Below are 102,923 nucleotides of genomic sequence, written 5' to 3'. Positions count from 1 at the left end.
ATGGCCAAGGCGAAATTCGAGCGCAACAAGCCGCACGTGAACATCGGGACGATCGGTCACGTGGACCACGGCAAGACCACTTTGACGGCGGCGATCACGCACGTGCTGTCCCAGAAGGGACTGGCGCAGGCGAAGCGCTACGACGAGATCGACAACGCGCCGGAAGAGAAGGCGCGCGGCGTGACGATCAACGTGCACCACCAGGAGTACGAGACGGCGGCGCGGCACTACGCGCACGTCGACTGCCCCGGCCACGCGGACTACATCAAGAACATGATCACGGGCGCGGCGCAGATGGACGGCGCGGTGCTGGTGGTGTCGGCGGCGGACGGTCCGATGCCGCAGACGCGCGAGCACGTGCTGCTGGCGCGGCAGGTGAACGTCCCCCACATCGTGGTGTACCTGAACAAGATCGACGTGGCGGACAAGGACCTTGTGGACCTGGTGGAGATGGAGGTCCGCGAGCTGCTGACGAAGTACGAATATGCGGGCGACAAGGTGTCGGTGATCCGGGGCTCGGCTCTGAAGGCGCTGGAAGGCGACAAGAGCGACATCGGCGAGGCGTCGATCGTGAAGCTGATGGAGGCGCTGGACAAGGACATCCCGACGCCGAAGCGCGAGACCGACAAGCCGTTCCTGATGGCCGTCGAGGACGTGTTCTCGATCACGGGCCGCGGGACGGTGGCGACGGGGCGCGTGGAGCTTGGGAAGGTGAAGGTCGGGGACAACGTCGAGATCGTCGGGATCAAGCCGACGCAGAAGACGGTGGTCACGGGCCTGGAGATGTTCCGCAAGCTGCTCGACGACGCCCAGGCGGGCGACAACGTGGGCATGCTGCTGCGGGGCATCGAGAAGAACCAGATCGAGCGCGGGCAGGTGGTGGCGGCCCCCGGGTCGATCCAGCCGCACACGAAGTTCAAGGCGAAGGTGTACGTGCTGACGAAGGACGAAGGCGGGCGGCACACGCCGTTCTTCAAGGGCTACCGGCCGCAGTTCTACTTCCGGACGACGGACGTGACCGGAGAGATCGAGCTGCCGGCGGGCGTGGAGATGATCATGCCCGGCGACAACACGGACTTCCTGGTGAAGCTGATCATGCCGATCGCCATGGAGAAGGGCCTGCGCTTCGCGGTGCGCGAGGGCGGGCATACCGTGGGCGCCGGCGTCGTCGGCGACATTCTCGAGTAACGCCATGACCGAGAACACCATCACCCCACAGCAGCGCATCCGGATCCGCCTGCGCGCGTGCGACCATCGCGTCCTGGACGCGAGCGTCGGCAAGATCGTTGAGACCGCGCGACGCACCGGCGCCGTCATCGTCGGGCCGGTCCTGCTGCCGACCCACATCCGCAAGTACACGGTGCTGCGCTCGCCGCACGTGGATAAGAAGTCCCGGGAGCAGTTCGAGATGCGCGTGCACAAGCGCCTCATCGAGCTGAAGAGCCCGACTTCGAGAACGGTGGACGAGCTCATGAAGCTCGACCTGCCGGCCGGCGTCGACGTGGAGATCAAGCTCTAGAATCCGACTACCGAGCAGTCGAGGACCGTATGACCGAAGAGAAGAAGATCGACGAAAAAGCCGCCCCTGCGGCGCAGAACAGCGGGACCGAGAAGGCCCCGCCGACGCTGCGCACGCTCATCGGGGAGAAGGTCGGGATGACGCGGGTCTTCACGAAGGACGGCGAAGTCAAAGCCGTCACCGTCGTGAAGGCCGGTCCCTGCCCGATCGTCCGCGTCAAGACGACCGAGTCCAAGGACGGCTACGGCGCCGTCCTCCTGGGCTACGGCGCTCGCCGCGAGAAATCCCTGAACAAGCCGCAGCTCGGGCAGTTCAAGGCCGCGGGGATCAACCCGCTGCGCTGGCTGCGCGAGGTCCGCGTCGCGGACCCCAAGCCCTTCAAGGTCGGGCAGGTCGCCGACGTGACGACCTTCGCTCCCGGCGATTTCGTCGACGTCCAGGCCCGCAGCAAGGGCCGGGGCTTCGCCGGGGTCATGAAGCGGCACGGGTTCCACGGCCTGCCGGCCTCGCACGGCGCCTCCGACAAGCAGCGCTCGCCGGGTTCGCTCACCGCGCGCCGCTCGCTCGGCAAGGTGCTCTCGGGCCAGCGGATGGCCGGTCATTTCGGCTTCGCGACCACGACCTCGCAGAAGATCGAGGTCATCCAGATCGACGAGGCCAACCATCTCCTGTACCTGAACGGACCGGTCCCCGGCGCCAACGGCAGCCAGGTCTGCGTCTGCGAGACGTCCAACAACCTCAAGCGTCGCCCGGTGAGAGCCGCCAAGTCCACCGTGAAGCGCGACAAGATGGGCAACATCATCGTCGAAAAGAAGCCCACGAAGAAGAAGGCCTGAACATGGAAGCCAAGATCCTGAACCTGAAAGGCGAAAACGTCGGGAAGGTCGAACTTCCCGAGACGGTGTTCGGCGTGAAGCCCATGAAGGGCTTCCTGCACGAAGTCGTCACGGCCTACGAGGCCAACCAGCGGGGGGGGACGGCTCACACGAAGACCCGCTCCGAGGTCCGCGGCGGCGGCCGCAAGCCGTGGAAGCAGAAGCACACCGGCCGCGCCCGCCACGGCTCCATCCGCTCGCCGCTCTGGCGGAAGGGCGGAGTGGTCTTCGGCCCGCGTCATCATTCGTACCGCCAGGACCTGCCGCCGCGCAAGGCCAAGCTCGCGCTCGCTCAGGCGCTCACCGCCCGCGCGGCCGACGGCTCGCTGCGCGTGGTCGACAGCCTCTCGCTCGACGGCGCGAAGACGAAGCAGGTCGCCGCGCTGCTCAAGGCCCTCAACGCCGGAGAGCGTTCGCTGCTGGTGACCGAGCAGTACGACGAGAACCTCGCCCGCGCGTCCCGCAACATCGCGACGGTGCGCGTGACCCTCGTCGCCCATCTGAACGCCTACGAGGTGCTCGCGTGCCGCAGCCTCATCATCACGCGCGCGGCCCTCGAGAAGCTGGCCCCGAGGTTCAACTGATGGAAGACTTCAACCCCACGATCCACGTCGTCCGGCCGCTCATGACCGAGCGCAGCACGCTCATGAAGGAGAAGCACAACCAGTACACCTTCGAGGTCAAGCCGAGCTCCTCCAAGACGGACGTCAAGCGCGCCATCGAGGAGCTGTTCAAAGTGAAGGTGCTCCGGGTCCGCACGATGAACGTCCGGGGCAAGTACCGCCGCTTCGGGCGCGGCGGGGGATATCGCCCCGATTGGAAGAAGGCGATCGTCACCCTGAAGCCCGGTGACTCGATCGAACTCGTCGAGCAGGGAGCGTAAGATGCCGCTGAAGAGCTATCGACCTTATACCCCGTCCCGCCGGCACATGACGTCGGCGGACTACTCCGAGCTTTCCAAGAAGAAGCCGGAGAAGAGCCTGACCAAGGGCCTGCGCAAGTCCGGCGGCCGCAACAACACCGGCATGATCATGGTCCGCCACATCGGCGGCGGGCACAAGCGGGCCTACCGCGCCATCGACTTCAAGCGCGACAAGGCCGGCGTCCCCGGCAAGGTCGTCTCCATCGAGTACGATCCGAACCGCTCGGCGCGCATCGCCCTCGTGAACTACGCGGACGGCGAGAAACGCTACATCCTGCACCCGGTCGGGCTGAAGATCGGCGACGCCGTCATGTCCGGCCCCGAGGCCGAGATCAAGGTCGGCAACGCGCTCCCGCTCGAGCGCATCCCCGAAGGCAGCTTCGTGCACGCCGTCGAGCTCATCCCCGGCAAGGGCGCGCAGATGGTGCGCTCCGCGGGCGGCCAGGCCCAGCTCATGGGCAAGGAAGGCCCCTACGCCACCCTCAAGCTTCCCTCCGGAGAGATGCGTCTGGTGCCGCGCTCCTGCATGGCGACGCTCGGCCAGGTCTCGAACATCGAGCACGACTCGATCAACTTCGGCAAGGCCGGCCGCACCCGCCACCGCGGCGAGCGGCCGACCGTCCGCGGCGGCGCGATGAACGCCGTCGACCACCCCCTGGGCGGCGGACGCGGCAAGTCGAAGGGCGGCAACCACCCGCGCTCGCCGTGGAACCAGCTTTCCAAGGGCCTCAAGACCCGCAACAAGAAGAAGGTCTGGGGCTGGATGATCCTTCAGGACCGGCGCAAGGGCAAGGTCGCCGCGATGCCGGTATAACGGGAGAACAGCATGAGCCGCTCGACAAAGAAAGGGCCGTACGTCGATCATAACCTCCTCGAGAAGGTCCAGAAGATGAACGAGACCGGGGAGAAGAAGGTCGTGAAGGTCTGGTGCCGCTCCTGCACGATCGTGCCGGAGTTCGTCGGCCACACCTTCGCCGTCCACAACGGGCGCAAGTTCCTGCCGCTCTACGTGACCGAGCAGATGGTCGGCCACAAGATCGGCGAGTTCTCCTTCACACGACTCTTCAAGGGCCACGGCATGGCGCACACGAAGGAAGCCACCGAGCTCACCTAACGAGAGAGATAGAGGAATCCGATGGAAGCCACAGCATACGCCAGATTCCAGCGCTACGGCGCCCGAAAGGTCGCCCAGGTCCTGGACCAGATCCGCGGGAAGTCCGTCGCCAAGGCCGAAGAGATCCTGCCGACGATCCCGCGCCGCGCCACCGAGCTCGTGGGCAAGACCCTGCGCTCGGCGGCCGCGAACCTCCAGCACCGGACCGGCAAGCCGCTCGAGCCCCGGGACGTCTTCATCAAAGCCGCGTGGGTCGGCCAGGGTCCGATGGGGCACATGAAGCGCGTGCTGCCCGCCCCTCAGGGCCGCGCCTACACCTTCAAGCGCAAGGTCTGCCATCTCACGATGGTGGTCTCCGACGAGAGGAAATAAGCCATGGGACAGAAAATCTATCCGAAGTCGGTCCGCCTCGGCTACATCCAGGACTGGGAGTCCAAGTGGTTCTCCCTGCGGGAGATGCCGGCGCTGATCGGCGAGGACTACAAGATCCGCCAGCTCATCACGAAGCGCTTCCGTCTCGCCGCCGTTTCGTGGGTGGGCATCGAGCGCGCGGGATCGTACCTGCGCGTGAACATCCATACCGCGCGCCCCGGCGTCGTCATCGGCAAGCGCGGCGCGGACATCGAGGCCATCAGGATCCAGATCGAAGCCCTGACGAAGCGCAAGACCTTCATCAACGTCGTCGAGATCAAGGAGCCCGAGCTCGACTCCCGTCTCGTCGGCGAGGCGATCGCGATGCAGCTCGAGCGCCGCATCGCGCACCGCCGCGCGATGAAGCGCGCCATGGAGCGCACGATGGCCGCCGGCGCCCTCGGGATCAAGATCGAGGTCAAGGGCCGGATCGCCGGCGCCGAGATCGCGCGCCGAGAGTGGCTGCGCGAGGGCCGCGTCCCCCTGCACACCTTCTCGGCCGACATCGACTACGGCCATGTCGAGGCGAACACGACCAGCGGCACCATCGGCATCAAGGTCTGGATCTACAAGAAGCAGTTCTTCGCGAAGACGCCGAAGGAGCTCATCCAGCAGGCGAAGATCGAGGAAGGGCAGGCCGCCGCGCCGCTCGCGGGAGCCGCCGCTCCCGCCCCGGCCGCCGCGCCCGAGACCCCGGCGCCGGCCCCGGAGGCGTGACATGCTGATGCCCAAACGCGTCAAGTACCGCAAGCCCCACAGCCACCCGCGCATCAAGGGGCTCGCCAAGCGCGGCACCGAGCTCGCCTTCGGCGAGTACGGCCTGAAGGCGCTCGAGCCGAAGTGGCTCACCGCGCGTCAGATCGAGGCGTCGCGCGTCGCCATCACCCGCTACATGAAGAAGGGCGGGAAGCTCTGGATCCGCATCTTCCCCGACAAGGCCATCACGAAGCATCCGGCCGAGACCCGCATGGGCAAGGGCAAAGGCGCGCCGGAGCATTGGGCCGCGGTCATCAAGCCGGGCCGCGTCCTCTTCGAGGTCGAAGGCATCCCGCTCGACCTGGCGAAGCACGCGATGACGCTGGCGGCGCACAAGCTGCCCATCCGCACCAAGTTCATCACCCGGAACTGAGACATGAAGACCAAAGACAAGGAAACCAAGAAGAACCACTCGATCGACGAGCTTCGCTCCGAGCTGAGACAGCTCCAGGAGAAGAAGTTCAAGATGACGTTCAAGCATCGGGTCACTCCGCTCACGAACCCGCTGGAGATCCGCGCCCTGCGCCGGGACATCGCCCGCATCAACACCTGGATCCGCGCCAAACAGCTCTCGGCCGGAAAGACGAAGTAGGAGACCGACATGGCCACCCCCAACACCGCCGCCCAAGAGACCGAGCGCGCACAGCGCCACAACTTCCAGGGCACCGTCGTATCGGACAAGGCCGACAAGACGCGCGTGGTCGTCGTGCGCCGTCAGATCCGGCACCCGCTCTACGAGAAGATCCAGCGCAAGAAGAGCAAGTTCTACGTCCATGACGAGCGCAATGAATCGCACGTCGGGGACTTCGTGGAGATCGCCGGCACCCGGCCGCTCTCCAAGCTCAAGCGCTGGCGCCTCGTGCGCGTGCTGAAGGCCGCCCCGAAGATCGCCGCTCCTGCCGGAGGCGAGGCATGATCCAGCTCCGCACGATCCTCAACGTCGCCGACAACTCCGGGGCCCGGAAGCTCCAGTGCTTCAAGGTCCTCGGCGGCCACCACCGGCGCTACGCGTCGCTGGGGGACATCATCGTCTGCTCCGTGCGCGACGCCACGCCGCACGCCGCCATCAAGAAGGGCGAGGTCGTGAAGGCCGTCATCATCCGCATGTGCAACCCGCACATGCGCAAGGACGGCTCCTATGTCCGCTTCGACGACAACGCCGCGTGCCTGATCGACGACAAGAACGAGCCCAAGGGCACCCGCGTGTTCGGGCCCGTGGCCCGGGAACTGCGCGACCGCGAGTTCCTGAAGATCATTTCGCTGGCGCCTGAGGTGGTCTGAGATGAACATCAAGAAGAAAGACACGGTGCTCGTCCTCAGCGGCAAGGACAAGGGCCGCAAGGGCGAGGTCCTGCGCGTCTACCCCGAGAAGGAGCGCGTGCTCATCGCGAAGGTCAACATCGTGACCAAGCACGTCAAGCCGCGGCCCTCGGAGCCCGGCGGCATCCAGAAGCGCGAGGCTCCGATCCATATTTCCAAAGTGCAGCTGGTCTGCCCCAAGTGCGAGCAGGCCATCCGCCCCAAGCGCGGGCAGCTGCCCGACGGCGAGCGCGTGCGCGTCTGCCGACACTGCGGCGAGGTGATCCTCTAACATGGCCGAGAAGGAGAAGGATAAAAAGCCGGCGAAGCCGCCGGTCGCGAAGATCCCGAAGGTGGCCAAGCCGGCCGCCCAGGAGAAGCGCGAACCGGTGGAGAGCGTCATCGAGAAACCCTCGGCGACGCCCCGTCTCAAGAAGCGCTACCTCGAGGAGATCGTGCCCGCGCTCATGGAGCAGAAGGGCTACGAGAACCCGCACGAGGTCCCGCGCGTCACCAAGATCGTCGTGAACATGGGCATCTCGGAGGCCAAGGAGAACATCCAGGCCCTCGACGCCGCCCGCGACGAGCTCGGCTGGATCACGGGCCAGCTGCCCCAGATCCGGCGCGCGAAGAAGTCCATCTCGAACTTCAAGCTTCGCGAAGGCATGCCGATCGGCGTGCGCGTCACGCTGCGCGGGGACCGGATGTACGAGTTCCTCGACCGCCTGATCGCCACTGCCGTCCCGCGCATCCGCGACTTCCGCGGACTCGAGCCGAAGGGCTTCGACGGCCAGGGGAACTTCAACCTCGGCCTTCGCGAACAGCTGATCTTCCCCGAGATCAATCTCGAGAAGGTCTCCAAGTCGCGCGGGATGAACATCACCTTCGTCACCACCGCGCGCACCGATGAGGAGGGCTTCGCGCTCCTCGAACAGCTCGGGATGCCCTTCAAGCACCCGCAGCAGAAGAAGAACTGAGGATCCTATGGCCACCATCGCGTGGGTCGCAAAACTCAAGAAGCCGCAGAAGTTCGCGGTCCGCTACCGCAACCGCTGCCAGCTCTGCGGGAGGCCGCGCGCGTTCCTGCGCGACTTCGGCCTCTGCAGGATCTGCTTCCGCAACATGGCGCACCGCGGCCAGATCCCGGGCGTGCGGAAATCCTCCTGGTAGGTGAGACCCCATGGACCCCATCGCTGACTTCCTGACCCGCATCCGCAACGCGAACATCCGGCAGAAGGACCGCATCGACGTCCCTCTGTCCGGCATCAAGGCGGAGATCGCCCGCATCCTCAAGGATGAGGGCTTCATCGCCAACTACAAGACGATCTTCAACGAGAAGCGCGTCGGAACCCTGCGCGTCTTCCTGAAGTACTCGCCCACGAAGGAGGCGGTCATCCGCGGCATCAAGCGGACCTCCCGCCCCGGGCTGCGCATCTATCGCTCGTACCGCGAGATCCCCCGCGTGCGAGTGGGCTTCGCGGTGACGATCCTGACCACGCCTGCGGGCGTGCTCACGGACAAGCAGGCGAAGGAGAAGAAGGTCGGCGGAGAGGTCCTCTGCCAGGTCTGGTAAGGAGAACGCTATGAGCCGCGTCGGAAGACAGCCGATTACGATCCCTGAGAAGGTCGACGTCGCCATCGAGGGCGCCAAGGTCCGCGTGAAGGGACCCCATGGCGAACTCTCGTGGCAGCTCCCGGTCGAGGTCAAGGCCGAGAGGAAGGACAAGCAGGTCGTGCTCACCGCCGACTACTCCGACCCGCGGATCCGCGCGCTCTACGGCATGGCGCGCGCCCGGGTCGCGAACATGGTCAACGGCGTGCACGCCAAGTTCAGCAAGACGCTCGAGGTCATCGGCCTCGGCTTCAAGGTCGAGAAAGAGGGCGAGAAGAAGCTCATCCTCAGCATCGGCTTTTCCCACAAGGTCCATTTCGACGTGCCGATCGGCATCGACGTCGACATCGACAAGAAGATGACCACCGTGATCCTCAAGAGCCACGACAAGGATCTGCTCGGCCACACGGCCGCGCGCATGCGCTCCCTCAAGATCCCCGAACCCTATAAGGGCACGGGCATCCGCTACCAGGGCGAACGCATCATCCGCAAGGCCGGCAAGACCGCGGCCGGAGCGGGCGCCGGCGGAGCCGGCGGCGCGAAGAAATAGGGATAGGGACCGACGACCATGAAAGACAAAGCCATCCGTTTCGAATACCGCAAGCGCCGCGTCCACGACAGGATCAAGGAAGCCGCCAACGGCCTTCCCCGCCTGTGCGTGCGGCGTTCGCTGAAGTACTTCTACGCGCAGGTCATCGACGACGTCAAGGGCGTCACCATCGCCTGCGCGGACAGCCGGCCCGAGAAGGCCGGCCCCTGCCGCAAGAGCCTCAACGACGCCAAGAGCGTCGGCAAGCTCATCGCCGAGCGGGCGCTCAAGGCGGGGATCTCCAAGGTCGTGTTCGACCGCGGAGGGATGGTCTACCACGGCCGCGTCAAGGCGCTGGCCGATGCGGCGCGCGAAGCCGGACTCAAGTTCTAGGAGACGACGATGCCCGAGGAAACGAAACCCGTTCAAACCACCCCGCACCGGTCCCCGGATGGACAGCAGCGCCGTCCGCCGCGGCGCTCCCGCCGTCAGGAAGAGGCCGACGCGCTGGGTCTCAAGGAGACCGTGGTCGCCATCAACCGCGTGGCCAAGGTCGTCAAGGGCGGCAAGCGCTTTTCGTTCGGAGCGCTCGTCGTCGTCGGCGACGGCAAGGGCTCGGTCGGCTTCGGCCTGGGCAAGGCCAAGGACGTGCAGTTCTCGATCCAGAAGGGCTCGCTGCGCGCGCGCAAGAACATGTTCCACTTCGCGATGTCCGGCGACACGATCCCGCACGAGACCGTCGGCCGCTGGGGCGCCGGCAAGGTCTGGATGAAGCCCGCGGCGCCCGGGACGGGCGTCATCGCGGGCGGCGGCGTGCGCGCGGTGCTCGAGGCCGCGGGCGTTAAGAACATCCTCACCAAGAGTCTCGGCAGCTCGAACAACTTCAGCGTGATCTACGCGACGATGCAGGCCCTCAAGGCCCTGCGGACGCGCGAGGACATCGCCAAGCTCAGGGGGCGGTGATGACTGACACCAGGACCATCGGACTGCACAACCTCGCTCCGCGGCCGGGCGCGCGCAAGCGCGCCAAGCGCATCGGCATGGGACTCGGGTCCGGCCACGGCAAGACGGCCACCCGCGGCACCAAGGGACAGACCTCCCGCTCGGGCGACGGCAAGATGATCGGCTTCGAGGGCGGCCAGACGCCCCAGATCCGCCGCATCCCCAAGCGCGGCTTCCGCAACACCGCGTTCCAGACCCGCTACCAGATCGTCGACGTCGGCGACCTGGCCCGCGTCTACAAGAGCCAGAACGAAGTGAGCCTCGAGTCCATGCGCGTGCACGGGCTCGTGAAGGGACGCCAGCCCGTGAAGGTCCTCGGCGACGGCAAGCTCGAGCGCCCGCTGAAGGTCCAGGCCCATGCGTTCTCGAAGAGCGCGGAAGAGAAGATCAAGAAAGCCGGCGGCACCGCGGAGAAGCTCGCGCGATGATCCGCAGTCTGACGGACATCTTCGAGATCCCGGACCTGCGCAAGCGCGTCCTCTTCGTCCTCGGCTGCCTCGCCCTCTACCGGGTGGGCGCCGCGATCCCCATCCCGGGGATCAACGGGGACGCGCTGCGCGCGATCTTCCAGGCCCAGCAGAGCACGCTCCTCGGCATCCTGAACATGTTCTCGGGCGGCGCACTGGGCCAGTTCTCCATCTTCTCGATGGGCGTCATGCCGTACATCAACGCGTCCATCATCATGAGCCTGCTTCAGGGCGCGCACGTCATCCCCTACCTGGACCGTCTTCATAAGGAAGGGGAGCTCGGCCGCCGCAAGCTCAACCAGATGACCCGCTATCTCACCCTCTTCCTGGCGGCGTTCCAGAGCTTCGGCCTGACGCTGATGATCTCGAAGATGCCCTCGCCCACCGGGCTGCCGGTGGTGTCCAATCCCACGCCGTTCTTCTTCATCATCACCGTGCTCACGCTGACCACCGGCACCGTCTTCATCATGTGGCTCGGCGAGCAGATGACGGAGCAGGGCGTCGGCAACGGCACCTCGATGATCATCTTCGCCGGCATCGTCGAGCGCATCCCCGGCAGCATCTTCGCCATGGTCCAGCTCGTCCACTCCGAGGAGATCGGGCTCATCAAGGCGCTCCTCATCGGCGTCGTCATCGTCGGCGTCATCCTGAGCGTGGTCTGGGTGGAGACCGCCCAGCGCAAGATCCCCGTCCAGTACGCCAAGCGCGTCGTCGGGCGCAAGATGATGGGCGGAGCGACGAGCTTCCTGCCCCTGAAGGTGGACCAGAGCGGCGTCATCGCCGTCATCTTCGCGGTCTCCCTGCTCGCCGTGCCCATGACGGTCGTCCAGTTCACCCCGAACTCCCCATGGGCGCAGCGCCTGCAGGGCTTCCTCAACGGCGGGAACCCCGTCTATGAGGTGATCTACGCCGCCCTCATCATCTTCTTCTGCTACTTCTACAACTCCGTGAGCATCAACCCGATGGACCTCGCGGAGAACATGAAGAAGTCCGGCGGCTTCGTCCCCGGCATCCGGCCCGGCGAGCCGACCGCGCAGTTCATCGAGTGGGTGCTCGACCGCATCACGCTCGGCGGCGCGCTCTTCGTCGCGGCGGTCGCCGTCATGCCGCAGCTCCTGCGCTACGTCTACAACGTGCCCTTCTACCTCGGCGGCACCTCGTTGCTGATCGTCGTCGGCGTCGCGCTCGACACGATGGGGCAGCTCGAGTCGCACCTCATCATGCGCCACTACGAGGGCTTCCTGAAGAAGGGGCGCATCCGCCAGAGGTGGTTCAATGTCGGCAACTGAGCTGAGGCTCGTCCTCCTCGGCTGCCCGGGCGCCGGGAAGGGGACGCAGGCGAAGGTCCTCTGCGAGCGCTACGGCATGACGCACCTCTCGACGGGGGACTGCTTCCGCGCGGAGAGCGCGGCCGGCAGCGCGCTCGGCAAGAAGGTCGCCGACTACATGAAGCGCGGCGTCCTCGTCCCCGACGAGGTCGTCAACGAGGTCGTCGCCTCCAAGCTCGACGCGCTCAAGGGGGGCTGGCTGCTCGACGGCTTCCCGCGCACGCTCGACCAGGCGCAGGGGCTCGACCGCTACCTCCGCTCCGCCGGCGCCAAGATCGACATCGTGCTCTCCATCGCCATGAAGCCGGAGGACATCGTCCGCCGGCTGACCAGCCGCCGCTCCTGCGCCTGCGGCGAGGTCTACAATCTTCTGAGCCGCCCGCCGCGCGTCGAAGGCGTCTGCGACAAGTGCGGCAAGCCTCTTTTGCAGCGCGAGGACGACACCGAGGCGACCGTGCGCAAGCGCCTGATGGTCTACGAGGACCTCACGAGCCCGCTCGTCGCCTACTACCGCTCCGGCGGAGTCTTCACCGAGGTGGACGGCGCCCTCCCCGTGGCGGACGTCACGAAGGGCCTCTGCGCGGCCGTCGACGCGCTGGCCGGGAGCCCGACCGAATCATGATGCTCCGCGCCGCGCGCATCGAGACGAAGACCCCGCAGGAGCTCGCGGCCATCCGCCGCGCCTGCCTCGTCGTCTCGGAGGCGCTCAAGGCCCTCGCGGCCGCCGCCGTCCCGGGGGCGAGCACCGCGGAGCTCGACGCCCTCGCCGCCGAGGAGATTCGCAAGCGGGGGGCCAAGCCGGCCTTCCTCGGCTACCGCGGCTACCCCGCGACTCTCTGCGCCTCCATCAATGAGGAGGTCATCCACGGGATCCCGAGCCCCGCGCGCCGTCTCAAGGACGGGGACATCATCGGTTTCGACCTCGGGGCCGTCGTGGACGGCTTCTACGGCGACGCGGCCCGGACGGTCGGCGTCGGAGCCGTCTCGGCCGAGGCGGAGAAGCTCATGCGGGTGACTCGCGAGGCCCTGCAGCAGGGCATCGCCGCCGCCCGCCCCGAGAACCGCGTCGGCGACATCGGCGCGGCCGTCCAGCGCCACGCCGAGGAGAACGGTTTCTCGGTCGTGCGCGAGTTCGTCGGACACGGCATCGGCCGCGCGCTCCACGAGGAGCCCGCGGTGCCGAACTACGGACGCGCCGGGACCGGCCCGCGGCTGAAGGCGGGCATGGTTCTCGCCATCGAGCCCATGATCAACGCCGGCGGGCCCGAGGTGCGGGTGCTCGAGGACGGTTGGACCGCCGTGACCGCCGACGGCCGGATGTCGGCGCACTTCGAGCACACGGTGGCGGTGACGGAAAGCGGCCCCGTCGTGTTCACGATTTGACGCAAAAACTAGGGAGGTAGACGTTGACCAAGGAAGATAAGATCGAAGTCGAAGGGAAGATCCTCGAGTCCCTGCCGAACGCGATGTTCCGCGTCCAGATCCCCGGCGAGAAGGTGATCCTGGCGCATATCTCGGGCAAGATGCGCGTGCACTACATCAAGATCCTGCCGGGAGACACCGTGAAGGTGGAGCTCTCACCCTACGACCTCACCCGTGGTCGCATCGTCTACCGGGAGCGCTAAGATGAAAGTTCGAGCGAGCGTCAAGCCGATCTGCCAGAAATGCAAAGTCATCCGCCGGGGGCGCACGGTCCGCGTGATGTGCTCCAACCCGCGGCATAAGCAGAGACAGGGGTAATCTATGGCACGCGTTGCGGGAGTGGACTTGCCGAAGGACAAGAAGATCGAGGTCGCGCTCACCTACGTCTACGGGATCGGGCGCACGACCGCGAAGCAGATCATGGTCAAGCTCGAAGGCGTCATCGACCCTCTGACGAAGGTCAAGGACCTCAACGAGAGCCAGGTCGGCCATCTCAACAACCTTCTGACCAAAGAGTACAAGGTCGAGGGCGAGCTGCGCCGCGAGGTGCAGCAGCACATCCACCGCTATAACGAAGTCGGCAGCTATCGCGGACTGCGGCATCGCCGCAACCTGCCGGTCCGGGGCCAGCGCACGAAGACGAACGCGCGCACGCGCCGCGGACGCCGAAAGACCGTCGGCGCCGGAAAGGCCGCCGCGAAGGAAGGATAAGAGGAGACGACCATGGCTGAGAACGATCCCAAGACCCCGCCCCCGTCCGAAGGCCGGCCCGCCGAGCGGTCCGCCGCCCCGGCGGCGCGCGGCCCCAAGAGAAACTGGAAGGCGGTGACCTTCGCGAAGGTCTTCATCCAGTCTTCCTTCAACAACACCATCGTCACGATCACCGACGACCGCGGCGCCGTGCTCTGCTGGGCGTCCGCGGGCGCGACCGGCTTCAAGGGCACGAAGAAGGGCACGCCCTTCGCCGCGCAGATGACGGCCGCGAAGGCCGCCAAGCGTGCCGTCGAGCTGGGCGTCAAGCAGGTCGCCGTCTTCATCAAGGGACCCGGTCCGGGACGCGAGACCGCCATCCGCGCGCTCCAGTCCTCCGGCCTGCAGGTCCTTTCGCTCAAGGACGTGTCGCCGCTTCCGCACAACGGCTGCCGTCCGCCGAAGCCGAGGAGAGTCTAGCCATGGCCCGATACACCGGCCCCGTCTGCCGTCTCTGCCGCCGGGAGCAGCAGAAGCTGTTCCTGAAAGGCGAGAAGTGCTACACCAAGTGCCTTCTCGAGAACCGGCCCACGCCTCCGGGCATGGCCAAGCCCCAGCGCGGCAAGCCGTCCGAGTACGCCATCCGCCTGCGCGAGAAGCAGCGCCTGAAGCGCATGGTCGCGATGACCGAGACTCCGTTCAAGGCCGCGATGGCGAAGGCCTCGCGCAGCACCGGGATGACCGGAGAGATCTTCCTGCGTCGTCTCGAGGTCCGGCTCGACAACATCGTGCGCCGCCTCGGTTTCGCGACGAGCATCAACACCGCGCGGCAGCTCGTGCGCCACGGGCACGTGAAGGTCAACGGCCGGCGCGTGAGCATCCCCTCGGCCGAGGTCAAGGTCGGGGACGTCGTGCAGATGGACCCGCGCCTGAAGGAGAACGTGGGCGTGAAGCTCGCGCTCGAGAATGTCGCGCGCCGCTCGCCGCGGCCGGCGTTCCTCGAGTTCAACGAGGCCGAGTTCTCGGGCAAGCTCGTCCGTGAGCCCGCGCGCCAGGAATCCTCGTTCGGCATCAACGACCAGCTGATCGTGGAATACTACTCGCGCTGATCCGCGCAAATTCAGAGGAAGAGATAACATGGTCTACAAGGAACTGATTCTGCCGCAGAAGCTGGCCGTCGAAGAGAAGACGATGACGGACGGCTATGCGAAGTTCGTCGCGGAACCCTACGAGCGCGGCTACGGCCACACCGTGGGCAACTCCCTGCGGCGCGTCCTCCTTTCCAGCCTCGAAGGCGCGGCGGTCACCGCCGTCCGCTTCGAGGGCGCCCGCCACGAGTACCAGGGCCTCTCCGGCGTCCGCGAGGACGTCATCAACATCCTGCTCAACCTCAAGAAGCTGCGGGTCAAGCTCTTCTCGAACGGCCCGGAGCTCATCTACCTGAGCGCGAAGAAGGAAGGCCCGGTCACCGCGAAGCTGATCCAGGAGAACTCGAACGTCGAGATCGTCAACAAGGACCTGGTCCTCGCGCACATCGAGCCCGGCGGCAAGCTCGACATGGAGATCGAGATCTCCAAGGGCCGCGGCTACGTTCCGGCCGAGGAGATCCAGCAGGCGCAGGGCGGCAGCTGGCCGGCCGGCTTCCTGCCCGTCGACGCGCTCTTCTCGCCGGTCACGAAGGTCCATTACGACGTCGAGGCTTCGCGGGTGGGACAGGTCACCGACTACGACCGCCTCATCCTGGAGATCTGGACCGACGCCTCGATCACCGCGGTCGATGCGCTGATCAAGTCCTCCAAGCTGCTGCGCGAATCCCTGCGCATCTTCATCCCCGAAGAGGAGCTTGCCGAGCAGAACGCGGCCGGCTTCGAGGGCGGTGAGGGCGGCGGGGAGACCGGCGGCGACGGCGCCGCGCTCGACGCGCGCATCAGCGAGGTGCTCGACCAGCCCGTGGACATGATCGAACTCTCCAGCCGCGCCTCCAACTGCCTGAAGGTCGCGCGCATCCGGACCATCCGGGAGCTCGTCGCGCGCCGCGAAGAAGAGCTGCTCGCCGTCAAGAACTTCGGCAAGAAGTCCCTCGACGAGATCAAGGACCGCCTCAAGGACATGGGGCTGTCCCTCGGCATGCAGGTGTAATCCATGATCAAGACACTGGGCGGACGCAGACTCGGACGCACCGGCGAACACCGGCGCGCGCTGCTCAAGAACCTCGCGGTCAGCCTGATCCTGCACGAGCGGGTGACGACGTCGGTCGCGAAGGCCAAGGAGCTCCGGCCCTACGCCGAGAAGATCATCACGCAGGCCAAGAACGGGCTGCACCACGAGGTGCGGCGCCGCGTGCAGGATAAGGCGGCCTACAAGAAGCTCTTCGACGTGCTGGCGCCGCGCTATCAGAACCGACCCGGAGGCTACACGCAGATCCTGCGCGTCGCCCGCCGGATCGGGGACAACTCGCCTCAGGGACTCATCCGCCTCATCCCCTAGAGGAGAACATGTTCGACTACCTCTTCAGCCTCTTCTCGAACGACATGGGGATCGACCTCGGCACGGCGAACACCCTCGTCTATGTGAAGAACCATGGGATCGTCCTGCGCGAGCCGTCGGTCGTCGCCATCGACCGCGAGTCGCGCCGGGTTCTCGCCATCGGGGCGGAAGCGAAGAGGATGCTCGGGCGTACGCCCGCCTCGATCGTCGCCGTGCGGCCGCTGAAGAACGGGGTCATCGCCGACTTCGAAGTCACGCAGGAGATGATCAAGTACTTCATCCGCAAGGTCCACAACCGCCGCAGCCTGCTGCACCCGCGCATCGTCATCGGCATCCCCTCGGGGATCACCGAGGTCGAACGCCGTGCCGTGCAGGAGTCGGCGCTTCAGGCCGGCGCGCGGGAGGTCTTCCTCATCGAACAGCCGATGGCTTCGGCCATCGGGGCGGACCTCCCCATCTCGGAGCCGCGGGCGAACATGATCGTCGACATCGGCGGGGGAACGACGCAGGCGGCGGTCATCTCGCTGGGCGGCCTCGTCGTCTCCAAGTCCATCGACGTCGCGGGCGACGAGATGGACGATGCCATCCTCCAGCATTTCCGCCGCAAGTACAATCTGCTGATCGGCGAGACCTCGGCCGAAGACGTCAAGATCCAGATCGGTTCCGTCTTCCCTCTCAAGGAGGAGAAGACGATGGAAGTGAAGGGCCGGGATCAGGCCACCGGTCTTCCGAAGACCGTATTGATCACCTCCGAGGAGGTCCGCCAGGCCCTCATGGAGCCCGTGCAGATGGTCCTCGACGTGATCAAATCGACGCTTGAAGAGACGCCGGCGGAGCTGGCCGCGGATTTGGTGGATCGTGGGATGGTGCTGGCGGGAGGGGGCACGCTGCTCAGAGGTCTACCGGACCTCATCCGGCAGGAGACGGAGCTGCCGGTGCACCGTGCCGCCGACCCGCTCAGCTGCGTAGCGATCGGGACCGGGAAGTTCCTCGAAGTCCTGGACGGACTCGGGGGACGGAAGTCGGACTTCATCACGACCTTCCGACCGGGCGCCTGACGCCGTTCCCGCGCACACCGCGGCCGCCGCGCACCCCCTGAAGGGGTCCGCGAGCGACTCCGCCCTGGAGCCGCATGAACAGGGAGAAGCGCGTCGCGAACATTTTTCTGCTCATCTTCGGGGGGATCTCCGTGATCCTCCTGAGCCTTCCGCTCACAGGCAAAGTCCGCGCCTTCCGGGAATACGCCTCCTATATCTATGATCCGCTCCCCTATTACGGGGGGCAGGGCATCGAGAAGCTCAACGCGCTCCCCGTCGACGTCGCGCGGCTCATCTCGGCCGACGCGCGCGTGCGCGAGCTCGAGGAGGAGCTGCGCCGACACCAGCTCCAGCGCGCGGAGAACGACGCGCTGCGGCGCGAGAACGCGCGTCTGACCGATGAGCTGTCCCTCACGACGTCGTCGCCGACGGCCCTGCGCTGGGCGCACGTGATGGAGCGGGACCCGCAGGGCTGGAACCGCTCGCTCATCGTCGATGCGGGCGAGGAGGACGGCGTCGAGGTGAACGCCCCCGTGCTGGCCTCCTGTTCGGGGCGCCTGTGCGTCGTCGGGCGGATCGTGGAGACCGCGTCCAGGAGCTCCAAGGTCCTGCTGCTCACCGACGAGCTCTCGGCGGTCGCCGCCTACATGCCCGCAAGCCAGTGGGAAGGGCTCATCCAGGGCCAGGGGACCGCGCGCATGCGCATGAACTACCTCTCGATGGAAGCGCAGCCCCGCGTCGGCGAGGACGTCGTGACGTCTCCGACCAGCGCGACCTTCCCGGCGGAGCTCCCCATCGGGACGGTCTCGAAAGTCTTCGACCGCGATCCGTTCCTGGCCTTCCAGACCGTCGAGGTCACCCCGGCGGCTCCCGCCAGCCGCCTCAAGGAAGTCCTGATCCTGCGGCGGAAGAAGCGGGGGGATGCGTGAGGCCCATGCGACTGGCCGCGCTCTTCGTCCTCGGCATGGCCGCCGAATGGTTCTGGTCGACCCGGCTCGACGTCTGGGGCCTGGCGCCCCGCCTGCTCCTCCTGCTGACGGTCGCCACGGCCTCGCAGGCCGGTCCCGTCGCGGGACAGACCTACGGCTTCTTCTGGGGGCTCTTCCTCGACGCGCTCAGTGCCCACACTTTCGGCGCCGGGGCCCTGGCCTTGACGCTCGTCGGCTACCTCGTCGGAAACCTGCGCCGGCAGATGGACGTCTCGAGCCCGACTTCGCAGATGATGGTCGCCGGCGTCGTCTCGACGGCCTTCTGGCTCTTCGTCGGGTTCGCCGGACTCGTTTTCGAGCACCGCTTCCTCTGGGTGGGCTGGAAGCTCTTCACGCTCGGCACCCTTTACAACGTCCTCGTCGCACCGGCGGCCTTCTCCGCCGTCCGGCGCGCGCTGGCGACGCAGCAGAGATGAGACAGGACGCCGCCTACAACGAGCGCCTGCGGATCCTCTGGATCGGCTTCTACTTCGCCGTCGCCCTGCTCGGGCTGCGCCTGCTGCAGCTCCAGGTCCTGCGCAACGTCTATTACATGAAGGTCGCCGAGCGCAATCGCACGCAGAGCATCTATCAGACGGCTCCGCGGGGGCGCATCTACGACCGCAACGGCGAGGTCATCGCGACGAACCGCCCCTCGTTCTCGCTCATCTATCTCCCCGGCAAGGACGAGAGCCGCGCGCGCCTCTCCGCTCTCGCGACGGACCTCGCCGCCGAGCTCGGCCTCGAGCGCGAACGGGTCCTGGAGTCCCTCAACGAGGCCTGGCGCGAGCAGGCGGCCATCCACCTCGCCGAGAACCTGCCGCTGAAGACGATGTTCAAGCTCTCCGAGATCAAGACCGTCTATCCCGGCGTCGACCTCATCGTCGAAGCGCAGCGCTCCTACCCGCGCGGCGCCTTCGCGAGCCACCTGCTCGGCTACCTCGGGAAGGTCGACCGCGTCTCCTGGAACCAGCTCAAGGCGGCCGGCTACCGCCTCGACTCCCGCGTCGGGCGCATGGGCATCGAGCGCATCTTCGAGCGCGAGCTGCGCGGAGTCGACGGGGAGATCCGCATGGAGGTCGATGCGCAGGGGCGCCTCAAGCGCATCCTCGATCAGGTCGGCTGGCATGCGGGGGGGAACCTCTACCTCACGCTCGACGCGAAGATCCAGGCCGCCGCCGAGGAGGCTCTGCGCACCTCTCCGTCCAAGCGGGGGGCGGCCATCGTCATCGATCCGCGCAACGGCAACGTCCTCGCCTTCACCTCGATCCCGGATTTCGACCCCAACATGTTCCTGGTCTCCGAGCGCGACCCCGACCACGCCCGGGTCACGAACATCCCCGAGTTCAACCTCGCCATCTCCGGGACCTATCCTCCGGGCTCGACCTTCAAGATCGTCACCAGCGCCGCGATCCTCAACGAGGGACGCATCAGCGTCAGCGACCGCATCTTCTGCCCCGGGAGCTTCCGGCTCGGCAACAAGGTCTTCCGCTGCTGGCAGAAGAAAGGGCACCTCTACCAGGACTGGCTCAACGGCATCGCCAACTCCTGCGACACGTATTTCTATCAGATGGGATTGCGCGTCGGAGGGGACGTCATCGAGCGCTATGAGAAGATGTTCCGCATCGGCGAGGACACGAAGATCGGCCTCTCCGGCGAGAAGTCGGGCAAGCGCTTCGGCCCCGAGGAGCGCAGCAAGCGCGGCAAGGCCTGGTACGACGGGGACACCGTCAACCTCTCCATCGGGCAGGGAGAACTCCTCGTGACCCCGGCGCAGATGGCCGGGGTCGTCGGAGCGGTGGCCAACCGCGGGACGATCTGGCGCCCGCAGTTCGTCCGGCGCATCGAATACGTCGGCGGCGGCGGCTACGACGCGAAGCCGGAAGCCCTCGGCCGGGTGGATCTCAAGCCCGAGACCTGGGACATGCTCCAGAAGGGCCTCGAGCGGGTCATCGACGCCGGCACCGGCGGGAGCGTGCACATCCCGGGGCTCGTCATCGGGGGCAAGACCGGCACGGCCCAGAACCCGCACGGCGATGATCACGCCTGGTTCGTCTGCTACGCCGGGCGCCCGGGCGAAACGGCGTCCCTCGCGGCCGCCGTACTCGTCCAGAACGGCGGACATGGCTCCTCGGCCGCCGGTCCGGTCGCGCGCCGCATCATCGAGGCGGCCTTCGGCCTGACGCCGGGCAAGCCCTATACCGACGCCGAGCCCGTCGAGGACCGCAGCGGCGAGGAACGCGCCGCTCCGTCCGCGCCCGCCGCCGCCCCCCGCGCCGCGGCGGGCCAGCGCCCGGGCGCCGGCGGCATCCCGCATCCCCGGGAGATCACCGAATAGCATGTTCCTCAACCGTTCGGACACGGCGCTGCGGGGACGCGTGGACTGGCTGCTGGTCGGCTCGGCGGCGGGTCTCGTCGCGATCGGGACGCTCGCCATCCTTTCCGCGGCCTCGCCGCTCCCCTATTTCGGCAAGCTCCTCGAGAAGCACTTCCTCGCCGCCGTCGTCGGCGCGCTCCTCTTCGTCTTCGGCCTGAGCTTCAACTACCAGGTCTATCAGGACCAGTCGAAGACGCTCTACGCCCTCACGATCCTCATCCTCGTCTGGGTGCTCGTCTTCGGCCTCTATCAGCGCGGTCAGCGCTCTTGGATCCGCTTCCCTTTCGTCACCTTCCAGCCCTCGGAGCTCGCGCGCATCCTGACCATCCTGACCCTGGCCAACTTCCTCGACCGCCGGGGCTCGCGCGTCGGGGACGTCACCACCGTGTTCTGGGCGTTCGCCCTCGTCGCGCCGGTGATGATCCTCATCCTCAAGGAGCCGGACTTCTCCTCGACCCTTTCGTTCTTCCCGATGCTGCTGGTGATGCTCTTCTGTTCCGGCGCCCACCTCGGCGCGCTCGTCGTGATGGGCGCCTACGGGGCGATCACGCTGGGACTGCCGCTGATGTGGACGCTCGTGTCGATGAACCCGGCCTGGATGTCCTTCGCGCCGCTGGCCTACTTCATGAAGATCTCGACGCTGAACATGCCGGTGCTCATCGCCCTCGGGGTCATCGCCGTCGGCGGCCTGCTCGCCTGGAGGCTCTCCATCATGGCGCGCACGGGCATCCACGGGGTCTTCTTCGCCGCGGCGACCGTCGTGCTCATCGCCGGGCTGGCCTCGGCGACCCTCGTCAACCACCAGCTCAAGGGCTACCAGCGCAACCGCTTCGTCGCCTTCCTCGTCCCGCAGGTGGACCCGCGCGGGGCGGGCTACAACGTGCAGCAGGCCCAGATCGCCATCGGCTCGGGCGGTCTCTGGGGGAAGGGCGTCTTCTCCGGGACCCAGTCCCAGCTCGGCTTCCTCCCGGAGCGCCACACCGACTTCATCTACGCCGTCATCGGCGAGGAGATGGGCTTCCTGGGGGCTATGGCCGTGCTCGCGCTCTACCTGATGCTCGTCTGGAGGATCGTCAACACCGCGCGCGTCGCGCGGGACCGCTACGGCTACCTCGTCTGCTGCGGGATGGCGTCCATCTACGGGTTCGCCCTGCTGGTCAACGTCGGCATGTGCGTGGGGCTGGTCCCGGTCGCCGGGATCCCGCTGCCGCTGGTCTCCTACGGGGGCTCGAACCTGGCCATCACGCTGTACGCCCTGGGCATCGTGGCGAACATCTATTCGAGGCGCTATGCCTTCCTCTGAGCTCGAGCAGGAGAGCCGCCCGGCCGTTCCCGCGACGCGCCTGCGCCTGCGCCTCACGCGCGGCGGGCCCGCCTGCGCGCTCTCGCACCTCGGGCAGATCGAGGCCCTGCGCGCGGCCGTGCTCGCGAGCGGCCTCCCGTACGTCCCGGACGGGCGCCGTCGCCGCCCGCGGCCCCGGCTCTCGTTCGGCCCGGCCATCGCCGTGGGCTACGAGAGCGACGCCGAGTATTTCGACATGGAGACGCTCGCGGACGTGGAGCCGCGCGAAGCGCTCACGCGCCTCGGAGCCGTCCTCCCGGAAGGGTTCGCCGTGCGCGAGGTCCGTCGCATACCCCGCTATTTCCCCTCGCTGGACGCGAGCATCAACGTCGTACGCTACGAGGTCCGCGGTCCGTTCCCGGCGGAGGCCGGGGCGGCGCTGAGCGCGCTCCTCGCGCGCAGCGAGATCGTCGTCTTGAAGCCGAAAGAAGGAGGCGCGCGCGTGGAGCGGGTGGACGCCCGGCCGCTCATCCGCTCGATGACGCTCGCCGCGCCCGACCGCCTGGAGCTCCTGCTCCGGTTCGGTCCCAAGCGCACCGTGAAGCCCGAGGCGCTGCTGCGGGAGTGGCTGGGGGCCGACGTCCCCCTGGACCGCTGCCGCGTCGCGCGTCGGGAGCTTTTGTCGGAGACGGCCGGCGGGGAGCTGATCGCTCCCTGAGATTTCGCAAAAGGAGTACGCCATGAACCAGGAAGATCCGAAGCCGCAGGAAGAGCAGCGTCCGGAGCTCCCGCCCCAGGGGCCGGAGCCGTCCGACGCCCTCGGTCCGTACGCGAACGAAGGCCCGGCGGAGAGCCGTCCCGAGATCCCCACGGGCGACGACGTCTTCGAGAACCGCCCGGGAGCCCGGAGCTCCGCTCCCCGTCCGGAGGGGGGCAAGAGCCCCGACCTCGAGAGCGCGCTGGAGCAGTACGACGACCAGCAGCGTTTCTCGCACGAGCGGCGCGGAGCGCGCCGCGATGAGCCCGGCGCTCGCCGCGACGAGCGCGGCGGGCGCGGCGGCGGCGGGCGCGGCGGCGGCGGCGGGCGCGGCGGCGGCGGGCGCGGCGGCGACCGGCATGGCCGGGACCATCACCACGGCCGCGAAGAGCGTTCGGAGCGTCCTACCCGGCCGCGCGCGGACGAACCTTTCAAGCGCGAGATCCTCGCCAACTCCTCCTTCGAGGAGTCCCGCGTCGCGATCATGGAGAACGGCCGCCTCGTCGAGATGCTCTGGGAGCGCAAGCACGCGCAGAACATCGTCGGCAACATCTACAAGGGCGTCGTGGAGAACGTCCTCCCCGGCATCTCTTCCGCGTTCGTGAACATCGGCTTCGACAAGAACGCCTACCTCTACATCTCCGACGTCATCGGCAGCCAGCGCGCGCCGATCGACCAGCTGCTCAAGAAGGGTCAGGAGATCATGGTGCAGGTGGCGAAGGAAGCCATCGGGACGAAGGGCATGAAGGTCACCATGGAGGTGACCCTGCCCGGCCGCTATCTCGTGCTCACGCCCTTCTCCAACAGCATCGGCATCTCCAAGCAGATCGAGGACCCCGTCGAGCGCAAGCGCATCTCCGAGATCATCGACAAGCTCGCCGCCGAACATCTGACCGGCAAGGGGCTCGTCGTGCGCACGGAAGCCGAGGGGGCCAGCGAGGACGACCTTCGCCGCGAGGTGCAGTACCTCACCCGGGCCTGGGACGCGGTGCATCGCCGCTACGAGACGCAGGCGCCGCCCTGCCTGCTCCATAAGGACCTCGACCTTCCCATGCAGGTCGCGCGCGACCTCCTCTCCGACGAGGTCTACGTCTATCTCCTCGACAACCGCGACACGCATCAGGACGTCTGCGACTTCATCGGGAAGATCTCGCCGCACCTCAAGGACCGCATCAAGCTCTACGACGCGAAGACCCCGATCTTCACGGCGTTCAACATCGAGCCCGAGATCGAGAAGCTGCGCCAGACGAAGGTCTCGCTGCCCAGCGGCGGCACCATCGTCATCCAGGAGGCGGAGTCGCTGACCGCCATCGACGTGAACACGGGGCGCTTCACGGGTTCGAAGTCGCAGGAGGAGACGGTCACCCAGAACAACCTCGAAGCGGCCGAGGAGGTCGCCCATCAGCTGCGCCTGCGCAACATCGGCGGCATCATCGTCATCGACTTCATCGACATGCGCAAGGCCTCCAACCGTCAGAAGGTCATGGAGGCGCTCATGAACGCGGTGCGCCGAGACCGGGCGAAGATCCGCATCCTGCCCATCACGCGCCTGGGCCTCATCGAGATGACGCGGGAGCGCAAGCGCGAGTCGACCATCAGCCTCATGACCGAGGAGTGCCACGAGTGCCGCGGCTCCGGACGCGTCCTCTCGGTCGAGAGCCTGCGCGTCCGCATCCAGCGCGAGATCTTCGAGCTCACCCAGGGCCGCCCGGGCGGCAGCGTCCGCATCGTGCTCCACCCGGAGCTCGCCGAGGCCTTCACGGGGCGCCAGGAGGCGATCGAGAAGAACGTCCATCGTTCGGTGAAGATCGCCGCCGACCCCCATCTCGACTGGGAGGACTACCGCATCATCCTCGAATGACGAGAACGCCGCCGCCCGCGCGCCGCACTCTTTCGTCGCTCCAGGCCCTCTGCGGGGTCCTGGCGGCGGCGTTCATCCTGCTGCTGGCAGCCGCCGGGAACGGCGGCTGCGAGGATGTCCAGGTGGTGAAATCCGGGAAGCTCTGGGGCAGCGTGTCCGCGTACCGCGTGGACGAGACGTACTACCTCGAGGCCAAGGACGCCGGACGCGTCTACGGGGCGCGCGTCGACTACTTCGGGGTCTCGGGGAAGGTCACCCTCTCCCTGCACGGGCGCAAGGCCGTGCTCATCCCCGAGTCCGCGCAAGCCGCCGTGGGGGAGCAGACCGTCGAGCTCCCCGAGAAGGTCCTGCTGCGCAACGGGAAGGCCATGGTCCCGATCGCCTTCCTCCTCAGCGAGGCGTTCTCCGAGGCGGCCGGCTGCGACACGCAGTTCAACGCGAAGACGCGCCTGCTCACGGTCGACCAGCGCTCGAGCGTCGGGCCGCTGCGCTGGTTCACTTATCCCGACCACACCCGGGTCGTGCTCGAGTTCAAGGAAGACCTGGCGTACAAGAGCGAGCGGCGCGGCCTGCGCGCCCTCGAGGTCTCCATCCCCCGCGGGAGCATCGAGTGGTCGGAGAAGACGGAGATCGGGGACGGGGTCGTCGAGGGCGTGACGCTCCGCCAGGAGTCGCGTCAGGCCCGGATGACGGTGCAGTTCGAGAAGGACTCACCGCGCTGGACGCTCAAGGAGTACCCCGCGCCGCGCCGCCTGGTCCTCGACGTCGCCCGCGAGGGCGCCCCGTTCCTCTCCGCAGCGCAGCCCCGGGAGGCGCCGCGCCTCGAGGCGGGGGCGCCGGCCGACGCGGCCGACGAAGCTCCATCCGCGGTCCCCGCCGCGGGAGCCGTCGCGCTCGCCGCCGCCCCGCTCGCGACGCCTGCGGTGACGGCCGCCGCGGCCGCGCCCGCCGCGGTCCCTTCGGCGGGCCTGAGCGCCGAAGGGACGGCGCGAGAGGAGAACGGCTCGCGCGCCGCCAAGACCGCCAAGCCCGCGCGCAAGCGCATCCGCATCGCCGTCGACGCGGGGCACGGCGGCAAGGACAGCGGCGCCCCGGGCCTGCGCGGGGTCTACGAGAAGGACATCAACCTCTCGGTCGCGCGCGAGCTTTCCCGACTCCTCGAGGAGGAAGGCCTCTTCGACGTCTTCCTGACCCGGCAGACCGACGTGTTCCTGCCGCTCAGCGACCGCTCGCGGCTCTCCAACGAGTGGGGCGCGGACCTCTTCGTCTCCCTGCACTGCAACGCGCACCCCAGCCGCGCCGAGAACGGCTTCGAGATCTACTTCCTCTCCGAGCGCGCGTCCGACCCCGAAGCCGAGCGCCTCGCCGAGTTCGAGAACTCGGTGCTCGCGCTCGAAGGGAAAGGCGAGGTGGAGGACGAGGCCGCCGAGGTCCTCTACCAGCTCGCGCGCACGGAATTCATCAACGACGCCTCCGAACTCTCGGGGGTCATGGAGAAGACCCTGAAGAAGCGCGTCGAGCTCGCGGACCGAGGGGTCAAGCAGGCTTCCTTCTACGTACTGCGCGGGGCGAACGCGCCGGCCGTACTCGTCGAGATGGGCTACGTCACCAACCCGCAGGATGAGACCAAGCTGGAGTCGAAGAAGTTCCGCCGCAAGCTGGCCGAGGGGATCTACGCCGGCCTGCTCGATTTCGCCCGGAGGAAGGACTGGCTCAAGCCGGAGGGCAGACCATGAAGGGAAACCTCGCCGCCGCGGCGCGCCGCGCCGACAAGGCCATCGCCGTCTTCGATTCGGGCATGGGCGGGCTCACCGTGCTGCGCGAGCTGCGCCGCGCCATGCCGTCCGAGCGCCTCGTTTATTTCGGCGACACCGCCCGGCTCCCGTACGGGAGCAAGTCGAAGGAGGCGGTGACCCGCTTCTCCCTCGAGATCGCCCGTTTCCTCCTGCGCCGCGACATCAAGATGCTCGTCGTCGCCTGCAACAGCGCCTCGGCGCTCGCGCTTCCCGCGCTCGAGGCCGCGCTCGACGTCCCGGTCTTCGGGGTCATCGGCCCGGCCGTGCGCGCCGCCGCGGCGCTGGCGCGCGGGGGGGCCGCCCCCGGAGCTCACGGCGCTGAGCGCTCGCGGGGCGCCGCACGACCGGGGATCGTCGGCGTCATCGGCACCGAGGCGACCGTGCGCAGCGGCGCGTATCCGCGCGAGCTCTCCGCCATCGGCTGCCGCCGCATCGCCGTGCGCGCCGCCCCGCTCTTCGTGCCGCTCGTCGAGGAGGGCTGGTGGGACCATCCGGTGACGCGCAGCGTCGCGCGCGAGTACCTGGCCCCGCTGAAGAAGCGGAAGCTCCGCGTGCTCATCCTCGGCTGCACCCACTACCCGATGCTGAAGAAGACCCTGCGCGTCGCGGCGGGAAGCCGCGTGCTCCTGGTGGACTCCGGGGTCGAGACGGCTCGCGAAGTGCGCATGTGGCTGCGCGAGCGGGGGCTCATGCGCAAAGGCCGCGGATCGGAGGAGTTCTTCGTCTCCGACGCCCCCGAGCGCTTCAAGCGGATGGCGCGCCTGTTCCTCGGGCGCAAGGTGCCGAAGGTGCGTCTGGCCCGGGTGGGGGTCTGAGGGGTCGGTCTTACTCGGGGTCGGCCGCTTCGGCCAGCATCTCGGCGATGGAGCGGCGAAGCTCTTCCATGCGGACGGGCTTGGCGAGGAAGCGGGTGTGCGACGCTTCGGCCACTTCGCCGAAGACCTGGTCGGGGCTGGCCTCGCCGCTCATGAAGAGGATGGGGATCTTCGCGGTGGAGGCGTTGCGGCGGAAGGCCTCGAAGAGATGCGAACCGGTCGCTCCGGGCATGTGGTAGTCGAGCAGGACGATCTCGGGCTTGAACTGCCGGGCTTCCTGCAGTCCCGCGGAAGGGTCGCCGGCGCTGGCGACCTCGTGGCCGAAGGAGCGCAGGGCCAGGGTCAGGATCTGGACCAGGGAGACGTCGTCGTCGACGATGAGGACGCGGGCCATGAGTGGACTGTCAGTATAGAACGGGCGGAAGGAACAATCAAGGGAAGGCCATGGAAGAACTGATTAGGAAGGTCGGACGCGTGAAGGTCCTCATCGACAACGGGATGTGCCGGGTCGGGCCGCGGCTCGACTCCGCCTCCGCGCTGGACGCGGCGCTGGTGCGCGGCGCCGGGCGGGCCCTGCTCCTCTCCGACGCCGTGGTGGCGCTCTGCCGCGCCGGGCGCCCCCACGAGGCCCTGCCGCTGCTGCGCCAGCTCGCGGCCGTCGCGGCGGCCATGCGCTGGATCCCTCTGGCGCAGAGCGACGAGCGCGCCCGCGCGGTCTCCTCCGAGTGGGGGTGCTCGCGCTGGGACGCCCTGTGGTCGGATGAAGCCCTTCGCGAGCGCGCCCGGACGGCCGGGCTCGCGGAGGACGCGGAGGCCGTGCTCTCCTCCTGCCGCGAGTTCGCGGTCGGCGGGGACTCGACGCTGCCCTGGGCCCACGTCTTCCCGGAGAACCGCCGCGAGAGCCTGGCCCCCGAGCGCGTCCTCGAGCTCGCCGGGCGCCTCATGGGCCACGTCCTGCGCGGGCTCGACGCACGCTGGCAGGGAGATTTCCCCGGAGCGTGAAGAGTCTCCCGCTCGCCGCCCTCTTCGTCCTGGCCCTCTCGGGTCCGGCCCTCTGCGTTCCCGCGGACGCGGGACGCGGCAAGGGCGGATCCGGCGGCGCGGACTCGCTCGGCATCCCGATGAGCGCCCCCTGGGAGACGGCCTCCTCCGCGAAGGCGAAGGTCGAGCCGCCTCCTCCGCCGCCCAAGCACCCGCTGGAGGAGGGCTTCGAGCGCCGTCTGCGCCTGGAGCTGCCCGCCGTGCTCGAGGCCCGCGCGGGGCTGCTGGCGGCCCTCGGCTACGCGCACGCGCACCCGGAGGTCTTCCCTCCCGGGGGACCGAACCGCCCCGGCGGCCTCTTCGACGAGCACGTCGAGCTCGCTCGCCGGCTCTGGCTCTTCGCCGCCGACCACTACCTCGCGCTCGAGGCGGTCGTCGGCCGCTACCGGGACTATCCCGCGCTGAGCGAGGCGCCTCTGCGCGAGGCCGGCTTCCAGGCCGCCTGCACGGCCCGGCTCGCGCAGCGCCGCTTCCTGACGGAGTGGCGGAAGCTCTTCGCGCAGGACCCCGACCTGCGCCGTGCGCTCGAGGACGCCGAGACCCCCGGACTGCCGCCCGGCCTCCTCGCCCGCCTCCTCAAAGAAGGCGGCGAGGACGGCGAGGGACTGCTGGCCGGGCGTCTGGCGCGCTCGCCCTCCAGGTCGCTCGCCCCCTACCTCGGGCGAGGCCTGCCGGCCTTCGAGAAGGCGCGGCGCGAGGACCTGCTCCGTCTCCGGGCCCGCGCGCGCAAGGGCTCCGAGACGCAGGTCGCCGCCGCCCTGGGGGTCGAGGCGCCGCTCATCGCGCGCGCCGCGGCCTGGACGCCCCCGCCGCCCCCCGTCCCCGTCGTCGTCTCGACCGTCGAGGTCGAGGGTTTCCAGGGGGAGCTCGTGGACCCGCTGGCGTGGCTCGACCTGCCGGTGAGCTCGCAGGCGCAGCTGGCGATCCTCAAACTCAAGGAGACCTTCGACCCGGATCCTCCCTCGGGCTCCCGGCCCGAGACCCTCGTTTCCACGCGCCAGCTCGCCGACCTCTCTGCGCTCCTGGAGCCGGGCGACGTCCTCCTCCTGCGCCGGGCGCTCTCCGTCGACGCGCTCGGCCTCGGCGGTTGGTGGCGCTCGGCCGCGCTCTATGCGGGGACGCCGCCGGCCCGTGCGCGAGCTTTCAAGAAGGACGGCGTCGAGGGCTACCTCGTCGTCGAGAACCCGGAGGCGCTCAAGCGCAACTCCGCGCGCTGGCAGCCCGCCGACGTCTTCTGGAGCGACGGCCGCGGCGTGCGCCTCGATCCGCTCCTCAGCGCGCTTTGCGCCGACGCGGTCGCCGTCCTGCGTCCGCGCGCCTCCCGCGAAGTCCGGGCGCAGGCCGTGCGGCGACTCTTCGCCGCCCTCGGCCGCGACCCCGAGGCCTGCGCTCCGGCCGGCCGTCCGCTCGCGCCGTCGGCGGCCGCGGTCTGGGCCGCTTACGCCGGCGCCGACCTCCGGCTCCCCGCCGTCGAGGTCCTCGACGAGTCCTGCGCGAGCGCCGACGCCCTCGCGCGCCGCTTCGACGAAGACTACGGCACCGAGAAGGCCCGCTTCGACCTCATCGCTTTTCTGGACCCGCGCGAGCTCTGGCAGCGCGCGGTTCCCTCGCCGCTCGAGGAGTTCCGCTCGAGCTGGCGCAGGCCCGCCTGGTCCCCGCAGGGGACCCCCGCGAACGCTTCGACCATCGCCACGGAGGCACGTCCATGACGCCGAACCCGCAGAACCCGCAGCACTCCCAGAACCCGCAGAACCCCCAGAATCCGCAGAATCCCCATGGGGGACGCCACCACCGCCGCTTCCGGCCGAACAGGGGGGGCGGAGGACAGGGCCACGGCGGAGGGCACGGCAAGGGGCATGGCCAGGGGCACGGCCAGGGGCACGGTCAGGGACACGGGCACGGCGGAGGGGGCTCGCCCCGGCAGGATAAGCCCACGTTCCTCAAAAAGAGCGACGCGGAGCGCATCTTCCAGGAGAAGACCCCGCTGACGCCGTTCCAGTGGATCCAGTTCGAGAAGGGCTCCAAAGAGCTCTCCATGCGCGCGGTGGACCTGCTCGCCCCGGTCGGCAAGGGGCAGCGCGGGCTCATCGTCTCCCCGCCCAAGGTCGGCAAGACGACGATCCTCAAACAGTTCTGCCAGGCCGCGGCGCAGGCCGACGCGGGCCTCACCGTGTACTGCGTCCTCGTCGACGAGCGGCCCGAAGAGGTCACCGACTTCAAGCGCTCGGTCCCGGCCGAGGTCTTCGCATCCTCGAACGACCGCCCCTTCACCGACCACATCCGCATGTGCGAGGAGGTCTATCAGCGCGCCGTCAGCGAGGCGGGCGCCGGCAAGGACGTGCTCATCGTCCTCGACTCCCTCACGCGCCTCGCGCGCGCGCACAACAGCGCGGCCACCGGCAGCCGCACGATGACCGGCGGCCTCGACACGCGGGCGATGGAGTGGCCGCGCAAGTTCTTCGGCGCGGCGCGCAAGCTCGAGGAGGGCGGCTCGCTGACGATCCTGGCCACCATCCTCGTCGACACGGGCAGCCGCATGGACGAGATCATCTTCCAGGAGTTCAAGGGCACCGGGAACATGGAGCTCGTGCTCTCGCGCCCGGCCGCCGACCTGCGCCTGTTTCCCGCGGTGCATGTGAAGAACACCGGGACGCGGCGCGAGGAGCTGCTGCTTCCTCCGCCGGTCCTCGAGGGCGTCTACAAGCTGCGCCGAAACCTGGCCAACCTCTCGGACCTCGAGGCGACGAAGTCGATCATCGAACTGCTCAAGAAGAACGCGACCAACGAACGTCTGCTCGCGACCGCGCAGGGCAGCACTTGAAGCGGGCCGCCCCGGCCGTCCTCGTCGTCCTCCTGCTCCTTGCGGCTCTCCCCGCGCGGGCCGAGGACGCCCTGGAGCGGCTGGGCTCCGACCCTTCCCCCGCCGCCACGAAGCGGCTGGGGGCGCTCTACGACAAAGCGCCCGGCCGTTATGAGCGCTTCTGGGTCGTGCAGGCGCTCGGCGCCCGCCTGCGCGAGCGCAAGGACCCGCTGGCGCTGGAGGCCCTGCTGCGCGCCGCGCGCGACCGGGAGGCGGACGTCCGCCGCCAGGCGCTGCGCGAGCTGACGGCGTTCGGCGCGCTGCCCGCGGCCGCGTCGGCCGGGCCTCTGCGCGCGCGCGTCGAGGAGGCCGCGCGCCGGGGCCTCAAGGACCGCTCCGCCGCCGTGCGGCAGGGGGCCGAGGAGCTTCGGGCGGTCCTCGACGGGAAGAAGGACCCGCGTGCCGCCGCGGCGCCGCCGCCGGACGCGCCCCCGCCGGCTCCGCGCCGCCTCCTGCGGCTGCTCCGCATCCTCTGGTGGCTGTCCTGGCCGCTCCTCGCGGGGGTCTGGGCGCTGCGGGGCTTCCCCGTCTTCTCCACGGACCCCGAAGGAGAGCGTGCTCGGCGCGCCTGGCGCGAGCTCGCGCGGAGCCCCGGCCTGACGGCGTTCACGGCGCTGCTGTGGACCCTGCTCGCCGTGCTCGCGGCGGGCTACGGCCTCGATCTGCTCGCGCGCCTGTGCGGCCGCCCCCTCTACCGGGCCGCCTGGAGCCCGTTCGCGGCCTACTTCGCCGGCGGATTCTGCACCCTCGCTCCCGGAGTCCTCTTCGCCGTCCAGCGCGGCCGCGGCGCCTCGCTGGCCTGGGGCCTGCTGCGCGCGGCGGCGCTCAGTGCGGCGGTCTTCACCGTGCTGCTCCCCGCCGAGGTCCTCTACCGTCTCCTCTTCCGCAATCGGCGCCCACAGCACGGCCTCTTCGGAGGGCTGCTCGAGGCCGGCGTCCTGCGCGCCTCCTACGCGGCGTCCGCCGCGATGAGGGAAGGGGCCGGCCTCCTTCCGGCCTTCGCCCTCGCCGCGAAGACGGCCCGCGAGCTTCCCGCGCCGCTCGGACTGGGGGCCTTCCACCCCCGCTTCCAGCGCCTCTGCAGCGGGCCCGCCGTCTTCGGCCTCTGCGTCCTCACGGCGTCCGCGCTCCCCGTCGAGTGGAGCGCCGGGGCGCTGCGCGTCGGGCTCGGGCTCCTCCTCTGGGGGCTCCTCGTCCACTTCGTGCTGCTTTTCGCCGTACTACAGCCCGTCGAAGGCGCGCTCAGCCGCGCGCGCGGCGGGGAAGAGGAGGTCGGATGAAGACGATCAACGAGACGGTGTGCTCCGAGCAGGCTCCCGCGGCCATCGGGCCGTACTCCCAGGCCGTGCGGGCCGGTGAGTGGGTGTTCGTGTCCGGCCAGCTGCCGGTCGACGCGAAGTCGGGGAAGCTCGAGGAGGGCGTCGCCGCGCAGACCGAGCGCGCGCTCAAGAACGTCGGGGCGGTGCTCGCCGCCGCCGGCCTCGACTACCGGCACGTCGTCAAGACGACGGTGTTCATGACGGATCTCGGCCGCTTCGCCGAGATGAACGACGTCTATGCGAGGTTCTTCAAGGATGCTCCACCGGCTCGCGCGACCGTCCAGGTCAGCGCGCTGCCCAAGGGCGCCTCGGTCGAGATCGAGGCCGTCGCCCGCGGGTAGGCTCCTCGCCGCGGCGCTCGCGCTGGCCTTCGCCGGCTGCCGGGCGTCCGTCGTCGAACTGCGACGCCCCGTGAAGGGGCCGGTCGCCGAGGTCGGCTGGATCGACCCCGGGGGCGGGCATGTCCGCTGGCCGACCCGCGGCGGCGGCTTCCTGGTGCGCCTGCGCCGCTCCGACGCGCTCAAGCGTGCCCGGGCCCATTGCGGCGCCGTGCCCGTTCAGGTCGTGCGCGAGTGGACGCAGGACGACGTCGATACGGCTTACGCGGGAGACGACCTCAGCGAGTCGATGCGCTACGGTCTCGACCACTATAAGGTGGAATCCTACCGGCATCTGGAGTTCAAGTGCGCACGCCCATGAGGATGTCGGATGTTCTTGAGAGTTCCCTATCTCCCTTCCCAGCGGGGGAGGGCAGGGCGGGGGGGGATTTCTTACGGATGAGCATCCTCATCGCCGCGGCTCTCCTCTCCGCCTGTATGGAAGGGTTCCCTCCTCCGCGCTCGGGCGGCCTGCGGTCCATGGCGCGCGTCGCGGTGACGCCGTTCTCCGACCGCGAGGGGCTCGGCCGCCTCTACGCCGACGAGACCCTGCGGGGCCTCTGGGCGCTGGGCTTCGACCCGGTCTCCCGGGAGTCCCTGGACGCCTCCCTGCGCCGGCTGGGCTTCACGGAGGGCGAAACGATGGGTCCCCAGGACCTGGCCTCCCTGCGCGAGGCGACCCGAGCCGAAGCGGTGCTCTTCGCCTCGGTCGACTGCGGCCGGCGCGGCGCCGGCGGTCGGGTGAGCTTCTCCCTCCAGTCGACCGCCGACGGCTCGACGCTGCTCTCCTCCTCCTTCGTCCCCTCGCGCTGCGGCTCGGCCGGGGACGTCCCGGAGGTCGCGGCGCGCGTGCTCGCGGGCCTGCGCCGGCTTTCCCCGGCGCCGGAGGCGCCGTGAGGGCGCGCCGCGTCGTCGTCCTCCTCTCGGGGGGGCTCGACTCCGCGACCTGCCTCTGGTGGGCGAAGGCGCGGGGGCTCGAGCCCGCGGCGCTTTCGGTGGCCTACGGTCAGCGCCACCTGCGCGAGCTGCGCTCGGCCGCCGAACTCGCCCGCCGCGCGGGAGCGAGCCATTACGCCCTGCGTCTCGACCTGCCCTGGCTCGCCGGCTGCTCGCTGGTCGACCGGAAGACCCGGCTCCCCGACCTCCCGCTCGCGCGCATCGGGAGGGGGGGGATCCCGAGCACCTACGTGCCCGGCCGCAACGCCGTCTTCACGGCGCTCGGGCTCTCTCTGGCGGACGCCCTCGGCGCCGAGGCGGTCGTGGTCGGCGCCAACGCCCTCGACTACAGCGGCTATCCGGACTGCCGGCCGCCCTTCTTCGACGCCTTCCGCCGCGTCGCCCGGACCGGCACGCGCCGGGGGGCGGAGGGCCGGCCCCTGCGCATCGAGACCCCCCTGCTCCGCCTCGACAAGGCCGCCATCGTCCGCCTGGCTCGGCGGCTCGGAGTCCCGCTCGAGCTCACCTGGTCCTGCTATCGCGGCGGGCGCCGGCCCTGCGGCCGCTGCGACTCCTGCAAGCTCCGCGCCAGGGGCTTCTCCGCTGCCGGGATCCCGGATCCCGCCCTATGAAGGTCCGGGTCGCGGAGGTCTTCTCCTCGCTTCAGGGGGAGGGCCTGCGCGCGGGGGAGCGCCAGGTCTTCGTGCGCTTCTCCGGCTGCAACCTCCGCTGCGCCTACTGCGACGAACCGGCCGCCCGCGCACCTTCCGCCTCCTCCTGGGACCTCGCGCAGGTCCAGGCGGCCATCGGGGCGCTCGCTGCGCGTCGGCGCCACGCGGCCGTGAGTTGGACCGGGGGGGAGCCGCTGCTCCATGCCCGTGTCCTGCGGCCGCTGCTGGCCTATGCCCGGTCCCTGGGCCTGGAGAACCACCTGGAGACCAACGGGACCCTGCCGGCTCGCTTCAAACCGCTGGCCGGACTGGTCGACCTGGTCGCCATGGACGTGAAGCTCCCATCCTCCTGCGGCCGCGCGACCTGGGCCGCGCACTCCGCCTTCCTTAAGGCGGCTCCGCGCAAGACCTTCGTGAAGGTCGTCCTCACCGCGGCCGCCACGGACAGGGAGTTCGAGCGGCTCCTCCGCCTTCTGGAGAAGCACCCTTCGGTGCCGCTCTTCCTCCAGCCGGCGACCCCTCATCCCTCCCGGCGCGGCGGCGGCGCCCGCCCCATCGGCCCGCTCCGGGCGCTCGCTCTTCTGGCGCGCGCGCGGCTTCGGCTCAAGGACGTCCGCCTCAGTCCCCAGTGGCACCCTATCTGGGGAGTCCGCTAGCGAAAATCCTTTCGGCATATGCGAAAATTCGGTGTCCACCCATTCTCTCCTGATGTACATATTTATCCATATAGTCTCTAACAGTCGCGGAGGCCGCGGGACGGGTCGCCGGGGCGCTCCGAGGGTCTGGGTCCACAATGGGCCTTGACAAAAAACGGTTGCGGCCCAATACTCTCCCTGTCGGACGGTCGCAGGGTATCGCGGCCGTTGGTCGTAGGAGGTGGTGCCGCAGCGTACGCCGTTGACGTGGTGTACTGACGTGCTTCGTGAGTCGGTCGGACCCTAGGGACGTTCAGGACCCCGCTGTAGGCCTGGCGGGTTTGGCGTGGGCAACATCCGTCCCGCGCAGCGTCGTGAGTTCGTCCCGGAAGTTCGTACCGGAAGTGCGTCGTTCGTGCCGGGGGCACGAGGGCACGGAGGAATGCCCTGGTGCCCCCCTCTTATTGGGGCCCTGGATCGTCCAGGGCCCCAATTTGTTGTCTTAACATTGGCACCTAACCTAAAATATACAATGAGATAAAGCGTTTTTCTGGATATTAATTAAATTTAAGTCTGCCACTTTCGATGTATCGTGTGGGCCTGTAGGTACATCTATACGTAGGTCTTATTTCATGCTCCCCTTGGGTCCAATGACCATTGGGAAGGTGGGGGCGCGCGCGTATACTGTATGCGCTATGACAAAGCGCCACCTTCTTCTTGCGTTCTTCATCGCGGCGATCGCCTCCTTACGTCCGGCTTCGGCTGCCGAAGTCCAGGACCAGCTGAGTTCGGTGGCGTCTGCGAGCGAGCAGGCCGCCCGCTCGGGAGACGTCCAGACCTCCGCGGTCCTGGCGGGCGTCGGTTTCGAGGACAAGGGGCAGGACACCGGCTTCGTCTCTCCTCCGCTGGTCCCCATGCCCGCTCGGATCGAGGGCTCCCAGCTCAACCGGCCGACCGGCGACCTCATCGTGGGCGACCCTTCCAAGGCGAGCCTGCGTGAACCGCGCAACCCCCTGACCAAGGACGAGAAGCCCAAGGAGCAGAAGAGCGGCTACGGCTTCCTCTGGGCGTTGGGCGGGGCACTGGCGCTCGGAGCTGTCGGCTTCCTGCTGGCGGGCCCTATTGGCGCTGGGATCGGATTTGTGCTGGGGGGTGTCCTCGGCGCGGTGTTCAGAAGGTAGGCATTTTCAGTTTCCCTACTGTCCTCCCCCACGGGGAGGGCAGGGTGGGGGCGAACTCCAAATGACAAAGGCCCGCGAACGCGGGCCTTTCTCTTTTACTCGCTCCCCTTCTGGGTCTCCCCCCGTGGGGGGGAGCAGTAGGGAAAAACATCCCCCGAAATGTGAAGCGCGGACCTGGCGTCTGTTTTTATAGACCGGTCCGCGCTTCAAATCCATCCCCCTCGCTGGGGGGAGCACCTACTCGGCTTATCTTTAGTATAGCCCCGCCGTTCTTATCGTCAAGACCCATTCCGGCATGCGGCGGATTTGGGCCTTGAATCTGCGCGCTCAGGGGATATAATTAGAATTCGTCGCCCCTTGAGAGGCCATATGAGAACCCTTTTCGCCGCCCTCCTGACGCTCTCGCTCACCTCCGCGCTCGTTGGCGCCCAGTCGACGCTCCCCGGCAAGGACGCCCCCGGGAAGGTCGAGTCCCCGGTCGTTTCCGCGCCCGCCCCAGCTCCCGCGCCGGCGCCTCCGGCCGCGGTCCCCGTCCGGGCCGAGGGCGCGGTGAAGGTCGACGAGAGCTGGCACGACGCCCAGGCCTCCGCCATGGGCGGTCCGGCGAAAGGCCCGGCCGCGCCCGCGCCGACGGCTGAACCTTCGAAGACGCCTGACGCGGTCGCCGTCCCCGCTCCGCCTCCTCCTCCGCTGCCGGCCGGGTTCTTCCCGCCGTCCCTGCCCAAACACGAGCGCCGCGAACTCTCCACCGCCGCCGAGATCGCGCTGGACCTCGCCGAGGTCGTCGCGTTCCTGGAGGGGGGGCAGAGCTATTTCCGGACCTATCAGAAGGGGACGCACACCTCGGAGGAGAACACCCGCTTCCTGCGCTTCCTCGAGGACTATGAGCGGGAGCGCTTGATCGCGCAGAAAGAGGCCGAGACTCTGCGTCAGTGGATGCGCGAGAAGTCCGACCTCGAGGCGCCCGAACCTCCGAAGCTCCCCTGAAGGCGGGCGCTCGGTTCGCTGCGCCAAGCGCTCACTTTTAACACAAACGAAATATAAGAGCCGTAAAGTACCTCCATGCTCAGTCTGCTCATGGAGGCGCCGGCCCGCTACCCCGCCCGCTGGCTGGCGCTCGACCGCCGCTTCCAGGTCCTCGACCACTCGGCCGACCTCGCGCCGCTGCAGGCGCGCATGCTGGAGCGCGGCGCGAGCTGCAGCTTCTTCTTTGTTCCAGCGCCTCCGGTCGCCCGGTCGCTTCCGTCGGCGCTCGGATAGAACCCCACAAATAAAGCTCTCCCCCACCCTGCCCTCCCCCGAAGGGGAGGGAGATAGGGAAGGTACTGACTGTGCCTCTATAGGGGCGGGGCGTTCGATCGACCGAAGCGTCGGGCGAGCTCGTCGCGGGTGAGGTCCACCAGGGTCGGGCGGCCGTGGGGGCAGCAGGTCCAGTCTCGGCACTTCTTGAGCGCGTCCAGCAGGGCGTGCGCTTCCTTCTCCCCGAGCGGGTCATGCGCTTTCACGGCGGCCTTGCAGGCCATCGTGGCCGCGGCGTCGTAGCGCGCGTCGGCCTTGGCGGCTCCCGGCGAAAGGAAGTGGTCGAGCGCGCGCTCGACGAGTTCCGTCACGTCCTCGGCCTTCTCGAAGAGCTCGGGCACCGCGGTGACCTGCAGGCCCGTCTTCCCCTGGCGTTCCACTTCGAAGCCCGCGGCCTTCAAACGCCCCCGGCGCTCGAGCACCCGCTCGACGGCGGATGCCGGGAGTTGGACGGGGATCGGGAGCATGAGCCTCTGCGCGCCCGCCCGGCCCTTTTCGAGGCGGTCCATGTGCTTCTCGAAGAGCACGCGTTCCTGGGCGGCGTGCTGGTCGACGACGAGCAGGCCTCCCTCGCACTCGAAGACCAGATAAGCGCGCTCGATCTGCCCCAGCCAGCGCAGGGGCGAGCGCTGCCAGTGCGGCGCGGCGGTCGTCGCGGGAGCGCCGAGCGTGAAGTCCTCCTGCACGGCGGAGCTCTGCGCGACGGAGTACCCGGACGGGAAGGAGGCCGACGGCGGGAGCACGGAGCCCTTCAGCAGGGTGGGGATACCCTTCGACTGGAGCAGCGCGCGCGAGAGCGTCGAGACGACGAGCTCGAAGACGTCGCGCTCGCGGCGGAAGCGGACCTCGCGCTTCTGGGGGTGGACGTTGACGTCGACCTCCTCGGAAGGGAGTTCGAGGAAGAGGGCGGCGACCGGGTGCCGGTCCTTGGGGCGCAGGGGTTCGTAAGCGCGGTAGAGGGCCTGCTGGAGCGCGCGGCAAGCCACGGGGCGGCGGTTGACGAAGAGGAACTGGAGCTGGCGCGTCGCGGCGAGCTCGGAGATAGGCGAGAAAAAGGCCTGCAGGGTCAGGGAGCCGCGTCCCCCCTGCGCGCTCAGCAGGAGCTTCGCGAGCTCGGGACCGAGGACCTCGCCCAGACGCGCGCGGTGGCGCTCGGCGGGGTCCTTGGCGCGCTCGGCCGGGTACTCGAGCTTCGCGCGCGGGCCGGTGCGCAGGGCGAAGGCGACCTCCGGGTTGGCGAGCGCGGCGTCCTCGACGACGCGGGCCAGCGCGGAGCGCTCGGTCTCCTCGGAACGCAGGAACTTCCGGCGCGCGGGGACGTTGAAGAAGAGGTCGCGGACCTCGACGGTCGTTCCCGGTGCGGGAGGGGCCTCGCGGGCGGAGAGGACGCGCCCGCCCTCGACTTCGACGAGCGCCCCGGCCTTCGCGCCCTCGAGGCGGCTCGAGAGGCGCACGCGCGCGACCGCGGCGATGGCGTAGAGCGCCTCGCCGCGGAAGCCGAAGGTCTCGAGGCGGTCGAGGTCCTCGATGGAGCCGATCTTGCTGGTCGCATGCCGGCCGAAGGCCGCCCGGCAGTCGGCCGCGTCCATGCCGCGGCCATCGTCGCGCACGCGCAGGAGCTTCCGGCCCGCCTCCTCGGCCTCGACGTCCACGCGCCTCGCGCCGGCGTCGAGGGCGTTCTCGAGCAGCTCCTTGAGCACGGAGGCGGGGCGCTCGACGACCTCGCCGGCCGCGATGCGGCTGGCGACGTCCTCGGGGAGCGAGACGATGGAGGACATCAGCCGAAAATCTCCGGGAGGAGATTTTCGGCTGTTTGCATGTACGAGACGGCGTCTGCGGGTCGTTTCATGAAATCCTTTCCGATGGCGGCGATAGCTTGCCTAATCCCCGCGGGAATCCCGCAGGGATTCCCGCCCTAGAGCTTGCGCTTGAGGTCCCAGAGCTTGTTGAGGGCCTCGAGCGGCGTCAGGTCGTTGGGGTTGAGCAGGCGCAGCTCGTGGAGCACGGCATGCTCCTCGAAGATGGGGAGCGTGAGCTCGGCCCCGGTCTCGGGTGCGGCGGCCCGCGTCGGGATGCCCGAGCTGCGGGCTTCGTTCTCGAGACCCTGAAGGATCTCGCGGGCCCGCGCGAGGCAGGTCGGCGGGAGGCCGGCGAGCTCGGCGACGTGGATGCCGAAGGAGCGGTCGGCCGGGCCCGCGGAGATCTTGTGCAGGAAGACGACCTCGGTGCGGCCTTCCGCGTTCGTCCACTCGCGCGCCTCGACGTTCGCGTTGGCGACGCCGGGGAGCAGCTCGGCGAGCTCGGTGAGCTCGAAATAGTGGGTCGCGAAGAGCGTGCGCGGTCCGCGGGGCGCCGCCGGACCGCCGGGGACGCCCTTGGGGGCGTTCTCGCCGAGCTTGTTGAGGTGCTCGAGCACGGCCCAGGCGATGGAGATGCCGTCGTAGGTCGAGGTGCCGCGGCCGACCTCGTCGAGAAGGATGAGGCTGCGCGGCGAGGCCGACTTGAGGATGTGCGAGGTCTCGCGCATCTCGACCATGAAGGTGGACTCGCCGCGCGCGAGCTGGTCGCGCGAGCCGATGCGGGTGAGGACCTTGTCCACGATGCCGACGAGGGCGGACTTGGCCGGCACGAAGCTTCCCATCTGGGCCATGACCGCGATGAGCGCGCTCTGGCGCAGGTAGACGGACTTGCCGCCCATGTTGGGGCCGGTGAGGACGATGGACTGCGGCGCCGTCCCGTCGATGCGCAGGGAGTTGGGGACGAAGGCGCCGGCGGGCAGCACGGCCTCGACGATGGGATGGCGGCCGTCCTCGATCTCGAGGGCGTAGGAGAGGTCGATCTTCGGCTTGACCCAGCCGCCCACCGCGGCGGCTTCCGCGAGAGCGCAGAGCACGTCGAGCTCGGCGCAGAGGTGCGCGAAGCGGCGCACGGCGTCGGTCTTCTCGAGCACCGCGGAGCGCAGCTTCTCGAAGAGCTCGGTTTCCAGGCGCAGGGAGCGCTCCTCGGCGTTGAGGATCTTCACCTCGAGCTCCTTGAGCTCGGGGGTGATGTAGCGCTCGGCGTTGGTGAGCGTCTGCTTGCGGGTGAAGCGCTCGGGGACCTTCGCGGTGTGCGCCTTGCCGATCTCGATGTAGTAGCCGAAGACCGAGTTGTAGCCGACTTTGAGCGTGCCGATGCCGGTGGCGGCCCGCTCGCGGGCCTCGAGCTCGGAGAGGAACTTGCGGCTGTCGGCGCGCACCGCGCGCAGTTCGTCGAGCGCGGGGTCGTAGCCGTCGCGGACGTACCCTCCGTCGGAGAGGCGGGCCGGCGGTCGGTCGGCGACCGCGCGCTCGAGCAGCTCCCGGACCTCCTGGAGGGGGGCGGAGAGCTCGGTGAGCTCCTGGGCCAGGGTGGCGATGCCCGAGCAGAACTCGCAGTCGGAGAGCTCGGGCTCGAGGCGGTCGCGCTGGCGCAGGGAGTCGCGCAGCGCCGCGAGGTCGCGCGGCGAGGCGGAGCGGGTCGCCATGCGGTTGATGACGCGTTCGATGTCGGCGACCTCGGAGAGCACGCGGCCGAGGTCCTTGCGGGTCTCGGACTCCTCGAGGAGCTCTTCGACGCAGTTGAGACGCCGGTCGATCTCGGGGAGGTCGGTGCAGGGGTGCAGGATCCACCGGCGCAGCGTGCGGCTGCCCATGGGCGTGTGGGTGCGGTCCAGGACGCCCCAGAGGGAATGGCGGCGGTCGCCCTCGCCGGAGCTGACGAGCTCGAGCGCGCGGATGGTGGACTCGTCGAGGCCCATCTCGGAGACGGACTCGCGGTAGACCGGGACGAGGACGTCGCGCAGGTGCGACTGCGTGTCGGCCACGTAGCGGCGGGCCTTGAGCGCGGCGCGCAGGGCGAGATGGCGGTTCTTCCAGAGGTCCACGTCGCCCAGGCCCTGGAGCTCCTCGGGCCCGGGGAAAGGGCGCTCCCAGAAGGTCAGCGAGGTCCGATGGCCGAGCGCGTGCTTGAGCCGCAGCTCCTCGGCCGTCCTGGGGACGGTGAGGACCTCGGCGGGCTCGAGCTTGGCGAGCAGGGAGTAGAGCTGCAGATGGCCGTGGTCGTTGAGGACCTGCGTGGCCCAGAACTCGCCGGTCGAGGCCTCGACGCAGGCGAGGCCCCAGCCGAAGGAGTCCACCTCGAGCGCGACGAGGTAGTTGGTGGCGCGGCTGTCGAGGTATTCGTCCTCGACGAGGGTGCCGGGGGTGATGAGGCGCGTGACGGCGCGCCTGACCAGGCCCTTGGCCTGCGCGGGATCCTCCATCTGGTCGGCGATGGCGACCTTGAAGCCGGCCTTCAAAAGCTTCGCGATGTAGTTCGAGGAGGCGTGGTGCGGGATGCCGCACATCGGCAGGCCCTGGCGCTGGGTGAGGACGACGCCGAGCACGGGGCTGGCGTGGCGGGCGTCCTCCTCGAAGAGCTCGTAGAAGTCGCCGAGCCGGAAGAGGAGCAGGGCGTGGGGGTAGGCCGCCTTGAGGGCCTTATACTGGCGCCAAAGGGGGGTCTCTTCTTTCTTCTCGATGGTAGGCATATACCCATTTTATCATAACGCGCGCCCGCCCGCGTTCTGAGAATTGTGTGGAACGCGGGCGGGCGTCCTGCGGACGCGCACCTGTCGGACCCCGCGCAACGGCGCGGGGCTGAAGCCCTCGCGAGAGAGGGAGTTTGCTCGCTCGGGTCCTCCCCAAGGGGGCTGGCGCGGACCCCACCCGAGAGGCCACAGCACCGCAGTGGGAGGGGCCGCCGGCCCCTCCCCTACCCCTATGGCGCCGTCGGGACGCTCGCGCGTCCCAGGACGGCTGTTACCCCTCGTGAGGTGCGGCGGGCCATGCCGCCGCTACTTCATGAAGAGATATGGAGTGGGCTGATGAGCAGGAATCCCGGGAGGGGATTCCTGCTAGGCGCGGATGGCGTCGAGGCGTGTGCGGACGTCGCCGGGGACCCGCAGGCGGCGGTCGGGGTCCGGCTCGAGGAGGTCGGCGATGAGGAGGTCGACCTCGGGGGAGATCCCGGTGACGAGCTTCGAGGGCGGGGTGTAGTTGCGCGACATCTTCGCGGTGGTCGTCGCCGAGTCGCCGTAGGGGCGGCGGCCGGTCAGCATCTCGTAGAGCATGCAGCCGTAGCTGAAGAGGTCGCTCTCGGGACGGACCTCGCCGCGCTCCTGCTCGGGAGCCATGTAGAGCGGGGTGCCGACGGCGATGTTGGTGCCGGTGCTGCGGCTGACCGTGTCCTTCGCGCGGCGGGCGATGCCGAAGTCCATGACCTTCACCCAGCCGTCGTCGGTGAGCATGATGTTCGAGGGCTTGAGGTCGCGGTGGACGACGCCCTGCTGGTGGGCGAAGGCGAGCGCGCTCATGACCCCGCGCGTCACGTACTGCGCCTCGGCGAGGCTGAGGCGCGTCTTTTTCTCGAGGACCTCGTCGAGGGTCTTGCCGTTGACGAACTCGAAGATCAGGTAGAGGTCGCCGTCGCTCTCGAGGATGGTGTGGATGTCGACGATGTTGGGGTGGTGCAGCGAGGCGACGGTGCGCGCCTCCTCGGAGAAGCGCAGACGCTCGCGGGCGTCGATCTTGATCTCGTCGCGCATCTTCTTGACGGCGACGTGCCGGCCGAGCGCCTTGTCCACCGCCTCGTAGACGACGCCCATGCCGCCCTGGCCGATGGTACGCACGACCCGGTAGTTCGCCTCGAAGGCCCCGACCTTGGGCTTGGCGCGCCCGCCGAGGATGTGGAGCAGGCCGAGCGCGATGAGGAAGCCGCCGGTCAGCGAGCAGGCGAGCACGACGAGGAAGCGGCGCCCGCCGGAGCGCGGCCGTTCGGGCTCCGGAGCGCGCGGGGCGGAGCGCGCGGGCGGGGGGGCGAGGTTGTACTTCTCGATCGCCTCGCGGTAGGCGGTCTCGAACTGCGCGTTGAGCTCGGCGGCCTTCTTGAAATCGCCCGCCATGCCCTTGAGGTCGCCGAGACACTCCTTGGCCAGCCCTCGGTTGCGCCAGGCGTTGGCGTGCTTGGCGTCGATCGCCACGGCGCGCTCGGCGTCGGCGAGCGCCTCGCCGCAGCGGTTGAGGCCGAGGAAGGCGGCGGTGCGCGCGTCGAGCGCCTGCTGGTGCGAGGGGTTCTGCATCAGCGCCGCGGTGGCGTCCTCGAGCGACTGGAGGTAGGAGCCGACCATGTTGTTGGCGGCGGCGCGGATGTAATAGGCCTCGGCGTTCTTGGGGTCGCGCGCGAGCGCCTTGCTCGCGTGCTGGATGGCGCCGCGCGGGTCGCCCATGCGCACCTTCGTCAGCGCCTGCTGGTTGAGGGCGTCGGCGACGCGGTCGGCGGAGGTCGGCGCCGTCGCGGCGGCCTTTTCCTCGCGGGACGCGGAGGGCGCGGCCTCGAGAGCTCCGCGCTGGGACATCATCCCCTCGTATTCGCGTGCGACCTTGTCGGCGGCGGCCTTCTGGGCGTCGTCGAGGCCGAGCGCGGAGGACTTGGTGACGCGGGTCTCGGAGAGCCGCGCGATCTGGAAGGCGAGCTGGTTGTTGGGATTGATCGAGAGCGCCATGCGCGCGTCCTCGAGCGCCAGGGGGTAGGCGCGCATGTTGTAGTTGGCCAGCGCGCGGGTGATGAAGGCGCGCTCGCTCTTGGGCTCGAGGCGCACGACGGCGCTGGCGTCCTCGTAGGCCTCGCGGTAGCGTCCGAGCTGGAGCTGGGAGATCGCGCGGTTGTTGAGCGCGTCGCGGTTCTCGGGCTCGTCGGCGAGCACCCCGTCGGAGAGGGCCTTGGCGCGCTGGCTTCCGCCGACCTGGTTGAGCACGTTCGCGACGCTGTTGGACATCTCGTTGCGCGGGGCCGCGGGAGCCGCGCGGAGTTCGGGAGTCTGAAGGAGGTCGGCGAGGGCGTCGACGCCCTCGCGCAGGGCGGTGTTCTTCTCCTCGGGGGTCCGGGCGGAGGCGATGCCCTTCTCGGTCTCTTCGAGCCGTCGGTCGATCTCCTGCGCCTTGGCCGGGGCGGACTTGGAGAACGACTGCACCGTCGAGGCCGAGGACTCTCGAAAATCCTTGAGCAGCTTGACGGGGTCGGGTCCCTGGGGGAAGAGCGAGGGGGCCGACGTGTCGGCTTGCCCCGTGACGGGAGGGGGGACGGGGTCCTTCGCCGACGCGAAGGGCGCCGACAGGAGCGCGGCGCCGAAAAGCGCTGAGAGGGTGAGGAGCCGAGGCCGGCGTTTCATCTTCCAGTCTCTCCGATGGTTGAAGACAATCCACCCCCAGGGGGGTATCGTAAGTGTAAAGGTCGTTGGCAGGGGTGTCAAGGGACTTCCCGACGAGAAATTCAGCGCTGGAAGCGCTTGAAAGTCATGCGCTGGAGGGCGTAGAGGGGGGTGGCCTTCTTGCCCGCGCCGAGCATCTGCTCGAGCGTCGCGAAGAAGAAGCCGCCGCCGACGCCCTGGGGCAGCGCGCAGGCCTCGCCGGTGAAGAGGACCACGACGTCCTTGCGGGGCTCGTCCACCGCCCCGGGCTCGAGCCACCAGTAGCCCTTGAGCTCGGCGCCCTCGACGAAGCCGAAGGAGCCGAGCATGAGCTTCTTGTCCGGGAAGCGGCGCGCCAGGCGCGCGAAGACGGGGTCGAAGGCGAGCCCGAGCGGGTTCTCGTCGGGGAAGACGCTGAGGGCTACGATGTCGAGGTCCTTCCCGAAGCCCCGGGGCTGGGCCCAGCGCAGCCAGGCGAAGAGCGGGTGGGCGTCGTCGTGCGCGGTGCCCTCCCACCAGTAGAGCGTCCCCACGGTCTCCAGCGCCGGGTCCACCTTCTTGACCTCGGCGGCCCCCGCGTTCACCGCGGCGAGCACGGTCTCGTCGGGCAGCGGGGTGCGCCAGCCGCCCAGCCACGAGCCGTTGGGTTCGCTGGCGACCTCCCAGGAGCGGATGGAGTCCTTGTAGTGGAGCGCGAGGTTGCGCGTGCGCTCCGCGTAGGCCTCGGGGGTGAGGCCGCGGGGCCAGAGCGCGCTGTCGAGCGGCGAGCCCATGATGCGCAGCTTCCTCTTCTTGAGCTCGCGCACGATCCCGTCGTAGAGCGCGAAGGACGCCGGCTTCGCGAAGAGGAGGTCGTCGCCCTGGGTGCGGAAGACGAGGCGCACCCAATCGGCGCCCGCGGCGGCCGTCTTGTCGGCGACCCAGGCGTGGTCGCTGAGCCGGTCGACGAGGGACTCGTCGAGCGTGAGTCCGTAGCGCAGCGCCTTGCCCGCCTGGCCGTGCTTGGCGATCTGGCGGCCGTGCTCGAAGATCATCGTGTGCCAGGCCGAGGAGATGGAGGCGAGCGCCCGGTCGAAGAGCATCCCGCGCTCTCGGCCGTCGCTGGCCGACTGCGCGGCGACGAGGTCCGCTTTGGCCCGGGCCTCCGCCTTGCGGAAGCCCTCGTCGGGCTTGAAGGGCGGGTCGAAGTCGCGCGCGCGGCGCTCGCAGGCCTCGCGGAAGCGGCGCCAGGCGCCCTTGGCCGCCGCCTCGTTGAGGATGATGGTCTCGCCGTCGCCGTAGCCGGTGCCGTCTCCGTCGAGGATGACCGTCGAGAACCCGTCTCCCGGGACCGGCCAGGGCAGGGAGACGGCGACGCGCTCGGTCCCGCTCCAGCGCCAGCGCGGGGTCGTCGAGGTCGCCACCCACCACGGGCGCCCGGGCGCGGGGGCCCCTTCGGGGTCGTAGAGATAGAGCCCGCTGCGGTCGACGGGCGCGCCCTCGGCGGCGAACTCGGCGCGGGCGATGTGGCGCAGGAAGGCGTCGGTGTCGAGCATGCGTCCCGCCTCGTCGTAGGCGACGACGTCGACCGTCGCGGCCGCGGCCGGCGCGGGGGCGAGGAGGGCGAAGGCGAGCGCGAGGGCGAGCATCCGTCCGAATCTAACAAAAGAGGGCGCGTCCTTTCCACGCCGCGGGAGCGATTTTGTTATACTGGGACTCGTGCACGGCTTCGACACCATCGTCGTCGGCGGCGGGATCCTCGGCTCGGCGACGGCCTACCACCTCTCGCGCCACGGACGCCGCGTCCTGGTCATCGACCAGGAAGACCGCATCCCCAACCCGCACGGCTCCTCGGCGGACCACGCCTACATCTTCCGCCTGACCCACGGGAAGGATTCCTTCTACACGGAGCTCGGGGTGAAGTCGCTGCAGATGTGGAAGCAGCTCCAGCACGAGACCTCCATCGAGTTCCTCGAGTCGACCGGCATGCTCGACCTCGCGGTCGGGACCTGCAAGCACGAGGAGGCCTCGGCCAAGGTCCTCAAGGAGCTCAAGGTCCCCTTCCAGCGCCTGGAGACGGCCGAGCTCCTCGACCAGTACCGCATCCTGCGCAAGAAGGCCTGCAGGTTCGCGCTCTACCATCAGGATGGCGGCATCCTCTGGGCCCAGCGCGCCATCGAGGCCTTCCACAAGGCCGCCCTGCGCCGGGGCTCGCGCACCGCGCTCGGCGTGCGCATCGTGAAGGTCCTGCGCGACAAGACCGGCATCGTCGGCCTGCGCGATTCGAAGGGGAAGGTCTGGAAGGCGCCGACCTACGTCTTCGCCGCCGGGCCGTGGACGAAGGAGCTGCTCTCCGACTACGGGCTGCCCCTGCGCGTGACGAGCCAGCACATGCTCTACCTGCGCCCGCCGCGCAACCAGGGCCGCTACCGCGCCCCGCACTTCCCCGTCTTCTCCTGCTCCGCGCGCGGGATCCACGGCTTCCCCGTGCACGTGCACGGCTTCATGAAGTTCGGGCGCGAGAAGGAGGGGCCGCTCTGCAAGGACGTGAGGTCCACCGACCGCCCCGACCCTTCGTTCCAGCGGACCGTCCGCGCCTTCCTCAAGGACTTCTTCCCGGACCTCGGCGGCTTCACCGAGCTCGAGGACCGCGTGCACCACGCCGTGCGCACGCCCGACGGAGACTTCATCCTCGACCGCCTCCCCGACGCGGAGAACGCGGTGGTCGCCGTCGGCTTCTGCGGTCTGGCGCCGATGTTCGCTCCGCTCATCGGCAAGGAGGCCGCCGCGCTGCTCCTCAAGGAGCGTCCGGACATCAACCTCCACCGCTTCCGTCTCGACCGCCTCAAGTTCAAGAAGCCCCGGCGTTGATACGACGCCGGGCAAAAGAGAACCGCCGGCCGGGTGAACCCGGCCGGCGGCTTCTTTCGCGGACGGTCGCTCAGCGGCCGAGCGGTGCGAAGCCCAGGACGCGGCGCACGACGCCGTGCAGGAACGTCGTCGGCGTCTGCGGCGCGTTGTCCTTGAGCAGCTTCGCCGCGTACTGGAACGAGTTCCAGACGTTGATGAAGCCGTCGCCGACCTCGTCGAGCGGGGCGACCTTCTCCGCCGTCTGCGTCATGGAGTAGCGGGCGAGGTCCATCGCGAACTGCGTCAGCTCCGCGCCCTGCAGCGCCGGCAGATAGTCCTTGAGCAGGACGAGGATGCCGCGCGTCAGGAGCATGAAGCCGCCGAACACGCCCGGGTTGCTCATCGAGGTCCCGGACATCGACTGGCCGGGCCCGCCGAGCTCGGGGACCGTCGCGCCGCTCGGCACGGGGGCCACGAGGTTCACGCCCACTCCCGATTCATCGGGCTTCTGGGGCCAGTCCTTGTACTGGGGGTCGCGGGCCGTCGTGGGGCTGCCCTTCCCGCGGGAGGAGAAGTACGCGGTCTTCTTGTCCGAGTCCGAGGCCGCGATCGCCTTGATGCGCTTGACCTGGCCGATGACCTTGCCGTTGATGACCAGGTCGACGTTGTGGTACGCGATCGCCGGTCCGCCGATGGTGTTCTTGCGGGAGCCGGAGTTGCCGGCGGAGATGCTGTGGTGCATCCCCTCCGAGGCCTGTTTCGTGAACAGCTTCTCGATGGCGCCCGCGGGATTGCCGGAGCCGTCTCCCCACGAGTTCGAGGTCGCCAGGGCGCCGTCCTTCTGCGCCATGTTGAGCTTGAAGAGGATGTCCCCTTCCGAGGCGCTCCCGTTGGGGAAGATGTTGTAGTTGCGTCCCGCGTAATTGTAGATGTCGACGCCGATGATGGTTCCGCCGGTGTGCGTGCCGTGCGCCTCGCCGTCGTTGTCGTTGGCTACGCTCTTCAGGTAGTGTCCCTTCATGAAGGGATGGTCGACGAAGGACCAGCTGTCGAGCAGGGCGAAGGGCAGGACCGGGTTCTCGACGGCCGTGCCCAGCAGCTTCGACTTCAGCCAGGTCGCCGCGCGCTGGAGGAAGGACGCCTTACCCGCTTCCGGGGCCGGTGCGGCCGGCTCGCCGAGCACCTTCTTGAGCTCGGCCTGGAGCTTGTCGGCGCCGATGACCGCGTTCATCTCCTTGAGGCCGATGGTCTTCGCGGCGGGCTCCGCCTCCATCGGCTTCGGGAGGGCGAACGTGCGGCCGACCTGCACCTCGAGGCCGAGGGCCTTGAGGGCGTCTCTGAGGGAGTCCGCGTCCTTGCCGGGCACGCGGAGCACCGTGGTGTTGATGGAGGCGACGGTGCCGAGCGCCGTCGCTCCGTGGACCGAGAGGAGCGAGCGCGTGATGCCGAAGGCCAGCAGCTGCTTCTGCAGCGCGGTCTCGACGGCCTTGAGGTTGGAGGTCTGCGAGAGGTATTCCGGATAGATGTCCTGGGTCAGCTGGCGGCCCGAGCCGTCGGCGGCCGAGACGAGGAGCTCGACCTCCGGGGCGACGGGATCGTTCGCGGCGACGGCCGCGGGAGCGCCTTCGCCGATGCGGGCCGAGAAGTCGCGGCCCGCCTCGTCCTTCTGAGCGCCGGCCGGCATGTCCTTGAACTCGGGGGTCTTCTCGCCGAGCGCCTGCATCGTCGACGCGAAGGGCGTCGGCCGTCCGTCGGGGGTCTGCAGCGCCTGCGTCGCGACGCCGCCCTGCGAAGCGGCGGTCTGAGCGGCGGCGGGCGCGGCCGCCTGGACCTTCGCGGCCACGACGGGAAGGGCGCGCAGGCCGTTCTGGAGCAGCGGTGCGAGGTTCCCGTTGAGGGCGGAGGCGCCGAGGTTCAGCGTGCCGGCGAGCGCGCCGGCGTTGAGACCCGCGACCGGCATGACCGGCGCGACCGGGGCCGAGTGCGCCGACGCGCCGACGACGACCTGCGCGACGACGGGGGTGCAGGGTGAGAACGACAGGAGCAGAAGCGCGGAGGCGACTGCCGTGGAGAGGAGACGTTTCATTCGATGGTACCTCGCGGGAAGATCCTTGCCTTCCCTGCGAGCATCATACCGCGGGACCCCTCCGGCCCCTGAGAGTCCAAGGACCCGGGACCCCGGACGGCATTGTGCCCACTCCGTCTGGGACCCCGCGCAGCGAGCTGCGCCCCCGAGAGGCCTAAGATGTCGGGGGAGGGGTTCTCCGGGTATAATCCAGGGATGAACACTTTATGGACGCTCCTGGCGGCGGCGGCGTTCGCGGCGGGCCCCGCGAAGACGGAGTCCGTCCCCTCGTCACGAGGGGTGAGCTTTCAGACGGGCGACGGGCTGCGCATCGAAGCGGACTACCTGCCGGCGCGGGGGGGGAAGCCCGTCCTCGTGCTTCTCCACGGGGTGGGGGCGAGCCGGCGCGAGTGGGACCCGTTCGTGGGGGAACTCGCGAAGAAGGGCTTCGGCGCCCTGCAGGTGGACGCCCGCGGGCACGGCGGCTCGGGCGGTCCGCGCAGCGAGGCCTTCCGCTCCGAAGCCGATTGGCGGGCGCTGGGCGCCGACCTGGATGCCGCGCTCCTCTGGCTGAAAGGACGGGGGGTGCCCGAGGCGAGGGTCGCCTTCATGGGGGCGAGCATCGGCGCCAACCACGCGCTGCTCGCGGCCGCGCGCCATCCGGGGACCCCTTTCGCCGTGCTGCTCTCCCCGGGGCTCGACTACCGCGGCGTGCGCGTCGAGGAGGCCTACCGCCGCTTCGAGCGCCCGCTCTTCGTCGCCGCGGCCCCCGAAGACGCTTACGCGATGGGGAGCTGCCGGACGCTGGCGGCGGGCGACGGGGGAAAGCCGCGAGCCGCCCGGTTCGTCGCGGGCGGCTCGGGGCACGGCGCGGGTCTGCTCTCCGGAGAGGTCAACCGTCCTTTGGTGGAGGAGCTCCTCCGCTGGCTTTCCGAGCGCGCGGCTTCTTCTCGCCCGCCGGCGCGGCGGTCTTCGTCCGTTCCTTGAGCAGGCCGAGCATCTCCTTCAGGAAGACGATCGACTTCTTGAGGTCGCCGTAGGCGATGCGCACCCCGCGCTTCGACCAGCCCTTGTAGGTGCCGTCGTCCACCCATTCGCGCAGGTCCACGCCCGTCGAGTCGCGGTAGATCGTGATGCGCACGACCAGCTCGAGACCGAGCCGGCGCGGGATGCGCGCGAGCTCGACGTCCTCGGTGGCCTGGGGCTCGTCGGGGAGCTTCCCCAGCGTCTCGAGCACCTTCTCGAGCACCGCCGGGTTCATCGTGATGCCGGCCTTCGTGGGCCCCGCGTAGTTGTCGCGGTTGACGAAGGTGCGGATGGAAGCGTAGGGATAGCCGTTGTACTCGTCGATGTAGTACCGCAGCTCCGAGGTCTCGGAGGTCGGGATGGTCCCGACCATCGCGAGCGGCTTGAATTCGGGCGACTCCGCCATGGTTCCCTCCTGCTCTCGTCGGGATTGTACTACAAAAAAGCCGAAAACGACCCCGCGGTCCCCTTCCGGCTTCACCCTAAAAAAGAAGAGCCCCCCGGAGGTGGTGGTAGGGGGCTCCTAGATCGGTGCGATGGTCTTAAGATAACAAATGAAAAGGCCCCGTGCGTGGGGCTTGCGGTCCCGGGGACTCCGGCAATGGACCTGCGCCGATTTTCCCCATCCGGCCCGGCTTGGTCCCAGCTTCCCTTGGCGAAAGTCCTACTCCGGAAGGCGCCCGACGGAGCGGGCGCCTTCCGGTGCGGCCGCCCGCTTACTTCTTCGGGGGGAGCTGGCCCGTCGGCATGCCGGGGCCCTTTTCCGGCCCGGGCCCGCCCAGCATGGGTCCGCCCATCATCGGCCCGCCCATCCCCATCTTGCAGCCCTTGTGGCAGTTGCCGACGAGATAGCCGACCACGCCGCCGAGCAGAAGCAGCACGAGCGCCGCGATGAGCTTCACCGCGCAGCCGCCGCCGGAGCAGCAGGAGTCCTTCTCTTCGCCGCCGCAGCACTCCTCAGTCTTCTTATTCTCCATTGTGAACCTCCGAAAAGATGCGCCTCACGTCCCCGTGAATATAGCAGAAACGGCGGGCTTTGTGCCGACGCGGCCGGCATTCCTCCATGCTAGACTTTAGGAATGGCTTCCGGCGCCGTGCCTCAGCCGCCGTTCCTCCCCATGACCCGCGAGGAGATGGAGCTCCTCGGCTGGAAGGAGCTCGACGTCCTGCTCGTCAGCGGCGACGCCTACGTCGATCACCCCTCCTTCGGGACGGCGCTGCTGGGCCGCTGGCTTTGCGCGCACGGTTTCCGGGTCGGCGTCGTCGCCCAACCGCGTTGGGACCGCGTCGACGACGTCGAGCGCATGGGGCGGCCGCGTCTCTTCGCCGGCGCCGGCGCGGGAGCCCTCGACTCCCTGCTCGCCCACTACACGGCCTTCCGCAAGAAGCGCTCCGACGACGCCTATACGCCGGGCGGCAAGGCGGGCGCGAGGCCCAACCGCGCGAGCATCGTCTACGCGGGTCTGCTCAAGCGCGTCTTCCCGGGTCTGCCCGTGGTTCTGGGTGGAGTCGAGGCGTCCCTGCGTCGCGCCGCGCACTACGACTTCTGGAGCGACGCCCTGCGCCGCTCCATCCTCCTCGACGCCAAGGCCGACCTCCTCGTCTGCGGGATGGGGGAGCGCGCCGTCCTCGAGCTTGCACGGCGGCTGGACGCGGGCGGAGACAAGAACGATTGGCGCAGGGTTCCCGGGGTCGCCTTCGTCGGGAAGCCGGAGGACATCCCCGCAGGGGCCGAGGTCCTGGCGCTTCCCTCGTATGAGGAGATCCTCGCCGATCCGAAGAAGCTCATGTCCGCGACGCTCGCGCTCGAGCGCCAGATGATGGGCGGGCGCTGGGCGGCGCAGGCGCACGGTGCGCCGTCCGTGCTCCCCTCGCACCGCCCCGCTGACGCTCCGGGGCGGCAGAGGGGCGGCGCGCGCAGCGTCCTCTTCACGCCGGTCGCCGAGCCGCTCTCGACCGCCGAGCTCGACGCGCTCTACGGTCTGCCCTTCGCGCGCGCCGCGCATCCCTCCTATCGCGAGGAGATCCCCGCCGTCGAGATGATCCGGGGGAGCGTCGTCTCCCATCGCGGCTGCGCGGGCGGCTGCTCCTTCTGCGCGCTCGCCCTGCACCAGGGGCGGCGCATCGCCTCGCGCAGCCAGGCCTCCATCGAGGGGGAGGTCCGCGCGCTTTCCAAGAGCGCAGGCTTCGACGGCTCGGTCAGCGACGTGGGCGGACCCAGCGCCAACATGTGGGGCGCGCGCTGTGCGGCCGATCCGGCGAAGTGCCGCCGGGAGAGCTGTCTGACCCCCGCGCTCTGCCCGCACTTCCAGGACGATCAGGAGGGGCTCGTCGAGCTGCTGCGCGCGCTCAAGCGCCTGCCCGGGGTCCAGCACGTGCGGGTCGCCAGCGGCGTGCGCCACGACCTGGCCGCACGCAGCCCGGCCTATCAGCGCGCGCTCGCCGCGGAGTTCACCGGCGGCCAGCTCAAGCTCGCGCCCGAGCACGCCTGCGAGCGCGTGCTCGAGCTCATGCGCAAGCCGTCCTTCAAGGCCTTCGAGGAGTTCCTCACGGTCTTCGAGCGGGAGTCGAAGGCGGCCGGCAAGGAACAGTTCGTCGTCCCCTACCTCATGAGCGCATTCCCCGGCTGCACCGAGGCCGACATGCACGCGCTCGCGCGCTGGCTCAAGCGGCGCGGCTGGAAGCCGCGTCAGGTGCAGTGCTTCGTCCCGACCCCCGGCACCGTCGCGGCCGCGATGTTCTTCGGCGGGACCGATCCTGCCGGGAACCCCATCCCGGTGGCGCGGACCGACGCCCAGCGCCTGCGCCAGCACGCCATCCTCGTCGGCGATTGGGGAAAGGTCGAGTGAGCGGCCCTCTCGTCGCCCTTCTCGCGGCCGCCCTCTTCGGGGTCACCCCGGCGCTCCTGAAGCCCATCGCCGGGGGAGCCTCCGCCCTCGCGCTCGCCGGTCTGCTCTACCTCGGCTCCGGTCTCGGCCTGCTTCCCTTCGCTCTGCGGGACCTGCGGAGCCTCGTCCTCCTGCGCGCGCGGGCCCGCATGTTCCTTCTGGGGACCGTGCTCTTCGGCGGAGCGCTCGCGCCGGCCCTGCTCCTCGCGGCCCTGCGGCGGGGAGGAGCGTTCGAGGTCTCCGCGATGCTCAATCTCGAGTGCGTCGCGACCGCGCTGCTCGCGCGGATCTTTTTCCGCGAGCATGTCGCCGGCCGCATCTGGGGAGCGCTCGCGCTGCTCTGCGTCGGCGGCGCGCTCACGGGCTGGACGCCGGGGACCTCCGCCGGGTTCTCTTCAGCCGCCTTCCTGGCGGCGGGCGCCTGCGTCTGCTGGGGCCTGGACAACAACCTCACCCGCGAGCTCGAGGAGGTCCCTCCCTCCCTGCTCGCCTTTGTCAAAGGTCTGGCGGCCGGCGTCTTCAACCTGCTGCTGGCGCTCCTCTTCGCGTCCCGCTTCCCTTCAGCGGGCGCGGCGGGGTGGACGCTCCTGGTCGGCGCGCTCGGCTACGGGCTGAGCCTCGTCCTGCTCATCGGCGCCCTGCGGGCCCTCGGGGCGGCCCGCGCCGGCGCCTACTTCGCGGCGGGCCCGTTCATCGGGATGTTCGCGAGCGCGCTCCTGCTCGGAGAGAACCCGACCGGGCCCCAGGCCGCCGGAGCCCTGCTCATGGCCGCCGGCGTCCTCGTCCTTCACGGCGAGCGCCACGAGCACCCTCACTCGCACGCGCCGCAGAGGCACAGGCATCCTCATTCCCATGACGAGCATCACGCCGGACACCGCCACGAGGGGGACGAGCTCGAGGGGCACGAGCACGTCCACGAGCACGCGCCGATGACGCACACGCACACCCACTGGCCCGACGTGCATCACCGTCATTAAGGGACGTTTTTCCTCATTCCCTCCCCCACGGGGAGGGTAGGGTGGGGGCGAACTTTCGTAGTGCAATTCCGGCGCCGAAAGCCCACTCGGGGGAGGGCAGGGTGGGGGAGAACTTCCGTTGTCTGATTCTTGGCACTTCCCCGAGCGCTCGAATCGCGCCCGTTAGATAACCGGTCCGTATAGGCCCGAAGCTCCTGCGCGGGGACCTCGTCGGCTCAGGCGCCGCGGTCTCCCACCTGCTACCATCAAACAAGATGATCCGCCGACTCCGGACCGTTCTGTTTCTGGCGCTCTGCGCGCCGCTTCCCGCCGCCGCCCAGGCGGTCCGCGTCGTCTCGCCGGTCTCCGCGGTCGTCCCGTCCGCCGGCGTACCCGTGCCTCCGACGATCGTCCGCTTCGAGAGCGGACTCATGCGCCCGACGCTTCCCGTCGTCGCGTCCGCGTTCGTCCCATCCGCGACGGTCCTCGCCGCTCCGGTCCCATCGGCGGCGAGCCTGCACCCCGCTTCCCGGGCGCTAGTGCTCCCCGCGGCCGCCGTCGGCCTGAAGCTCGAGACCCCCGGGAGCGAGCCGGGCGTCGAGCCGGAAAGGCGGAGGCCCGTCGGCCGCTTCGCCGAGCTCAGGACGGCGCGGACGCTCCCCCGTCTCGTCTTCGACGGGGCCGTCGGCGAAGCGAAGGCCGCGGCGGCGGTCGAGGTCGGACCCGGACATGCGGCGATCTGGCGCACGGCCCTCGCTCGCGCCGCGGCGAAGTCGCCGGGCGCCGCGATCCGCTTCGTACGGCTCCATCTCCCCGCGCGGCCGGACCCGGCGCGTCCCTCTCTCCTCAAGCGCCTGCGCGCGAGCCCCTGGGGCCTCGCGCTCGGCTACACGCTGCTCGTCGCCGGCGCCGTCATGGTCGTCGGTCCCGGACCGGGCATGATCACCGTTCTTGCGGGGCTCTACCTGCTGAGCCCGCATTCCGACTGGGCGCGCCGGGGGTTCGCGAAGGTCCGCGCCTTCGCCAAGGGCAAGATCGGCGGCCAGCGTCTGCGGGGACTCGAGCGCTTTCTCGGGATGTATTGAGATTCCCGGAAAGCACGGAGGCCGCCCACTGCGGGCGGCCTCGCGCTTATCCGGCTGCAGACATCCGCCCCTACCCTGCCCTCCCTCGTTGCAATCGCAGGGACTTCGCTACCAAGGTTCGCCCCTACCCTGCCCTCCCCGTGGGGGAGGACAATGGGGAAGGGGATGGGACGTCTACTTCTTTTTAAGGATGGTCCTCTCGGCGAGCTTCTCCATCTCGGCGACGGTCTCGTCCATGAGCCGGCCGGCCGCGTCGACGTAGTCGGGCTTGAGCAGGTCCACCCCGGCGCCGCGCATGGACTCGACGGGAGGAAGCTCGCGCGGGTTGCGGAGCATCCCGAGGTAGTTCTCTCTCGCGCCCTTCTCTCCTTTGTAGACCTTCTCGGAGAGGGCGATGGAGCTCGAGAGTCCGCCGGCGTAGCTGAAGACGTAGTGCTTCCAGTAGAAGTGCGGGATGTAGGCCCACTCGATGCCGTCGTCGGGGCCGAGGACGAAGTCCGGTCCGTAGTAGAGCTTCACGAGGTCGGCGTAGGTCCGGTTGAGGAGCTCGGGCGTGACCGGGACGCCCTGTTCGACGAAGCCGTGGAGCTTGAGCTCGAACTCGGTGAAGAGCGTCTGGCGGTAGATGGTGCCGCGCAGGGTGTCGAGCAGGTTCCCGAGCAGGTAGAGGCGCATCGTGTCGTCGCCCTTGTACTTGGCGAGCAGGTGGCGCGCGAGCAGCATCTCATTGAAGGTCGAGGCGGTCTCGGCGATGAGCGAGGAGTAGCCGAAGTCGGGAGCCGCGTTGGCCGCCATGTTGAGCGCGCTGTGCATCGCGTGGCCGTACTCATGGGCGGCGGTGGAGACGTCGTCGACCTGGTCGAAGTGGTTGAGCATCACCCGCGGCGGCAGGCCCCAGAGGGAGTGCGCGAAGGCCCCGCTGTCCTTTCCCTTGCACGGGTAGACGTCGCTCATGCGGTCGGCGAGCAGCGTCTTGAGCTCGGCCGCGTAGTCGGGACCCAGCGGCTTGAGCGCGGCGAAGACGTCCTTCAAGCCCTCGTCGTAGGGGACTTCCTTCTCAGCGGCGGGGACGAGCGGCGGATAGAGGTCGTAGAAGCGGAACTCGTCGACCCCGAGGATCTTCTTGCGCAGGGCCACGTAGCGGTGCAGGGGCTTGAGGTTGCGGTGCACGGCCTCCACGAGCGTCTCGACCATCGCGGTCGGGACGCCTTCGCGGTCGAGGTAGGCGTCGGCCGAACGGGCGTAGCCGCGGGCGCGGGCGAGGAAGACGTCGCGCTTGGCCTCGCCTCCGAGTGTGGCGGCGAGGATGTCCTTGTTCTTCCTGAGGGTCCCGAAGAGCGCCTCCACCGTCTCGCGGCGCACGCGTCGGTCCTTGGAGGCGCGGTACTTCGCGTAGTTGGAGAGCGTGAGGCGGACCTCCTTGCCCTCCTCGTCCTTGATGAGGGGGAATTCGATGTCGTGGGTCGCGGCCTTGAAGACGCGCTCGACGTCGGAGGGGATCTCGTTGAGGTCGGTCTCGGACCAGAGGTTGTCCTCGGCCAGGGAGAGGACCTTCTCTCCCTCGTCGCCGAGCAGGTGCGTGCGGCGGCGGCGCAGGTCCGAGACGTAGTCCCGGTAAGGAGCGAGCAGGGGGTCGGCGAGGAGCGCCGCGGCGGCCTTATCGTCGAGGCGCAGGAGCTCGAGGCGGATGAACGCGGAGGAGGAGCGGAAGTCGCTGCCGAGCTTGAGCGCGCGCTGGTCCTTCTCCTGGACCTGCGGGCTCTCGGTGTCGACGGCGGCCTGAAGGTGCGCGTAGGCGGCCGCCCGGTCGACGAGCTGGCGGGTCGCGAAGTAGTCGTTGAGCGTGTCGCGGGCCGACGCGGGCTGGGAGAGCTGTCCCTTGTGCATGGCGAGGGCTCTGATCTTCGCCGCGGCGTCGGACATGGCCTTCTCCCAGGAGGCGTCGTCCTTGTAGAGGGTGGAGAGGTCCCAGGTGTACTCGACGGGAACCGCGGCGCGCGGCGCGTTCGCGTCGGGCTTGTAGGGTGCGGCGAGGGCCGGTAGAGAGAGGATGAGCGTCAACAGCGTCGTGAGGGTCCGCGTCATATATCAGGCCTCCAAGGGCGACCGAGGGATGATATCAAAAGGAATAGGATGCGTTAGGACTTCCCTATTGTCCTCCCCCACGGGGAGGGCAGGGTGGGGGCGAACTTCCGTTGCACGATTTCGGCGCCGATGGGGACCACGGGGAGGGCAGGGTGGGGGGAACTTTTCTTTCATCCAGCGGAAAGAGATTGATAGGGAAGAGATTTCGACGACAACACGTCATCGGCCCATACATCGTCGATTTTTGTTGCGTCAGCAGGCGCCTGGTCGTGGAGGTCGATGGCGCTCAGCATCGTCGACTGGCGAAGAAGGACGGCCGGCGAACGAGATTCTTGAATTCCAGAGGATACGGACTATTGCGGTTTGGGAATTGGGAGGTGCTGTCGCAAGCGGATAAGGTCTTGGCGCGGATCGCTGACGCACTGAGTCGGCCCCCTTCCCTGCCCTTCACTCGGGGTGATGAGGCCTGCTTAATCGTTGGGTCAGCCCCCTTCCCTGCCCTTCCCCGCGGGGCGAAGAGGACTGCTGAATCGTTGGGTCAGCCCCCTTCCCTGCCCTTCCCCGTGGGGGAAGGCAGTAAGGAAAGAAATGTATATACTTATGAAGGTATGCGCTTTATAAAAGCCTGCCGACGCGAGAAGACGGACGCGACCCCCGTCTGGTTCATGCGCCAGGCCGGACGCTACATGCCGGAGTACCGGGCGCTGCGCGCGAAGTGGACGCTCCTCGAGATGTGCGAGCGGCCCGAGCTCGCCGCCGAGGTCTCCCTCCAGCCCCTGCGCCTGGGCGTGGACGCCGTCATCCTCTTCGCCGACATCCTGCTCCCCGTGCGCCCGGTGGGCGTGAAACTCGAGTTCGTGAAGGGGGAGGGCCCGGCGTTGACGCCGGCCGTGCGCACGGCCGGGGAGATCGACGCGCTGCGCGACTTCGACCCCGCCTCCGAGCTCTCCTACGTCATGGGGGCCCTGCGCATCCTGCGCCGCGAGCTCGAGGGGAAGGTCCCGCTCATCGGCTTCGCCGGGGCGCCCTTCACGCTGGCCGCCTACCTCGTCGAGGGCGGCCCTTCCGAGGACCACGCGAAGGTGAAGGCCATGATGCGCTCGGAGCCCGCGCTCTGGGACCGCCTCATGAGGAAGCTCTCGAAGGTCACGGCCGACTACCTGCTCGCGCAGGCGGCGGCCGGCGCGCAGGTCCTGCAGCTCTTCGACAGTTGGGCCGGCGCCCTCACGCGCGAGGAGTACGTCCGCTGCGTGCAGCCGCATTCGCGGGCGGTGTTCTCGGCCGTCGCGAAGGCCGGCGTCCCGCTCATCCATTTCGGCACGAACACCGGGCCCTTCCTCGAGGACCTGCGCGACGCCGGCGGCGACGTCATCGGCGTCGACCACCGGGTCCCGCTCGACGAGGCCTGGAAGCGGATCGGCTGCGACCGCGCCGTGCAGGGCAACCTCGACCCGGAGGCCCTGCTCGGCCCCCGCGACGAGCTCCTGTCCAAGGTCGACGAGGTCCTGCGCCGCGCCGGCGGCCGTCCCGGCCACATCTTCAACCTCGGCCACGGCATCCTGCAGCAGACCCCCGTCGAGAACGTCCGGGCCGTCGCCGACCGGGTGCACGAGAAGACGGCTTGAACGCGCCGACCAAGGCCGCCGTCCTCCTCATGGGCTACGGGGCGCCCCGCGGCCTCGACGACGTCCCCGCCTACCTTTCCGAGATGCGCGGCGACAGGTCCATGCCGGAGCCTGTGGTCCGTGAAGTCACCGAGCGCTACCGCCGCATCGGGGGGAGCTCGCCGCTGCCGGCCATCCTCGAGCGCGTGCGCGAGAGCCTGCAGGAGTCTCTCGGGGGGCCCTACGACGTCTACCTCGGCATGCGCTACGGGGAGCCGTCGCTGCGCTCGGCCGTCGAGGGGGCGGTCGCGGACGGCCATGCCAACGCGCTCGCCCTGCCCCTCTCGCCCTACCAGTCCCGCATGACCGACGAGGCCTACCTCGAGAAGGCGCGCGCCTGCGCGGCCGCGGCGGGCGGACGGCTCGCTTTCTTCCCTCCGCCGGCCTGGCACGCGCACCCGCTGCTGGTGCGCGCCTACGCCGAGCGCCTGCGCGAGACCCTCTCGGCCGTCCCCGAGGCGAATCGCGGACGCACCTTCGTCCTCTTCACCGCGCACAGCCTCCCCGCCTCCATCGTCGAGGAGGGGGACCCCTACGCCGAGCAGCTGCGCCTGACCTGCGCCGCCGTGGCCCAGGAGGCCGGGATCTCGGAGTGGATGCTGGCCTACCAGAGCCGCCCTCAATCCCAGGCCCCTGGCGCCGCCTGGCTCGGACCCGAGGCCGGCGAGCTCATCGACGCGGCGGCCGGCTCGGGCGCCGACACCGTGGTCCTCGACCCGGTCGGCTTCCTCGCCGACAACCTCGAGACGCTCTACGACGACGACGTCCTGCTGCGCGAGCGGGCCGAACGCAAGGGGCTTTCCTTCCACCGCGTGGCCGCTCTCAACGACGACGTGACCTACATCCGCGCGCTCGCGGCCGTCGTGCGGGCGTCCTTCGCACCCTTATCATGAGGGCTTCTTTCCCTCATTGTCCTCCCCTGCGGGAGTGCGAGCTAACAGATTCCTTGCCGCGCTCGCTCCCGGCGCCGAAGGCGGCGGCGAGGGTAGGGAGAGGGGGCTCTTCTTGGTTGAGCTCCCCCTCTCCCCGCCCCTCTCCCGCAGGAGTCTTCCTGAATATATGAGGGTCCTCGTCATCGGGGGAGGCATAACCGGCCTCAGCTGCGCTTACGACCTCCTCAAGGCGCAGGGGGCCTCCCGGCCCTGCTGCGCCGGACCCGCCTCGGCCGCGGCGGCGAAGGGGAAGGACGGCCTCGAGGTGGCCCTGCTCGAAGCCTCGGGCCGCCTGGGCGGCAAGGTGCTCGGCGACGAGCTCCTCGGCGTGCCGCTCGACGCGGGCCCCGACTCGATCCTCTCCACCCGTCCCTGGGCGCTCGAGCTCGCGCGCGAGCTGGGCCTCGGCGAAGAGGTCCTCAGCACCGAGCGCAAGGTCCGCCACGTCTATCTCTACGCGCGCGGACGCCTGCACCTCTACCCCGAGGGCGTGATGATGCTCATGCCCTCGAAGGTACTCCCTTTCCTGCGCTCCGACCTGATGACCATGCCGGCGAAGCTGCGCATGGCCTGCGAGGCCTTCGTCCGGCCCATGACGCCGGGCCGGGAGGAGTCCATGGCCGCGTTCGCCCGCCGCCGCTTCGGCGAGGCGGCCGTGCGGAGCATCGTCGAGCCGGCGCTGGCCGGCATCTATGCGGGCGACCCCGAGCAGCTCAGTCTCGACTCCACCTTCCCGATGCTGCGCGACTATGAGCAGCGCTTCGGCAGCGTGCTGCGCGGGCTCTACCTCGGGCCCCGGCGGCCGCGGCCGGCCCCCGGCGCCCCGACCATGTTCATCACCTTCCGGCGCGGCATCGCCCAGCTCTCCGAGACCCTCGCCGAACGCGTGCGCCCCTGCGTCCGCCTGAACGCGCGCGTCCTCGCGCTTCGCCGCGAGGGCGGCGTCTGGAAGGCCGCGCTCGAAAGAGGGGAGACCCTCGAGGCCGAGCGGATCGTCATGGCCGCGAGCGCCGACGCCGCCGCGCCCATGCTGCGCGACCAGGACGCCGCGCTCGCCGACGCGCTCGGAGGCTTCGAGTTCTCATCGACCGCCGCCGTGAACCTCCTCTATGCTCCCTCGGCGCTCGAGCGCATCCCGCCCGGCTTCGGCTTCCTCGTGGAGCGGGGGGCGGGCGCCGCGGGGACCCCGCAGGACCCCGCGGCACGGGCCGAAGGGAGCACGACCGCGGCCCGCGTTTCTCTCACCGCCGCGACCTTCGTCTCGCGCAAGTTCCCCGGCCGGGCCCCGGCCGACAAGGTCCTGCTGCGCGCCTACCTCGGCGGGCGCGGCCGCGAGGCCCCGCTCGGCTCCGACGACGAGACCCTTCTGCGGACCGTGCGCGCGGACCTGCGGACGATCCTCGGGCTCGAGGAGGCGCCGCTCGGCGCGAAGGTGCACCGCTGGACGAAGGCCAACGCCCTCTACAACGTGGGGCACGCCGGCCGCGTCGCGGCCGTCGAGCGGCGCGCCGGCGCCCAGGAAGGGCTGCTCTTCGCCGGCGGCTGCTACCGCGGCATCGGCGTGCCCGAATGCGTGCGCTCCGGCCGCGAGGCGGCGCGCCGCGTGCTTTCGACGTCCGGCGCCCTGACGGGCGCCGTCGTATAGTCGGGAAGCCCGAAGGGCTTCCCGACGGGGTTGAGAAAAGTCGTTCCAGGACAGGAGGGCGGATATGAAGTTCAGAAAGTCTGTGCTCATCGCGGCGTTCGCGTTCGTCGGTTGGACCTGCGCGACGCTCTCGGCGGCCGGTCTCGGCGTCGAGGCCGCGCCCGCGCCGAAAGCCGCGGCCCCGCGGGCCGCGATGGCCCCCCCGAAGCTCGTCGAGACCCCTCTCCCCGGCGACGCGCTCGGCGTCACCGTCCACCGCCTCAAGAACGGCCTGACGGTCTATCTGAGCCCGAACCACGAGCAGCCGCGCGTCGCCGCCTGGATCGCCGTGCGCGCCGGAAGCCGCCACGACCCGGCCGACAGCACGGGCATGGCGCACTACCTCGAACACATGTTCTTCAAGGGCAGCTCGAAGCTCGGCACGCTCGACTTCGGCAGGGAGAAGGAGCACCTCGACGCCATCAGCCGGCTCTACGAGGAGCACTTCGTCACGACCGACACGGCGAAGCGCAAGGACATCTACGCGCGCATCGACCGGGAGAACGCCGAGGCCGCCAAGGCCGAGGTCCCCAACGAGCTCGACAAGGTCTACAAGGCGCTGGGCTTTCGCGGCATCAACGCGTTCACCTCCAACGAGATGACGGTCTATGTCTCCGACCTGCCGAAGAACCGCCTCGAGACCTGGGCGAAGCTCGAGAGCGACCGCTTCGCGCACCCGGTCTTCCGGCTCTTCCAGACCGAGCTCGAGACCGTCTACGAGGAGAAGAACCGCTCCAACGACAACCCCGGGCGCATCCTCAACGAGGCGCTCGACGCGGCCCTTTACGGGGAGCACCCCTACGGCCGCACGACGCTCGGCTCCATCGAGCACCTCAAGAACCCCTCGCTGAAGAAGATGTACGAGTTCCAGGCCCGCAACTACGTGCCCAACAACATGGCGCTCGCGCTCGCCGGCGACTTCGACCGTAAGGAAGCGCTCGCGCTCGTCGAGAAGTGGTTCGGGACCTGGACGCCGAAGCCGGTCGAGCCGCCGCCGGCCTACGCCCTGCCGGCGCTTTCCGCTCCCAAGCGCGTCGAGGTCCAGTACGAGGCCGAGGAGATGGCGATCGTCGCCTGGCCGCTGCCCCCCTACGGGCATCCGGACCGCGACGCCCTCACCGTCATGGACATGGTGATGGACAACTCGGAGTCGGGCATCGTGAACCTGACCCTCAACCAGGCCCAGAAGGTGAAGCGGGCCGGCTCCGGCACCGACTTCATGAACGAGGCGGGCTCCTGGAGTCTCTGGGTCGTGCCGAAGGACAGCCAGACTCTGGAGCAGGCCGAGGCCCTGCTCATGGGGACGGTCGCCAAGCTCAAGGCCGGCGAGTTCTCCGACGGGGACCTCAAGGCCATCATCACCAACTTCGAGATCTCCGAGAAGCGCAAGCAGGAGGGCAACGAGGCGCGCGTCGGAGAGCCGGGCTACGCGTTCATCCACGGCGAGGAGTGGGAGCATGCCGTCACCCGCCTCGAGCGCCTGCGCAGGGTGACGAAGGCCGACGTCCTGCGCGTCGCGGGGACGTATCTCGGCGAGGGGCGCGTCGTCGCGTTCCGGCGCCGCGGCAAGCCGGAGATCCCCTCCATCCAGAAGCCGGGCTTCTCGAAGATCGAGATCGCGCGCGACCGCGAGTCGGCGTTCGCGAAGGACCTGCTCGCCATGCCGGCCAAGCCCATCGAGCCCCGCTGGCTCGAGGCGGGCCGCGATTACAAGGTCGTGAAGACCGCCTTCGGCGAGCTCGTCTACGCGAAGAACCCCTTCAACGACCTCTTCTCGCTCGACCTGCACTTCGAGCGGGGCCACAAGCACGCGCGCGAGCTCTGCGCGGCGTTCGACCTCCTCGAGCTCTCCGGGGCCGGGGACCTGAGCGCCGAGGCGTTCAAGAAGAAGCTCTACGCGCTCGGCACCTCCATCGGCTACGGCTGCGGCGAGCAGTCCTCCTCGGTGCACGTCTCCGGCCTGGAGAAGAACCTCGAGGAGTCCCTGCGGCTCATGCGTCTGCGCTTCGCGAGCCCGAACCTCGAGGCCGACACGCTCAAGAAGATGGTCGAGGTGCGCATCGGCGCGCACAAGGACAACAAGGTCAACCCGGGCTACGTCTCCTACGCGCTCGGCGAGTGGGCCGCGCGCGGCAAGGAGAGCGGCGTCCTCGCCGAGCTCTCCGACGCGGAGCTCAAGGCGCTCGACGAGGGGAAGCTCAAGGCCCTGCTCAAGGACTTCCTCGGCTGGCGCCACCGCGCCGGCTACGTCGGGACGCTTCCCGAGGGGAAGGTCGCGGGCCTGCTCGACCTTCCGGGCGCGGCCTGGAAGCCGACGCCCGAGTACCGGCCGCTGACCTACCGGCATCCCGAGGGGCCCGAGGTCTTCTTCACGCACCGCGACATGGTGCAGTCGCAGGTCGGGCTCATCGCGGCCGACGAGGTCTACGACCCGGCCAAGGCCGTCGACTACAACTACTACTCCGACTACATGGGCGGGGGGATGAGCGCGGTGCTCTTCCAGGAGATCCGCGAGGCGCGTTCGCTCGCGTACTCCGCGCAGGGCGGCTACACGACGGTGAGCCACAAGGGCGACTTGAACCGCCTCTGGGGCCGCCTCGGCACGCAGGCCGACAAGACCATCGAGGCGACGACGCTCCTGCGCGACCTGCTCACGAAACTGCCGCCCGCCGAGGACCGCTTCCGCGAGACCAAGCGGGGCATCGAGGAGCGCTATCGCACCTCGCCGGTCGAGTTCCGGGACATCCCCGGGACCGTGCTCTACTGGGAGGACATGGGCTTCGCGAAGGACCCGCGGCCCGAGCGCTTCCAGCGGGCCCTCGGCTACCGCTTCGAGGAGCTCGTCGGCTTCGCGAAGCGCTTCGAGTCGAAGCCGAAGACCCTCTACATCCTCGGCAACCGGAGCCGGGTGGACCTCGAGGGACTGAAGAAGCTCGGCGCTTATAGCGAGAAGAGCTTGTCGGAGATCTTCCCATACTGAGCTTCGATGGGACGGGCGTGAGCCGCGGCGCCGGACGCGCGGCGCTCACGCTCGTCCTCGCCCTTCACCTCGCGCTCGCGCTCGCCTTCAACGCGCGCGTGCCGCTCGGCGGCGCACCCGACGAGCCGGCGCACGCGGCCTGCGTCGAGTCCCTCCTGCACGGCCGCCTGCCGGTCTGGGACTGGCCCGCGCGGCCCGAGGGTTACGAGGCCCACCAGCCCCCGCTCTACTACGCCGCGGCGGCGCTCTGGGACCTGCCTCTGCGGGGGACGCATCCGGCGCTGCAGCTGCGCTGGCTGCGCGTCTTCTCGACCTTCCTGCACCTGCTCGCTCTGCTCTGCATCTGGCGCATGGCCCGCCTCTGCCTCGGCCCGGGCGTGGCGCTCGCCGCGACGGCCGCCGCGGCGGCCCTGCCGATGTTCGCCTTCATCGGCGCGAGCGTCAGCAACGACGCGCTGGCGAACCTCGCCGGGTCGCTCCTGCTCTGGCGCTGGCTCGAGGAACGCCGGACCCCGGGGGGGAAGGGCCAGGCGCTGCGGCTCGGCGCCCTCATCGGGCTGGGGCTCAACGCCAAGGCGACGCTCGCGGCCCCCGCGCTCTGCGTGTTCGTCGAGCGCGTATGGGCCTGGCGGCGCGAGGGCGGAACGAAGGCGGCCCTCGCGCGCGCGGCGCTCCTGGGTGCTGCGGCCCTCGTGCTCTGTCTCCCGCTCTTCGCGCGCAACCTGACGCTCTACGGCGACCTCTGGGGGCTCGCGCGCACCGCGCTCTACGACCCCCAGCGCTTCGGCTGGGCGCGCCTGCCGGAGTGGTGCGTCCTCTTCTTCCAGAGCTTCTGGGGCCGCTTCGGCTGGATGACGAACCCGCTGCCGGGCTGGAGCTACCTCCTCCTGCTCGCGCTCAGCGCGCTCGCGCTCGCGGGGTTCGTCAAGGAGCGGCGGCGCATGCTCTCGGGAGACGCGGGGGTCCTGCTCCTGTTCTTCGGGGGGGTCCTGGCGCAGACCTTCTGCTACGGCTTCCTGCGCTCCTTCCAGCCCCAGGCGCGCTTCTCCTTCGTCGCGCTCGGCGCCTGGGCCGTGCTCTTCGTCATGGGGCTGGAGGCGTGGGGGGAGGCGCTCCCTCCCGCCGCGCGCCGCGCGGTCGGCGTCCTGCTCGCGCTCGGGGCCCTCGGCCTCGACCTGCTCGCGCTGCGGGCTCTTTAACCTTAGGCGACGGCGCCGCGGACGATCATGGCCAGGGCGGCCATGGCGAGGACGATGAAGGCGGAGGTCACCGCGTAGTACTTGTCCTGTGTTTCGGTCATAGAGGAAGTGTAGCCGCATCCTGGGCGGCGGGCATGGGGCGCCCGGGCACCCGGCGGCGCGGCAATCGGCCCAGGCGCGGGGACCGGATGGTCTGGGCCTTCAAAAAGTTAGAATCACGGCATGGCCAAGGTCCGATTGCTTTCGTGGAACGTCAACGGCCTGCGCGCGGTGGGCCGCAAGGGCTTCGTCGACTGGTTCAAGAAGGAGAAGCCCGACGTGCTCTGTCTGCAGGAGACCAAGGCCGAGCCCGCGCAGCTCGACGAGGAGCTCAAGGCCGTCCCCGGCTATGCGGCCGAGTTCGCCTGGGCCGAGAAGAAGGGCTACAGCGGGGTCGGGACCTACTCCCGTCCCGCTCCCTCGGCGGTCGAGCGCGGCCTCGGGGTCGCGGAGTACGACCGCGAGGGGCGCGTGCTCGTGCACCGCTACCCCGAGTTCACCCTCTTCAACGTCTACTTCCCCAACGGCAAGGCGAGCCCCGAGCGGCTCGACTTCAAGATGCGCTTCTACGAGGATTTCCGCAAGCTGCTCGGCCGCTTGCGGAAAAGGGGGGAGAAGCGGCTCGTCGTCTGCGGCGACGTGAACACCGCGCACCGCGAGATCGACCTCGCCCGCCCCAAGGAGAACGCCGGCTCCTCCGGCTTCCTTCCCGAGGAGCGCGCCTGGATCGACCGCCTGCTCGCCGACGGCTTCATCGACACCTTCCGCGAGTACGAGAAGGGGCCCGGGCACTACAGCTGGTGGGACATGGTGACCCGCGCTCGGGACCGCAACGTGGGCTGGCGCATCGACTACTTCTTCGTCTCGGAGGAGCTGCGGCCGCATCTCGCGGGCGCGGCCATCCGTCCCGAAGTGATGGGCTCCGACCACTGCCCGGTGGAGCTCACCCTGACTTTTTAGCTAGAGTATGTCCCTCAGGGGGCTTTTATGAAGCGCAAAGACCTCATCCGTCACCTTCTCGACAACAAGTGCGTCCTTCTCCGGGAGGGCGGCAAGTATTCCGTCTTCCAGAACCCGGTCAACGGCAAAGAAGTCCCGGTCACCCGGCACCTCGAGCTCGCGGACTTCGCCGCCCGCAAGATCTGCAAGGAACTCGAGATTCCGTTGATGCACTGAGGGTCTTTTTTCCCTAACTCCCCTTCCTTCGGGAGGGGGAAGGGGGAGGGAGGACTGTCCGTTCGTCTTGGAAGGTCGATTATTGTAGGTGCCGGCCACTTGGGAGGGGTACCCCCCCACCCTTCCCTCCCCCGCAGGGAAGGGAGTTAGGGAAACTGTCGCTATCCTCTCAACCCTAACCCTATCCCCGCACACATCAATAGCAGCACTGCGCACGCATATAGCGCAAACTTCCGCTCGCCCCGTCGAGCGAACGTCCCCGCCATCGCCGCGACCCGCAGAAACGGCGTCGCCACGAGGAGGACGACGCCCGCCCGCACGAGCGCGTTGGAGCCGGAGAGCAGCCCGGCGGCGACGAGCGCCCCGCTGCCCCAGGCGCCGAGTGCGAGCACGCGTCCGACGAGGGCCTCAGCGCCCAAGGGCCCTCCTCAGCATCTGGATGCCGATGAGCAGCGTGAGCGCGGCGAAGACGCGGCGCACGGCCCGGTCGCTCAGGCGCCGGGAGACCTTGAGCCCGAGCATGGAGCCGCCGAGCACGCCGAGCGTCACCGTGCCGGCGAATTCGACGGGGACGTCGCCGCGGGCGAGGTAGACGGCCGCGCCCGCGCCCGCCGTGGCCCCGATCATGAGGTTGCTCGTCGCGGCGGCCGCCTTCATCGGCACGCGCCCGAGCAGGTGGAGGGCCGGGACCTTGAGGATGCCTCCGCCGACCCCGAGCAGGGCCGAGAAGATCCCCGCCGCGAAGGATACGACGGCGACCCAGGGCAGGCGCTCGACCGAGTAGGAGACGCTGCGGCCCGAGGCGGGGTCGTGGTATTCGCCGCCGAGCGGGTCCCGCGCCTTCAGGGGCGCGAGGTCCTCCGGCCCCCCCCGGGGACCCTTCCAGAGGAGGAGGGAGTTCGCGAAGAGCAGGATCGCGAAGAGTCCGACGAGCAGCGAGGAGGAGAGCAGGCCCGCGAGCGAAGCCCCGAGCAGAGCGCCGCCGACCGTGGCCGGTTCGAGGACGATCCCCAGGCGCATGTTGGCGAGACCGCGGCCGACGTTGACCGAGGCCGCGGCGCTCGAGGTGGCGACGACCGCGACGAGGCCGATCCCCGCGGCCGCGCGCATGGGGAGGCCGTAGAGCAGCACGAGCGCGGGGATGAGGAAGATCCCGCCGCCGAGTCCGAGCAGGGCGCCGACGAGGCCCGCGGCGCCGCCGCAGGCGAGCAGTCCGGCCGGATGCAGGAAGCTCATCGGGGCAGCGTGCGCAGCAGCGCGACCAGGCGGTTGCAGGCGGCCACCAGGCCCTCGATGCGCGGGGTCATGAAGGGGGTGAAGGCGTCCTCCGGGCCCCGCGGATGGTGGAGCACGGAGCAGTACTCCCCGACGTTGCGCTGGAGGCGGCGCAGGACCGCGCTCAGGCGCCGAGGGGTCAGCTTCCGGCGCTCGGCGATGCGGTAGAGCGTGACGAAGTCCAGCCGCGCGTAGAACTCCTTGACCATGCGCTCCCAGGACGGGCGGCGCTTCTCGGGCGGGAGCTGCTCCTCGTCGAGCATGCGGTGCACGCAGAGGTGCTTGAGGCCCTGGCGCAGGCGCGTGCGCCCTTCCAGAGTGCTCAGGCGCTCGAGGGTCAGGTCGTAGACCGCGTCCACGAAATCGCACGGGGAGAGGTAGCGCTCGAGCAGGAAGCAGAAGTCCTCGAGGGCCTTCTCGTCGATCCGGCCGGCCTCGGCGCGGACGAGGAAGTCCGCCAGCGCGTCGTCGTAGAGCTGCTGCTTGAGCGTGTAGAGCGGCGGCTCGATCTCGCGCAGCTTGGCCGTCAGGTACGGCAAGGGATCGTCGGCCTCCTGCGGCTTTCGCACGCGCCAGTCGCAGAAGTCGGCCAGGCGCGCGAGGACGAAACTCTGCAGGCGCATGTCGGCCATACCTCCAATATATAGCGCGCTCGAGGCGCTCGCGCAAGGCGCAAAGGTGAAAGGTGTGGGGGCAGCCCCCCGGAGGCAGGTGTCATCGTCCTCATGGAAGTCGTAGAATCATCTCATGGACGCCCGCAAGGTGCGCAAGACGCTCGAGCGGCTCGGAGCCCCGGAGTACCGGCTGCGCCAGGTGCTCACGGGCGTGTTCCGCGACGGCGTGCGCTCCTACGCGGAGATCACGACCCTGCCCGCGCCCATGCGCGCGGCGCTCGAGAAGGATGCGCCGCTCCTCTGCCTCTCCCAGGCCGAGCTCCACTCCTCCTCCTCCGGGGACGCGCACAAGGCCCTGCTGCGCCTGCACGACGGACGCCTCATCGAGACCGTCCTCATGCAGCCCAAGCCGGGCAAGTCCTGGAGCGCCTGCGTCTCCTCCCAGGTCGGCTGCGCGCTCGGCTGCACGTTCTGCGCGACGGGCAGGATGGGGCTGCTCCGCAACCTCGGGCCCGAGGAGATCTGCGACCAGGTCCTCTTCTGGAAGCAGTTCCTGAAGGCCGGGAAGGCGGCTTCCTTGTCGGGTCCGGGCGTGTCGGGTCCGGTGCCGGAGGAGAAGGGTCTGCTCGTCGAAGGGACGCTCGACCACATCGTCTACATGGGGATGGGAGAGCCCTTCAACAACTACGAGGCGGTCGCCGAGAGCCTGCGTCGTCTCACGGACCCCGACCTCTACAACATCGCCGACCGGCACATCGCGGTCTCCACCGTGGGCCTTCCCGGCGGGATCGACCGCTTCAGCGAGGACTTCCCGCAGGTCAACCTCGCCATCTCCCTGCACGCGGCGACCGACACCCTGCGCGAGAAGCTCGTCCCCGCGGCCAAGACCTATCCGCTCTCCCGCATCGGCGCCGCGCTGCGCTCCTCGCTCAAGCGCAAGCGGCGCAAGGTGTTCATCGAGTGGGTCCTGCTCCGGGGCGTCAACGACGGCCTCGACCAGGCCAAGGCCCTGGTGCGCTTCATCCGCGCCACCGGCGAGGAGTACCTGCTCCACGTCAACCTCATCGTCTACAACCGCGCCGGGGCCGAGTTCGAGCCGTCCGAACCCCCGGCGGTCAACGCCTTCCGCGACCACCTCAAGACCTGCGGGATCTCGGTCACCGTCCGCAAGAGCCTCGGCGCCGACATCCACGGGGCATGCGGACAATTAGCGACCCCAAAAAGACGCGCCCAGTAACCCTTCCTTAACTCCCTTCCCTGCGGGGAAGGGTTGGGAAGGGGGGATCTCCCAAGTAGAAGGCCCGCTTTCGCGGGCTTTATCTTTTGTGGGTACCCCCTACCCCGCTCTCGGCGGCACCCCGGCGTTGGAAGCGCGTAACGGAAGATCCCCCCACCCCCCTAGGGCCCCCTCCCGCAGGAGGGGGAGATAAGGAATGGGTAATTAGACGTACCAAAAGAAACGCGGCGGGAAGGGAGAACCCGCCGCGCATCTTTCGTTCCTAGGGGAACGCCGAGCAGTTGTCGTACGAGAACGCCTCAGCTGTTGTCCTTCACGAAGAGCATAGCCCCGGGGCGTTTCGGATTTGTTGCGGCGTTCTGCTATCATCCAGGAATCCCGGCTGGGATTCCTGGATGGACATAGATAAGGCGTATACGATTCTCGGAGTGGTCCCCGGCGTCGACCCGAAGGAGGTCCAGCGGGCCTATCGGCGGCGCGCCCTCGAATTCCATCCTGACCGCGTCGACGCCCGGGACGCGGAGTACTTCTCGCGGAAGTTCATGGAGATCCGCGACGCCTACGAGCTCCTGCGCAAGAGCGGCTTCCCCGTGCCCGAGCCGGAGACGGTCGTCGAGGAGCCCGAGTACTTCCGTGCGGCCGGCCGCTCCTTCAAGCTCCGCCCCAAGGACGAGGCCTTCCAGAAGGTGCGCTTCAGCACCGGCAACGAGATGTCCCCGGCGACGATGCTGTTCTGGGGCGTGTTCATCCCGCTCTGCGCCGTCGCCATCGTCCTCTTCCTGCGCTTCCTGATCCGCCAAGAGATACCTGCTCCTTGAGCGCGGTCCTTGCGGAGGAGCGCGCCGGCGGCTATACTCCGCCCATGCAGAGTTTTCTAAAGACCGGGTTCCTCCTCGCGGCCGCGCTCTTCTTCGTGTCCTGCACCTCCTCCGACTCCGGGGACACCGACGTCCCCGACATCACCGGGCCGTGCGCGGGCCGCAACCAGCGCTGTACCTCCAGCGCCGATTGCTGCGGCACCCAGCTCTGCAACGCGAACAAGGTCTGCTCCAACGGCGACTGCCAGGGGAAAGGGACGCGCTGCACCTCCTCGTCCCAGTGCTGCGGCTCCTACGCGTGCACCAAAGGCGTGTGCGGAGGGGGGAGCGCCGCCTGCGTGGGGAGAGGCGCCTCCTGCGGCGCTTCGAGCGACTGCTGCGGCACGCTCACCTGCTCGGACGGACAATGCACCGACGGCGGCTGCGGCGGCCAGGGCTCCCAGTGCACGACGGCGTCGCAGTGCTGCGGCATCCTGACCTGCTCCGGCGGCCTCTGCCGCTAGTCGGGAATCCGTTGCGCGGATTCCCGCGCGCTTAAGCAAGTCTCCCTGAAAGACGAGGCACCGGCCGCATCCGGCCGGTGCCTCGTCTTTCAGCCTATTTGCGGCCGGAGGAGGTGAGTGCGCGCAGGGTCTGCGGATTCCTGGACAGGAAGCTCGCGGCGGAGGGGTCTCCCGTCAGGCCGGCGAGCAGCCGGGGGTCCGAGAGCGCGGACTGGATCCCCGGGCAATCGAGCATCTTTCGGAGCATCGGACTGCCGAGGAGGTCCCGCACGAGCGCCGCGTCCTGGAGCGCCGGGCTGGAGAGGAACGCCCGCACGACGTCCTTGTTCGTCAGGATCGACCGGGCGACGGAAGAATCACGAAGAGCGGCGCGCACGAGCGGGGAATCCAGATAAGAGTCCACTTGCCGGGGGTCGTTGAGAAAGGCCCTCATCGCGCGCGGGCTGCGCAGGGGGCTCCGGTCGGACATGAAGTCGGAGGGGCGGCTCAGGAAGCGCGTCAGCAGCGAGCTCCTGCGCGGCGCGGGCGCGGCGCGCGGGACGGTCCGCGAGGCGGCCGGCGCGGCGGGACCGCGTGCGGCGCTCCGGAGCTCGCCGCGCGGGGAGAGAGGGGGCTCCGGGAGAGCGGCGGGTTCGAGGTGCGCGGGCGCCTGCGCGACGGGAACGGCCGCCGGCTCGAATGGGGGCGGGGCGCTCTGGAGGTCGAAGGCGCTGGAGGCCTGAGGTGTCGGCTCCATGTCGGATGGACGCTCACGGAACGCCCGCCCGATGAAGAACGCGGCGCTGAACAGCGCGAGAACGCCGACGGCGGAGAGCGCGGCCCGCATGGCCCGGGAGGATAGCATGCGCCGCCGCGTCCGGGTATGAGTCTTCGGACCCGCATGCGAGGACGGTCTATGGCCGGGGGGATGCGTCACGGTGAGGACATTTAACTAAATAGGCGGGAATCTTCGGCGGGAGCTCAGCGGACCGGGAGGGGCTTGAGGTCCTTCAGGGACTTCGCCTGCGAAGGGGCCGGGGAGGCGGGGGTCGCAGGGACCCAGTCGCGCACGTCGACGGCGGCTCCGGAGTCTTCCGAGCCGTCGGCGCCGCCGAGCGCGCCGCTGACGAGGTTCCCCTCGAAATCGGTGTTCGCCGCGCCTTCCAGGAGCCCCCGGATGGGCGAGCCCGCGACGACGCTCCTGCCGGAGGCCCAGCGCTCCTTCACGGAGTCCGGCATGGCCGGCGCGTCGGCGAGACCCGCGACCTGCGGGCCGGCGACCTGAGTCTCGGTCTTCAGGCGCAGGAAGGCCGCGAAGGCTTCCGGTCCCTCCCGGAGCGCGCCGAAGACCTCCGCCCAGCCGGCCTCCGAGAGTCCCGCGCTCTGCGCCGTGAAGGCCAGGAAATGCCCGGGGACCATGCCGGCCGACTCGCGTACGACCAGCCGCAGGCGCGGTCCGAAATCGCGGGGGAGCAGGGAGGCCTTCACGCCGGCGCGGCCCATGTGCAGGAGCACCTGGTCGGAGAAGGCGGAGGCCTCGGCCGCGACCGGCGCGGGGAGGGTTTCGGCGCTCAGCGGGGCCGTCGCCAGCAGGAGCAGGATGAGGCCCTTCATGGCGATAGTGTGGCTCGAAAGGCCCAGGGGGACCTCTATCCAGAGGCCTATGTCCGGCTAGGTCCAAGGACCTATTCGTCGCGCAGCGACCCCGGCGAAGCCGAGGGGCGGTATGGAGGAGGTGGTTCTAAAAGTGTAGAACCTCGGGACCGGGAGGAACATCATGAGGAAGGGACTCTGGATCGAAGAGCTGCCGCTCGCCGTGACCGTCTGCGACCGCGCCGGGAAGGCCCTGGAGATGAACCGGAGGTCCGCGGAGACGTTCGCGAAGGACGGCGGCCGACGGCTGCTCGGGACCAACCTGCTCGACTGCCACCCCGGGCCCGCGCGCCGGAAGATGAAGGCCCTTCTGCGTTCGGGGAGTGTGAACGTCTATACCATCGAGAAGAAGGGGAAGAAGAAGCTCATCTGGCAGGGGCCGTGGTACAGGAGAGGGAAGCTGGCGGGGCTGGTGGAGCTTTCTATCATGCTGCCAGCGAAAGTACCGCATTTCATCAGGAAGCCTTAAGTCCTCTCCTTTGCAGGAGGAGAAAGAAGAAGGCCCGCATTTAGCGGGCCTTCTTCGTTTGTGGGCCCCCTTCTCTGCCCCTCCCCGTGGGGGAGGGCAATGAGGAAGGGGTAGGTGCGGGCCTCCCTAGCGCCGCCCTCGCCGACGTTTTCTTCCAGGCGGCGCTTGGTGGGCCAAGGACTCTCTTAATAGGGCCTTCAGCTGTTCCCCATAGCTCTCGCGTTTGAAGTCGCTGAGTGAGACGAGCCACGAGGCCTCGTCCTCGGATTTCGAGGGCGCCTCGGCGAGGGACTTCACCTCGTCGGTCTCCAGGATCACCACCGGGTTCACGCCGCGCTCGTCGGCGAGCTTCTTGCGCCACGCGCGCAGGAGCTCGTAGCGGCGGGCGGTGCCCGCGTCCCAGCGGCTGCCGGCGGGGCGCTCCGGCGGTCGGTCGATGGGCTCGGCCGCGAGGCCGCGCTCGATGGCGGCGAGCAGGCCCTCGGCGAAGTGTTCGAAGAGGTACGGGGTCATCCCCAGCACGTTCTGCAGGTGCTCGCGGGTGCTCGGCCGGTCCGCGGCGATGACCGCGAGGATCTGCTCGGGCATGACGCGGAAGGCGGCGCGGTCCAGCTCGCAGGCCGTGCGCTCGCGGAAGATGTAGAGCTCCCTGAGGACGGCGCGGCCGACGGGCGTGAGCTCGCGGGCGCCGGAGAGGCGCCAGAAGTCGTCGGGGTCGAACTCGCGCGGCTTCGTGACGACGCGCTCGAGGCGCCGGAAGGTCTCGCGGGCCTCCTCGAGGAGGCCGCGTTCGATGAGCTCGGCCTCGATCTTGTCGCGCAGGCGCAGCAGGAAGTGCGTGTCGAGCCGGGCGTACTGGAGCTGCTCGTCGCTCAAGGGGCGCTTGCCCCAGTTGGCGCGCTGGAGCTTCTTCGAGAGGGCGACCCCGAAGTGGTGCTCGATGAGCGGCGCGAGGCCGAGCTTCGCGGAGCCCATGGTGCGCGCGGCGGCCATCGTGTCGAAGAGCCCGCGTATGGAGAAGTTGAAGTCGGTCCTCAGGCGCAGGAGGTCGTACTCCGCCGCGTGGAAGACCTTCTCGATGGCGGGGTCGGCGAAGATGTGGCGCAGCGGCGAGAGGTCCTTGGCCGCGAGCGGGTCGACGATGAAATCCTCCTTCTCGGAGGAGAGCTGGAGCAGGCAGGTCTTCTCGTGGTACACGTAGAAGCCGTCGGACTCGAGGTCCACGGCGATGCGCTGCTCTCCGGTGAGGCGCTCGGCGAGCCACTCGATGTGGCTGATGGTGGTGAGGATGCGGACCGGCGGGAGGTTGCTGATCATCCGTAGATCTCGCTGAGCTCGCGCGCCCGCTTCGTCGCGGTGACCACGGCGTCGATGAGCACGGTGCGAAGCCCCTTGGACTCGAGCTCGTGGACCGCCGCGATGGCCGTCCCTCCGGGCGTCGTCACCTCGTCTTTGAGGATGGCGGGGTGCTTGCCCGTCTCGCGCACCATCTTGGCGGCGCCGAAGACGGTCTGCGCCGAGAGCCGCCGCGCGACGTCGCGCGGGATGCCCATCTTCACGCCGCCGTCGGTCATGGCCTCGATGACCATGTAGACGTAGACGGGGCCGGAGCCGGAGAGGCCGGTGACGGAGTCCATGAGGTTCTCGGCGACGGTCTCGACGCGTCCCACCGCCCCGAAGACGGCCTCGGCGAGCTTCATGTGCTCGGGGCCGGCGTGGGCCCCGGCGGCGATCGCGGTCGCGCCCTCGTCGACGAGGACCGGGGTGTTCGGCATCGCCCGCACGACCGGGGCGGGCTTGCCCAGGCGGCGCGCGATGGAGTCCGTGGTGATCCCGGCCATGACGCTGAGGATGAGCGCGCCCTCCTGGAGGTCCGGGGCGATCTCCTCGAGCACCGCGGCCGACTGCTGGGGCTTCATCGCGAGCAGGACGATGTCGGCGCCCTTGACCGCCTTGCGGTTGTCGACGGCGGTATGGACGCCGAGACGGCGGTGGAGGTCTTCGAGCGCCTCGGCGTTGCGGCGCGAGGCGGTGATGTTCGCCGCGGGCAGCAGCTTGGCGCGCAGCAGGCCGCCCATGAGGGCGGATCCCAGGTGTCCGGCTCCGACGACGGCGAGCTTCTTGCGGGCGAGCATGAGGGTCTCCTAGTGCTCCGACTGGGTAATTATGGACGTTTTGACCGGGCGATTTCGGCCGTCCGGCAAGGCGCGAGGAGCGAGCATAGCGTGAGCTATGTGAGCGACGAGCAACGCGGCTGGCGGCCGAAAGCGCCCGGCCCCTATCTGGGAAGTTTCGCCGCCGGCGGCGGCGAAACTATCGTGGAAGGGGAGGCCCGCCCCTGGGCGGCTTCCGCGTCGCTCCTCCCTCAGATAGCTCAAGCTATCTTCGGTCGTCGCTCCTCGAATCCGCATCAGGCTCGGGCCTCCAAAACGTTCATGATTACCCGGTCGGAGCACTAACGGCTCCGTCTCTTCCCGCGCTTCGCGCGCGCGAGTCCGAAGGCCTTGTGCAGGGCGCGCAGCGCGGTCTCCGCGTGGCGCCCGTCGACGACGGCGCAGATCTTGAGGTCCGAGGCGCTGATCATCTGGATGTTGACCCCGGCGTCGGCGAGGGTGCCGAACATGCGGGCGGCGATCTCCGCGTGGCGCCGGAAGCCGGTCCCGACGATGGCGATCTTCGCGACGCCGTCGTGGACGTCGACGCGCTCGGCGCCGATGCGCCGGGCGACGGCCTCGAGGGCCGCCTTGGCGGCGGCCGCCCCGGCGCGCGGGGTCATCAGCGAGATGTCGTTGACCCCGGCGTGGGTCGGTGCCGACTGCACGACCATGTCGGCCGGGACGTCGCGGGCGGCGAGCTCGGTGAGCACGCGCGCGGCGACCCCGGGGCGGTCGGGGACGCCGACCACGGTGAGCCGGACGTCGCCCTTGTCGAGGGCGAGGCTGACGACGACGGCGTCTTCCATGGGATCCTCCCGGGCGGGCTCGATCCAGGTGCCGGGGACGTTCTGGAACGAGGAACGGACGTGGATGCGCACGCCGTAGCGGCGGGCGACGTCGATGGAGCGGGCCTGTAGGACCTGCGCGCCGGAGTCCGCGAGCTCCAGCATCTCGTCGAAGGAGACCCGCGCCAGCTTGCGGGCGTCGGGCACGATGCGGGGGTCGGCGGTGTAGACCCCCTTCACGTCGGTGAAGATCTCGCAGCGGCCGGCGCGCAGGACGGCGGCGAGGGCGACCGCGCTGAGGTCCGAGCCGCCGCGGCCGAGCGTCGTGACCTCGGCCTTGGGGTCCTCCCCCTGGAAGCCGGCGACGACGACGATCTTCCCGAGCGCGAGCTCGCGCAGGACGCGCTCCGGGCGGATCTCGAGGATGCGCGAGCGGGTGTGGCGCTCGTCGGCCCGGATGCCGGCCTGCGGGCCCGTCAGCGAGACCGCGGGGAAGCCCAGGCGCCGGCAGGCCATCGCGAAGAGCGCGATGCTCATCTGCTCGCCGACGGCGAGCAGGGCGTCGAGCTCGCGCGGGTCCGGGTCCTCGTCGACGCGGCGGGAGAGCGCGATGAGTTCGTCGGTCATCTCCCCCGGGGCGGAGACGACGACGACGACGCGGCGGCCCCGGCGGCGCTCGGCGGCGGCCCGTCCGGCGGCCCGGAGGATCTTCTCCGGGTCGGCCACCGAGGTGCCGCCGAACTTCATCACGACGACTTCGCCCGGCGCTGCGACCGGCGTATAACGGCCCTTTGGGAGGCCCGAGGTCGAGGTGAGCGCAAGGCGCGAGGACCGAGGATAGCGTGAGCTATCTGAGGGAGGAGCAACGCGGCGGTCGCCCGACATCGGGCCTCCCGCCTTATGGGCGGGCCGCGCGCTTCCGGGCTGCGCCTGCGTTGCTCGTCGCTTACGATGCTTCAGCATCGCGCGCTCCTCGCGCCTGGGCTCGCTCCGGAAATCGCGCGGCCGAAAGGGCCGTTATACGCCGGTCTCAGCGCATTCATTCGATCTCGATGCGCGCTCCCGTGGTCTCGACGTCGAGGGCGAGGTAGCGGCTCTCGACCCCGGAGCGGAAGAAGGCCTTCTGCATCTCGCGTCCGACCTTGGCCTGTTTGGGGCCGCGCAGGGTCAGCGCGAGCATCGTGGGGCCCGCGCCGGAGACGGCGGCGCCGAAGGCGCCGGCGCGCAGGGCGGCCCCGAGGACGGCGTCCATCCCGCGCATGAGCGCGCGGCGGTAGGGCTGGTGCAGGACGTCCTGCATGGCGACCCGCAGGAGCCCGAGCTCGCCGCGCTCGAGGGCGGCGATGAGCAGGGCCAGGCGCGAGGAGTTGTGCACGGCGTCGGCGAGGGCGACGCGCGCGGGCAGGACGCGTCGGGCCTTGTCGGTGGGGACCTCGTAGTCGGGGATGCAGACGACGACCCCGAGGTCCTTGGGGATGCGCAGCTTGAGCCAGAGAGGGCGGGCCGCGTCGAGCACGGAGACGCAGAGGCCGCCGTGGAAGGCGGGGACCGCGTTGTCCGGATGACCCTCGAGGACGCAGGCCTTCGCCAGGGCGTCCTGGACCGTCAGGTCGCGGAAGTCGCGCAGCGCCGCCGCCGCGAGCACTCCGGCCAGGCGCGCCGCGGCGCTCGAGCCCAGTCCGCGCGCGAGGGGGATGCGGTTGCGCATGCGCAGATGAAGCGCGTAGGGGAAGCGGGACTTGGGCAGCACTTGGCGGAAGGACTGGACGACGAGGTTCTTCTCGCCGCGCGGCAGGCGCGCGAAGCCCTCGCCTTCGACCTCGCAGAGGACCTCCCCGTGCTCGGGGCACCAGGAGAGCTCGAGGTCGTTGTAGAGCTTCAGGGCCATGCCCAGGCAGTCGAAGCCGGGGCCGAGGTTGCTGGTGCTCGCGGGCACGCGGACCCGGATGCGGCGGCGCAGCCGTTCGGGGGAGATGACGCTCATGCGGCCTCCTTCAGGGCTTTGAGGACGGCGCTCAGGCGCGGCTCGACGGTCCTCGTCCGGATGCGGAGAGTGAGGGGGGTCTCCGGGTCCTTGAGGCCGTGGCCCGTGAGGATGACGGCGATGCGCAGGTCTTTCTCCGCTCGCATCGTCCCTTCGGCGCTATGGCCCGCTGAAGGGGCGCGCAGGCGGGCTCTTCGGGCCGCGCTCATCCGGCGGAAGCCGCCCGCGCGGGCGAAGCGCAGCAGCCCGGCCGCTCCCGCCGCGCTCGAGGGCTCGCAGAAGACCCCCTCATGCTCGGCGAGGAAGCGCCAGGCGGAGAGGATCTCGCGGTCGGAGACCGCGCCGATCATGCCGTCCGACTCGTCGCGGGCGCGCAGGGCGCCTTCCCAGGAAGCGGGGCGGCCGATGCGGATGGCGGTGGCCACGGTCTTCGGCCGCTCGACGGGACGGCCGTGCACGAGAGGGGCGGCCCCGGCGGCCTGCCAGCCCATCATGCGCGGGCGCCGTCCGCCGAGCTCGGTGTAGCCGAGCCAGTAGGCGGTGATGTTGCCGGCGTTGCCGACCGGCATGAACTGGAGGTCGGGCGCGCGGCCGAGCCCTTCGGCGACCTCGAAGGCCGCGGTCTTCTGCCCCTGGATGCGGTAGGGGTTCAGCGAGTTCACGAGCGTCCAGCCCGCTTCCCGCGCCGCTTCGCGGGCCAGGGTGAGCGCCGAATCGAAGTTCCCGCGCACCGTGAGGACCCGCGCGCCGTGCATGAGGGCCTGCACGAGCTTCCCCGCGGCGACGGCCCCGGCGGGCAGGAGCACCGCGCAGGGCAGGCCGGCGCGGGCCGCGTAGGCCGCTGCGGAGGCGGCGGTGTTCCCCGTCGAGGCGCAGAGCAGGCCCCGCGCGCGCTCCTCGAGCGCCTTGGAGACGGCGAGCGTCATGCCGCGGTCCTTGAAGGAGCCGGTCGGGTTCATCCCCTCGAGCTTGAGGTGCACGGCGCCCTCGGGGAGCCCGCAGAGGCGCGCGAGGCGCGGGGCGCTCACGAGCGGGGTTCCTCCCTCGTGCAGAGTGACGATCGGCGTGCGCGGGCCGACCGGCAGACGCCGTCGGTAGCGTTCGATGAGTCCTTTCAATCCAGCAGCCTCATGCAGAAGGGACGGCCGCGGGCGGCGCCGAGCCGCGCGACGGCGGCGAGCGCGGCGCGCATCGCACGCGCGCAGAGCGGGTGGGTGACGAGCATGACCGCGGCGGCGCCGCCGCAGGGGCGTTCCTGGTGGATCTGCGCGATGGAGACGCGGCCGCGGGCGAGGGCGCCGGCGAGCGCGGCGAGGGCGCCGGGCCGGTCGGCGAGGCGCAGGCGCAGGTAGTGGGAGGCCGGGGCGGACGCCCGGATGCTCAGCTCCGCGCCGGCCGGGGAGGGCTGGACGGGGCGCCGGGCGGGGGCCAGGACGTCGCGCGCCGCGCTCAGGACGTCGCCGAGGGTCGCGCTCGCCGCCGGGCCGGGGCCGGCGCCGAGCCCGTAGAACATGAGGTCGCCGGCCGGGTCCGCGTCGACGAGGACGGCGTTGTGGCGCCGTGGACGCCCGCGAGCGGATGGCGCAGGGGGACCAGCGCGGGGCCGACGCCGGCCTCGACGCGCCCGCCGTCGAAGACCAGGGTCCCGACGAGGCGCGGGGTGCGTCCGAGCTTGTCGAGGGCGAAGCGGATGTCGCGCGGCTCCAGGGCCTCGATGCCCGCGCGTTCGATGAGGCGCGGGGGGAGCCAGCGGCCCGCGACCGTGGAGGCCAGCACCGAGAGCTTGTGCGCCGCGTCGTGGCCGCCGAGGTCGAGGGAGGCGTCGCGCTCCGCCAGGCCGAGGGCCCGCGCCCGGGCCAGCGCCTCCGGCAGCGTCTTCCCGCCGTGGATCATCTCGGTGAGGACGAAGTTCGTGGTGCCGTTGAGGATGCCGCGCAGGGAGAGGATGCGGTCGGCGGCGAGGCCCTCGCGCAGGGCCTGCAGGACGGGGATGGCGCCCGCGACCGAGGCCTCGTAGTAGAGGCGCCCCGGGCCTCCGGCGGCGCGCGCGAGCTCGGGCCAGCGCTCCGAGACGAGCAGCTTGTTCGCCGTCACGAGCCGCCGTCCCGAGCGCAGGGCGGCGAGGGCGAGCGAGCGGGCGGCCGAGCCGCCGCCGAAGAGCTCGACGACGACGCCCACGGAGGGGTCCCCGAGGAGCTCGCGCCAATCGGCGGTCCGGCGCACCGAGGAGGGAAGGCCGAGGCGGCGGGCCTCGGCGGCGGCGCGGCGGTCGCAGACGGCCGCGAGGCGCAGGTCGGCGCCGAGGGCGGCCCGGAAGGACGCGCGACGCGCGAGGAGCAGGCGCGCGACCTCGCGGCCGACATTGCCGAGACCGGCCACTGCGACGCCGATGGAGGGTCCTTTCATGGGATGAAAATCGTCGTGCCAAGTCTAGCAATTTAGGGTATATTCCATAGCGCGCGCGATATGAACGATCCCTTCCGCTCGGTCGAAAGCCGCCTGACCGCGGGCTTCGTGCTGGCCGCCCTCCTGCTCGTGGGCGTCGGCGCCTTCGCCCTGCGCAGCATCCGCAGCTATCAGCGCCTCAACGGGACGGAGAAGCGGATGTACGCCGTCCTGGGCACGCTCGACTCGATGCAGGATCAGTTGAACGTCGCGGAATCCGCGCAGCGCAGCTACCTGCTGACCGGCGACGCGGCCCGGCTCGTCCCCCTGGAGACGGCGGAACGCCAGTTCGACCGCCGCTACAAGGGTCTCCTCGCGATGACGAACGACCCCGCGCTGCTGCTCCGTGCGAAAGTCTTCGCCGGAGCGATCCGGGATCGCCTCGCGACCCTGCGCCGGACGGCGGAGATCCGGCGCCGGGAAGGGCTCGCGGCCGCCCAGACGGCCGTCCGCACGGGCCCGGGGAGCCGGCAGGGCGAGCGCGTCCGCGCCCTCGCGGCCGAGATCGACCTCGAGGAGCGGCGTCTCCTCATGGAGAACGCGCGCCGCGCGGACGCGGCCGGGCGGCAGGCCGTCCTCGTCATCCTGCTCGGGAACACGCTCGCGCTCCTCTTCCTCGCCGGCGCGGGGATGATCGTCCTCTACGACCTGCGCCGGCGCGACCTCGCCGAGCGCCGTCTGCGCGAGAGCGAGGCGGCCCTCCAGGACTTCCTCGACGGCGCCAACGACCTCATCCAGAGCGTCGGGCCCGACGGCCGCTTCATCTTCGTCAACAACGCCTGGCGGCAGACCCTCGGCTACGGCGAGGGCGAGCTCGCGGCGCTGACGGTCTGGGACGTCGTCGCCCCCGACTGCCGCGAAAGCTGCATGAAGCTCTTCCAGCGCGTGCTCGAGGGGGCGACGCTCCGTCACGTCGAGACCGTCTTCCTCACCCGGGACGGGCGCCGGGTCCTCGTCGAGGGGAGCGCGAACCCGCGCCTGGAGAACGGCCGTGCGGTCGCCACGCGCGCCATCTTCCGCGACGTCACCGCGCGGCGCGAGGCGGAGGAGGCGCTGGAGCGCTCCATCCGCGAGCTCAAGGACACGAAGTACGCGCTCGACCGCTCGGCCATCGTCTCCATCTCCGACGCCGCGGGGCGGATCATCTACGTCAACGAGGCCTTCTGCGCCGTCACCGGCTACGCGCGCGAGGAGCTTCTCGGGCAGAACCACCGGCTCCTCAAGTCCGGGCACCACCCGCCCGAGTTCTTCGAGGCGATGTGGCGGACGATCTCGGGCGGCCGGGTGTGGCAGGGGGAGGTGCTCGACAAAGCCAAGGACGGCGCGCTCTTCTGGCTCCACATGACCATCACGCCGCTGCTGGGAGAGAACGGGAAGCCCGAGCGCTTCGTCTCCATCCACTTCGACATCAGCGCGCGCAAGGAGGCGGAGCGGGGCTTCGCCGAGACGACGGCGCGCCTGAAGTCCGTCCTCGATGCCGCGACCCAGTCCTCGATCATCGCGACCGACACCCAGGGGCTCATCACGGTCTTCAACACGGGCGCCGAGCGCATGCTCGGCTACAAGGCCTCCGAGATGGTCGGCAAACGCACCCCGGAGATCCTCCACCTCCCTGAGGAGGCCGAGGCCCACGGCCGCGAGCTCAAGGAGCTCCTCGGGCGGCCCGTGGAGGGCTTCGACATCTTCGTCGAGCAGGCCCGCGCCGGCCGCTACGAGGAGCGCGAGTGGACCTATGTGCGCAAGGACGGCGGCCGCATCACCGTCAACCTGACCGTCACCGCGCTGCACGGCGCCGACGGGGAGATCCAGGGCTTCCTGGGCATCGCGGTGGACGTCACCGAGCGGCGCTGGGCGGAGCGCGCGCTCATGGAGAGCGAGGAGCGCTGGCAGTTCGCCCTCGAGGGCTCCGGCGACGGGGTCTGGGACTGGGACCTGCGGCGCAACGCCGTCTATTTCTCGCCGCGCTGGAAGGCGATGATCGGCTACGCGGACGCGGAGCTCCCCGATAAGATGGAGGAGTGGACCAAGCGGGTGCACCCCGACGACCTCCCGGGCGTCCAGGAGCTCCTCCAGAAGCATTTCCGCCGCGAGAGCCCGGTCTACGTCTCCGAGCACCGCATGCGCTGCAAGGACGGCGCGTGGAAGTGGATCCTCGACCGCGGCAAGGTCACCTCCTGGACGGAGGACGGCCGGCCTCAGCGCATGGTCGGGACGCACTCCGACGTCACGGAGCGCAAGCGCGCCGAAGAGGAATTGCGCAAGCTCTCGCTGGCCGTCCAGCAGAGCCCGGCCGCCATCGTGGTGACCGACGTCGCCGGGAACATCGAGTACGTGAACCCCAAGTTCACCGAGCTCACCGGCTACGCGCCGGAAGAGGCGCTCGGGAAGAACCCCCGCATCCTCAAGTCGGGCGAGCAGCCCGCCGAGTTCTACCGCGAGCTCTGGACGACCATCCTCGGGGGAGGGACCTGGAAGGGCGAGCTGCACAACCGCAAGAAGGACGGCGAGCTCTACTGGGAGACCGTCTCCATCTCTCCCGTGAAGAACGCCGAGGGGGTCGTGACGCACTTCGTCGCCGTCAAGGAGGACGTCTCGGAGCGCAAGCGCGCGGCCGAGGAGCTCGCCCGCGCCCGCGACGCCGCGCTCGAAGCGGCGCGGACGAAGTCCGCCTTCCTCGCCAACATGAGTCATGAGATCCGCACCCCGATGAACGCCATCATCGGCATGACGGGCCTCCTCATCGACGCGGGGCTCGACGCGCGTCAGCGCGAGTTCGCCGAGACCATCCGCACCGCCGGCGACACCCTGCTCGCGATCATCAACGACATCCTGGATTTCTCGAAGATCGAATCCGGGAAGCTCACGCTCGAGTCCGTCGAGTTCGACCTGCGCAAGGAGCTCGAGGACTGCGTCACCCTGCTCGCCCAGCGCGCGCAGAGCAAGAGCGTCGAGATGACCGCCTTCGTGGACGGCGAGGTCTCCTCCATCGTGCGCGGAGACCCCGGGCGCCTGCGCCAGGTCCTCTTCAATCTGCTCGGCAACGCGGTCAAGTTCACGGCCAAGGGGGACGTCGCCCTGCGCGTCGAGAAGGAGTTCGAGGGGGAGGACCGCGTCGTCCTCCGCTTCACGGTCGCCGACACGGGCATCGGCATCCCGCCGGAGACCCAGAAGCGCCTTTTCCAGGCGTTCACGCAGGCGGACGCCTCGACGACGCGGAAGTTCGGCGGCACGGGGCTCGGCCTCGCCATCTGCCGCCAGCTCGTCGAGCTCATGGGCGGGACCATCGGGGTCGAGAGCGTCCCCGGCAAGGGCTCCACCTTCTGGTTCCGCCTGCCCCTGGGCCGCGGCAAGGGCGCGGAGCCCGCCGCCGCGCCGGTCCGAGAGCTCTCCGGCGTGCGCGTCCTGGTCGTCGACGACAACCGCCACAACCGCGAGATCGTGAGCCACCAGCTCGCCTCCTGGAAGGTCGTCTGCGAGGCGGTCGAGGGGGCCCCGAAGGCCCTCGAGCGCCTGCGCGCCGCCTGCGCCGAGAAGCGGCCCTTCGGACTCGTCATCACCGACATGCAGATGCCGGACGTCGACGGCCTCTCGCTGGCGCACAGCATCCGGGACGACGCCGCGCTGTGCGCCCCGAAGGTCGTGCTCCTGACCTCGATGGGCACCGGCATGACGGGCGAGGAGCTGCGCGAACACGGGCTCAGCGCCTGCCTCGGCAAGCCGGTGCGTCAGGCCGCCCTGCTCGACACCCTCGCGCGCGTTCTGGGCGCCCGGGCGCCGTCGGGCCGCAGCGCCGCGCCCGATGCGGCCTCCCTGCACGTCCCCGACGCCGCCCAGCGCGGGCGCCGCCGCTTCTTCCGCATCCTCGTCGCGGAGGACAACGCCGTCAACCAGAAGATCGTCGTCCTGCAGCTCGAGAAGCTCGGCTACCGCGCCGACGTCGCGGGCGACGGCAAGGAGGCGCTCGCGGCGCTCGAAGGAGGGCGCTACGGCCTCGTGCTCATGGATTGTCAGATGCCGGTCCTCGACGGCTACGAGGCGGCGCGCGAGCTGCGCCGCCGCGAGGGCGGGCTCCGGCGCGTGCCGGTCGTCGCGATGACCGCCCATGCGCTCGAGGGCGACCGCGAGCGCTGCCTGGCCGCGGGCATGGACGATTACCTGGCGAAGCCGGTCCGCCTCGAGGACCTCGGCTCCGCCCTCGCGCGCTGGGACATCGGCATCGACCCGCGCCTCCTCGCGGAGCTCAAGGAGCTCGCGGGGCCCGAGAACGTCGGCGACTACCGGAAGCTCCTCCAGGTCTTCCTCGAGGAGACCTCCAAACGTCTGGCCGAGGTGAAGGAGGCCTGCGCCGCGAAGGACGCGGACAGGGTCGCCGCGCTCGCGCACGGGCTCAAGGGCTCGAGCGGCAACGTGGGGGCCCGCTGGTTCGCCCAGTACTGCATGCGCCTCGAGGAGCTCGCCAAGGCGGGCGAGTTCGACGGGACCCCCGTCGTCCTCGACGCCCTCGCCGGCGAGTTCGGCCGCGTGCGCCGCGTCTTCGAGGACGAGCTCTCCGCCCTGCCGTCCGCATAGGCCCTAGGGCCTAGACCTCGTCGGGTCCATGGACCCCGGATGCCGCACCCCTCGCGGGCTATCCTATCGTCATGGACGCCTCCAAGGCCGTGAAAACGCTCGCCGTGAGAGCACTCCTCCTGCTCTCCGTCTGCGCCTCGACCGGGAGGGCGGCGCCGGACTTCGAAGCCGTCGTCGCCGGCGCCGGCGCCGATCTGAAGGCCTCCTTCGACGCGCGCGCCGGGTCGGCGAAAGCGGCTCCCGCCCTCCTGCGCTACGACGAAGCCTGCATCCTGCGCGCGGTGGCGGGGAAGATGGGGGTGACGCTGCGCGCGGAGGTCCCCGTGCCGGCGGTCTTTCTCGGCAGCCGCACTCCCCTGGCCCGGTTCCAGGATGCCGTCGAGCCGCAGTGGAACATGCGGCCCGAGGCCTTCCTCAACGTCTATGTCCTCAAGAACAACGAGATCTACCTCAACGACGACGCGGCTCTTTACGGCATGCATGGCCGCGCCCTCGACGACTCCCTCGCGCACGAGTTCGCCCACTACATCCAGGTGCGCTATCAGGGCGCCGATTTCGCCCGCGACGACGGCGACGCGCTCGAGAGCGGCGCGGTCGCCGTCCAGTTCTGGTTCCGGGAGAACTACATCGCGCGGCCGGGGACCTGCTCGTGAGGAGGCCTCCCCGCGTCCTGCTCGCGCTCCCGCTCCTGTCCTTCCTCTGCTCCGCGGTCGCCCGGGCCGCGGACTTCGACGCCGCGGTCTCCCAGGCCTCCGTCTCCCTGAGGAAGGACTTCGACCAGGCCGCGGCGAAGAAGGCCGCCGCGAAGAAGCCCGCGCGGTCGCCGGCGACCTTGCGCTATGAGCCGCTCTGCATCCTGCGCGCCGTGGCGCGGCAGATGAACGTGAAGCTGCGCGCGGAGGTCCCGCTCCCGTCCGTCCATTTCGAGAGCCGCACCGACCTGCGGAGCTTCCAGGACGCCGTCGAGCCGCAGTGGGGTCAGCGGCCGCCCCAGGTCATGAACGTCTTCGTCGTGGCGCGCAACGAGGTCTATCTCATCGACGATGCGTCCTACTACGAGCGCATGAAGCGCGCCATCGACGATTCCCTCGCGCACGAGTTCGTCCACTACCTGCAGGTCCGCTACAAGGGCTACACGGAACGCGACCTCGGCGAGGACTTCGGCGCCGAGGCCATCGCCATCGAGCACCAGACCTGGTTCCGCGAGAACTACATCCAGCAGCCGGGGATCTGCCCAGCCGAATAGTCCCTGCCAGGAACGCCCTTACTTCTTCTTCGGGGAGAGGTCCGTCTTCTGCGCCGTCTTCGGGCGCGGGGAGGAGGCGTCGAGCTCGTCGCAGAGCCGGCGCAGGCGCTTGTCCCTCGGCCGCTCCTTGAGCGCGGAGCGGCAGGCGTCGAGGGCGCGCGTGCCGAGCTTCGCGCTCTCCTCGTCCGGGAGGCCGGGCGTCCGGGCGAGTTCGTGGAGGGTGCGGCCGTAGAGGAGGAGGTCGGCCGCGTCGAGGGGGCTGAGCTCGGCGGCGCGCTCGAAGAAGCGCACCGAGCGGCGCAGTTCGGCCTCGTCCGCTCTCAGGGGGAGGTCGTCGAGCCAGCGGCGGTGGCGGCGCGCGAGGTCCAGCGCGTAGACGCCCGAGTCGGGAGAGAGCGCCGCCGCCTTCTCGGAATCGACGAGACAGGACGCGCCGGGGCGCGCCGCCGGGACGGCCCGGCCGTCGCCGCCGCAGGTGCAGTCGGCGCGGAGCGCGCGGTACTCTCCGGACTGCGGGACCTTCTCGATGAGCCAGTCGACGGCGGGGAGCGCCTCCGCGCAGCGGCCGAGGGCGGTCGCGGCGCGCGCGCGGGCGATGTTCGCGGAGTAGCTCTCCGGGTTGCGCTTGAGCGCCTTGGCCGAGGCGGCCATCGCGTCCTCGTAGCGGCCGATGCGCGCGTAGGCGAAGGCCTTGCGGGCCTCGAGCGCGTCGGCCTCGGCGGGAAGAAGGACCTGGGCGGCGCCGATGTCGGCGAGCGCGCCCTTGAAGTCCTCGAGGTCGAGGCGGGCGATGGCGCGGTAGCTGAGCGTCGCCGCGTCCTTGGGCCGGAGCTTGAGCGCCTCGTCGAGGTCCAGGAGCGCGTCGGCCTGCTTGTTGAGGCGGATGAGCGCGTAGCCGCGCAGCTTGAGCGCGCGCGCGTTCTTCGGGTCGCGGGCGAGCAGCCCCGTGAGCTCCGAGACGGCCTCCTCATGGCGCTCCGCGCTGATGAGCGCGTCGGCGCGCTCGAGGCGGTCTCCGGACCCGCCCTGCCCCTTGGCGAGGATGTCCGCGTAGTCCTTGGCCGCGGAGTCGTAGTCGCGCAGGAGCGCGTGCGACTCGGCCTTCATGCGCATGAGCTCGGTGGCTTCGCGGGGACGACGGCGCATGCGTTCGTCGAGGAGCGTCAGGACCTTCCCCTCGTCCTCGTCGGCCTCCTTCGTGCGCCCGAGCTTGCGCCGGATCTCGGCGCGCAGGGAGTAGAAGCTCCAGTCGGAATAGTTCCCCGAGATGCCCACGAGGATGGCCATCCCGCGGTCGGCGTCCTTGAGCGCGTCGTCGAGATTCCCGAGCTTGAGCTTGGCGCGGGCGCGATAGTAGTAGACGTTGGGGACCTCGTCGGGCCGCAGCTTCGAGCGCTCCAGCGCGCGGTCGAAGTGCTTGATGGCTTCGTCGACCCGGCCGGACTCGAACTCGTAGAGGCCGAGGACGCGGTAGGCGTCGCCGCTCTTCGGGTCGAGGAGGAGGGCCTGCATCGCGTCCTTGTCGGCGTCCGGGTCGCCGTTCTTGAGCCGGGCCTCGCTGCGGCAGAGATAGGCCGGCGCATAGTCGCCGCGCAGCTCGAGCGCGCGGGCGCAGGTCTCGGCGGCGCGGAGGTAGTCGCCGCGCTGGAGGGACTCGTAGCCCTCGTCGACGAGCTTGCTGACCCGCTGCATGCGCGTGAGGGGGAACTCGAAGGCGGAGGCGGCCGCCGGCGCGAGCGCGAGCAGCAGGGCGAGGACGAGGGGCATGTCCACACTATACGGCAACGCCGGGGAGCATTTCAAGGACGGCGGCTTGAAATATTTCCTACATGAATTCCCTATAGACTATGAGGGTATGGAGCAGGAACCCGACCCCGGTCCGGACGGCGGCCGCGCGGACGCCTCGCGCGACGCCCTCGCCGCCGCCATCGCGGCGGCTTTCGAGCGCGCGGGCGTCTTCACGGCTCTCGAAGGGACGCGCGCGGGCGTCGAGCGCGGCCTGCTCCTGGTCTCGGAGGAGGTCGCCCGGCTCGAACAGGGCCTGCGGCGCGAGGAGAGCGGAGCGGCCGTCGCCGACGCCGTCCGCGCCGCCGCCCGCGCGACGGCCGCCGATCTGCGCGAGGGGATGCGCCGCGAGATCGCCGACTCCCTCGACGCGGCCCACCGTTCGGGCCGCGACCTCGCCGCTCAGGCGCGCGCCGACATGCGCGAGTTCGCGGAGGCGCTGCTCAAGGCGGCGCGGGACTCCGTCGACAAGAACTATCGGGAGCTCGAGGACCGGCTCGAGCGCGGCCTGGCCGCGCTGAGCGTGCGCCTTCTCGACTCCCAGGGCCGCTCCGAGGCGCTCGTCGACGAGCTGCGAGGCTCCGCGGAGAGCACCCGCGCGGCGATGCGCTCCGAGCTCTCGGAGCTCCTCGCCGGGCTGGGCCGGGAGCAGGGCTCGGCGAGCGAGTCCTTGAGCGCCGAACTGCGCGCGCTCGTGCGCTCGGAGGTCGCGGGCGTCTCGAAGGCCTTCGCGGAGAGCTCCGCGCGCTCCGGCGACGTCCTGCAGACGGTCCAGGCCTCCTTCGCGGAGCGGTTGGAGCGGCTCGAAGCGGCGGCGCGGGACCGGGCCGAGGTGGAGGCCGCGCGCGTCGAGCGCTTCGAGTCCGCCGTCGCCTCCCTGCGCGAGGCGCTGGCCGAGAACGCGGCCGCGTGCTCGGCGGCGCGCGAGGCGGCGCAGGCCGCGGGTCCGCAGGCGGCCGCGGCCGCCTCCGAGGCCTCGGAGCGCACCTCCAAGGCGCTCCTCGAGCTCTCCGAGCGCGTCGAGGCCTTCCGTCCCATCCTCCAGAGCATCATGACGACCTCGGAGTCGGCCCGTCTGGCCGCGACCGGCGCCCAGCGCGAGACGATCGCGCTCAAGGACGACATGCGCTTCTTCTCCAACGAGCTCGCGTCCTTCAATTCCTCGCTCGGCAAGACGCTCGAGACCCTCGGACGCATCCGCGACGACGTCTCTCCGGCCGTCTTCGGCGAGCTCAAGGAGGTCGTGGGGGTGCTCTCCGGAGAGCTCGACGCCCTGAAGGCCCGGGTCCTCACGGGCGACCAGCTCAAGGACGCCTTCGGCGGCCTGGCCGGAGACTTGAAGACGCTCGAGGGCGCCGTCGGCGCTTCGGCGCGCGGTGAGGACGTCCGCGCGCTCGGCGCGGCTCTCGAGGGGATGCGCGGGGGCTTCGACGTCCTGGGAGAGCGCATGGATGCCGCGTGGAAGGCGCTGCGAGGCCGCGACGAGTCCCTGCTCTCCGAGGCGTTCGAGCCGCTCCGGGACGCCGTCGTGCGCCTCCAGCGCGGCCTCGCCCCGCTGGCCGGGGAGCTGCGGGCGCTGACGGAGCGCGACGAGCAGTCCCTCTCCCGCGCCGAGCGCGAGCTTCGCGGGCTCTCCGGGAAGTTCGACGCCCTCTCCGCCCAGCTCGTCCGCCTGCTCAAGGAGTCCCTGCACGGGCACGAGACGCTCCTGCGCGACCTCTCCGCGCGGAGCGCTCAGGAGCCGCCGAGTCCTCCGTCGCGCCCCTCTTGATTCCCGCCCGCCGGGATTATAGTATCGGTCCATAGGACTCCCGCGCGTGAAGAAGATCCTCCTCATCGACGACAACGAAGAGCTCGGCCGCCTCCTCTGCGCCGCGTTCGCCAAGGATTTCCGGGTGCTCTGCGCGAAGGACCTGGCCGGCGGCCGGGACCTGTTCGCGAAGAAGAAACCCGACCTGACCCTGCTCGACATCGAGCTCCCCGACGGCAACGGCGTGGAACTGCTCGGCGAGCTGCTCAGGGCGTCCCCGAAGGCCCTCATCGTCATGCTCAGCGCCAACGACCAGCTGGAGATGGCGCGCGAGGCGATGCGCCGCGGCGCCTGCGAGTACGTCTGCAAGCCCTTCAGCATGGACCATCTGCGCGAGCTCATCGCCCGGCGGCTCTCCGCGCGGCCCTGACTCGCTCCTGCCGAACAGGCCCGTTAAAAGGTAGAATCCCGTCGGTACCGCCCCCATGATCGAATCCCTCGTCTACAAGCTCATCGGAACCCCCAGCGAGCGTCGGCTCTCGAAGCTCCAGCCCCTGCTCGAGCAGGTCAACGCCTGGGAGGAGAAGGTCCAGGCCCTGCCGCCCGAGGCCTTCGTGCGCAGGACCGAGGAGTTCCGAAAGGAGATCCAGGAGCGCGTCGCCGAGCTCCCCGGGGACCTCGAGAAGGAGGAGCGGGCCCGGCGGGTCACCGCCATCCTCAACGACTACATCCCCGAGGCCTTCGCCCTCGTTCGCGAGGCCTCCAAGCGCAGCATCGGCCTGCGCCACTTCGACGTGCAGATGATCGGCGGCATGGTGCTCCATCAGGGCGGCATCTCCGAGATGAAGACCGGCGAAGGCAAGACGCTGGTCGCCACCTCGGCCGTCTACCTCAACGCCCTCGTCGGCCGCGGCGTCCACGTGGTCACCGTCAACGACTACCTGGCCAAGCGCGACTGCGAGTGGATGGGCCCCATCTACCGCTACCTCGGCCTCAGCGTGGGCTTCGTGCTCCACGACATGGACAACGCCACGCGCCGCGCGTCCTACGCCAGCGACGTCACCTACATCACCAACAACGAGCTCGGCTTCGACTACCTGCGCGACAACATGGTCGTCCGCCGCGAGGACCGCGTGCTGCGGCCGCCCTATTACGCCATCGTCGACGAGGTGGACTCCATCCTCGTCGACGAGGCCCGGACCCCGCTCATCATCTCCGGCCCGGCCGAGGAGAGCACCGACCGCTACGCGCTCATCAACCGGATCGTCCCGCACCTCAAGACGCGCTTCGTCACCGAGGAGGAGGAGATCCAGTCGAAGTACACGGGCGAGGACCTGGGCAAGGGCTTCGACGCCGTCATCGACGAGAAGAACCATACGGCGGTCCTCACCGATCAGGGCATCGACAAGGCGCAGAACCTGCTCGGCATCGCCTCCCTCTACGACGACCTGCAGGGCGCCTGGGTCCACCACATCACGCAGGCGCTGCGCGCGCACCACCTGTACAAGCGCGACGTCGAGTACGTGATCAAGGACGGCGAGATCCTCATCGTCGACGAGTTCACCGGCCGCCTCATGCCCGGCCGACGCTGGTCCGAGGGCCTCCACCAGGCCGTCGAGGCGAAGGAGAACCTCCCCATCAAGGAGGAGAACCAGACCCTCGCCACGATCACCTTCCAGAACTTCTTCCGCATCTTCGACAAGATCGCCGGGATGACCGGCACGGCCATGACGGAGGCCGACGAGTTCTGGGAGATCTACAAGCTCGACGTCTGCGAGATGCCTCCCAACCGGCCCAACGTCCGCGAGGACTTCCCCGACGTCGTCTATCTCAACGAGAAGGCCAAGGACCGGGCCATCGTCACGGAGATCGAGGAGCTCTGGCGCAAGGGCCGCCCCGTCCTCGTCGGCACCCGCTCCATCGAGCGCTCGGAGAAGCTCGCCGCGATGCTGCGCGCCAAGGGCATCCCGCACCAGGTGCTCAACGCCAAGTACCACGAGATGGAAGCGCAGATCATCGCCCAGGCCGGCCGCAAGGGCATGGTCACCATCGCCACGAACATGGCCGGCCGCGGCACCGACATCATCCTCGGCGGCAACCCTCCCGACGAGGCGAACCAGAAGGAGGTCTGCGCGCTCGGCGGCCTGCACGTGCTCGGCACCGAACGGCACGAGGCGCGGCGCATCGACAACCAGCTGCGCGGCCGCTGCGGACGCCAGGGCGACCCGGGCTCCTCGCGCTTCTACCTCGCGCTCGACGACGAACTGATGCGCCTCTTCGGCTCCGACCGCATCAGCGGCCTCATGCAGACCTTCGGCATGACCGAGGACGAGCCCATCGAGAGCGGCCTGGTCAGCAAGCAGATCGCCGGCGCCCAGCGCCGCGTCGAGACCCACAACTTCGACATCCGCAAGCAGCTCCTCGACTACGACAACGTGATGAACAAGCAGCGCGAGGTCGTCTACGGCCTGCGCAACCAGGTCATCGACGGCGCGGACGTGCGCGAGCACATCCGGCGCATGCTCGAAGAGGAGCTCGCGGAGAAGGTCGCGACCTGGGTCCCCAAGGACACCTATCCCGAGCAGTGGGAGATCCTCCCGCTCTCCGCCTACCTCCAGCGCGTCTACGGCATCGAGTTCCATCCGACGATGGAGCAGCTCAAGGCGCACGACCCGGAATCCCTGCTCCAGGAGCTGCGCGCGTCCGTGGACGCGGCCTACAAGCAGCGCGAGAGCGAGGAGTTCGCCGGCTTCGACTTCCGCGAGATCGAGAAGATGGTCCTGCTCCAGGTCATCGACGGGGCCTGGAAGAACCACCTCTACGACCTCGACCACATGAAGAAGTACATCCACCTGCGCGCCTACGGCCAGAAGGACCCCAAGGTGGAGTACCAGCGCGAGAGCTTCGGTCTCTTCAACACGATGCTCGACCGCATCCGCGAGCAGGTCGTCGAGTACATCTTCCGCATCCAGGCCCCGCGCGCCCCGGCCCCGCCGCCCGTGCACCGCGAGGTCCCGACCGGCGTCGGCGCCTCCCGCGGCCCTTCCGCTCCGGCGAAGGCCGCACCCGCGCCCGAGAAGCCCACGGTCCATAAGATCGGACGCAACGATCCCTGCCCCTGCGGCAGCGGGAAGAAATACAAGAAATGCTGCGGGCAGTAGAGATTCCGCTGCGCGGAATTTCTACCGCAAGCAAAAGATGCCCGGCCGCCGCCTGCGCGGCGGCCGGCGCGCTGCTCGCGCTCGCCCTTCCGAAGCCCGGACTCACCGTCCTGGCGTGGTTCGTCCCCGCGCTCATGCTCGCGGCGGCACCCGAGGAGCCGCGGCCCGGGCGGCGCCTCCTGCTCGGCTGGGCGTACGGGGCGGCCTTCCACGCCGTCGTCCTGCACTGGATCTACCTGACCTGCCGCTTCGCCCTGGTCCCCGTCCCCGTCGCGCTCCTCGCCTGGGCGACCCTCGCGTCCATCCTCGGGCTCAACGCCGGCCTCTTCGCGCTCCTCGCGCGCCCCGCGGCGGCGGGGCTCCCCGGCTGGGCCCGCCCGTGGGCCTGGGCGGCCTTGTGGGCGGCCCTCGAGTCGCTTTCGGCGCGCTGGGGCGGGCCGCGGCTCGGCGTGGACGTGCTGGCCTACACCCAGTGGCGGCACCTGCCGCTCCTGCAGGGCTCCGCCTGGGCCGGTCCGCACGCCCTGAGCTTCCTCATCCTGCTCGTCAACGGCTGTCTGCTGGAACTGCTGCGTCGCGGGCCGCCCGCGCGAGGGACGCGGGGGTCGGCCGCCGCCGCGGGGCTGCTGCTCGCGCTCTGGTGGGGCTACGGCGCCGGCTCCCTCTCTTCGCGCCGCGTCGACGCGGAAGGGCCGCGCGTGGAGATCCTTCAGCCGAACGTCGACCAGTACCGCAAATGGGACGAGCGCTTCGTCTCCGAGATCCGCTCCGGCATCGACGCCCTGCTCTCCCGCTCGCGCACGGGCAAGGCCGACCTCGTGCTCTGGCCGGAGTCCGCGCTGCCGGGCTGGCTCGACGAACCCGAGAACCTCTCGTGGGTCTCGGGCTGGGCGAAGCGGGCGGGCCCGATGCTCGTGGGCAGCGTGACGATGCTCGGCGGCGGCCCGCGCAACTCGGCGGTGCTCCTCGACGAGGGGGGGAAGGTCGCGGGGATCTATCACAAGCGCGAGCTCGTGCCCTTCGGCGAGTACGTGCCCCTGCGCCGCCGCCTCGAGCCCTTCGTCGGCATCCTCGCCCAGCTCGGGGACTTCACGGCGGGGCCGGCGGTGCAGCCGCTGCTCGCGACGCGGCTCGGCCCGCTCGCGGCCAGCATCTGCTACGAGGCGATGTTCCCGCGCTGGCCCCGGGGCGACGCCGCCCGAGGCGCCCGGGTCCTGGCGAACCTCACCAACGACGGCTGGTACAGGGACACCTGGGGCCCGCCGCAGCACTTCGGGGTCAACGTCTTCCGGGCCGTCGAGAACCGCGCCCTGGTCCTGCGCGCGGCGAACACGGGGGTCTCCGGCGTCATCGACCCCTGGGGCGTCACGCTCGCGCGCACGGAGCTGCTGCGAGCCGACCGCCTCGACTTCCGCCTGCCCGCGCGGGACCCTTTCCCGGGAGGGTCCTTCTACGCCCGCCACGGGGACCTCTTCGGCGCCCTCTGCGGACTGCTCTCGGCGGTCCTCCTCCTGCGTGCTGGGAATCTGCGCGGCAGATTCCCAGCGGGGTCTAAGAAAAAGTAGACTTGAGGCCTTATGAAGCCATGCCGGACGCCGGGACCGATTTATCTTAACCCCGCCGAGAATCGCCCGTCGGCGATTCTCGGCTAACCATGGCCGACCCACAGTTCCGCGAGACCCAGGACGCCCTCTCCGCCGACCGCGAGAAGCTCATCGCCGTCGGCCGGCTCCTGCAGATCGACGCCAAGCGCAAGGAGCTCGAGCGCCGCGAGGCGCAGGCCGCCGATCCCGCCTTCTGGGCCGATTCCGGAAAGGCGCAGAAGCTCTCCAAGGAGCTCAACGACCTCAAGCGGACGGTGAAGGAGTACGACGACGCCCTGCGCCTGGCCGGCGACCTCGACGCGCATCTCGAGCTCGCGCTCGAGGCCGAAGACGCCGGGGAGCTCGCCGAGGTCCGCAAGGGCCGCAACGAGCTCGGCCGCGTCGTCGTGGACCTCGACACGCGCCTGAAGCTCTCCGGGGAGTTCGACGCGAGCGACGCCATCTTCACGCTGCACGCCGGCGCCGGCGGCACCGAGGCCTGCGACTGGGCCGACATGCTGCTGCGCATGTACACGCGCTGGGCCGAGCGCCACGGCTTCGAGTTCGTCATCACCGACATCCTCAAGGGCGAGGAGGCCGGGGTGAAGAGCGTCGCGGCCATCATCCGCGGCCGCTGCGCCTACGGCTACCTCAAGAGCGAGGTCGGCGTGCACCGGCTCGTGCGCATCTCGCCCTACGACGCGAACAAGCGCCGGCACACCTCCTTCGCCTCCTGCGACGTCCTGCCCGACATCGAGGAGGAGATCGACATCCAGGTCTCCGACGCGGAGATCGAGGTCGGCACCTACCGCGCCGGCGGGGCCGGCGGGCAGAACGTCAACAAGGTCGAGACCGCCGTCCGCATCCGCCACCTCCCGACCGGCATCGTCGTCGCCTGCCAGATCGAGCGCTCTCAGCACCAGAACCGCATCACGGCGATGAAGATGCTCAAGGCCAAGCTCTACCAGGTCGAGCTCGACAAGAAGCGCTCCGCGATCGAGAAGCACTATGACGGCAAGGGCGACATCGCCTGGGGCCACCAGATCCGCAGCTACGTCTTCATGCCCTATCAGATGGTCAAGGACCTGCGCACCGGGCATGAGACCTCCCAGATCAACACCGTCATGGACGGGGACCTGGATGCGTTCATTCACGAGTATCTAGGGTGGCTTGCCGCCGGAAAACCCAACCGCCGCACCGCCACCGACAAGGAAGATTAGTCGTTCCGTTCACCCTCCCTCTTCGTCCCAAACAACCGAACGGCGTAGCTTTGGGACGTCCCGAACCTACGGCGTCTGGATGTTCGGGACGAGGGAGGGGAAAGGCCCTATTCGCTCGGCAGCTTCAGGGGGATGAGGGCGAGGTCGCGTCTCGGCTTGTCCTCGGCCGACAGGAGGAGCTCTTTGTGCTGCAGGGTGCGCCCCTCGTCGAGGGCCGCCTGGAGGCGGTCCTTGCGCGAGAGCTCCTTGAACGGCGGGATGCCGTCGAGGACGTATTTCGGCTCGTAGTCGGGGTGCGACACCGTCATGTCGAAGCCGCCCTCGGCCGTCGGGAGGCGCGCGCGGTAGCGTCCCTCCGCGTCGGTTCCCGTCGCCGCGCGGTGGCCGGTGGCGGGGTCGGTGAAGATGATCTCGACGTCGGGGACGGGCTTGAGCGTGACGATGTCGAAGACGGTCCCCTGCACGCGCAGCTCGCGCGGCTTCGTCTTCGTGGTCATGATGATGGGGACGTCCTCGGGGTCGGGCGAGGCCCGGCGAGCCGCATCGGCCGTCCGCTGTCCCGGCGCCTCGCGCCGGTCGGCGGCGGGCTTCGGAGCGGGCGGCGCGGGCCTCGCGGGCGCCGGCGTCTCCTCACGGGCGGCGGCGGAAGGAGCGGAAGGGGCCGGAGCCTGCGCCGCGGGATGGGCGGTGAGGACGGGGATGTTCGGGTCGTTGGCGGGCCGTCCCACGAACCAGATCCCGGCGCCGATGAGCGCGGCCGCGCCGGCGTAGAGGATCGCGGGCGGCACGAGCGGAGGCGTGCTCGGAGGCATGACGGCCGGCGGCACCTCCGCGTAGGGCGTCGGCTCGTAAATGGTCGCCGGCGGGACGCTCTGCGGCGGAGGGGGCGGGGGCTCCGCGGGGCCCGGCGCCGCCTTGCGGGCGGCGGGCGGCGGCGCGGCGCTCTGAGCGGCGTCCGGCGTCGGGGTGAAGAGTCTCTTCTGGGGGACGGTCGAGAAGTCCTTGCCGCAGAAGGGACAGACGTCGTCCTTCTCTTCGACGGGCTTCGAGCAGCCTGGACAGCGGTTGACGAGCATGGGGTCTCGCCCCATTATAGCGACTCTTGACCGCATAATATGCACCTGCTGGGAGTCCGTCCGAGTAATAGCGCCCGTGCCGGAGGCCCGAGGTCGAGGAAAGCGCAAGGCGCGACAAGCGAGGATAGCTGAAGCTATCTGAGCGCGAAGCAACGCCGCGATTTCCCGAGATCGGGCCTCCCGCCTCTCTTGATATACTCTACGGAGAGGCGGGTCGCGCGCGATCGGGCTGCGCCTTCGTCCCAAAGAACCGAACGGCGTTGCTTTGGGACGTCCCGAACGCCTCGGCTCGCTCCGACAGCGCGCGGCCGGCATGGACGCTATTACTCGGACGGACTCCTGACATCCTCGGGAAGGGGGGAACACAGATGAATACATCGGCTTTGACGGGAATGTTCTGCGCGCTGCTCGCGGTCTCCGCCGCGGCGCAGCCCGCGCCGGAGGGGCGACCGGAAGGGGGAGAGCCGCCCATCCTCGGCGAGCGGTTCCAGGAGACCCTGGGAACCGCGCTCAAGTTCAGCGCCGAGCAGAAGAAGGGCGTCTCCGCGGCCATGGAGTCGGCCCGGCCCGCGCTGAAGGCCGAGTTCGCGAAGCTGCGCGAGGCGCAGAAGAAGCTCGAGGAGCAGGCGCAGAAGTTCAAGTCCATGGAGATGGACCTGCGCGAGAAGATCCGGGCCCAGCTCCGCAACGAGCAGAAGGAGCGCTTCGACGAGATGATGCAGCGCATGCGCGAGGGCGGCCGACGGGGCGCGGCCCGCGGCGAAGAGACTCCCTTCGGCGGCGCCGCGCGCGAGCGCGAGTTTCCGCCCGAGCGCTGGGAGGAGAATCCCGAGCGCGGCCGGCGCCAGCGACCGTCCCAGGGGGAGATGCAGGAACCTCTGCAGAACCCGCAGGGCTTGTAAGCCTCTGCGGCGTCAGGCGCCTTCCTTCGTCCAGGGGAAGGCGCCTGTTTTTGCTCCGGCACGGGATGAAGAAGCCCTCCCGTTTCCGGGAGGGCTTCTTCTTTCTCGGCACCGAGCGGACGGTGCCTCGCGGTCCTAATAGGACGTGTCGACCGGCACTCCGGGACCCATCGTCGACGAGAGCGTGATGCTCTTGATGTAGACGCCCTTGGAGGCCGACGGCTTCATCTTGGTGATGAGGTCGAGCACGACGCGCGCGTTCGCCTCGATCTGCGCGGGCTCGAAGGAGACCTTGCCGATCGCGAGGTGCACGATGCCGTAGTCGTCGTTCTTGAACTCCACGCGCCCGCCCTTGAGCTCGCGCACGGCCTTGGCGACATCGAAGGTCACCGTGCCGCTCTTCGGGTTGGGCATGAGCCCGCGCGGGCCCAGCACCTTGCCGAGCTTGGCGAGGTCCTTCATGACGTCGGGGGTCGCGACGAGGACGTCGAAGTCCATGCGGCCCTTCGCGATCTCCTCGACGAGCTCGTTGGAGCCGACGAGGTCGGCTCCGGCGCTCTCCGCTTCCTTGATCTTATCGCCCTTCGTGATCACGCCCACGCGGCGGGACTTGCCCGTGCCGTGCGGGAGGATGACCGAGGTGCGGATGAGCTGGTCCGACTGCTTCGGGTCGATCCCGAGGCGGACGTGCAGCTCGACGGACTCGGGGAACTTCGCCGTGGCGTTCTTCTTGACGAGCGCGGCGGCTTCGGAGAGCTTGTAGGTCTTGCCCTCCTCGATGTTCTTCTGGCCGGCTTTCAATCTCTTTCCCATGGTCTCCTCCTCAGCCCTCGACGATCTCGATGCCCATCGACCGCGCGGTGCCCTCGACCATGCGGACGGCCGCATCGACGGTGCTCGCGTTGAGGTCCGGCATCTTGGCGGTCGCGATCTCCTTCGCCTGCTTGTGGGTGATCTTGCCGACCTTGTTCTTGTTCGGCTCACCCGAGCCCTTGGCGAGGCCCGCGGCCTTCTTGAGGAGCGAGGAGACGGGCGGCATCTTCGTGATGAAGGTGAACGACCGGTCCTCGTAGACGGTGATGACCGCCGGGATGGTCATCCCGGCTTCCATGGTCTTCGTGCGCTCGTTGAACTGCTTGCAGAAGTCCATGATGTTCACGCCGTGCTGGCCGAGCGCGGGCCCCACGGGCGGCGCGGGGTTCGCGGCCCCGGCCGGGATCTGCAGCTTGATCTGCGTCTTGACCTTCTTCGCCATACTACCTCCGTGACCTGTTGTCGTCCCCCGATTTTACGGGGGACTCGGTCGAGTTTCAGCCCGGGCGGCGCCAGCGGCGCCGCGCCCACGAGAAGACGAGCGCGGCCACCGTGACGAGCACGAGCACTTTCCAGAACGGGATGCGGTCGCTGCCGAAGACGACGCGCGTGAAATCGGAGGAGAAGATGCGGGGCCAGACCCAGCTCACGGCGGCGGAGATCAGGAGGATCTTGCCGAAAGCGAGCAGGAGCATGACGAGCAGCGCCGCCGCGAAGGTGAGCGCGGCGAGCAGGGCGCCGAGGGGGCCCACGCGCATGGCGCGGATCCGGAGGTCGTGAAGCGGCATCGCGCGTTGGAGGAGCTCGGGCATGTCAGCGGCTGAGCGCCGGCTCCTTGTCCTCCGTCTTCTTCGGCGCTCCGGCGCTCGGGGCCGCGGGCTTGGAGCCGAAGGAGTGCCAGGCGAGCGACATGCTCGCGCCGAGGGTGCGCAGCGGCTCGCCGAGAGTGTGGGAGACCATGCGCGCGCAGCCGATGGCGCAGCCCGGCTCGCAGGGCTTGTGGCGGTCGTTCTCGCGCAGGGCGGCCGGGGTCAGCTTCTCGAGGGGGACGCGCCACTCGCGCTGCTGGGCGCACCACTGCGCCTCGCCGCGGCCGTTGACGTAGAGGAACTTGAGTCCCGCCAGGCACTTCCAGGGGCGGGAGAAGTCCCCGTCGAGCATCTCCTTGAGGTGCTCGCCGTAGAAGTTGACGCCCTCGAAGACGCCGTAGCGCTCGAGCAGTTCGAGGTACTGGCGTCCGCGGATGGCGATGCGGCCCCCGGGGCCGTGCTGGACCGAGAAGCCGAAGGAGAAGGGGAGGTCCTTGAGCGCGGCGCGGAAGGCGTCGTACTCGGCGACGGTGCGCTCGCAGAGCACCGTCTGGACTTCGACGGTGAAGCGGGCCTCCTCGGCGAGCAGGCGCAGCTTGGGGAGCACGGACTTCAGGGCCTTCATGGACAGCGCCGTCGGGTCGACCGAGTCCACCGAGACCTGCATGAAATCGAGGCCGGCGGCGTTGAGCGCGCGGATGTTCTCGCGGGTGAGGAGGAAGCCGTTGGTGATGACCGTCGCGAGGTTCGAGCCGCCGCGCTTCGACTTCGCGTGCTCGACGAGCGCGGGGAGGCCGGGGTGCATCAGCGGCTCCCCGCCGAGGAAGTCGTAGACGAGGACGCCGAGGGCGTCGAGCCGGTCGACGCGGCTCTTGAGCTCCTCGAGGGAGGGCGCCTTCGCTCCGGCCGCGTATTCGTCGCAGTAGGAGCAGCGCAGGTTGCAGTCGTCGGTGACGATGACCTGCGCGTAGTAGGGGCGGCCGTCGACGACGCGCTTGGACGAAGTGACGAGGAAGCGCGCGTCGACGGGCATGGCTACAGCTTCTCGACCTGGAGGAAGTCGAGCTCGACGGGGGTCGGCCGGCCGAAGATCGTGACCATGGCCTTGAGCTTGGCCTTCGGCTCGTTGACGTCCTCGACCACGCCGATGAAGTGGCGGAAAGGGCCCTCGGTGATGCGGACGTTCTCGCCCTTCTCGAACTGCACGGCCGGGCGGGGCTTGCCCGCGGCGGTCTCGTTGGTGAGGTCGATGATCTGGGTGATCTCTTCGGGAGGGAGCGCGCGGGGGCGCGGTTCGCCGAGGAAGCCGGTCACGCCATTGATGTTCTTGACGGCCCAGTAGGTCTCGTTGTCGACGATCATGTCGAGGAGGATGTAGCCGGGGAAGAACTTGCGCTTCTTCTCCGCCTTCTTGTTCTTCTTGACCTCGACGACGGTCTCGGTGGGGATGAGCACCTGGAAGATCTTGCCCTGAAGGTTGTCGGCCTGGACCCGCTGGTCGATGAGACCGCGGACCTTGTCTTCCCAGCCGGACTGCACGTGGACGATGTACCAGCCGCGTTCCATGTTGTCTCCTATCTGCCGGTGCCGAGCAGCGCGCCCAGGATCATCGAGAGCACGAAGTCGACGCTGCTGATGTAGACCGAGAGCACGAGCACGAGCACGAGGACGACCACCGTCGAGCCGACCGCCTGCTGGCGGGTCAGCCATGTGGCCTTCTTGAGCTCGGACCAGGCTTCCTGCAAGAATTTCATCGGGTTCATCGCATCCTCATCTGTGTCGTGCGTCTCGTCAAAGTGCGGGGGCGCTAGGACTTGAACCTAGATTGACGGTTTTGGAGACCGCTATCCTAGCCAATTGGATGACACCCCCATCTGTCGCGTCCCGTGCCTTCGGCCGGGAGGCTACGTTCGGCTTCGCCGAACATTGCCCCTCGCGCTGTCGAAGCGCTCGGCGCTCCCCACAGGATGGGCTCCGCCCCTCCTATGGCGCGTCGGCAAGCGTGCTTTGCTGGCCTTGCCGCGCTGTGACCTCCCCGCCGGGCAGCGGCACCCGGAGCGGAAGACTTTTATACGGCGTTCCCGGTTGGCTTTCCGGTCCGGCCGTCCCGTCCGCACGGCGCTCCAAACGGAGTGCGGATCCTGCGTCGAGGCCGTCCGGCCCAAACCGGACGACGGCGGCGGACGCTTCTTCCGCCGCGATGCCCCGAGGTCCTTCGCGTGAGGGCGCCGGCTTCGCCGGCGCGCTCGAGATTGTTAGCGGGTCCCTGCGACGATCCGCTGGCGCCGCCCCCCCGCCTCATGAGGCGGGGGGGACGGCGCGCGGCCTACTTGACTTCCTTGTGGGGAGTCTGTTTTCGGCACTTGCGGCAGAACTTCTTCACTTCCACCTTGTACTGACGCTTCTTCCCGTGCTGGAAACTGTAGTTCTTGTTCTTGCACGTTCCGCACGCCAGGATCGTGACGACTCGGTCTCCCATGGCGTTACTCGAGGATGTCGCCGACGACGCCGGCGCCCACGGTATGCCCGCCCTCGCGCACCGCGAAGCGCAGGCCCTTCTCCATGGCGATCGGCATGATCAGCTTCACCAGG

Annotated in this window: 107 protein-coding genes and 1 tRNA gene; 77 read left to right on the top strand and 31 right to left on the bottom strand. The window is 69.6% G+C overall.

Annotation, left to right across the window (positions count from 1 at the left end):
• The 40 genes from tuf to murI all read left to right on the top strand — a co-directional run bounded on the left by tuf (nt 1) and on the right by murI (nt 27,326).
• Complete coding sequence (gene tuf, locus WC969_14235; GenBank protein MFA6031011.1) at nt 1–1,188, top strand: elongation factor Tu; 1,188 nt, start codon at nt 1–3, stop codon at nt 1,186–1,188.
• Nucleotides 1,189–1,192: 4 nt separating this feature from the next.
• A complete protein-coding gene (gene rpsJ, locus WC969_14230; protein MFA6031010.1) occupies nt 1,193–1,519 on the top strand; it encodes a 30S ribosomal protein S10 in 327 nt (108 codons plus the stop codon).
• A gap of 29 nt (nt 1,520–1,548) precedes the next feature.
• Nucleotides 1,549–2,355: a 50S ribosomal protein L3 gene (gene rplC / locus WC969_14225; GenBank protein ID MFA6031009.1), complete on the top strand. Its 807-nt coding sequence runs from the start codon at nt 1,549–1,551 to the stop codon at nt 2,353–2,355.
• 2 nt (nt 2,356–2,357) lie between these two features.
• Nucleotides 2,358–2,978, top strand: coding sequence for a 50S ribosomal protein L4 (gene rplD, locus WC969_14220; GenBank protein ID MFA6031008.1), 621 nt, complete (start codon nt 2,358–2,360; stop codon nt 2,976–2,978).
• Nucleotides 2,978–3,277, top strand: a complete 300-nt coding sequence (locus tag WC969_14215) for a 50S ribosomal protein L23 (GenBank protein ID MFA6031007.1) — start codon at nt 2,978–2,980, stop codon at nt 3,275–3,277. Before rplD ends, WC969_14215 begins: the two co-directional genes overlap by 1 nt.
• Nucleotide 3,278: 1 nt before the next feature.
• Nucleotides 3,279–4,130: a 50S ribosomal protein L2 gene (gene rplB, locus WC969_14210; GenBank protein ID MFA6031006.1), complete on the top strand. Its 852-nt coding sequence runs from the start codon at nt 3,279–3,281 to the stop codon at nt 4,128–4,130.
• A 12-nt stretch (nt 4,131–4,142) separates the two neighbouring features.
• Nucleotides 4,143–4,430: a 30S ribosomal protein S19 gene (rpsS, locus tag WC969_14205; GenBank protein MFA6031005.1), complete on the top strand. Its 288-nt coding sequence runs from the start codon at nt 4,143–4,145 to the stop codon at nt 4,428–4,430.
• Between the two features lie 21 nt (nt 4,431–4,451).
• The gene (gene rplV / locus WC969_14200; GenBank protein MFA6031004.1) at nt 4,452–4,802 is read left to right on the top strand and encodes a 50S ribosomal protein L22; all 351 of its coding nucleotides are present in this window, start codon (nt 4,452–4,454) and stop codon (nt 4,800–4,802) included.
• Between the two features lie 3 nt (nt 4,803–4,805).
• Nucleotides 4,806–5,558 (top strand): 30S ribosomal protein S3, encoded by a 753-nt coding sequence (gene rpsC / locus WC969_14195; GenBank protein MFA6031003.1) that lies wholly within the window; start codon nt 4,806–4,808, stop codon nt 5,556–5,558.
• 1 nt (nt 5,559) lies between these two features.
• Nucleotides 5,560–5,970, top strand: coding sequence for a 50S ribosomal protein L16 (rplP, locus tag WC969_14190; protein ID MFA6031002.1), 411 nt, complete (start codon nt 5,560–5,562; stop codon nt 5,968–5,970).
• 3 nt (nt 5,971–5,973) lie between these two features.
• Nucleotides 5,974–6,189, top strand: a complete 216-nt coding sequence (gene rpmC / locus WC969_14185; GenBank protein ID MFA6031001.1) for a 50S ribosomal protein L29 — start codon at nt 5,974–5,976, stop codon at nt 6,187–6,189.
• 9 nt (nt 6,190–6,198) lie between these two features.
• The gene (gene rpsQ / locus WC969_14180; GenBank protein MFA6031000.1) at nt 6,199–6,513 is read left to right on the top strand and encodes a 30S ribosomal protein S17; all 315 of its coding nucleotides are present in this window, start codon (nt 6,199–6,201) and stop codon (nt 6,511–6,513) included.
• A complete protein-coding gene (gene rplN / locus WC969_14175; GenBank protein MFA6030999.1) occupies nt 6,510–6,878 on the top strand; it encodes a 50S ribosomal protein L14 in 369 nt (122 codons plus the stop codon). Before rpsQ ends, rplN begins: the two co-directional genes overlap by 4 nt.
• A gap of 1 nt (nt 6,879) precedes the next feature.
• On the top strand, nt 6,880–7,188 hold the full coding sequence (gene rplX / locus WC969_14170) for a 50S ribosomal protein L24 (GenBank protein MFA6030998.1): 309 nt from the start codon (nt 6,880–6,882) through the stop codon (nt 7,186–7,188).
• 1 nt (nt 7,189) lies between these two features.
• On the top strand, nt 7,190–7,873 hold the full coding sequence (gene rplE, locus WC969_14165; GenBank protein MFA6030997.1) for a 50S ribosomal protein L5: 684 nt from the start codon (nt 7,190–7,192) through the stop codon (nt 7,871–7,873).
• A gap of 7 nt (nt 7,874–7,880) precedes the next feature.
• Nucleotides 7,881–8,066: a type Z 30S ribosomal protein S14 gene (locus WC969_14160; GenBank protein MFA6030996.1), complete on the top strand. Its 186-nt coding sequence runs from the start codon at nt 7,881–7,883 to the stop codon at nt 8,064–8,066.
• Nucleotides 8,067–8,076: 10 nt separating this feature from the next.
• Nucleotides 8,077–8,469, top strand: a complete 393-nt coding sequence (gene rpsH / locus WC969_14155; GenBank protein MFA6030995.1) for a 30S ribosomal protein S8 — start codon at nt 8,077–8,079, stop codon at nt 8,467–8,469.
• Between the two features lie 10 nt (nt 8,470–8,479).
• Nucleotides 8,480–9,058, top strand: coding sequence for a 50S ribosomal protein L6 (gene rplF, locus WC969_14150; GenBank protein ID MFA6030994.1), 579 nt, complete (start codon nt 8,480–8,482; stop codon nt 9,056–9,058).
• An 18-nt stretch (nt 9,059–9,076) separates the two neighbouring features.
• Nucleotides 9,077–9,430 (top strand): 50S ribosomal protein L18, encoded by a 354-nt coding sequence (gene rplR / locus WC969_14145; protein MFA6030993.1) that lies wholly within the window; start codon nt 9,077–9,079, stop codon nt 9,428–9,430.
• A 9-nt stretch (nt 9,431–9,439) separates the two neighbouring features.
• Entirely contained in the window at nt 9,440–10,000 is a 561-nt protein-coding gene (gene rpsE / locus WC969_14140; GenBank protein ID MFA6030992.1) for a 30S ribosomal protein S5, read from the top strand.
• Nucleotides 10,000–10,467 (top strand): 50S ribosomal protein L15, encoded by a 468-nt coding sequence (gene rplO, locus WC969_14135; protein ID MFA6030991.1) that lies wholly within the window; start codon nt 10,000–10,002, stop codon nt 10,465–10,467. The genes rpsE and rplO overlap by 1 nt, the downstream gene beginning before the upstream one ends.
• Nucleotides 10,464–11,795: a preprotein translocase subunit SecY gene (secY, locus tag WC969_14130; GenBank protein ID MFA6030990.1), complete on the top strand. Its 1,332-nt coding sequence runs from the start codon at nt 10,464–10,466 to the stop codon at nt 11,793–11,795. Before rplO ends, secY begins: the two co-directional genes overlap by 4 nt.
• Complete coding sequence (locus WC969_14125) at nt 11,782–12,456, top strand: adenylate kinase (protein ID MFA6030989.1); 675 nt, start codon at nt 11,782–11,784, stop codon at nt 12,454–12,456. Before secY ends, WC969_14125 begins: the two co-directional genes overlap by 14 nt.
• Complete coding sequence (gene map, locus WC969_14120) at nt 12,453–13,217, top strand: type I methionyl aminopeptidase (protein ID MFA6030988.1); 765 nt, start codon at nt 12,453–12,455, stop codon at nt 13,215–13,217. The genes WC969_14125 and map overlap by 4 nt, the downstream gene beginning before the upstream one ends.
• A 23-nt stretch (nt 13,218–13,240) precedes the next feature.
• Entirely contained in the window at nt 13,241–13,459 is a 219-nt protein-coding gene (gene infA, locus WC969_14115; GenBank protein MFA6030987.1) for a translation initiation factor IF-1, read from the top strand.
• 1 nt (nt 13,460) lies between these two features.
• Nucleotides 13,461–13,574 carry a 50S ribosomal protein L36 gene (rpmJ, locus tag WC969_14110; GenBank protein ID MFA6030986.1) on the top strand — a complete coding sequence of 38 codons (114 nt, stop codon included), beginning with the start codon at nt 13,461–13,463 and terminating at the stop codon, nt 13,572–13,574.
• 3 nt (nt 13,575–13,577) lie between these two features.
• The gene (gene rpsM, locus WC969_14105; protein MFA6030985.1) at nt 13,578–13,967 is read left to right on the top strand and encodes a 30S ribosomal protein S13; all 390 of its coding nucleotides are present in this window, start codon (nt 13,578–13,580) and stop codon (nt 13,965–13,967) included.
• A gap of 12 nt (nt 13,968–13,979) precedes the next feature.
• The gene (gene rpsK, locus WC969_14100; protein ID MFA6030984.1) at nt 13,980–14,426 is read left to right on the top strand and encodes a 30S ribosomal protein S11; all 447 of its coding nucleotides are present in this window, start codon (nt 13,980–13,982) and stop codon (nt 14,424–14,426) included.
• Between the two features lie 2 nt (nt 14,427–14,428).
• Nucleotides 14,429–15,055: a 30S ribosomal protein S4 gene (rpsD, locus tag WC969_14095; protein ID MFA6030983.1), complete on the top strand. Its 627-nt coding sequence runs from the start codon at nt 14,429–14,431 to the stop codon at nt 15,053–15,055.
• 28 nt (nt 15,056–15,083) lie between these two features.
• Nucleotides 15,084–16,085 carry a DNA-directed RNA polymerase subunit alpha gene (locus WC969_14090; GenBank protein MFA6030982.1) on the top strand — a complete coding sequence of 334 codons (1,002 nt, stop codon included), beginning with the start codon at nt 15,084–15,086 and terminating at the stop codon, nt 16,083–16,085.
• A 3-nt stretch (nt 16,086–16,088) separates the two neighbouring features.
• Nucleotides 16,089–16,433 (top strand): 50S ribosomal protein L17, encoded by a 345-nt coding sequence (rplQ, locus tag WC969_14085; protein ID MFA6030981.1) that lies wholly within the window; start codon nt 16,089–16,091, stop codon nt 16,431–16,433.
• A gap of 8 nt (nt 16,434–16,441) precedes the next feature.
• A complete protein-coding gene (locus WC969_14080) occupies nt 16,442–17,491 on the top strand; it encodes a rod shape-determining protein (protein MFA6030980.1) in 1,050 nt (349 codons plus the stop codon).
• 74 nt (nt 17,492–17,565) lie between these two features.
• Nucleotides 17,566–18,399, top strand: a complete 834-nt coding sequence (mreC, locus tag WC969_14075; GenBank protein MFA6030979.1) for a rod shape-determining protein MreC — start codon at nt 17,566–17,568, stop codon at nt 18,397–18,399.
• Between the two features lie 5 nt (nt 18,400–18,404).
• Nucleotides 18,405–18,875 (top strand): rod shape-determining protein MreD, encoded by a 471-nt coding sequence (gene mreD, locus WC969_14070; protein MFA6030978.1) that lies wholly within the window; start codon nt 18,405–18,407, stop codon nt 18,873–18,875.
• A complete protein-coding gene (gene mrdA, locus WC969_14065; protein ID MFA6030977.1) occupies nt 18,872–20,776 on the top strand; it encodes a penicillin-binding protein 2 in 1,905 nt (634 codons plus the stop codon). Before mreD ends, mrdA begins: the two co-directional genes overlap by 4 nt.
• A 1-nt stretch (nt 20,777) precedes the next feature.
• Nucleotides 20,778–22,118, top strand: coding sequence for an FtsW/RodA/SpoVE family cell cycle protein (locus WC969_14060; GenBank protein MFA6030976.1), 1,341 nt, complete (start codon nt 20,778–20,780; stop codon nt 22,116–22,118).
• Complete coding sequence (locus WC969_14055) at nt 22,105–22,815, top strand: TIGR03936 family radical SAM-associated protein (protein MFA6030975.1); 711 nt, start codon at nt 22,105–22,107, stop codon at nt 22,813–22,815. The genes WC969_14060 and WC969_14055 overlap by 14 nt, the downstream gene beginning before the upstream one ends.
• A 22-nt stretch (nt 22,816–22,837) precedes the next feature.
• Complete coding sequence (locus WC969_14050) at nt 22,838–24,715, top strand: Rne/Rng family ribonuclease (GenBank protein MFA6030974.1); 1,878 nt, start codon at nt 22,838–22,840, stop codon at nt 24,713–24,715.
• Nucleotides 24,712–26,451 carry an N-acetylmuramoyl-L-alanine amidase gene (locus tag WC969_14045; protein ID MFA6030973.1) on the top strand — a complete coding sequence of 580 codons (1,740 nt, stop codon included), beginning with the start codon at nt 24,712–24,714 and terminating at the stop codon, nt 26,449–26,451. Before WC969_14050 ends, WC969_14045 begins: the two co-directional genes overlap by 4 nt.
• Nucleotides 26,448–27,326 (top strand): glutamate racemase, encoded by an 879-nt coding sequence (murI, locus tag WC969_14040; GenBank protein MFA6030972.1) that lies wholly within the window; start codon nt 26,448–26,450, stop codon nt 27,324–27,326. The genes WC969_14045 and murI overlap by 4 nt, the downstream gene beginning before the upstream one ends.
• Nucleotides 27,327–27,336: 10 nt before the next feature.
• Here murI and WC969_14035 read toward each other — a convergent pair whose 3' ends face one another.
• Nucleotides 27,337–27,720: a response regulator gene (locus WC969_14035; GenBank protein ID MFA6030971.1), complete on the bottom strand. Its 384-nt coding sequence runs from the start codon at nt 27,718–27,720 to the stop codon at nt 27,337–27,339.
• A gap of 50 nt (nt 27,721–27,770) precedes the next feature.
• Between WC969_14035 and WC969_14030 the strand changes: the two genes are divergently transcribed.
• From WC969_14030 to WC969_13975, 12 genes are all read left to right on the top strand, one after another.
• Nucleotides 27,771–28,328, top strand: a complete 558-nt coding sequence (locus WC969_14030) for a hypothetical protein (protein ID MFA6030970.1) — start codon at nt 27,771–27,773, stop codon at nt 28,326–28,328.
• A complete protein-coding gene (locus tag WC969_14025; protein ID MFA6030969.1) occupies nt 28,325–30,076 on the top strand; it encodes a hypothetical protein in 1,752 nt (583 codons plus the stop codon). Before WC969_14030 ends, WC969_14025 begins: the two co-directional genes overlap by 4 nt.
• The gene (rho, locus tag WC969_14020; GenBank protein MFA6030968.1) at nt 30,073–31,188 is read left to right on the top strand and encodes a transcription termination factor Rho; all 1,116 of its coding nucleotides are present in this window, start codon (nt 30,073–30,075) and stop codon (nt 31,186–31,188) included. The genes WC969_14025 and rho overlap by 4 nt, the downstream gene beginning before the upstream one ends.
• Nucleotides 31,185–32,507 carry a hypothetical protein gene (locus WC969_14015; protein MFA6030967.1) on the top strand — a complete coding sequence of 441 codons (1,323 nt, stop codon included), beginning with the start codon at nt 31,185–31,187 and terminating at the stop codon, nt 32,505–32,507. Before rho ends, WC969_14015 begins: the two co-directional genes overlap by 4 nt.
• Complete coding sequence (locus WC969_14010; GenBank protein MFA6030966.1) at nt 32,504–32,887, top strand: RidA family protein; 384 nt, start codon at nt 32,504–32,506, stop codon at nt 32,885–32,887. Before WC969_14015 ends, WC969_14010 begins: the two co-directional genes overlap by 4 nt.
• A 70-nt stretch (nt 32,888–32,957) precedes the next feature.
• Entirely contained in the window at nt 32,958–33,245 is a 288-nt protein-coding gene (locus WC969_14005) for a hypothetical protein (protein ID MFA6030965.1), read from the top strand.
• 77 nt (nt 33,246–33,322) lie between these two features.
• On the top strand, nt 33,323–33,820 hold the full coding sequence (locus tag WC969_14000) for a hypothetical protein (GenBank protein MFA6030964.1): 498 nt from the start codon (nt 33,323–33,325) through the stop codon (nt 33,818–33,820).
• Nucleotides 33,817–34,491, top strand: coding sequence for a 7-cyano-7-deazaguanine synthase QueC (queC, locus tag WC969_13995; GenBank protein MFA6030963.1), 675 nt, complete (start codon nt 33,817–33,819; stop codon nt 34,489–34,491). Before WC969_14000 ends, queC begins: the two co-directional genes overlap by 4 nt.
• The gene (locus tag WC969_13990; GenBank protein ID MFA6030962.1) at nt 34,488–35,186 is read left to right on the top strand and encodes a 7-carboxy-7-deazaguanine synthase QueE; all 699 of its coding nucleotides are present in this window, start codon (nt 34,488–34,490) and stop codon (nt 35,184–35,186) included. Before queC ends, WC969_13990 begins: the two co-directional genes overlap by 4 nt.
• Nucleotides 35,187–35,860: 674 nt before the next feature.
• A complete protein-coding gene (locus WC969_13985) occupies nt 35,861–36,346 on the top strand; it encodes a hypothetical protein (GenBank protein ID MFA6030961.1) in 486 nt (161 codons plus the stop codon).
• 369 nt (nt 36,347–36,715) lie between these two features.
• Nucleotides 36,716–37,333, top strand: a complete 618-nt coding sequence (locus WC969_13980) for a hypothetical protein (GenBank protein MFA6030960.1) — start codon at nt 36,716–36,718, stop codon at nt 37,331–37,333.
• 75 nt (nt 37,334–37,408) lie between these two features.
• Nucleotides 37,409–37,606, top strand: coding sequence for a hypothetical protein (locus WC969_13975; protein MFA6030959.1), 198 nt, complete (start codon nt 37,409–37,411; stop codon nt 37,604–37,606).
• Between the two features lie 77 nt (nt 37,607–37,683).
• Here WC969_13975 and mutL read toward each other — a convergent pair whose 3' ends face one another.
• The 4 genes from mutL to WC969_13955 all read right to left on the bottom strand — a co-directional run bounded on the left by mutL (nt 37,684) and on the right by WC969_13955 (nt 46,519).
• Complete coding sequence (mutL, locus tag WC969_13970) at nt 37,684–39,423, bottom strand: DNA mismatch repair endonuclease MutL (protein ID MFA6030958.1); 1,740 nt, start codon at nt 39,421–39,423, stop codon at nt 37,684–37,686.
• A gap of 137 nt (nt 39,424–39,560) precedes the next feature.
• On the bottom strand, nt 39,561–42,194 hold the full coding sequence (gene mutS, locus WC969_13965) for a DNA mismatch repair protein MutS (protein ID MFA6030957.1): 2,634 nt from the start codon (nt 42,192–42,194) through the stop codon (nt 39,561–39,563).
• 366 nt (nt 42,195–42,560) lie between these two features.
• The gene (locus WC969_13960; GenBank protein MFA6030956.1) at nt 42,561–44,873 is read right to left on the bottom strand and encodes a protein kinase; all 2,313 of its coding nucleotides are present in this window, start codon (nt 44,871–44,873) and stop codon (nt 42,561–42,563) included.
• 101 nt (nt 44,874–44,974) lie between these two features.
• Nucleotides 44,975–46,519, bottom strand: coding sequence for a hypothetical protein (locus WC969_13955; protein MFA6030955.1), 1,545 nt, complete (start codon nt 46,517–46,519; stop codon nt 44,975–44,977).
• 70 nt (nt 46,520–46,589) lie between these two features.
• Here WC969_13955 and WC969_13950 point away from each other — a divergent pair, with 70 nt between their 5' ends.
• Nucleotides 46,590–47,741 carry an FAD-dependent oxidoreductase gene (locus WC969_13950; GenBank protein ID MFA6030954.1) on the top strand — a complete coding sequence of 384 codons (1,152 nt, stop codon included), beginning with the start codon at nt 46,590–46,592 and terminating at the stop codon, nt 47,739–47,741.
• Between the two features lie 70 nt (nt 47,742–47,811).
• On the opposite strand, the gene WC969_13945 is transcribed toward WC969_13950, so the two are convergent.
• Nucleotides 47,812–49,806: a S8 family serine peptidase gene (locus WC969_13945; protein ID MFA6030953.1), complete on the bottom strand. Its 1,995-nt coding sequence runs from the start codon at nt 49,804–49,806 to the stop codon at nt 47,812–47,814.
• 195 nt (nt 49,807–50,001) lie between these two features.
• On the opposite strand from WC969_13945, the gene WC969_13940 reads away from it, so the two are divergent.
• A complete protein-coding gene (locus WC969_13940; GenBank protein MFA6030952.1) occupies nt 50,002–50,772 on the top strand; it encodes an alpha/beta fold hydrolase in 771 nt (256 codons plus the stop codon).
• Here the strand turns inward: WC969_13940 and WC969_13935 are convergent.
• The gene (locus tag WC969_13935) at nt 50,678–51,217 is read right to left on the bottom strand and encodes a PC4/YdbC family ssDNA-binding protein (GenBank protein ID MFA6030951.1); all 540 of its coding nucleotides are present in this window, start codon (nt 51,215–51,217) and stop codon (nt 50,678–50,680) included. The genes WC969_13940 and WC969_13935 overlap by 95 nt on opposite strands.
• 310 nt (nt 51,218–51,527) lie before the next feature.
• The gene (locus WC969_13930; GenBank protein MFA6030950.1) at nt 51,528–51,788 is read right to left on the bottom strand and encodes a hypothetical protein; all 261 of its coding nucleotides are present in this window, start codon (nt 51,786–51,788) and stop codon (nt 51,528–51,530) included.
• A 102-nt stretch (nt 51,789–51,890) separates the two neighbouring features.
• Here WC969_13930 and WC969_13925 point away from each other — a divergent pair, with 102 nt between their 5' ends.
• From WC969_13925 to WC969_13915, 3 genes are all read left to right on the top strand, one after another.
• The gene (locus WC969_13925) at nt 51,891–53,660 is read left to right on the top strand and encodes a YgiQ family radical SAM protein (protein ID MFA6030949.1); all 1,770 of its coding nucleotides are present in this window, start codon (nt 51,891–51,893) and stop codon (nt 53,658–53,660) included.
• Nucleotides 53,657–54,676, top strand: coding sequence for an EamA family transporter (locus WC969_13920; protein MFA6030948.1), 1,020 nt, complete (start codon nt 53,657–53,659; stop codon nt 54,674–54,676). The genes WC969_13925 and WC969_13920 overlap by 4 nt, the downstream gene beginning before the upstream one ends.
• A 254-nt stretch (nt 54,677–54,930) precedes the next feature.
• A complete protein-coding gene (locus WC969_13915; protein ID MFA6030947.1) occupies nt 54,931–55,740 on the top strand; it encodes a PGPGW domain-containing protein in 810 nt (269 codons plus the stop codon).
• A gap of 174 nt (nt 55,741–55,914) precedes the next feature.
• Here WC969_13915 and WC969_13910 read toward each other — a convergent pair whose 3' ends face one another.
• The gene (locus WC969_13910) at nt 55,915–57,825 is read right to left on the bottom strand and encodes a M3 family oligoendopeptidase (GenBank protein MFA6030946.1); all 1,911 of its coding nucleotides are present in this window, start codon (nt 57,823–57,825) and stop codon (nt 55,915–55,917) included.
• Nucleotides 57,826–58,433: 608 nt separating this feature from the next.
• Here WC969_13910 and hemE point away from each other — a divergent pair.
• The 7 genes from hemE to WC969_13875 all read left to right on the top strand — a co-directional run bounded on the left by hemE (nt 58,434) and on the right by WC969_13875 (nt 67,499).
• Nucleotides 58,434–59,450 carry a uroporphyrinogen decarboxylase gene (hemE, locus tag WC969_13905; protein ID MFA6030945.1) on the top strand — a complete coding sequence of 339 codons (1,017 nt, stop codon included), beginning with the start codon at nt 58,434–58,436 and terminating at the stop codon, nt 59,448–59,450.
• Entirely contained in the window at nt 59,447–60,382 is a 936-nt protein-coding gene (gene hemH, locus WC969_13900) for a ferrochelatase (GenBank protein MFA6030944.1), read from the top strand. Before hemE ends, hemH begins: the two co-directional genes overlap by 4 nt.
• A 166-nt stretch (nt 60,383–60,548) precedes the next feature.
• Nucleotides 60,549–62,066 (top strand): protoporphyrinogen oxidase, encoded by a 1,518-nt coding sequence (hemG, locus tag WC969_13895; protein ID MFA6030943.1) that lies wholly within the window; start codon nt 60,549–60,551, stop codon nt 62,064–62,066.
• A gap of 64 nt (nt 62,067–62,130) precedes the next feature.
• The gene (locus WC969_13890) at nt 62,131–65,085 is read left to right on the top strand and encodes an insulinase family protein (protein MFA6030942.1); all 2,955 of its coding nucleotides are present in this window, start codon (nt 62,131–62,133) and stop codon (nt 65,083–65,085) included.
• Between the two features lie 17 nt (nt 65,086–65,102).
• On the top strand, nt 65,103–66,284 hold the full coding sequence (locus WC969_13885) for a DUF2142 domain-containing protein (protein ID MFA6030941.1): 1,182 nt from the start codon (nt 65,103–65,105) through the stop codon (nt 66,282–66,284).
• Nucleotides 66,285–66,506: 222 nt separating this feature from the next.
• Nucleotides 66,507–67,283 carry an exodeoxyribonuclease III gene (locus tag WC969_13880; GenBank protein MFA6030940.1) on the top strand — a complete coding sequence of 259 codons (777 nt, stop codon included), beginning with the start codon at nt 66,507–66,509 and terminating at the stop codon, nt 67,281–67,283.
• 27 nt (nt 67,284–67,310) lie between these two features.
• Nucleotides 67,311–67,499, top strand: coding sequence for an addiction module toxin, HicA family (locus tag WC969_13875; GenBank protein ID MFA6030939.1), 189 nt, complete (start codon nt 67,311–67,313; stop codon nt 67,497–67,499).
• 408 nt (nt 67,500–67,907) lie between these two features.
• Here the strand turns inward: WC969_13875 and WC969_13870 are convergent, their stop codons facing one another.
• Both WC969_13870 and WC969_13865 read right to left on the bottom strand, forming a co-directional pair.
• Entirely contained in the window at nt 67,908–68,735 is an 828-nt protein-coding gene (locus WC969_13870) for a sulfite exporter TauE/SafE family protein (GenBank protein ID MFA6030938.1), read from the bottom strand.
• Nucleotides 68,732–69,406 carry a hypothetical protein gene (locus WC969_13865; GenBank protein MFA6030937.1) on the bottom strand — a complete coding sequence of 225 codons (675 nt, stop codon included), beginning with the start codon at nt 69,404–69,406 and terminating at the stop codon, nt 68,732–68,734. The genes WC969_13870 and WC969_13865 overlap by 4 nt, the downstream gene beginning before the upstream one ends.
• Nucleotides 69,407–69,521: 115 nt before the next feature.
• On the opposite strand from WC969_13865, the gene rlmN reads away from it, so the two are divergent.
• From rlmN to WC969_13850, 3 genes are all read left to right on the top strand, one after another.
• Complete coding sequence (gene rlmN, locus WC969_13860) at nt 69,522–70,625, top strand: 23S rRNA (adenine(2503)-C(2))-methyltransferase RlmN (GenBank protein ID MFA6030936.1); 1,104 nt, start codon at nt 69,522–69,524, stop codon at nt 70,623–70,625.
• A 395-nt stretch (nt 70,626–71,020) separates the two neighbouring features.
• Entirely contained in the window at nt 71,021–71,443 is a 423-nt protein-coding gene (locus tag WC969_13855) for a J domain-containing protein (protein MFA6030935.1), read from the top strand.
• Between the two features lie 44 nt (nt 71,444–71,487).
• Entirely contained in the window at nt 71,488–71,946 is a 459-nt protein-coding gene (locus WC969_13850; protein MFA6030934.1) for a hypothetical protein, read from the top strand.
• Between the two features lie 94 nt (nt 71,947–72,040).
• On the opposite strand, the gene WC969_13845 is transcribed toward WC969_13850, so the two are convergent.
• Complete coding sequence (locus WC969_13845) at nt 72,041–72,772, bottom strand: hypothetical protein (GenBank protein MFA6030933.1); 732 nt, start codon at nt 72,770–72,772, stop codon at nt 72,041–72,043.
• Nucleotides 72,773–72,906: 134 nt separating this feature from the next.
• Nucleotides 72,907–73,539: a hypothetical protein gene (locus WC969_13840; GenBank protein MFA6030932.1), complete on the bottom strand. Its 633-nt coding sequence runs from the start codon at nt 73,537–73,539 to the stop codon at nt 72,907–72,909.
• Between the two features lie 163 nt (nt 73,540–73,702).
• On the opposite strand from WC969_13840, the gene WC969_13835 reads away from it, so the two are divergent.
• Nucleotides 73,703–74,047, top strand: a complete 345-nt coding sequence (locus WC969_13835) for a diguanylate cyclase (GenBank protein MFA6030931.1) — start codon at nt 73,703–73,705, stop codon at nt 74,045–74,047.
• A gap of 126 nt (nt 74,048–74,173) precedes the next feature.
• Here WC969_13835 and WC969_13830 read toward each other — a convergent pair whose 3' ends face one another.
• The 7 genes from WC969_13830 to WC969_13800 form a co-directional block, all read right to left on the bottom strand.
• Entirely contained in the window at nt 74,174–75,364 is a 1,191-nt protein-coding gene (locus WC969_13830; GenBank protein ID MFA6030930.1) for an HRDC domain-containing protein, read from the bottom strand.
• A complete protein-coding gene (gene proC, locus WC969_13825; protein MFA6030929.1) occupies nt 75,361–76,182 on the bottom strand; it encodes a pyrroline-5-carboxylate reductase in 822 nt (273 codons plus the stop codon). The genes WC969_13830 and proC overlap by 4 nt, the downstream gene beginning before the upstream one ends.
• A gap of 320 nt (nt 76,183–76,502) precedes the next feature.
• Nucleotides 76,503–77,735, bottom strand: coding sequence for an aspartate kinase (locus WC969_13820; GenBank protein MFA6030928.1), 1,233 nt, complete (start codon nt 77,733–77,735; stop codon nt 76,503–76,505).
• 292 nt (nt 77,736–78,027) lie between these two features.
• Nucleotides 78,028–78,972 carry a homoserine kinase gene (gene thrB, locus WC969_13815; GenBank protein ID MFA6030927.1) on the bottom strand — a complete coding sequence of 315 codons (945 nt, stop codon included), beginning with the start codon at nt 78,970–78,972 and terminating at the stop codon, nt 78,028–78,030.
• On the bottom strand, nt 78,969–80,090 hold the full coding sequence (gene thrC, locus WC969_13810) for a threonine synthase (GenBank protein MFA6030926.1): 1,122 nt from the start codon (nt 80,088–80,090) through the stop codon (nt 78,969–78,971). The genes thrB and thrC overlap by 4 nt, the downstream gene beginning before the upstream one ends.
• Nucleotides 80,087–80,485, bottom strand: coding sequence for an ACT domain-containing protein (locus tag WC969_13805; GenBank protein ID MFA6030925.1), 399 nt, complete (start codon nt 80,483–80,485; stop codon nt 80,087–80,089). The genes thrC and WC969_13805 overlap by 4 nt, the downstream gene beginning before the upstream one ends.
• Complete coding sequence (locus WC969_13800) at nt 80,422–81,378, bottom strand: homoserine dehydrogenase (GenBank protein ID MFA6030924.1); 957 nt, start codon at nt 81,376–81,378, stop codon at nt 80,422–80,424. The genes WC969_13805 and WC969_13800 overlap by 64 nt, the downstream gene beginning before the upstream one ends.
• A gap of 60 nt (nt 81,379–81,438) precedes the next feature.
• On the opposite strand from WC969_13800, the gene WC969_13795 reads away from it, so the two are divergent.
• The 3 genes from WC969_13795 to WC969_13785 all read left to right on the top strand — a co-directional run bounded on the left by WC969_13795 (nt 81,439) and on the right by WC969_13785 (nt 87,232).
• Nucleotides 81,439–85,986, top strand: a complete 4,548-nt coding sequence (locus WC969_13795; protein MFA6030923.1) for a PAS domain S-box protein — start codon at nt 81,439–81,441, stop codon at nt 85,984–85,986.
• Between the two features lie 71 nt (nt 85,987–86,057).
• On the top strand, nt 86,058–86,639 hold the full coding sequence (locus WC969_13790) for a hypothetical protein (GenBank protein MFA6030922.1): 582 nt from the start codon (nt 86,058–86,060) through the stop codon (nt 86,637–86,639).
• Nucleotides 86,636–87,232, top strand: coding sequence for a hypothetical protein (locus WC969_13785; GenBank protein MFA6030921.1), 597 nt, complete (start codon nt 86,636–86,638; stop codon nt 87,230–87,232). The genes WC969_13790 and WC969_13785 overlap by 4 nt, the downstream gene beginning before the upstream one ends.
• Nucleotides 87,233–87,250: 18 nt before the next feature.
• Here WC969_13785 and WC969_13780 read toward each other — a convergent pair whose 3' ends face one another.
• Nucleotides 87,251–88,999: a tetratricopeptide repeat protein gene (locus WC969_13780; GenBank protein MFA6030920.1), complete on the bottom strand. Its 1,749-nt coding sequence runs from the start codon at nt 88,997–88,999 to the stop codon at nt 87,251–87,253.
• An 88-nt stretch (nt 89,000–89,087) separates the two neighbouring features.
• Between WC969_13780 and WC969_13775 the strand changes: the two genes are divergently transcribed.
• From WC969_13775 to prfB, 5 genes are all read left to right on the top strand, one after another.
• Nucleotides 89,088–90,788: a hypothetical protein gene (locus WC969_13775; protein MFA6030919.1), complete on the top strand. Its 1,701-nt coding sequence runs from the start codon at nt 89,088–89,090 to the stop codon at nt 90,786–90,788.
• A gap of 46 nt (nt 90,789–90,834) precedes the next feature.
• Nucleotides 90,835–91,197 (top strand): response regulator, encoded by a 363-nt coding sequence (locus WC969_13770; protein ID MFA6030918.1) that lies wholly within the window; start codon nt 90,835–90,837, stop codon nt 91,195–91,197.
• Between the two features lie 55 nt (nt 91,198–91,252).
• Nucleotides 91,253–93,928: a preprotein translocase subunit SecA gene (gene secA / locus WC969_13765; GenBank protein ID MFA6030917.1), complete on the top strand. Its 2,676-nt coding sequence runs from the start codon at nt 91,253–91,255 to the stop codon at nt 93,926–93,928.
• Nucleotides 93,913–95,493: an apolipoprotein N-acyltransferase gene (gene lnt, locus WC969_13760; protein MFA6030916.1), complete on the top strand. Its 1,581-nt coding sequence runs from the start codon at nt 93,913–93,915 to the stop codon at nt 95,491–95,493. The genes secA and lnt overlap by 16 nt, the downstream gene beginning before the upstream one ends.
• An 89-nt stretch (nt 95,494–95,582) precedes the next feature.
• Nucleotides 95,583–96,731, top strand: coding sequence for a peptide chain release factor 2 (gene prfB / locus WC969_13755; GenBank protein MFA6030915.1), 1,149 nt, complete (start codon nt 95,583–95,585; stop codon nt 96,729–96,731).
• A 107-nt stretch (nt 96,732–96,838) separates the two neighbouring features.
• Here prfB and WC969_13750 read toward each other — a convergent pair whose 3' ends face one another.
• Nucleotides 96,839–97,807 carry a carboxypeptidase regulatory-like domain-containing protein gene (locus tag WC969_13750; GenBank protein MFA6030914.1) on the bottom strand — a complete coding sequence of 323 codons (969 nt, stop codon included), beginning with the start codon at nt 97,805–97,807 and terminating at the stop codon, nt 96,839–96,841.
• A 392-nt stretch (nt 97,808–98,199) separates the two neighbouring features.
• On the opposite strand from WC969_13750, the gene WC969_13745 reads away from it, so the two are divergent.
• Nucleotides 98,200–98,709 carry a hypothetical protein gene (locus WC969_13745; protein ID MFA6030913.1) on the top strand — a complete coding sequence of 170 codons (510 nt, stop codon included), beginning with the start codon at nt 98,200–98,202 and terminating at the stop codon, nt 98,707–98,709.
• 135 nt (nt 98,710–98,844) lie between these two features.
• Here the strand turns inward: WC969_13745 and rplA are convergent, their stop codons facing one another.
• From rplA to WC969_13700, 9 genes are all read right to left on the bottom strand, one after another.
• A complete protein-coding gene (gene rplA, locus WC969_13740) occupies nt 98,845–99,522 on the bottom strand; it encodes a 50S ribosomal protein L1 (GenBank protein ID MFA6030912.1) in 678 nt (225 codons plus the stop codon).
• A 10-nt stretch (nt 99,523–99,532) separates the two neighbouring features.
• Nucleotides 99,533–99,964 (bottom strand): 50S ribosomal protein L11, encoded by a 432-nt coding sequence (gene rplK, locus WC969_13735; protein MFA6030911.1) that lies wholly within the window; start codon nt 99,962–99,964, stop codon nt 99,533–99,535.
• Nucleotides 99,965–100,019: 55 nt separating this feature from the next.
• Nucleotides 100,020–100,334 carry a hypothetical protein gene (locus tag WC969_13730; protein MFA6030910.1) on the bottom strand — a complete coding sequence of 105 codons (315 nt, stop codon included), beginning with the start codon at nt 100,332–100,334 and terminating at the stop codon, nt 100,020–100,022.
• A gap of 1 nt (nt 100,335) precedes the next feature.
• The gene (locus WC969_13725; GenBank protein ID MFA6030909.1) at nt 100,336–101,364 is read right to left on the bottom strand and encodes a radical SAM protein; all 1,029 of its coding nucleotides are present in this window, start codon (nt 101,362–101,364) and stop codon (nt 100,336–100,338) included.
• A gap of 2 nt (nt 101,365–101,366) precedes the next feature.
• On the bottom strand, nt 101,367–101,897 hold the full coding sequence (gene nusG / locus WC969_13720; protein MFA6030908.1) for a transcription termination/antitermination protein NusG: 531 nt from the start codon (nt 101,895–101,897) through the stop codon (nt 101,367–101,369).
• 8 nt (nt 101,898–101,905) lie between these two features.
• On the bottom strand, nt 101,906–102,094 hold the full coding sequence (gene secE, locus WC969_13715) for a preprotein translocase subunit SecE (GenBank protein ID MFA6030907.1): 189 nt from the start codon (nt 102,092–102,094) through the stop codon (nt 101,906–101,908).
• 36 nt (nt 102,095–102,130) lie between these two features.
• A tRNA-Trp gene (locus WC969_13710) sits at nt 102,131–102,203 on the bottom strand.
• A 454-nt stretch (nt 102,204–102,657) separates the two neighbouring features.
• On the bottom strand, nt 102,658–102,810 hold the full coding sequence (rpmG, locus tag WC969_13705; GenBank protein ID MFA6030906.1) for a 50S ribosomal protein L33: 153 nt from the start codon (nt 102,808–102,810) through the stop codon (nt 102,658–102,660).
• A 4-nt stretch (nt 102,811–102,814) separates the two neighbouring features.
• On the bottom strand, nt 102,815–102,923 hold a 109-nt coding region (locus WC969_13700; GenBank protein MFA6030905.1), incomplete at its 5' end, for an elongation factor Tu.

Source organism: Elusimicrobiota bacterium (genome assembly GCA_041660925.1).
Classification (GTDB): Bacteria; Elusimicrobiota; Elusimicrobia; order UBA1565; family UBA1565; genus JBAZUV01.
This window is presented reverse-complemented; position numbering and strand designations above follow the sequence as displayed.

Excerpts from the sequence above, each read along its gene's own strand:
- tuf (MFA6031011.1), top strand. The coding sequence starts at position 1 with ATGGCCAAGGCGAAATTCGAGCGCAACAAGCCGCACGTGAACATCGGG.
- rpsJ (MFA6031010.1), top strand. The coding sequence starts at position 1,193 with ATGACCGAGAACACCATCACCCCACAGCAGCGCATCCGGATCCGCCTG.
- rplC (MFA6031009.1), top strand. The coding sequence starts at position 1,549 with ATGACCGAAGAGAAGAAGATCGACGAAAAAGCCGCCCCTGCGGCGCAG.
- rplD (MFA6031008.1), top strand. The coding sequence starts at position 2,358 with ATGGAAGCCAAGATCCTGAACCTGAAAGGCGAAAACGTCGGGAAGGTC.
- WC969_14215 (MFA6031007.1), top strand. The coding sequence starts at position 2,978 with ATGGAAGACTTCAACCCCACGATCCACGTCGTCCGGCCGCTCATGACC.
- rplB (MFA6031006.1), top strand. The coding sequence starts at position 3,279 with ATGCCGCTGAAGAGCTATCGACCTTATACCCCGTCCCGCCGGCACATG.
- rpsS (MFA6031005.1), top strand. The coding sequence starts at position 4,143 with ATGAGCCGCTCGACAAAGAAAGGGCCGTACGTCGATCATAACCTCCTC.
- rplV (MFA6031004.1), top strand. The coding sequence starts at position 4,452 with ATGGAAGCCACAGCATACGCCAGATTCCAGCGCTACGGCGCCCGAAAG.
- rpsC (MFA6031003.1), top strand. The coding sequence starts at position 4,806 with ATGGGACAGAAAATCTATCCGAAGTCGGTCCGCCTCGGCTACATCCAG.
- rplP (MFA6031002.1), top strand. The coding sequence starts at position 5,560 with ATGCTGATGCCCAAACGCGTCAAGTACCGCAAGCCCCACAGCCACCCG.
- rpmC (MFA6031001.1), top strand. The coding sequence starts at position 5,974 with ATGAAGACCAAAGACAAGGAAACCAAGAAGAACCACTCGATCGACGAG.
- rpsQ (MFA6031000.1), top strand. The coding sequence starts at position 6,199 with ATGGCCACCCCCAACACCGCCGCCCAAGAGACCGAGCGCGCACAGCGC.
- rplN (MFA6030999.1), top strand. The coding sequence starts at position 6,510 with ATGATCCAGCTCCGCACGATCCTCAACGTCGCCGACAACTCCGGGGCC.
- rplX (MFA6030998.1), top strand. The coding sequence starts at position 6,880 with ATGAACATCAAGAAGAAAGACACGGTGCTCGTCCTCAGCGGCAAGGAC.
- rplE (MFA6030997.1), top strand. The coding sequence starts at position 7,190 with ATGGCCGAGAAGGAGAAGGATAAAAAGCCGGCGAAGCCGCCGGTCGCG.
- WC969_14160 (MFA6030996.1), top strand. The coding sequence starts at position 7,881 with ATGGCCACCATCGCGTGGGTCGCAAAACTCAAGAAGCCGCAGAAGTTC.
- rpsH (MFA6030995.1), top strand. The coding sequence starts at position 8,077 with ATGGACCCCATCGCTGACTTCCTGACCCGCATCCGCAACGCGAACATC.
- rplF (MFA6030994.1), top strand. The coding sequence starts at position 8,480 with ATGAGCCGCGTCGGAAGACAGCCGATTACGATCCCTGAGAAGGTCGAC.
- rplR (MFA6030993.1), top strand. The coding sequence starts at position 9,077 with ATGAAAGACAAAGCCATCCGTTTCGAATACCGCAAGCGCCGCGTCCAC.
- rpsE (MFA6030992.1), top strand. The coding sequence starts at position 9,440 with ATGCCCGAGGAAACGAAACCCGTTCAAACCACCCCGCACCGGTCCCCG.
- rplO (MFA6030991.1), top strand. The coding sequence starts at position 10,000 with ATGACTGACACCAGGACCATCGGACTGCACAACCTCGCTCCGCGGCCG.
- secY (MFA6030990.1), top strand. The coding sequence starts at position 10,464 with ATGATCCGCAGTCTGACGGACATCTTCGAGATCCCGGACCTGCGCAAG.
- WC969_14125 (MFA6030989.1), top strand. The coding sequence starts at position 11,782 with ATGTCGGCAACTGAGCTGAGGCTCGTCCTCCTCGGCTGCCCGGGCGCC.
- map (MFA6030988.1), top strand. The coding sequence starts at position 12,453 with ATGATGCTCCGCGCCGCGCGCATCGAGACGAAGACCCCGCAGGAGCTC.
- rpmJ (MFA6030986.1), top strand. The coding sequence starts at position 13,461 with ATGAAAGTTCGAGCGAGCGTCAAGCCGATCTGCCAGAAATGCAAAGTC.
- rpsM (MFA6030985.1), top strand. The coding sequence starts at position 13,578 with ATGGCACGCGTTGCGGGAGTGGACTTGCCGAAGGACAAGAAGATCGAG.
- rpsK (MFA6030984.1), top strand. The coding sequence starts at position 13,980 with ATGGCTGAGAACGATCCCAAGACCCCGCCCCCGTCCGAAGGCCGGCCC.
- rpsD (MFA6030983.1), top strand. The coding sequence starts at position 14,429 with ATGGCCCGATACACCGGCCCCGTCTGCCGTCTCTGCCGCCGGGAGCAG.
- WC969_14090 (MFA6030982.1), top strand. The coding sequence starts at position 15,084 with ATGGTCTACAAGGAACTGATTCTGCCGCAGAAGCTGGCCGTCGAAGAG.
- rplQ (MFA6030981.1), top strand. The coding sequence starts at position 16,089 with ATGATCAAGACACTGGGCGGACGCAGACTCGGACGCACCGGCGAACAC.
- WC969_14080 (MFA6030980.1), top strand. The coding sequence starts at position 16,442 with ATGTTCGACTACCTCTTCAGCCTCTTCTCGAACGACATGGGGATCGAC.
- mreC (MFA6030979.1), top strand. The coding sequence starts at position 17,566 with ATGAACAGGGAGAAGCGCGTCGCGAACATTTTTCTGCTCATCTTCGGG.
- mreD (MFA6030978.1), top strand. The coding sequence starts at position 18,405 with ATGCGACTGGCCGCGCTCTTCGTCCTCGGCATGGCCGCCGAATGGTTC.
- mrdA (MFA6030977.1), top strand. The coding sequence starts at position 18,872 with ATGAGACAGGACGCCGCCTACAACGAGCGCCTGCGGATCCTCTGGATC.
- WC969_14060 (MFA6030976.1), top strand. The coding sequence starts at position 20,778 with ATGTTCCTCAACCGTTCGGACACGGCGCTGCGGGGACGCGTGGACTGG.
- WC969_14055 (MFA6030975.1), top strand. The coding sequence starts at position 22,105 with ATGCCTTCCTCTGAGCTCGAGCAGGAGAGCCGCCCGGCCGTTCCCGCG.
- WC969_14050 (MFA6030974.1), top strand. The coding sequence starts at position 22,838 with ATGAACCAGGAAGATCCGAAGCCGCAGGAAGAGCAGCGTCCGGAGCTC.
- WC969_14045 (MFA6030973.1), top strand. The coding sequence starts at position 24,712 with ATGACGAGAACGCCGCCGCCCGCGCGCCGCACTCTTTCGTCGCTCCAG.
- murI (MFA6030972.1), top strand. The coding sequence starts at position 26,448 with ATGAAGGGAAACCTCGCCGCCGCGGCGCGCCGCGCCGACAAGGCCATC.
- WC969_14035 (MFA6030971.1), bottom strand. The coding sequence starts at position 27,720 with ATGGCCCGCGTCCTCATCGTCGACGACGACGTCTCCCTGGTCCAGATC.
- WC969_14030 (MFA6030970.1), top strand. The coding sequence starts at position 27,771 with ATGGAAGAACTGATTAGGAAGGTCGGACGCGTGAAGGTCCTCATCGAC.
- rho (MFA6030968.1), top strand. The coding sequence starts at position 30,073 with ATGACGCCGAACCCGCAGAACCCGCAGCACTCCCAGAACCCGCAGAAC.
- WC969_14010 (MFA6030966.1), top strand. The coding sequence starts at position 32,504 with ATGAAGACGATCAACGAGACGGTGTGCTCCGAGCAGGCTCCCGCGGCC.
- WC969_14000 (MFA6030964.1), top strand. The coding sequence starts at position 33,323 with ATGAGCATCCTCATCGCCGCGGCTCTCCTCTCCGCCTGTATGGAAGGG.
- WC969_13990 (MFA6030962.1), top strand. The coding sequence starts at position 34,488 with ATGAAGGTCCGGGTCGCGGAGGTCTTCTCCTCGCTTCAGGGGGAGGGC.
- WC969_13985 (MFA6030961.1), top strand. The coding sequence starts at position 35,861 with ATGACAAAGCGCCACCTTCTTCTTGCGTTCTTCATCGCGGCGATCGCC.
- WC969_13980 (MFA6030960.1), top strand. The coding sequence starts at position 36,716 with ATGAGAACCCTTTTCGCCGCCCTCCTGACGCTCTCGCTCACCTCCGCG.
- WC969_13975 (MFA6030959.1), top strand. The coding sequence starts at position 37,409 with ATGCTCAGTCTGCTCATGGAGGCGCCGGCCCGCTACCCCGCCCGCTGG.
- mutL (MFA6030958.1), bottom strand. The coding sequence starts at position 39,423 with ATGTCCTCCATCGTCTCGCTCCCCGAGGACGTCGCCAGCCGCATCGCG.
- mutS (MFA6030957.1), bottom strand. The coding sequence starts at position 42,194 with ATGCCTACCATCGAGAAGAAAGAAGAGACCCCCCTTTGGCGCCAGTAT.
- WC969_13960 (MFA6030956.1), bottom strand. The coding sequence starts at position 44,873 with ATGAAACGCCGGCCTCGGCTCCTCACCCTCTCAGCGCTTTTCGGCGCC.
- WC969_13955 (MFA6030955.1), bottom strand. The coding sequence starts at position 46,519 with ATGCTCGCCCTCGCGCTCGCCTTCGCCCTCCTCGCCCCCGCGCCGGCC.
- WC969_13945 (MFA6030953.1), bottom strand. The coding sequence starts at position 49,806 with ATGAAACGTCTCCTCTCCACGGCAGTCGCCTCCGCGCTTCTGCTCCTG.
- WC969_13940 (MFA6030952.1), top strand. The coding sequence starts at position 50,002 with ATGAACACTTTATGGACGCTCCTGGCGGCGGCGGCGTTCGCGGCGGGC.
- WC969_13935 (MFA6030951.1), bottom strand. The coding sequence starts at position 51,217 with ATGGCGGAGTCGCCCGAATTCAAGCCGCTCGCGATGGTCGGGACCATC.
- WC969_13930 (MFA6030950.1), bottom strand. The coding sequence starts at position 51,788 with ATGGAGAATAAGAAGACTGAGGAGTGCTGCGGCGGCGAAGAGAAGGAC.
- WC969_13925 (MFA6030949.1), top strand. The coding sequence starts at position 51,891 with ATGGCTTCCGGCGCCGTGCCTCAGCCGCCGTTCCTCCCCATGACCCGC.
- WC969_13915 (MFA6030947.1), top strand. The coding sequence starts at position 54,931 with ATGATCCGCCGACTCCGGACCGTTCTGTTTCTGGCGCTCTGCGCGCCG.
- WC969_13910 (MFA6030946.1), bottom strand. The coding sequence starts at position 57,825 with ATGACGCGGACCCTCACGACGCTGTTGACGCTCATCCTCTCTCTACCG.
- hemE (MFA6030945.1), top strand. The coding sequence starts at position 58,434 with ATGCGCTTTATAAAAGCCTGCCGACGCGAGAAGACGGACGCGACCCCC.
- hemG (MFA6030943.1), top strand. The coding sequence starts at position 60,549 with ATGAGGGTCCTCGTCATCGGGGGAGGCATAACCGGCCTCAGCTGCGCT.
- WC969_13890 (MFA6030942.1), top strand. The coding sequence starts at position 62,131 with ATGAAGTTCAGAAAGTCTGTGCTCATCGCGGCGTTCGCGTTCGTCGGT.
- WC969_13880 (MFA6030940.1), top strand. The coding sequence starts at position 66,507 with ATGGCCAAGGTCCGATTGCTTTCGTGGAACGTCAACGGCCTGCGCGCG.
- WC969_13875 (MFA6030939.1), top strand. The coding sequence starts at position 67,311 with ATGAAGCGCAAAGACCTCATCCGTCACCTTCTCGACAACAAGTGCGTC.
- WC969_13870 (MFA6030938.1), bottom strand. The coding sequence starts at position 68,735 with ATGAGCTTCCTGCATCCGGCCGGACTGCTCGCCTGCGGCGGCGCCGCG.
- WC969_13865 (MFA6030937.1), bottom strand. The coding sequence starts at position 69,406 with ATGGCCGACATGCGCCTGCAGAGTTTCGTCCTCGCGCGCCTGGCCGAC.
- rlmN (MFA6030936.1), top strand. The coding sequence starts at position 69,522 with ATGGACGCCCGCAAGGTGCGCAAGACGCTCGAGCGGCTCGGAGCCCCG.
- WC969_13855 (MFA6030935.1), top strand. The coding sequence starts at position 71,021 with ATGGACATAGATAAGGCGTATACGATTCTCGGAGTGGTCCCCGGCGTC.
- WC969_13850 (MFA6030934.1), top strand. The coding sequence starts at position 71,488 with ATGCAGAGTTTTCTAAAGACCGGGTTCCTCCTCGCGGCCGCGCTCTTC.
- WC969_13845 (MFA6030933.1), bottom strand. The coding sequence starts at position 72,772 with ATGCGGGCCGCGCTCTCCGCCGTCGGCGTTCTCGCGCTGTTCAGCGCC.
- WC969_13840 (MFA6030932.1), bottom strand. The coding sequence starts at position 73,539 with ATGAAGGGCCTCATCCTGCTCCTGCTGGCGACGGCCCCGCTGAGCGCC.
- WC969_13835 (MFA6030931.1), top strand. The coding sequence starts at position 73,703 with ATGAGGAAGGGACTCTGGATCGAAGAGCTGCCGCTCGCCGTGACCGTC.
- WC969_13830 (MFA6030930.1), bottom strand. The coding sequence starts at position 75,364 with ATGATCAGCAACCTCCCGCCGGTCCGCATCCTCACCACCATCAGCCAC.
- proC (MFA6030929.1), bottom strand. The coding sequence starts at position 76,182 with ATGCTCGCCCGCAAGAAGCTCGCCGTCGTCGGAGCCGGACACCTGGGA.
- WC969_13820 (MFA6030928.1), bottom strand. The coding sequence starts at position 77,735 with ATGAAGTTCGGCGGCACCTCGGTGGCCGACCCGGAGAAGATCCTCCGG.
- thrB (MFA6030927.1), bottom strand. The coding sequence starts at position 78,972 with ATGAGCGTCATCTCCCCCGAACGGCTGCGCCGCCGCATCCGGGTCCGC.
- WC969_13805 (MFA6030925.1), bottom strand. The coding sequence starts at position 80,485 with ATGTTCTACGGGCTCGGCGCCGGCCCCGGCCCGGCGGCGAGCGCGACC.
- WC969_13800 (MFA6030924.1), bottom strand. The coding sequence starts at position 81,378 with ATGAAAGGACCCTCCATCGGCGTCGCAGTGGCCGGTCTCGGCAATGTC.
- WC969_13795 (MFA6030923.1), top strand. The coding sequence starts at position 81,439 with ATGAACGATCCCTTCCGCTCGGTCGAAAGCCGCCTGACCGCGGGCTTC.
- WC969_13790 (MFA6030922.1), top strand. The coding sequence starts at position 86,058 with ATGGACGCCTCCAAGGCCGTGAAAACGCTCGCCGTGAGAGCACTCCTC.
- WC969_13780 (MFA6030920.1), bottom strand. The coding sequence starts at position 88,999 with ATGCCCCTCGTCCTCGCCCTGCTGCTCGCGCTCGCGCCGGCGGCCGCC.
- WC969_13775 (MFA6030919.1), top strand. The coding sequence starts at position 89,088 with ATGGAGCAGGAACCCGACCCCGGTCCGGACGGCGGCCGCGCGGACGCC.
- secA (MFA6030917.1), top strand. The coding sequence starts at position 91,253 with ATGATCGAATCCCTCGTCTACAAGCTCATCGGAACCCCCAGCGAGCGT.
- lnt (MFA6030916.1), top strand. The coding sequence starts at position 93,913 with ATGCTGCGGGCAGTAGAGATTCCGCTGCGCGGAATTTCTACCGCAAGC.
- prfB (MFA6030915.1), top strand. The coding sequence starts at position 95,583 with ATGGCCGACCCACAGTTCCGCGAGACCCAGGACGCCCTCTCCGCCGAC.
- WC969_13750 (MFA6030914.1), bottom strand. The coding sequence starts at position 97,807 with ATGCTCGTCAACCGCTGTCCAGGCTGCTCGAAGCCCGTCGAAGAGAAG.
- WC969_13745 (MFA6030913.1), top strand. The coding sequence starts at position 98,200 with ATGTTCTGCGCGCTGCTCGCGGTCTCCGCCGCGGCGCAGCCCGCGCCG.
- rplA (MFA6030912.1), bottom strand. The coding sequence starts at position 99,522 with ATGGGAAAGAGATTGAAAGCCGGCCAGAAGAACATCGAGGAGGGCAAG.
- rplK (MFA6030911.1), bottom strand. The coding sequence starts at position 99,964 with ATGGCGAAGAAGGTCAAGACGCAGATCAAGCTGCAGATCCCGGCCGGG.
- WC969_13730 (MFA6030910.1), bottom strand. The coding sequence starts at position 100,334 with ATGCCCGAGCTCCTCCAACGCGCGATGCCGCTTCACGACCTCCGGATC.
- WC969_13725 (MFA6030909.1), bottom strand. The coding sequence starts at position 101,364 with ATGCCCGTCGACGCGCGCTTCCTCGTCACTTCGTCCAAGCGCGTCGTC.
- nusG (MFA6030908.1), bottom strand. The coding sequence starts at position 101,897 with ATGGAACGCGGCTGGTACATCGTCCACGTGCAGTCCGGCTGGGAAGAC.
- secE (MFA6030907.1), bottom strand. The coding sequence starts at position 102,094 with ATGAACCCGATGAAATTCTTGCAGGAAGCCTGGTCCGAGCTCAAGAAG.
- rpmG (MFA6030906.1), bottom strand. The coding sequence starts at position 102,810 with ATGGGAGACCGAGTCGTCACGATCCTGGCGTGCGGAACGTGCAAGAAC.